This is a genomic window from Aeromicrobium wangtongii, from assembly GCF_024584515.1.
GTDB lineage: Bacteria > Actinomycetota > Actinomycetes > Propionibacteriales > Nocardioidaceae > Aeromicrobium > Aeromicrobium wangtongii.
Genome location: NZ_CP102173.1, coordinates 3430203 through 3544150 on the forward strand (window position 1 = coordinate 3430203; position 113948 = coordinate 3544150).

At 70.1% G+C, this 113948-nt stretch carries 109 protein-coding genes, 1 tRNA gene and 1 riboswitch (2 of these 111 cut by a window edge); of the genes, 46 read left to right on the top strand and 64 right to left on the bottom strand.

Going from position 1 to position 113948, the window contains the following annotated elements; genetic code table 11:
- The 4 genes in view from NQV15_RS16840 to NQV15_RS16855 are tightly spaced (at most 32 nt apart) and all read right to left on the bottom strand, a layout consistent with a single transcriptional unit that may run on beyond the window.
- A protein-coding gene (locus NQV15_RS16840; protein WP_232403577.1) for a long-chain-fatty-acid--CoA ligase crosses the window boundary here: on the bottom strand, positions 1 to 1104 show its 5' portion. It extends 471 nt beyond the left edge of the window; only the first 1104 of its 1575 coding nucleotides appear in the window; its start codon is at positions 1102 to 1104; its stop codon lies off the left edge, out of view.
- Positions 1101 to 2165 (bottom strand): winged helix-turn-helix transcriptional regulator, encoded by a 1065-nt coding sequence (locus tag NQV15_RS16845; protein WP_232403579.1) that lies wholly within the window; start codon positions 2163 to 2165, stop codon positions 1101 to 1103. Before NQV15_RS16845 ends, NQV15_RS16840 begins: the two co-directional genes overlap by 4 nt.
- Entirely contained in the window at positions 2096 to 3613 is a 1518-nt protein-coding gene (locus NQV15_RS16850; protein ID WP_232403581.1) for a carotenoid oxygenase family protein, read from the bottom strand. The genes NQV15_RS16845 and NQV15_RS16850 overlap by 70 nt, the downstream gene beginning before the upstream one ends.
- A 32-nt stretch (positions 3614 to 3645) precedes the next feature.
- Positions 3646 to 4881, bottom strand: coding sequence for an acetyl-CoA acetyltransferase (locus tag NQV15_RS16855; RefSeq protein WP_232403583.1), 1236 nt, complete (start codon positions 4879 to 4881; stop codon positions 3646 to 3648).
- Between the two features lie 137 nt (positions 4882 to 5018).
- Here NQV15_RS16855 and NQV15_RS16860 point away from each other — a divergent pair, with 137 nt between their 5' ends.
- The 5 genes from NQV15_RS16860 to NQV15_RS16880 are packed head-to-tail and all read left to right on the top strand — an operon-like array spanning position 5019 to position 9250.
- On the top strand, positions 5019 to 6230 hold the full coding sequence (locus NQV15_RS16860; RefSeq protein ID WP_232403585.1) for an acetyl-CoA C-acyltransferase: 1212 nt from the start codon (positions 5019 to 5021) through the stop codon (positions 6228 to 6230).
- Positions 6227 to 7120, top strand: a complete 894-nt coding sequence (locus NQV15_RS16865) for an SDR family NAD(P)-dependent oxidoreductase (protein ID WP_232403586.1) — start codon at positions 6227 to 6229, stop codon at positions 7118 to 7120. Before NQV15_RS16860 ends, NQV15_RS16865 begins: the two co-directional genes overlap by 4 nt.
- Before the next feature lie 27 nt (positions 7121 to 7147).
- Positions 7148 to 7984: a DUF1295 domain-containing protein gene (locus tag NQV15_RS16870; RefSeq protein WP_232403587.1), complete on the top strand. Its 837-nt coding sequence runs from the start codon at positions 7148 to 7150 to the stop codon at positions 7982 to 7984.
- Positions 7981 to 8841, top strand: a complete 861-nt coding sequence (locus NQV15_RS16875) for an acyl-CoA thioesterase (protein ID WP_232403588.1) — start codon at positions 7981 to 7983, stop codon at positions 8839 to 8841. The genes NQV15_RS16870 and NQV15_RS16875 overlap by 4 nt, the downstream gene beginning before the upstream one ends.
- 31 nt (positions 8842 to 8872) lie before the next feature.
- Positions 8873 to 9250, top strand: coding sequence for a nuclear transport factor 2 family protein (locus tag NQV15_RS16880; protein WP_232403589.1), 378 nt, complete (start codon positions 8873 to 8875; stop codon positions 9248 to 9250).
- Between the two features lie 15 nt (positions 9251 to 9265).
- On the opposite strand, the gene NQV15_RS16885 is transcribed toward NQV15_RS16880, so the two are convergent.
- Both NQV15_RS16885 and NQV15_RS16890 read right to left on the bottom strand, forming a co-directional pair.
- Complete coding sequence (locus NQV15_RS16885) at positions 9266 to 10351, bottom strand: fatty acid desaturase family protein (RefSeq protein WP_232403590.1); 1086 nt, start codon at positions 10349 to 10351, stop codon at positions 9266 to 9268.
- Positions 10352 to 10486: 135 nt separating this feature from the next.
- Complete coding sequence (locus tag NQV15_RS16890) at positions 10487 to 13867, bottom strand: pyruvate carboxylase (RefSeq protein ID WP_232403591.1); 3381 nt, start codon at positions 13865 to 13867, stop codon at positions 10487 to 10489.
- Between the two features lie 196 nt (positions 13868 to 14063).
- Here NQV15_RS16890 and NQV15_RS16895 point away from each other — a divergent pair, with 196 nt between their 5' ends.
- Genes NQV15_RS16895 through NQV15_RS16925 form a run of 7 tightly spaced genes read left to right on the top strand, consistent with a single transcriptional unit; the run spans position 14064 to position 18397 of the window.
- Positions 14064 to 14501, top strand: coding sequence for a hypothetical protein (locus NQV15_RS16895; protein ID WP_232403592.1), 438 nt, complete (start codon positions 14064 to 14066; stop codon positions 14499 to 14501).
- Positions 14498 to 15274, top strand: coding sequence for a hypothetical protein (locus tag NQV15_RS16900; protein ID WP_232403593.1), 777 nt, complete (start codon positions 14498 to 14500; stop codon positions 15272 to 15274). The genes NQV15_RS16895 and NQV15_RS16900 overlap by 4 nt, the downstream gene beginning before the upstream one ends.
- Positions 15267 to 16718, top strand: a complete 1452-nt coding sequence (locus NQV15_RS16905) for a GPI inositol-deacylase (RefSeq protein WP_232403596.1) — start codon at positions 15267 to 15269, stop codon at positions 16716 to 16718. The genes NQV15_RS16900 and NQV15_RS16905 overlap by 8 nt, the downstream gene beginning before the upstream one ends.
- Complete coding sequence (locus NQV15_RS16910; RefSeq protein WP_232403598.1) at positions 16715 to 17140, top strand: hypothetical protein; 426 nt, start codon at positions 16715 to 16717, stop codon at positions 17138 to 17140. Before NQV15_RS16905 ends, NQV15_RS16910 begins: the two co-directional genes overlap by 4 nt.
- Before the next feature lie 23 nt (positions 17141 to 17163).
- Entirely contained in the window at positions 17164 to 17559 is a 396-nt protein-coding gene (locus NQV15_RS16915; protein WP_232403600.1) for a hypothetical protein, read from the top strand.
- Complete coding sequence (locus NQV15_RS16920) at positions 17556 to 17981, top strand: hypothetical protein (protein WP_232403602.1); 426 nt, start codon at positions 17556 to 17558, stop codon at positions 17979 to 17981. The genes NQV15_RS16915 and NQV15_RS16920 overlap by 4 nt, the downstream gene beginning before the upstream one ends.
- Entirely contained in the window at positions 17978 to 18397 is a 420-nt protein-coding gene (locus NQV15_RS16925) for an RNA-binding protein (protein WP_232403604.1), read from the top strand. The genes NQV15_RS16920 and NQV15_RS16925 overlap by 4 nt, the downstream gene beginning before the upstream one ends.
- Positions 18398 to 18404: 7 nt before the next feature.
- Here NQV15_RS16925 and NQV15_RS16930 read toward each other — a convergent pair whose 3' ends face one another.
- The 6 genes from NQV15_RS16930 to dnaK form a co-directional block, all read right to left on the bottom strand.
- Positions 18405 to 19295, bottom strand: a complete 891-nt coding sequence (locus NQV15_RS16930; RefSeq protein ID WP_232403606.1) for an NAD(+)/NADH kinase — start codon at positions 19293 to 19295, stop codon at positions 18405 to 18407.
- Positions 19292 to 20278: an SPFH domain-containing protein gene (locus tag NQV15_RS16935; protein WP_232403608.1), complete on the bottom strand. Its 987-nt coding sequence runs from the start codon at positions 20276 to 20278 to the stop codon at positions 19292 to 19294. Before NQV15_RS16935 ends, NQV15_RS16930 begins: the two co-directional genes overlap by 4 nt.
- 94 nt (positions 20279 to 20372) lie before the next feature.
- On the bottom strand, positions 20373 to 20783 hold the full coding sequence (locus NQV15_RS16940; protein ID WP_232403778.1) for a heat shock protein transcriptional repressor HspR: 411 nt from the start codon (positions 20781 to 20783) through the stop codon (positions 20373 to 20375).
- Positions 20783 to 21922 (bottom strand): molecular chaperone DnaJ, encoded by a 1140-nt coding sequence (gene dnaJ / locus NQV15_RS16945; protein WP_232403610.1) that lies wholly within the window; start codon positions 21920 to 21922, stop codon positions 20783 to 20785. The genes NQV15_RS16940 and dnaJ overlap by 1 nt, the downstream gene beginning before the upstream one ends.
- A gap of 26 nt (positions 21923 to 21948) precedes the next feature.
- Positions 21949 to 22578, bottom strand: a complete 630-nt coding sequence (gene grpE / locus NQV15_RS16950) for a nucleotide exchange factor GrpE (RefSeq protein ID WP_232403612.1) — start codon at positions 22576 to 22578, stop codon at positions 21949 to 21951.
- Entirely contained in the window at positions 22575 to 24422 is a 1848-nt protein-coding gene (gene dnaK / locus NQV15_RS16955; protein ID WP_232403614.1) for a molecular chaperone DnaK, read from the bottom strand. Before dnaK ends, grpE begins: the two co-directional genes overlap by 4 nt.
- A gap of 139 nt (positions 24423 to 24561) precedes the next feature.
- Between dnaK and NQV15_RS16960 the strand changes: the two genes are divergently transcribed.
- Both NQV15_RS16960 and NQV15_RS16965 read left to right on the top strand, forming a co-directional pair.
- On the top strand, positions 24562 to 25161 hold the full coding sequence (locus NQV15_RS16960; RefSeq protein ID WP_232403616.1) for a hypothetical protein: 600 nt from the start codon (positions 24562 to 24564) through the stop codon (positions 25159 to 25161).
- A complete protein-coding gene (locus NQV15_RS16965; protein ID WP_232403619.1) occupies positions 25158 to 25643 on the top strand; it encodes a hypothetical protein in 486 nt (161 codons plus the stop codon). The genes NQV15_RS16960 and NQV15_RS16965 overlap by 4 nt, the downstream gene beginning before the upstream one ends.
- A 91-nt stretch (positions 25644 to 25734) precedes the next feature.
- Here NQV15_RS16965 and NQV15_RS16970 read toward each other — a convergent pair whose 3' ends face one another.
- The 5 genes from NQV15_RS16970 to NQV15_RS16990 form a co-directional block, all read right to left on the bottom strand.
- Positions 25735 to 27987, bottom strand: coding sequence for an MMPL family transporter (locus NQV15_RS16970; RefSeq protein WP_232403620.1), 2253 nt, complete (start codon positions 27985 to 27987; stop codon positions 25735 to 25737).
- Positions 27988 to 28023: 36 nt separating this feature from the next.
- Positions 28024 to 28578 carry a TetR/AcrR family transcriptional regulator gene (locus NQV15_RS16975; protein ID WP_232403623.1) on the bottom strand — a complete coding sequence of 185 codons (555 nt, stop codon included), beginning with the start codon at positions 28576 to 28578 and terminating at the stop codon, positions 28024 to 28026.
- Between the two features lie 158 nt (positions 28579 to 28736).
- The gene (locus tag NQV15_RS16980) at positions 28737 to 29315 is read right to left on the bottom strand and encodes a TIGR03086 family metal-binding protein (RefSeq protein WP_232403624.1); all 579 of its coding nucleotides are present in this window, start codon (positions 29313 to 29315) and stop codon (positions 28737 to 28739) included.
- A gap of 54 nt (positions 29316 to 29369) precedes the next feature.
- On the bottom strand, positions 29370 to 30263 hold the full coding sequence (gene trhO, locus NQV15_RS16985) for an oxygen-dependent tRNA uridine(34) hydroxylase TrhO (RefSeq protein WP_232403626.1): 894 nt from the start codon (positions 30261 to 30263) through the stop codon (positions 29370 to 29372).
- Positions 30264 to 30272: 9 nt separating this feature from the next.
- Positions 30273 to 30800: a 2'-5' RNA ligase family protein gene (locus NQV15_RS16990; protein WP_232403629.1), complete on the bottom strand. Its 528-nt coding sequence runs from the start codon at positions 30798 to 30800 to the stop codon at positions 30273 to 30275.
- A gap of 18 nt (positions 30801 to 30818) precedes the next feature.
- Here NQV15_RS16990 and NQV15_RS16995 point away from each other — a divergent pair, with 18 nt between their 5' ends.
- On the top strand, positions 30819 to 32228 hold the full coding sequence (locus NQV15_RS16995) for an amidase (RefSeq protein ID WP_232403632.1): 1410 nt from the start codon (positions 30819 to 30821) through the stop codon (positions 32226 to 32228).
- Between the two features lie 4 nt (positions 32229 to 32232).
- Here NQV15_RS16995 and NQV15_RS17000 read toward each other — a convergent pair whose 3' ends face one another.
- The 11 genes from NQV15_RS17000 to NQV15_RS17050 all read right to left on the bottom strand — a co-directional run bounded on the left by NQV15_RS17000 (position 32233) and on the right by NQV15_RS17050 (position 46001).
- Entirely contained in the window at positions 32233 to 33990 is a 1758-nt protein-coding gene (locus NQV15_RS17000) for a hypothetical protein (protein ID WP_232403634.1), read from the bottom strand.
- A gap of 156 nt (positions 33991 to 34146) precedes the next feature.
- Positions 34147 to 34914 (bottom strand): type I methionyl aminopeptidase, encoded by a 768-nt coding sequence (gene map, locus NQV15_RS17005; RefSeq protein ID WP_232403637.1) that lies wholly within the window; start codon positions 34912 to 34914, stop codon positions 34147 to 34149.
- A complete protein-coding gene (locus NQV15_RS17010; protein ID WP_232403638.1) occupies positions 34911 to 35276 on the bottom strand; it encodes a hypothetical protein in 366 nt (121 codons plus the stop codon). Before NQV15_RS17010 ends, map begins: the two co-directional genes overlap by 4 nt.
- Before the next feature lie 180 nt (positions 35277 to 35456).
- Positions 35457 to 36260, bottom strand: coding sequence for an SDR family oxidoreductase (locus tag NQV15_RS17015; protein ID WP_232403639.1), 804 nt, complete (start codon positions 36258 to 36260; stop codon positions 35457 to 35459).
- Positions 36257 to 37477, bottom strand: a complete 1221-nt coding sequence (locus tag NQV15_RS17020) for an acyl-CoA dehydrogenase family protein (protein WP_232403640.1) — start codon at positions 37475 to 37477, stop codon at positions 36257 to 36259. The genes NQV15_RS17015 and NQV15_RS17020 overlap by 4 nt, the downstream gene beginning before the upstream one ends.
- Before the next feature lies 1 nt (position 37478).
- On the bottom strand, positions 37479 to 37937 hold the full coding sequence (locus tag NQV15_RS17025) for a MaoC family dehydratase (RefSeq protein WP_232403641.1): 459 nt from the start codon (positions 37935 to 37937) through the stop codon (positions 37479 to 37481).
- An 87-nt stretch (positions 37938 to 38024) separates the two neighbouring features.
- Entirely contained in the window at positions 38025 to 38720 is a 696-nt protein-coding gene (locus NQV15_RS17030; protein WP_232403642.1) for an energy-coupling factor transporter transmembrane component T, read from the bottom strand.
- A complete protein-coding gene (locus NQV15_RS17035; RefSeq protein ID WP_232403643.1) occupies positions 38717 to 40105 on the bottom strand; it encodes an ABC transporter ATP-binding protein in 1389 nt (462 codons plus the stop codon). Before NQV15_RS17035 ends, NQV15_RS17030 begins: the two co-directional genes overlap by 4 nt.
- Complete coding sequence (locus NQV15_RS17040) at positions 40106 to 40723, bottom strand: ECF transporter S component (protein ID WP_232403645.1); 618 nt, start codon at positions 40721 to 40723, stop codon at positions 40106 to 40108.
- Positions 40713 to 40822, bottom strand: a riboswitch (TPP riboswitch). Its footprint overlaps the gene before it by 11 nt.
- A gap of 15 nt (positions 40823 to 40837) precedes the next feature.
- Positions 40838 to 42211: an NAD(P)/FAD-dependent oxidoreductase gene (locus NQV15_RS17045; protein WP_232403646.1), complete on the bottom strand. Its 1374-nt coding sequence runs from the start codon at positions 42209 to 42211 to the stop codon at positions 40838 to 40840.
- Between the two features lie 94 nt (positions 42212 to 42305).
- A complete protein-coding gene (locus NQV15_RS17050; protein ID WP_232403647.1) occupies positions 42306 to 46001 on the bottom strand; it encodes an Ig-like domain-containing protein in 3696 nt (1231 codons plus the stop codon).
- 331 nt (positions 46002 to 46332) lie between these two features.
- On the opposite strand from NQV15_RS17050, the gene NQV15_RS17055 reads away from it, so the two are divergent.
- The 5 genes from NQV15_RS17055 to NQV15_RS17075 all read left to right on the top strand — a co-directional run bounded on the left by NQV15_RS17055 (position 46333) and on the right by NQV15_RS17075 (position 53393).
- Positions 46333 to 46878: a DUF4916 domain-containing protein gene (locus tag NQV15_RS17055; RefSeq protein WP_232403648.1), complete on the top strand. Its 546-nt coding sequence runs from the start codon at positions 46333 to 46335 to the stop codon at positions 46876 to 46878.
- Between the two features lie 3 nt (positions 46879 to 46881).
- Positions 46882 to 48084: an MFS transporter gene (locus tag NQV15_RS17060; protein WP_232403649.1), complete on the top strand. Its 1203-nt coding sequence runs from the start codon at positions 46882 to 46884 to the stop codon at positions 48082 to 48084.
- Positions 48085 to 48186: 102 nt separating this feature from the next.
- Entirely contained in the window at positions 48187 to 51462 is a 3276-nt protein-coding gene (locus NQV15_RS17065) for a heterodisulfide reductase-related iron-sulfur binding cluster (RefSeq protein ID WP_232403650.1), read from the top strand.
- A gap of 213 nt (positions 51463 to 51675) precedes the next feature.
- On the top strand, positions 51676 to 52056 hold the full coding sequence (locus NQV15_RS17070; RefSeq protein ID WP_232403651.1) for a YchJ family protein: 381 nt from the start codon (positions 51676 to 51678) through the stop codon (positions 52054 to 52056).
- Between the two features lie 89 nt (positions 52057 to 52145).
- Positions 52146 to 53393, top strand: coding sequence for a uracil-xanthine permease family protein (locus tag NQV15_RS17075; RefSeq protein WP_232403652.1), 1248 nt, complete (start codon positions 52146 to 52148; stop codon positions 53391 to 53393).
- A gap of 12 nt (positions 53394 to 53405) precedes the next feature.
- On the opposite strand, the gene NQV15_RS17080 is transcribed toward NQV15_RS17075, so the two are convergent.
- Both NQV15_RS17080 and NQV15_RS17085 read right to left on the bottom strand, forming a co-directional pair.
- Entirely contained in the window at positions 53406 to 54218 is an 813-nt protein-coding gene (locus NQV15_RS17080; RefSeq protein ID WP_232403653.1) for an ABC transporter permease subunit, read from the bottom strand.
- Positions 54215 to 55144, bottom strand: a complete 930-nt coding sequence (locus NQV15_RS17085; protein ID WP_232403656.1) for an ABC transporter ATP-binding protein — start codon at positions 55142 to 55144, stop codon at positions 54215 to 54217. Before NQV15_RS17085 ends, NQV15_RS17080 begins: the two co-directional genes overlap by 4 nt.
- A gap of 139 nt (positions 55145 to 55283) precedes the next feature.
- On the opposite strand from NQV15_RS17085, the gene NQV15_RS17090 reads away from it, so the two are divergent.
- Genes NQV15_RS17090 through NQV15_RS17100 form a run of 3 tightly spaced genes read left to right on the top strand, consistent with a single transcriptional unit; the run spans position 55284 to position 58146 of the window.
- On the top strand, positions 55284 to 56501 hold the full coding sequence (locus NQV15_RS17090; protein ID WP_232403658.1) for an AGE family epimerase/isomerase: 1218 nt from the start codon (positions 55284 to 55286) through the stop codon (positions 56499 to 56501).
- On the top strand, positions 56498 to 57388 hold the full coding sequence (locus NQV15_RS17095) for a carbohydrate kinase family protein (protein WP_232403660.1): 891 nt from the start codon (positions 56498 to 56500) through the stop codon (positions 57386 to 57388). Before NQV15_RS17090 ends, NQV15_RS17095 begins: the two co-directional genes overlap by 4 nt.
- Positions 57385 to 58146 carry an alpha/beta fold hydrolase gene (locus NQV15_RS17100; RefSeq protein ID WP_232403662.1) on the top strand — a complete coding sequence of 254 codons (762 nt, stop codon included), beginning with the start codon at positions 57385 to 57387 and terminating at the stop codon, positions 58144 to 58146. The genes NQV15_RS17095 and NQV15_RS17100 overlap by 4 nt, the downstream gene beginning before the upstream one ends.
- 64 nt (positions 58147 to 58210) lie before the next feature.
- Here the strand turns inward: NQV15_RS17100 and NQV15_RS17105 are convergent, their stop codons facing one another.
- The 4 genes from NQV15_RS17105 to dcd are packed head-to-tail and all read right to left on the bottom strand — an operon-like array spanning position 58211 to position 60987.
- Positions 58211 to 59053, bottom strand: coding sequence for a carbohydrate kinase family protein (locus tag NQV15_RS17105; protein ID WP_232403663.1), 843 nt, complete (start codon positions 59051 to 59053; stop codon positions 58211 to 58213).
- Positions 59050 to 59958, bottom strand: coding sequence for a pseudouridine-5'-phosphate glycosidase (locus NQV15_RS17110; RefSeq protein ID WP_232403664.1), 909 nt, complete (start codon positions 59956 to 59958; stop codon positions 59050 to 59052). The genes NQV15_RS17105 and NQV15_RS17110 overlap by 4 nt, the downstream gene beginning before the upstream one ends.
- 9 nt (positions 59959 to 59967) lie before the next feature.
- Positions 59968 to 60408 (bottom strand): hypothetical protein, encoded by a 441-nt coding sequence (locus NQV15_RS17115; RefSeq protein WP_232403665.1) that lies wholly within the window; start codon positions 60406 to 60408, stop codon positions 59968 to 59970.
- 3 nt (positions 60409 to 60411) lie between these two features.
- The gene (dcd, locus tag NQV15_RS17120) at positions 60412 to 60987 is read right to left on the bottom strand and encodes a dCTP deaminase (protein WP_232403666.1); all 576 of its coding nucleotides are present in this window, start codon (positions 60985 to 60987) and stop codon (positions 60412 to 60414) included.
- Positions 60988 to 61026: 39 nt separating this feature from the next.
- On the opposite strand from dcd, the gene NQV15_RS17125 reads away from it, so the two are divergent.
- Both NQV15_RS17125 and NQV15_RS17130 read left to right on the top strand, forming a co-directional pair.
- Complete coding sequence (locus tag NQV15_RS17125; RefSeq protein WP_232403667.1) at positions 61027 to 61578, top strand: dihydrofolate reductase family protein; 552 nt, start codon at positions 61027 to 61029, stop codon at positions 61576 to 61578.
- On the top strand, positions 61575 to 62042 hold the full coding sequence (locus tag NQV15_RS17130) for a GNAT family N-acetyltransferase (protein ID WP_232403668.1): 468 nt from the start codon (positions 61575 to 61577) through the stop codon (positions 62040 to 62042). Before NQV15_RS17125 ends, NQV15_RS17130 begins: the two co-directional genes overlap by 4 nt.
- Here NQV15_RS17130 and NQV15_RS17135 read toward each other — a convergent pair.
- Genes NQV15_RS17135 through NQV15_RS17155 form a run of 5 tightly spaced genes read right to left on the bottom strand, consistent with a single transcriptional unit; the run spans position 62023 to position 65561 of the window.
- On the bottom strand, positions 62023 to 62436 hold the full coding sequence (locus NQV15_RS17135; RefSeq protein ID WP_232403669.1) for a hypothetical protein: 414 nt from the start codon (positions 62434 to 62436) through the stop codon (positions 62023 to 62025). The two genes, NQV15_RS17130 and NQV15_RS17135, sit on opposite strands and share 20 nt — an antisense overlap.
- A complete protein-coding gene (locus NQV15_RS17140; RefSeq protein ID WP_232403670.1) occupies positions 62433 to 63596 on the bottom strand; it encodes a molybdopterin-dependent oxidoreductase in 1164 nt (387 codons plus the stop codon). The genes NQV15_RS17135 and NQV15_RS17140 overlap by 4 nt, the downstream gene beginning before the upstream one ends.
- Positions 63593 to 64234 carry a class I SAM-dependent methyltransferase gene (locus tag NQV15_RS17145; protein WP_232403672.1) on the bottom strand — a complete coding sequence of 214 codons (642 nt, stop codon included), beginning with the start codon at positions 64232 to 64234 and terminating at the stop codon, positions 63593 to 63595. The genes NQV15_RS17140 and NQV15_RS17145 overlap by 4 nt, the downstream gene beginning before the upstream one ends.
- Positions 64231 to 64902, bottom strand: a complete 672-nt coding sequence (locus NQV15_RS17150) for a TIGR04282 family arsenosugar biosynthesis glycosyltransferase (protein ID WP_232403674.1) — start codon at positions 64900 to 64902, stop codon at positions 64231 to 64233. Before NQV15_RS17150 ends, NQV15_RS17145 begins: the two co-directional genes overlap by 4 nt.
- Complete coding sequence (locus tag NQV15_RS17155) at positions 64899 to 65561, bottom strand: glycosyltransferase family 2 protein (RefSeq protein ID WP_232403676.1); 663 nt, start codon at positions 65559 to 65561, stop codon at positions 64899 to 64901. Before NQV15_RS17155 ends, NQV15_RS17150 begins: the two co-directional genes overlap by 4 nt.
- Positions 65562 to 65662: 101 nt before the next feature.
- On the opposite strand from NQV15_RS17155, the gene NQV15_RS17160 reads away from it, so the two are divergent.
- From NQV15_RS17160 to NQV15_RS17170, 3 genes are all read left to right on the top strand, one after another.
- Entirely contained in the window at positions 65663 to 66961 is a 1299-nt protein-coding gene (locus NQV15_RS17160) for a hypothetical protein (RefSeq protein WP_232403678.1), read from the top strand.
- Between the two features lie 147 nt (positions 66962 to 67108).
- A complete protein-coding gene (locus NQV15_RS17165) occupies positions 67109 to 68254 on the top strand; it encodes an acetyl-CoA C-acyltransferase (RefSeq protein ID WP_232403679.1) in 1146 nt (381 codons plus the stop codon).
- A 132-nt stretch (positions 68255 to 68386) separates the two neighbouring features.
- Positions 68387 to 69289: a TrmB family transcriptional regulator gene (locus NQV15_RS17170; protein ID WP_232403680.1), complete on the top strand. Its 903-nt coding sequence runs from the start codon at positions 68387 to 68389 to the stop codon at positions 69287 to 69289.
- Between the two features lie 11 nt (positions 69290 to 69300).
- Here the strand turns inward: NQV15_RS17170 and NQV15_RS17175 are convergent, their stop codons facing one another.
- From NQV15_RS17175 to NQV15_RS17220, 10 genes are all read right to left on the bottom strand, one after another.
- Entirely contained in the window at positions 69301 to 70974 is a 1674-nt protein-coding gene (locus tag NQV15_RS17175; RefSeq protein ID WP_257125067.1) for a (2,3-dihydroxybenzoyl)adenylate synthase, read from the bottom strand.
- Positions 70971 to 71933: an ABC transporter substrate-binding protein gene (locus NQV15_RS17180; protein ID WP_232403682.1), complete on the bottom strand. Its 963-nt coding sequence runs from the start codon at positions 71931 to 71933 to the stop codon at positions 70971 to 70973. Before NQV15_RS17180 ends, NQV15_RS17175 begins: the two co-directional genes overlap by 4 nt.
- Positions 71934 to 72017: 84 nt before the next feature.
- Entirely contained in the window at positions 72018 to 73028 is a 1011-nt protein-coding gene (locus NQV15_RS17185) for a dihydrodipicolinate synthase family protein (RefSeq protein ID WP_232403683.1), read from the bottom strand.
- A 41-nt stretch (positions 73029 to 73069) separates the two neighbouring features.
- A complete protein-coding gene (locus NQV15_RS17190) occupies positions 73070 to 73882 on the bottom strand; it encodes an ABC transporter ATP-binding protein (protein WP_232403684.1) in 813 nt (270 codons plus the stop codon).
- A complete protein-coding gene (locus NQV15_RS17195; RefSeq protein ID WP_232403685.1) occupies positions 73875 to 74693 on the bottom strand; it encodes an ABC transporter permease in 819 nt (272 codons plus the stop codon). The genes NQV15_RS17190 and NQV15_RS17195 overlap by 8 nt, the downstream gene beginning before the upstream one ends.
- Positions 74690 to 75442, bottom strand: coding sequence for an ABC transporter permease (locus NQV15_RS17200; protein ID WP_257125068.1), 753 nt, complete (start codon positions 75440 to 75442; stop codon positions 74690 to 74692). Before NQV15_RS17200 ends, NQV15_RS17195 begins: the two co-directional genes overlap by 4 nt.
- A 155-nt stretch (positions 75443 to 75597) precedes the next feature.
- The gene (locus NQV15_RS17205; RefSeq protein ID WP_232403688.1) at positions 75598 to 76383 is read right to left on the bottom strand and encodes an SDR family NAD(P)-dependent oxidoreductase; all 786 of its coding nucleotides are present in this window, start codon (positions 76381 to 76383) and stop codon (positions 75598 to 75600) included.
- On the bottom strand, positions 76380 to 77222 hold the full coding sequence (locus NQV15_RS17210) for an amidohydrolase family protein (RefSeq protein WP_232403690.1): 843 nt from the start codon (positions 77220 to 77222) through the stop codon (positions 76380 to 76382). Before NQV15_RS17210 ends, NQV15_RS17205 begins: the two co-directional genes overlap by 4 nt.
- Before the next feature lie 234 nt (positions 77223 to 77456).
- Positions 77457 to 78527 (bottom strand): NAD-dependent epimerase/dehydratase family protein, encoded by a 1071-nt coding sequence (locus tag NQV15_RS17215; RefSeq protein ID WP_232403691.1) that lies wholly within the window; start codon positions 78525 to 78527, stop codon positions 77457 to 77459.
- Positions 78524 to 79327, bottom strand: coding sequence for an S-methyl-5'-thioadenosine phosphorylase (locus NQV15_RS17220; protein ID WP_232403692.1), 804 nt, complete (start codon positions 79325 to 79327; stop codon positions 78524 to 78526). Before NQV15_RS17220 ends, NQV15_RS17215 begins: the two co-directional genes overlap by 4 nt.
- Before the next feature lie 106 nt (positions 79328 to 79433).
- On the opposite strand from NQV15_RS17220, the gene NQV15_RS17225 reads away from it, so the two are divergent.
- The 5 genes from NQV15_RS17225 to NQV15_RS17245 all read left to right on the top strand — a co-directional run bounded on the left by NQV15_RS17225 (position 79434) and on the right by NQV15_RS17245 (position 83049).
- Positions 79434 to 79504, top strand: a tRNA-Gly gene (locus NQV15_RS17225).
- A 186-nt stretch (positions 79505 to 79690) separates the two neighbouring features.
- Positions 79691 to 79912, top strand: a complete 222-nt coding sequence (locus tag NQV15_RS17230) for a hypothetical protein (protein ID WP_232403693.1) — start codon at positions 79691 to 79693, stop codon at positions 79910 to 79912.
- A gap of 90 nt (positions 79913 to 80002) precedes the next feature.
- On the top strand, positions 80003 to 80563 hold the full coding sequence (locus NQV15_RS17235; protein WP_232403694.1) for a hypothetical protein: 561 nt from the start codon (positions 80003 to 80005) through the stop codon (positions 80561 to 80563).
- A 129-nt stretch (positions 80564 to 80692) separates the two neighbouring features.
- Positions 80693 to 82813, top strand: a complete 2121-nt coding sequence (locus NQV15_RS17240; protein ID WP_232403695.1) for an MMPL family transporter — start codon at positions 80693 to 80695, stop codon at positions 82811 to 82813.
- Positions 82814 to 82845: 32 nt separating this feature from the next.
- On the top strand, positions 82846 to 83049 hold the full coding sequence (locus tag NQV15_RS17245) for a YgaP family membrane protein (RefSeq protein ID WP_232403696.1): 204 nt from the start codon (positions 82846 to 82848) through the stop codon (positions 83047 to 83049).
- 19 nt (positions 83050 to 83068) lie between these two features.
- Here NQV15_RS17245 and NQV15_RS17250 read toward each other — a convergent pair whose 3' ends face one another.
- Together NQV15_RS17250 and NQV15_RS17255 are read right to left on the bottom strand one after the other, a co-directional pair.
- Positions 83069 to 83671, bottom strand: coding sequence for an NADPH-dependent F420 reductase (locus NQV15_RS17250; protein WP_232403697.1), 603 nt, complete (start codon positions 83669 to 83671; stop codon positions 83069 to 83071).
- The gene (locus NQV15_RS17255; protein WP_232403698.1) at positions 83665 to 84396 is read right to left on the bottom strand and encodes an SDR family oxidoreductase; all 732 of its coding nucleotides are present in this window, start codon (positions 84394 to 84396) and stop codon (positions 83665 to 83667) included. The genes NQV15_RS17250 and NQV15_RS17255 overlap by 7 nt, the downstream gene beginning before the upstream one ends.
- Positions 84397 to 84498: 102 nt before the next feature.
- Here NQV15_RS17255 and NQV15_RS17260 point away from each other — a divergent pair, with 102 nt between their 5' ends.
- The gene (locus NQV15_RS17260) at positions 84499 to 85344 is read left to right on the top strand and encodes a LysR family transcriptional regulator (protein WP_232403699.1); all 846 of its coding nucleotides are present in this window, start codon (positions 84499 to 84501) and stop codon (positions 85342 to 85344) included.
- A 22-nt stretch (positions 85345 to 85366) separates the two neighbouring features.
- On the opposite strand, the gene NQV15_RS17265 is transcribed toward NQV15_RS17260, so the two are convergent.
- Positions 85367 to 87505 carry an ABC transporter permease gene (locus tag NQV15_RS17265; RefSeq protein ID WP_232403700.1) on the bottom strand — a complete coding sequence of 713 codons (2139 nt, stop codon included), beginning with the start codon at positions 87503 to 87505 and terminating at the stop codon, positions 85367 to 85369.
- A 117-nt stretch (positions 87506 to 87622) separates the two neighbouring features.
- Between NQV15_RS17265 and NQV15_RS17270 the strand changes: the two genes are divergently transcribed.
- Positions 87623 to 88225, top strand: coding sequence for a TetR/AcrR family transcriptional regulator (locus NQV15_RS17270; protein ID WP_232403702.1), 603 nt, complete (start codon positions 87623 to 87625; stop codon positions 88223 to 88225).
- Positions 88226 to 88417: 192 nt separating this feature from the next.
- Positions 88418 to 89107 carry a hypothetical protein gene (locus NQV15_RS17275; protein ID WP_232403704.1) on the top strand — a complete coding sequence of 230 codons (690 nt, stop codon included), beginning with the start codon at positions 88418 to 88420 and terminating at the stop codon, positions 89105 to 89107.
- A gap of 105 nt (positions 89108 to 89212) precedes the next feature.
- Here NQV15_RS17275 and NQV15_RS17280 read toward each other — a convergent pair whose 3' ends face one another.
- Positions 89213 to 90130, bottom strand: a complete 918-nt coding sequence (locus NQV15_RS17280; RefSeq protein ID WP_232403705.1) for a LysR family transcriptional regulator — start codon at positions 90128 to 90130, stop codon at positions 89213 to 89215.
- 113 nt (positions 90131 to 90243) lie between these two features.
- Here NQV15_RS17280 and NQV15_RS17285 point away from each other — a divergent pair, with 113 nt between their 5' ends.
- The 3 genes from NQV15_RS17285 (at position 90244) to NQV15_RS17295 (ending at position 93041) form a co-directional block, all read left to right on the top strand.
- Positions 90244 to 90375, top strand: coding sequence for a hypothetical protein (locus tag NQV15_RS17285; protein ID WP_255670396.1), 132 nt, complete (start codon positions 90244 to 90246; stop codon positions 90373 to 90375).
- Positions 90376 to 90446: 71 nt separating this feature from the next.
- Positions 90447 to 91055, top strand: coding sequence for an HAD family hydrolase (locus NQV15_RS17290; RefSeq protein ID WP_232403706.1), 609 nt, complete (start codon positions 90447 to 90449; stop codon positions 91053 to 91055).
- A 123-nt stretch (positions 91056 to 91178) separates the two neighbouring features.
- Positions 91179 to 93041, top strand: coding sequence for an acyl-CoA dehydrogenase (locus tag NQV15_RS17295; protein ID WP_232403707.1), 1863 nt, complete (start codon positions 91179 to 91181; stop codon positions 93039 to 93041).
- 93 nt (positions 93042 to 93134) lie between these two features.
- Here the strand turns inward: NQV15_RS17295 and NQV15_RS17300 are convergent, their stop codons facing one another.
- The gene (locus tag NQV15_RS17300; protein ID WP_232403708.1) at positions 93135 to 93629 is read right to left on the bottom strand and encodes a pyridoxamine 5'-phosphate oxidase family protein; all 495 of its coding nucleotides are present in this window, start codon (positions 93627 to 93629) and stop codon (positions 93135 to 93137) included.
- A 242-nt stretch (positions 93630 to 93871) separates the two neighbouring features.
- Between NQV15_RS17300 and NQV15_RS17305 the strand changes: the two genes are divergently transcribed.
- From NQV15_RS17305 to NQV15_RS17320, 4 genes are all read left to right on the top strand, one after another.
- On the top strand, positions 93872 to 94411 hold the full coding sequence (locus tag NQV15_RS17305; RefSeq protein ID WP_232403709.1) for a hypothetical protein: 540 nt from the start codon (positions 93872 to 93874) through the stop codon (positions 94409 to 94411).
- A gap of 37 nt (positions 94412 to 94448) precedes the next feature.
- Positions 94449 to 95381, top strand: a complete 933-nt coding sequence (locus NQV15_RS17310; protein WP_232403710.1) for an oxidoreductase — start codon at positions 94449 to 94451, stop codon at positions 95379 to 95381.
- 112 nt (positions 95382 to 95493) lie between these two features.
- Positions 95494 to 96813 carry a 13E12 repeat family protein gene (locus NQV15_RS18150; protein WP_304523596.1) on the top strand — a complete coding sequence of 440 codons (1320 nt, stop codon included), beginning with the start codon at positions 95494 to 95496 and terminating at the stop codon, positions 96811 to 96813.
- A complete protein-coding gene (locus NQV15_RS17320; RefSeq protein WP_232403712.1) occupies positions 96810 to 97646 on the top strand; it encodes an alpha/beta fold hydrolase in 837 nt (278 codons plus the stop codon). The genes NQV15_RS18150 and NQV15_RS17320 overlap by 4 nt, the downstream gene beginning before the upstream one ends.
- Before the next feature lie 8 nt (positions 97647 to 97654).
- On the opposite strand, the gene NQV15_RS17325 is transcribed toward NQV15_RS17320, so the two are convergent.
- Genes NQV15_RS17325 through NQV15_RS17335 form a run of 3 tightly spaced genes read right to left on the bottom strand, consistent with a single transcriptional unit; the run spans position 97655 to position 100771 of the window.
- Positions 97655 to 98443 carry a class I SAM-dependent methyltransferase gene (locus tag NQV15_RS17325; protein WP_232403714.1) on the bottom strand — a complete coding sequence of 263 codons (789 nt, stop codon included), beginning with the start codon at positions 98441 to 98443 and terminating at the stop codon, positions 97655 to 97657.
- A complete protein-coding gene (locus NQV15_RS17330; protein WP_232403716.1) occupies positions 98440 to 99441 on the bottom strand; it encodes a methylenetetrahydrofolate reductase in 1002 nt (333 codons plus the stop codon). The genes NQV15_RS17325 and NQV15_RS17330 overlap by 4 nt, the downstream gene beginning before the upstream one ends.
- Before the next feature lie 34 nt (positions 99442 to 99475).
- Positions 99476 to 100771, bottom strand: coding sequence for an MFS transporter (locus NQV15_RS17335; protein WP_232403718.1), 1296 nt, complete (start codon positions 100769 to 100771; stop codon positions 99476 to 99478).
- Between the two features lie 62 nt (positions 100772 to 100833).
- On the opposite strand from NQV15_RS17335, the gene NQV15_RS17340 reads away from it, so the two are divergent.
- Positions 100834 to 101430, top strand: coding sequence for a DUF1684 domain-containing protein (locus tag NQV15_RS17340; protein ID WP_232403720.1), 597 nt, complete (start codon positions 100834 to 100836; stop codon positions 101428 to 101430).
- A 3-nt stretch (positions 101431 to 101433) separates the two neighbouring features.
- Here the strand turns inward: NQV15_RS17340 and NQV15_RS17345 are convergent, their stop codons facing one another.
- From NQV15_RS17345 to NQV15_RS17365, 5 genes are all read right to left on the bottom strand, one after another.
- Positions 101434 to 102732, bottom strand: coding sequence for a dihydrolipoamide acetyltransferase family protein (locus tag NQV15_RS17345; protein WP_232403722.1), 1299 nt, complete (start codon positions 102730 to 102732; stop codon positions 101434 to 101436).
- A 26-nt stretch (positions 102733 to 102758) separates the two neighbouring features.
- A complete protein-coding gene (locus NQV15_RS17350) occupies positions 102759 to 103736 on the bottom strand; it encodes an alpha-ketoacid dehydrogenase subunit beta (protein ID WP_232403724.1) in 978 nt (325 codons plus the stop codon).
- The gene (gene pdhA / locus NQV15_RS17355) at positions 103733 to 104854 is read right to left on the bottom strand and encodes a pyruvate dehydrogenase (acetyl-transferring) E1 component subunit alpha (RefSeq protein WP_232403726.1); all 1122 of its coding nucleotides are present in this window, start codon (positions 104852 to 104854) and stop codon (positions 103733 to 103735) included. The genes NQV15_RS17350 and pdhA overlap by 4 nt, the downstream gene beginning before the upstream one ends.
- Before the next feature lie 167 nt (positions 104855 to 105021).
- Positions 105022 to 106083 (bottom strand): histidinol-phosphate transaminase, encoded by a 1062-nt coding sequence (locus NQV15_RS17360; protein WP_232403727.1) that lies wholly within the window; start codon positions 106081 to 106083, stop codon positions 105022 to 105024.
- 29 nt (positions 106084 to 106112) lie between these two features.
- Positions 106113 to 107096, bottom strand: a complete 984-nt coding sequence (locus tag NQV15_RS17365; RefSeq protein WP_232403729.1) for a TIGR03557 family F420-dependent LLM class oxidoreductase — start codon at positions 107094 to 107096, stop codon at positions 106113 to 106115.
- Between the two features lie 59 nt (positions 107097 to 107155).
- Here NQV15_RS17365 and NQV15_RS17370 point away from each other — a divergent pair, with 59 nt between their 5' ends.
- On the top strand, positions 107156 to 108094 hold the full coding sequence (locus tag NQV15_RS17370) for an EamA family transporter (protein ID WP_232403730.1): 939 nt from the start codon (positions 107156 to 107158) through the stop codon (positions 108092 to 108094).
- A 104-nt stretch (positions 108095 to 108198) separates the two neighbouring features.
- Positions 108199 to 111099 carry a glycosyltransferase gene (locus NQV15_RS17375; protein WP_232403732.1) on the top strand — a complete coding sequence of 967 codons (2901 nt, stop codon included), beginning with the start codon at positions 108199 to 108201 and terminating at the stop codon, positions 111097 to 111099.
- A gap of 3 nt (positions 111100 to 111102) precedes the next feature.
- On the opposite strand, the gene NQV15_RS17380 is transcribed toward NQV15_RS17375, so the two are convergent.
- Both NQV15_RS17380 and NQV15_RS17385 read right to left on the bottom strand, forming a co-directional pair.
- Entirely contained in the window at positions 111103 to 113676 is a 2574-nt protein-coding gene (locus NQV15_RS17380) for a CDP-glycerol glycerophosphotransferase family protein (RefSeq protein ID WP_232403733.1), read from the bottom strand.
- Positions 113673 to 113948, bottom strand: partial view of a rhamnan synthesis F family protein gene (locus NQV15_RS17385; RefSeq protein ID WP_232403734.1) — the 3' portion only. It continues 2208 nt past the right edge of the window; only the last 276 of its 2484 coding nucleotides appear in the window; its start codon lies off the right edge, out of view — the gene reads right to left on this strand; its stop codon occupies positions 113673 to 113675. Before NQV15_RS17385 ends, NQV15_RS17380 begins: the two co-directional genes overlap by 4 nt.

Sequence of the window (113948 nt, forward strand, 5' to 3'; positions counted from 1 at the left end):
CACGACCTCGCCGACGACGCCCGTCTCGCAGAGCGCACCGGTGTCGGGGTCCATGATCGCGACCTCCAGGCCCGGCACCGCCCGGCCCGCCGAGCGCAGCTTGCTGTCGGCTCCGACGACGTGGTCCTCCGGTCGCAGGAACGTCGTCACACCGATGGTCTCGGTCAGTCCGTAGCTCTGGGACAGCTGGGCGCCGAAGACCTTCTGCGCTCCGAGCATCACGGTCTCGGAGATCGGGGAACCGCCGTAGACGACGTGCTCGACGCTCGAGTAGTCGGCCGCGGACGCCTCGGGGCTCGTGATGAACAGCTGCATCACGGTCGGCACCATGATGACGTGCGTCGCCCGGTGACCGACCAGCAACGACAGCATGTTGTGCGGGGTGACCTCGGTGAACTGGACGATCGAGCCGCCAGCGGCGAGCGCGATGAGCGACCAGCCGCCCGCGGCGATGTGGTAGTACGGCGTGGGCACGAGGCTGACCGACGCGGGCGAGACGTCGAACATCGCACTGAAGGCGTCGACCGCCCAGAGGAATCCGCTCACGGTCGTGGTGACGCCCTTGGGGCGGCCGGTCGTGCCCGAGGAGTACATGAGGCAGCACAGCGTGTCGCCGCCGGTGTCACGGCGCGGGTCGACCGCCGGGTGCGCCGCGAGCCACTCCTCGTACGCCTGCCAGCCGTCGGCGACGGCCGGTGCCCCGGTCTGGGAGAAGGTCAGGCGCAGTCCCGTCCAGTCGTCGGGGACCAGCTCGGTCAGGTGATCCTCCACGAGGAGCGCCGCGGGGTCGGCGTCGTCGAGGATCCAGGCGATCTCCGGCCCGGACAGCCGGAAGTTCAGCGGGACGATCACCACGCCGGCCTTCGAGGCGGCGAAGAACAGCTCCCAGTACTCCGTCGCGTTGCGGGCGAGGTACGCCACCCGATCACCGGCTGCGAGACCGTGGGCGACCAGACCGGAGGCGACCGCGTCCGAGCGGGAGGACAGCTCGCCGTACGTGATGGTGCGGCCCTCCCCGACGATCGCCGGGGAGTCGGGGCAGGTCTGGTTATTGGCGCGGATCACGTCCGCGAGCGTCGTCCGTTCGACAGCGGTGGTGGTCATTGGTTGTCCTGTTCTGTCGTCCGATCGCCGCGTTCGACGATCGTGATGTCTTGACCCGTGAGGACCCCGTCGCACTGGTCGCAGCGGAAGGTCGCCACAAATCCCTCGCCACAGCCGCGGTGCTGCTGCACGATGGCAGGCCCCTCCGGCGCCCGGAACCACTCCTGGGCCCACTGCAGGGCGGCCGCGATGACGGGGTAGAACGCCCGCCCCTTCTCGGTGAGGTGGTACTCGGCCCAGTCGGGCCGTTGCGGATTCTGGGTCGCGACGAGCACGTCGATCCCGACGAAGGCCCGCAGGCGCTCGGCGACCAGCGTGGGCGGGGCACCCAGGTTCGTCTCGAAGTCCGAGAACCGGGTCACCCCACGGAACGCGGCACCGAGCAGCGCCGAGGCCCACCGGTTGCCCAGCACCATCATGGTCTCGGGGAACATCCCGGCCAGGCTGTGCGAGGTGTCGGACTCCGAGCGCCGGCGGGTGACGGACTCGGGGACGGATCGCTCCCATGAGCCGCTCGGGCCCCAGTCGCCGACGACGTCCTTGGCCTCGACCGGTTGCTCACACGCACCGCAGGTCAGCTGCGGCGAGAACTCCCGCCCGCACACCTCGTGCCGCATCGTCGGCAGCGACTCGCGCTGGTCGACCCAGCGGCGTTCCCACTCCCAGATCGCCAGCATGAAGGGCCACAGCGCCCGGCTGCGGTCGGTGACGACGTACTCGGCTCGCAGCGGATTCGTCTGGTAGATGTGCCGGCGCAGCAGCCCTTCCCGCACCAGCAGGTTGAGCCGACTGGTCAACGTCGAGTTCGAGATCGGCAGTGCCCTCGTGAGCTGACCGAACCGTCCCACACCCTGGAGGGCCTGCTGGATGATCAGCAGGGTCCACTCGTCGCCGAGCAGGCCGAGCATCCTGCCGATCGCGTTGGTCGCGTCCGGCAGGAGCTCGGTCGGCTGCGTCGCCAGCTGCGTCGCGCCGTCGTCGACGTCGATGGCTACAGCCCCACCGCGTCCGCTGCCGTGTCGGCCGTCTGCCAGCGACGCAGGTCCGAGCCCGGCGCCCACGTCGAGTGGGTGCCGCTGGAGATGCGCTGCGGCAGCTTGAGCTTGCAGACCGGCCCGTCGGTGATCCGTGCCGCGTCGAACACCAGGGCGTACGACGCGTCCGCGTTCATGTCGGTCGTGAGGGTCACCAGGTAGCCGTCGTCCTCGGACGTGCTGCCGACACGCGGCGCCATCGCGGTCTCGCTGCCGTACACACCGTCGCCGAAGGAGATCCGCTCCTCGGTGCCGTCGTGGAGATCGTGCTTGACCAGTCCGTCGAACAGGAACCACGAGGGCTTACCGGTCGCGGCGTAGGCGTAGCGGTACTTTCCGCCGGCGTAGGCGCCGTTCATCATGCCGAACTCGGTGATCGAGTCGCTGAGCTGCTCCTCCTTGACCTGGCCGGTCACGAGGTTGAGGCGCCAGCGGTGCAGCCGCGACTGCATGCGGTCGAGCGCGAGGAAGCGGAACGCGCGCTGCCAGTGGTTGCCCATGCCGTTGTCGGCGGGCTCGGGGTCACCCTGGAAGAAGCCGTCCAGGACGATCTCGTCGCCCTCCTCGTACGCGTTGACGAAGTGCAGCACGTACGTCGACTCGGCCTCGAACCACTTGATGTCCGAGGTCTGGCCCTTGCGCGGGATGACCGCGAAACGGGTCGGCGTCTCGGGGTGGAAGCGCGCGATGTGCGCATCAGCCTTCAGCGCCTCGGGATCCCAGTACAGCGGGCAGTCGTTGAGGATCGCGTAGTTCTCCGTGAAGGCCATGTCGTGCGGCAGGCGCGGGCCGGGCAGCGGGATGTCGACGTAGTGGCTCAGGTCGTTGTTCTGGTCGACGACGCCGTAGTGCATGTACGGCGCCTCCTTGCTGTAGTTGAAGAACAGCATCTCGCCGGTGCGGTCGTCGACCTTCGGGTGCGCCGACACGCCCCACTCGAACGGGAACTTGCCGTTCCAGGACTCCTTGCCGAGCGTCTCGGCCGACATCGGGTCGAGCCGGTACAGATCGCCGCACTGGTAGAAGCTGGTGAGCGCCACACCGCGGTGCACCACGACATCGGTGCTCGAGGCGTCCTTCATGCGGCGGCGGGCACCCCAGCCGTCCTCGCGCAGCGCGCTGGACGGTCGCTCGGCGAGCCCGGCCCACAGGGCCTGCCCGGCCTCCTGCTCGGCCAGGAAGCCGTCGGTGCGGATGAAGCGGTTGCGGTAGAACGCCTTGCCGTCGCGGAAGCCGACGACGTGGATCATGCCGTCGCCGTCGAACGGGTGATAGTTCTTCAGCGACGGGTGCACCGGGTTCTCGGTGTTGCGCAGGTAGACCCCGTCGAGGTCCGTGGGGATCTCGCCCTCGACGACCTCGAGGTCGTCGGCGTTCCACTCGGTGGTCTGCGGCTGCCACGGGCCGGTGCGGTACGGGTGGTCGTCATCCGCCGGGAGGGTGGACAGAATGCGACCGACGACTTCAACGTCCATCGTGGGACTCCTTCGCAGGGGGTTCGGGGGATCTAGGCGGCGGGAGCAGCGCCGACGACAAGACTCACCGTCGTGGCGGTGCTGCCGCCGAAGTTGAGGGTGCCGAAGGTCGTGGCGCCGTCGACCTGGTAGTCGCCGGCGGTGCCGCTGACCTGCTTGGCGGCGTCGAGCAGCATCCGGACGCCGCTCGCGCCGACCGGGTGGCCGCCGCCGATGAGGCCGCCACTGGGGTTGATCGGCAGCCGGCCGCCCATCTCGATCTCGCCGTTCTCGATCGCCTTCCAGGACTCGCCCGGACCGGTGAGCCCGATGTGGTCGATCGCGAGGTACTCACTCGGCGTGAAGCAGTCGTGGGTCTCGAGGCCGTCGAGCGCGTCGATCGTGATGCCGGCCCGGTCGAAGGCGTCGTTGACGGCATCCCGCAGGTGCGGCAGGACGTACGGGTTGTCGGCGTCCCGCTGGAGCTTCTGGGCCAGGCCGAGCCCCACGGTGCGGTGCCCCCAGCCCAGGACCTGGGCGATCGGGGTCGCGTTCGCGCCGGGATTGCGGCGCAGGTAGGAGTCGGTCACCAGGACGACACCTGCGCCGCCGTCGGTCACCTGGCTGCAGTCGAAGCGCCGGAGCCGGCCCTCGATCACCGGATTGGTCGCGTCGTCACGGCCCATGCCGGCGACGAGGTCCGGCACGTCCCAGCCACGGGTCTGCGCGTGGGGATTGCGCCGGGCGTTGGCGAAGTTGATCTGGGCGATCGCGCGCAGGTGGATGTCGTTGAGGCCGTAGCGGGCGTCGTACTCCTCTGCCACCTCGCTGAACATGTGCGGCCACATGTACGTCGCGTCCTGGCCCTCGTGCCCCACCCAGGCGGCTGCACCGAGGTGACCCGCGGCGGCGTCACCGCTCACGGTCTTCTCCAGCTCGACCCCCACGACGAGGGCGCTGTCGTAGTTGCCCGCCTTGAGGTCGGCCATCGCGGCGAGCACCGCAAGACCACCGGACGCGCAGGCCGCCTCGTGCCGCGAGGAGGGCGTGCCCCACAGGTCGGGACGCACGGTGGCGGGCATCGCGCCGAGCTGGCCCTGGCCGGTGAACAGCTGGCCGAATGCGTTGCCGACGTGGACGACGCCGATGTCGGCCCCGTCGATCTTGGCGGCCTCCAGCGTGCTGTCGACGACCTCGGAGGTCAGATCGGCGAAGTCCTTGCCCTCGCGGGTCAGATTGCGGGCGAAGTCGCTCTGGTAGCCACCGAGGACCCAGATGTTCTCGCTCATCACGCTCTCCTTGTCCTCCCGCGCCTCGTACTCGTGAGGCGCCGCCGGGCGTGGGCCGCGACGGGATCGGGGGTTGCCAATGTGCGGCAACCGTACTACAACTAACAGAGTATCTCCACCAGTTGAATGAGGATTCGATGACTGAAGCGTTCGTCCTGGACTACGTCCGGACCCCTCGTGGCAAGGCAAGTCCCAAGGGAGGCCTCCACGACTGGTCGGCCCTTGACCTGCTCGTGCACCTGAAGAAGGCACTGGTCGAGCGCAACGGGCTCGACGTCGAGACGATCGACGACGTGACCGTCGGATCTGCCTCCCAGGTCGCCGAGCAGGGCGGCAACATCGCCCGCACCGCGGCACTCCTGGCCGGTTGGGGGGACAGCGTCCCCGGCGGCACGATCAACCGGTTCTGCGCCTCGGGGGTCGATGCCGTGGGCCAGACCGCCGCTCGTGTCCGCGGTGGCGATCTGAACCTGGCCGTCGCCGGCGGCGTGGAGAGCGTCTCGCGCGTCCCGATGTTCGCCGACCAGGGCCCGCTGTGGACCGATCCGAAGATCATCCGCGCGATCGGCTCGGTGCACATGGGCATCGCCGCCGACCTCAACGCGACGCTCGAGGGCTTCACCCGCGAGCAGCTCGACACGTACGGTGTCGAGACCCAGCTCAAGGCCGCCAGGGCCCAGGCCGAGGGCGTGTTCGCCCGTTCGCTGGTGCCGGTGCCGCCGAAGGGCGACAGCCCGGGGCTCGACCACGACGAGCTGGTGCGTCCGGGCACCACCCTGGAGAGCCTCGGTCAGCTGCCGCCGGCCTTCGCCGAGCTGGGCGAGTCCGGCCAGGACGCGATCGCGCTGGGCGCCTACTCCGGCGTCAGCACGATCGAGCACCTGCACACCGTCGGCACCTCCCCCGCGATGGCGGACGCATCCGCGCTCCTACTCATCGGCACCGCGGCATCCGCCGAGCGTGCCGGGATCGCCCCCCGGGCCCGCATCATCGGATCGGCCTCGACGGCGGTGAACCCGGTCGTGATGCTGACGGCAGGTCAGAGCGCCGTCGAGCAGGTCATCGCCCGCGCCGGGCTGACCCCCGACGACATCGACGTGTTCGAGTTCGCCGAGGCATTCGCGGCGCTGTGCCTGCGCTTCCGGCGCGATCTCGGCGCCGGACCGGACCGGATGAACCCCCATGGCGGAACGATGGCCATGGGCCACGCCTTCGGTGCGACCGGGGCGATCCTCGTCGGCAGCTGCGTCGAGGAGCTCGAGCGTCGCGGCGGCCGGTACGGCGTCGCGGCCGTGAGCGGTGCCGCCGGTCTCGGTGTGGCCGTCCTCGTCGAGCGCGTGACCGCGTGACCGGGACGCTGGCAGGACAGGTCGCCGTCGTCACCGGCGGCGGCAAGGGACTCGGCCGGGCCTTCGCGCTCCACCTGGCCGCGCTCGGGGCATCGGTCGTGGTCAACAACCGCAACCGGGTCGTGGACGCGGACGGCCGCGGCGCCGCCGATCACGTCGTGGACGAGATCATCGCGGCAGACGGTCAGGCCGTGGCCGACTACGGCGACGTCGCCGATCCCGCGACCGCCGACGCCCTGGTCGACATCGCGATGAGCACCTGGGGCCGTCTCGACGTGCTCGTCACGAGCGCCGCCGTGAGCTCTCCCCAGATGTTCCACAACACGTCCGCGGACAACTTCGCCCAGGTCATGAACATCAACGTGACCGGGACGGCGCTCGTCGCCTCGGCCGCGATGCGGGTCATGCGCGAGGCCGGACACGGCCGGATCATCATGGTCGCGTCGACCGCCGGCCTGCACGGCGAGCCGACCGTCTCCGCGTACGCCGCGAGCAAGGGCGCCGTGATCGCGCTGGGTCGCACCGTCGCCGCCGAGGGGGCGCGCCGCGGCGTCCTGACCAACATCCTGCTCCCCTACGCGACGACCCAGATGACCGAGGCCGGGATGGATCCGCGGCTCGCCGACTCGATGCGCGCCGAGCTGGTCGCCCCCGTGGTCGGCGCCCTCGCCGATCCCGCCTCCACGATCAACGGGCAGGTCATCGTCGCCGCCGGGACCGGGCTGCGGGTCGCCGACGCGATCGAGGGCGGCACGGTCTCCTTCGGGGACGCCGAGCAGCTCTCGGGAACCGAGCTGGCCACCCTGATCGCCCAGAGCCGCGCCGGCGATCAGCACACCTATGCGCATGCGCAGGAGGCCTTCCAGGCCTTCGCCGCCGACCGCGTCTGACCTGGACCACCACCGGAAAGTTTGCTCATGAACGATGTGCCCTGGGGCGACCTCGCCCTCAACCTGCTCGCCGTGACGATCGCGATCATCGTCTTCATCGGTGTCATCATGGCGGTCGCGATCCGCATCAAGAACCAGTCGATCATCGACATCTTCTGGGGGCCGGGCTTCGTCGTCGCGGCCGTCGTGTCGTACCTCGTGTCCGCCGGGGGCGACGGTGACGACACCCGCCGGCTGGTGGTCCTCGTCCTGACCGCCGTGTGGGGGCTGCGCCTGGGCCTCTACATCGGCAACCGCAACCGGGGGCACGGCGAGGACAAGCGCTACACCGCCCTCATGCGCAAGCAGACCGGCTCGCTCGTGGCCTTCCTCGTGCGCAAGATCTACGGGCTGCAGGGCCTGCTCATGATCCTGATCTCGCTGCCCGTCCAGTTCGCGATGTACCAGGACAGCTCGCTCGGCGTCATCGGATCGATCGGTATCGCCGTCTGGGCCGTGGGCCTGTTCTTCGAGGCCGTCGGCGACTGGCAGCTCGCCCGCTTCAAGGCCGATCCCGCCAACCGTGGCCGGGTCATGGACCGGGGCCTGTGGGCCTGGACCCGTCACCCCAACTACTTCGGCGACTCCTGCGTCTGGGTCGGGCTGTTCCTGCTCGCGCTCGGTGCGCCGTGGGGTGTCGTCACCGTGGTGGCCCCGATCGTGATGATCAAGCTGCTGGTCAGCTTCAGCGGCAAGGCGCTGCTCGAGCGCGGCATGCGTCGCAGCAAGGGCGAGGCGTACGAGGCGTACGTTGCCAGCACGAGCGGCTTCTTCCCCCTCCCCCCGCGCCGCAGCGCCGGGCGCCGGGCGAAGAGCACGTCTTGACGCAGGGCACCGTCGGCCTCGCGGAGCTGTTCACGCTCGAGCGGACCGGCACCGACTGCTGGGTCGGGCGCACCGACGGCGTGCGCCTGCCCCAGCTGTTCGGCGGGCAGCTCGTCGGGCAGACACTGGTCGCCGCCGGGGCGAGCGTCGAGGACGCCAAGGCGCTGCACTCGATCCACACGACATTCCTGCGGGCCGGGGCGTCCGGCGTGCCCGTGACGTTCCGGGTGGAGCGGCTGCGCGACGGGCGATCGATCTCGACCCGCCAGGTCGACGCCTGGCAGGGCGAGCGGCTGCTGTGCCGCTCGACGGTCTCGTGCGCCGTGGAGCCCGACGGCATCTCCCACCAGCGCCCCGCGCCCACCGTCCCGGGGCCGCAGGACTGCCCCGACATCCGCGACGTCGCCGCGGCCGACGGCGGTCTCGGGGAGTTCTGGGAGGACTTCGCGGCGGTCGAGATACGGCTCGTGCCCGATGTCCCCGGCGAGGTCGCCCACTCCGCGTCCCCCGTCAACGGCGTCTGGATGCGATCGGTCGATCCCATCGGCGACGACCCCGTGCTGCAGCGGGCCGCCCTCGCGTACGCGAGCGACCTCATGCTGATGTCGACCGCCGTCACCCCGCACGGTCACGTCCCCGGCCACGAGCGCTCACTGGCCCGCGACTGGACGGCCGTCTCGCTCGACCACGCATTGTGGTTCCGCGGCACGCCACGCGCCGACGACTGGATGCTCTTCGAGCACAGCACCCCCATGGGCCGGGCCGGCCGGGCGGTGGTCGAGGCCGGCGTGTTCGACCGGGCCGGCAGCTCGATCGGCCACTGCGTCCAGGAAGCCTGGATCCAGCGCCGGTCCTGACCTCGCACCACCCCATCACCACGGAGGAACCATGACCCACCCGCACATCGTCCTGCTCGATCGCATCATGGCCGCGGCCGAGGCCAGCGACGCCTCGGACCTGCCCGACATCTACACCCCCGACGCGGTCATCTGGCACAACCACGACGACCGCGAGCAGACCGTCGAGCAGAACGCGCGCATGCTGACCAGGATCGGCGCCTGGGTCGACGACCTGCGCTACACCGATCGCCGAGTGACCGCGTACGACACCGGGGCGGTCCAGCAGCACGTCCTGCGCGGCACCCGCAGCTCGACGGGCGAACAGATCGCCCTGCACGCCTGCGTCGTCATCACGGTCACCGACGGTCGGATCTCCCGGCTCGACGAGTACATCGACAGCGCCGAGGGAGCCAAGGTCGCACCCTGACCCGGCTGGTCGGTGTCAGCCGCGCAGCTGCGCGGCCAACGGGCAGTCGAAGGGGTCGCGGGCGCGGATGCCGACATTGTTGAGGTAGTCGATCACGATCGCGTAGGAGCGGAAGAGCCCGACCTCCAGGTAGTCGATCCCGTTGGCCTCGCAGTGCGCCCTGACGAAGGGCTGGGCCTTGCGCAGGTTGCAGCGCGGCATGCTCGGGAACAGGTGGTGCTCGATCTGATAGTTGAGCCCACCCATCGCCCAGTCGACCAACGGGTTGCCGCGCACGTTGCGCGAGACCATGACCTGGCGGCGCAGGAAGTCCAGCTTCATGTCCGGCGGGATGATCGGCATGCCCTTGTGGGCCGGCGCGAACGACGCGCCGAGGCAGAACCCGAACACGGCCATCTGGACGGCGAAGAAGGCGACGGCCTTGCCCAGCGGCAGGAACGCCAGCAGGATCGCGACATAGACCGCCAGCCGTGTGACCACGAGGAACAGCTCGACCCGGCGCCACGGCTGGACGGATGTCTTGTCGCGGGCGGCGCGGATGCTCTCGGCGTGCAGGTTCAGGCCCTCGAGGGTCAGCAGCGGGAAGAACAGCCAGCCCTGACGCTTCACGAACCAGCCCGCGAAGCCGGTCGTGCGCTGGGCGACGATGCCGGGGGTGAACGCGATCGCGCCCGGACCGATGTCGGGGTCGTAGCCCTCGAGGTTCGGTCCCCGGTGGTGCATGTTGTGCTTGGCCCGCCACCACGCGAAGCTCAGGCCGGCGAAGGCACCCGCGAGGATGCGGGCCGTCCACGAGTTCCAGGCCGGCGAGGCGAACATCTGCCGGTGGGCGGCGTCGTGGCCGAGGAAGCCGAACTGCGTCACGATGACGCCGAGGGCGGCGGCCAGCGCGAGCTGCCACCAGGAGTTGCCGAGCCAGAAGAAGGCCGCCCAGATCGCGAAGAACGCCGCGACGTGCGCGCCGATCTGCACCCAGTAGTAGACGTGCCTGCGCTCGAGGAGTCCCTCGTCCTTGACCGTCCGCATCAGGTCGGTGAACTGGCTCGTGTACTCGCCCGGCCTCGTGCGGGCCGAACGGGTGGCGCTCGCATCTGTCCTCATCGGCGGCCCTCCTGGGGGCTGGCGGTCCGACGCGCCTGGCTGGCCGCGGCGGGACGTTGTCCTCAGAGTGTGGCACCGACACGGCTCCACCGCGCCCCAACCGCCGGAGAACCGGCGGGAGCGATGGCTCGCCGGCTACTCCAGGACGAGCAGCAGATCGCCGCCCTCGGCCTGGCGGGTGTCGCCGATGACCACCCGCGCGACGGTGCCGCCGGTGGCCGCGGTGATCGACGCCTCCATCTTCATGGCCTCGATCGTGGCGACGGCCTGCCCGGGCTCCACCGTGTCGCCCTTGGACACCAGCGCGTGGACGACGCCGGCGAACGGCACCGCGACATGCTGCGGGTTGCCGGAGTCGGCCTTCTCCGCAGAGGTGACCTTGGAGTCGACCGACCGGTCGCGGACCTCGGTGGGCCTGATCTGACCGTTGATCGTGCCGACGACGTTGCGGATGCCACGCTCGTCGGCGTCGCCGACCGCCTCGATGCCGAACAGCAGCAGCTGTCCCTCGGCGACCTCGACCTCGGTCTCCTCGCCGGCCTTCATGCCGTAGAGGAAGGCCTCGGTGGGCACCGCGGTCAGGTCGCCGAACTCCGCGCGGGCCTTGTCGAAGTCATCGGTCGGTCCGGGGAAGAGCAGCCGGTTCAACGTGTGCCGGCGATTCTCGGCCAGGCCGGCCCGGTCGTCGTCGGTCAGCTCGGTGACCTTCGGCGCACTGGTGCGGCCCTGCAGCGCCTTGGTGCGGAACGGCTCGGGCCAGCCACCGGGCGGATCGCCCAGCTCGCCGGACAGGAAGCCGATGACCGAGTCGGGGATGTCGAACGAGGCCGGGTCGTCGGCGAAGGCGACCGGATCGGCGCCGACGGCCACCAGGTGCAGCGCCAGGTCGCCGACGACCTTGGACGACGGCGTCACCTTCACGACGTTGCCGAGGATGTCGTTGGCCGCGGCGTACATGTCCTCGATCTGCTCGAACTTCTCTCCCAAGCCGAGCGCGACGGCCTGCTGGCGCAGGTTCGACAGCTGGCCGCCGGGGATCTCGTGGCGGTACACCCGGCCGGTCGGTGCCGGGAGCCCGGACTCGAACGGCGCGTACAGGCGGCGGGTGGCCTCCCAGTACGGCTCCAGCGCGTTGACCGCGTCGATGTCCAGGCCGGTCGTCCGCTCCGAGTGGTTCGTCGCGGCGACCAGCGCCGACATCGGCGGCTGGGACGTCGTGCCGGCCAGGGCGGCTGACGCCGCGTCGACCGCGTCGACGCCCGCCTCGATCGCCGCGGTCAGCGTCGCGAGCTGACCGCCGGGGGTGTCGTGGGTGTGCAGGTGCACCGGCAGGTCGAACCGCTCGCGCAGCGCGCCCACCAGCGTCCGCGCGGCGGGTGCGCGCAGCAGCCCGGCCATGTCCTTGATCGCCAGGACGTGGGCACCGGCGTCGACGATGCGCTCGGCCAGCCGCAGGTAGTAGTCCAGCGTGTACAGCTTCTCGTCCGGATCGGACAGGTCACCGGTGTAGCACAGCGCGACCTCGGCGACGGCCGTTCCGGTCGCCCGGACCGCATCGATCGCCGGACGCATCTGGTCGACGTCGTTGAGCGCGTCGAAGATGCGGAAGATGTCGATGCCGGTCGCGGCCGCCTCGGCGACGAATGCGTCGGTCACCTCGGTCGGGTACGGCGTGTAGCCGACCGTGTTGCGTCCGCGCAGCAGCATCTGCAGGCAGATGTTGGGGGCGGCCTCGCGCATCGCGGCCAGCCGGTCCCACGGGTCCTCCTTGAGGAACCGCAGCGCGACGTCGTACGTCGCGCCGCCCCAGGCCTCGATGCTCAGCAGCTGCGGCGTCATCCGGGCGACGTACGGCGCGACCTGCACCAGGTCGCGGGTGCGGACGCGGGTCGCGAGCAGCGACTGGTGGGCGTCGCGGAAGGTCGTGTCCGTGACACCGACGGTGTCGCGCTGGCGCAGCGCCGCCGCGAAGCCCTCGGGCCCCAGCTGGGCCAGCAGCTGACGGGATCCGTCCGGCGCCGGCGCGTCCAGGTCCAGGAGCGGCAGCTTCGTGACCGGATCGGTGCTGGTGGGCGAGGAGCCGTGCGGCTTGTTGACCGTGACGTCGGCGAGCCACGACAAGATCTTGCCGGCCGGGTCGGACGCCCCCAGCGCGTCAAGCAGCTCGGGGTGCTGCTCGATGAACGAGGTCGTGACGTGACCGGCCCGGAAGTCCGGATTGGCCAGCAGGCCCTTGAGGAAGCCGATGTTGGTCGAGATGCCGCCGATGTGGAACTCGCTCAAGGCGCGCTCGGCCCGGGTCACGGCCGCCTCGAAGTCACGGCCACGGCAGGTCAGCTTGGACAACATGGAGTCGAAGTGGGCGCTGACCGTGGCGCCGGTGAACGCCGTGCCGCCGTCCAGGCGGACGCCCGGACCGCCCGGGGAGCGGTACGAGGTGATCGTTCCGGTGTCGGGGCGGAACCCGTTGGCGGGGTCCTCGGTGGTGATGCGGCACTGCAGCGCGAAGCCCCGCGTCCGGATGTCGTCCTGGACGTCGAGGTCCAGATCGGCCAGCGTCTCGCCGGCCGCGATGCGGATCTGCGACTGCACCAGGTCGACGCCAGTGACCTCCTCGGTCACAGTGTGCTCGACCTGGATGCGCGGGTTCATCTCGATGAACACGTAGCGGCCGTCGGCACCGAGCAGGAACTCGACCGTTCCGGCGCACGAGTAGCCGATCGATTCGGCGAACCGCACCGCATCGGCGCACATCGCCTCGCGGGTCTCGCGCGGCAGGTGCGGTGCGGGAGCGATCTCGACGACCTTTTGGTGGCGGCGCTGCACCGAGCAGTCCCGCTCGTACAGGTGGACGACGTGGCCCTGCTGGTCGGCCAGGATCTGGACCTCGATGTGGCGGGCGTCGATGACCGCTTCCTCGATGAAGCACGTCGGGTCACCGAAGGCGCCGTCGGCCTCGCGCATCGCGGCCTCGATCGACTCACGCAGCTTGGCGGGGTCATCGACCTTGCGCATGCCGCGCCCGCCGCCGCCGGCCACGGCCTTCACGAACAGCGGATATGTCAGGACGTCCGAGGCAGCGACGAGCTCGTCCACATCGGCGGACGGCTCGACGGACTTCAGCGTCGGCACCCCGGCGGCCTTGGCCGCGGCAATCGCCGATGCCTTGTTGCCGGTCAGCTCGAGGACCTCCTTGGCCGGTCCGATGAAGGTGATCCCGGCGTTCCGGCATGCCTCGGCCAGGTCAGGGTTCTCCGACAAGAAGCCGTAGCCGGGGTAGATCGCGTCGGCGCCGGCCTTGACGGCCGCGGCGACGATCGCCTCCGGATCCAGGTAGGCGCGGACCGGGTGGCCGCGCTCGCCGATCTCGTAGGCCTCGTCGGCGCGCACCCGGTGCTCTGAGCCGCGGTCCTCGTACGGGAACACCGCCACCGTCCGGACGCCTAGCTCGTGCGCTGCACGGATGGCGCGGATGGCGATCTCACCACGGTTGGCCACGAGGATCTTCTGGAACAACGCAATCGTCCTTGCTCAGAGGGGCTGTCCGCGCCAGCGTAGTGGGTTGCCGACGCGCCCCACGACCACGTCGTTCCGGTGGACGGACTCCCCGTCGCGGGGCCGATCCCCGCGGTGATCGCGCCAGGTGCAGCCGCCGCGGCCGCAGGGCGTGGTGCACTCGCGCCACCGCGAAAATCCCTCTACGGTGCTGGGCATGGCAATCGGGGGCGATCCACAAGACCTGCGCGACACGGCGCGGCGCATGCGGGGGTGGGCCGACGACGTCGACGCCGACGCCGCAGCCGCCGCCAAGGCGCTGGGCGTGGAGTGGAAGAGCGTCGCGGCCGACGCCTACCGCGACAAGCTGGACGACCGACGACGCGATGCGGAGGCCGTCGCCGACGCGATCCGCGATGCGGCGCGCAAGGTCGACGATCTCGCCGACACGCTGGAGGACAGGCAGAAGGCGCTCGCCGATCTGCTCGAGAAGGCCGGCAAGACGCTCGAGGACGCCCAGCGCGCCGTCGCCGAGGGCGCCGATGACCTGCTCGCCGGCGCGCAAGGCCTGGCGGACGATGCCGTCGAGGCCGGCAAGGATCTGCTCGACGGCGGCAAGAAGCTCGCCGGCAAGCTCACCGGAGGCCTGTTGTGACCATTCAGCTCGAGGTGGCGCCCGACGGTCTGCGCGCCCAGCTCACCGAACCGGCGTGGGCCTCGGTCGTCGCCGCCTCGTCGGCAGAGGTCAGCGGTGCCCTGGCCCCGCTCGAACCGGCATCGCCCGACGAGCGACCCGACGAGCCGCTCGCCGCCGCTGCCGCGCTGGCCCTGGGTGGTGCACCCGTCCACGTCGAGCTCGTCACGGGCGAGGGCGATCGCGGGGTCATCGCCCAGATCGGCTGCGATGCGGTGGCGACCGGCCTCGCGGTGCGCGCACTCGTGGCTGGCGCAGACGGTGCCGGCCCGGTCGTGGTGCCGGGCGTGGAGGTCAGCACCAACCAGGCGGCCAACGTCGTCGCGGAGATCATGCGGCTGTTCCCGGCCGCAGGCCTGAGCCGGCACGCCGACCCCTCGCCGGCGACGATGCCTCACGAGCTGTCCCTCACGCTGCACGAGGCCATCCGCACCGGCGACCAGCAGGTGGCGCAACTGGTCGCCGAGCAGGCCGGATTCGAGTCCCCACCGGACGTGCTGGTCTCGTTGGCGCGCGGAACGACCGCCAGCGCCACCGCGACGATCCGGGTACGGGGCTCGGCCACGACCGTCGTCCAGCAGTGGCTGCTGTGCGATGTCGGCTGGGTGCTGCTCACGATCCGCGGCACCCAGGTCACCCACACCGCGCAGAGCCGCAACGAGGTGGCCGACACGTTCGTGCGACTCATGACCACCGCGCTCGGCGACTCCGAGGCGGTGAGCCGCCGTGGGTGACGATCTGCAGATCCGCGGCGGCGCCGGCGGCGTGACGGCCTCGTACGAGGACATGCTGAGCTACGCGTCGGTGCTCGACGACGCCGGGGACGACCTGCGCGCCAAGAGCGGCGACCTGCTCAAGCTGATGGTCGACGGTGACATCCTGCAGGCAGCGGTGCTGTGCCCCGGTGAGGTCGCCGGCGTCGAGGCCGCCATCGACGCAGTGGCCACCGGCCCCGACGGGGCGCTGTGGACCAGCGGTGAGCTGGAGGTCACCGCCCGTTTCCTGCGCCTGAGCGTCACCACGATGCGAGAGACCGACGAGCTGCTGGCCGGAGCCCAGGAGCTCGTCTGGAACGTCAGCGGATGGACCGCGGGACTCCTGGCGCCCGCGGCAGCAGTCGCCGGTCTCGGGGTGCTCGCCTCCAACCCGCTGCTGGCCGCCCTTCTGCTGCGCAACAAGGACGCACTGCTGTCCGACCTGCAGACCACCCTGTACGACAATCCGTGGATGCTCGAGGCACTGACGCGCATGGCGCCGGGCATGATCCAGGGCGGCGCCTTCTCGCTCGCGAGCCTCATACCGGGGGGCCCGCTGGCTCTCATGGCCATGACGGATGGCAACTGGCCGAGCGGCGACTACTCCAGCGCGATCGCCGGCCTGCTCGCCCTGGCGGGCAAGGGCGGACTGCTGGAGGACACCGGCGACTTCCGCGTCGACCCGGTGAAGGACTCCGAGATCGACATCGACATCGATGGCGACAACGCCCTGCGCACGATCTTCGAGCAGCAGGACCGGATCGGCGACACGCCCGGTCAGGTGCAGGTCATCCGCGTCGACCACGGCGACGGGGACCCGTCGTGGATCGTGCAGATCCCCGGCACCCAGGTCTGGGACCCGAAGCGGGGCGACAACCCGGTCGACCTGACCTCGAACGTCAACATGATGGCCATGCCCGACCAGACCGTCATCGAGCAGCAGGTCGCCGACGCCATGCGCGCGGCCGGCATCGGCCCCGGCCAGGACGTCATGCTGACCGGCCACAGCCAAGGCGGTATCACCGCCGCGTCGATGGCCACCGATCCTGATCTGCTCGACGAGTTCGACATCAAGAGCGTCGTGACCGGCGGTTCGCCCATCGGGCGCTTCGACATCCCCGACGACATCTCGGTGCTCTCGCTGGAGCACCTCCAGGACGTCGTGCCCAAGCTCGACGGAACCGACAACCCCGACCGGCCGAACTGGACGACCGTCACCCGCGAGCTCAGCGACGCCGAGGGCACGGCAAAGGGTCAGCGTGGCCCCGGACCCGCACACTCGCTGCCCAACTACGCCGACAGCGGGGCCGACGTCGATGCGTCCGACGACCCCGGCATCGAGGACTGGCGTCGCGATCAGGAGCAGTTCTTCAACGGCGATGCGAGCGGCACCCGCTACCAGATCTCCCCGGAGAAGCGATGACACTGCGCCTGCCCCTGCTCCTTCTCGGGGTGTTGCTGCTCGCGGCCTGCTCGTCGGGCGGCTCGGACTCCGACGGCTCCGCGCCGAGCTACCGGCCGGTCCCTGACGACGAGCTGTACGCCCGCATCGCCCAGCTGCCAGGCGTGGAGGCGGTCGACATCCGGTACGACGACACGTGGCCGGAGTCCAAGTACCGCGGCGAGATCACGATCGAGTCGGGAGCGGACCCCCAGGCGGTGCTCGACGCGACCTACGCAGTGCTGCGCCAAGGGCGGCCCGATGTCGCGATCAGCGTCCGCGGTGTGCAGGACCGGACGTCGATCAGCTTCGACCTGCTCGACGGGCGCTCTGGCATCCCAGCGAATCTGGAGAAACGGTACGGGCCGCAGCCCGGTGACGGCACCCCACCGGGGGACGGATGAGTCGGGGTTGGACCGTCCTGTTCTTGGGTATCGTCCTGGCGCTCGCCGGCTGCCGGGCGGGCGAGTCGGACGGACCCAAGAAGGCCGAGTACACACCGGTGCCCGACGACACCCTGTTCTCACAGGTCGCGGCACTGCCCGGGGTGAAGCGGGCCGACGTCTCGTTCAACGACACCTGGCCCGAGCACACCTACCTGGGCGAGGTCGACATCAGCCCGGACGCCGACGCCCAGCAGGTCCTCGACACCGTCTACGCCGTGCTGCGACAGGGCAGGTTCGACGCGGGCATCAACGTCGTCGGCTACCAGGCGAATCGAGAGGTACGACTGGAGGCTCTGCCGCGGTCCGGCGGCCCCGCCGAGCTCGAGAAGCGGTACGGCCCGCAGCCCGGCAGCGGCACACCACCAGGCAGCCCATGAGGTGGCGCGCCGTCGTCCTGCTGCTCGGCGCAGTGCTGACCCTCGGTGGTTGCCAGACCGACGGATCAGACGGACAGAAGAGGGCCGACTACACCCCCGTGCCCGATGAGACGCTCTTCTCCGCGATCAGGGCGCTACCCGGCGTCGAACGCGCCGACCTCTCGTACAACGACACCTGGCCGGCGCACTCCTACCTCGCCACCATCACCCTCAGTCCCAACGCGGACGCCCAGCTCGTCCTCGACACGGTCTACGCGAAGCTGTGGCAGGGACGTCTGGGGGCCGACATCACCCTCGAGGCGCAGCAAGGCGGTCAGGTGGTGCGACTCGATGCCTTCGGCGGACAGCCGTCGAGCCGAGCGGCGCTGAAGAAGCGCTACGGGCCGCAGCCCGGCGACGGCACCCCTCCGGGGGACGGATGAGCCGCCTGCTGCTCGTTGTCGTCGCCGTCACCTGGCTGATCTCCGGCTGCGGTGCCGGCGCATCGGATGGTCCCGAGCGCCCCGACTACACCCCCGTTCCCGACCACAAGTTGATCTCGCAGGTCGCGGCACTGCCCGGGGTGGAGCGTGCAGACCTCAGCTACAACGACGCCTGGCCGGAACATTCCTACATCGCCACCATCACGCTCAGCTCCGACGCCGACGCCCAACTCGTGCTGGACACCATCTACGCCAAGCTGTGGCAAGGACGTCCCGGCGCAGGCATCCTCGTGGAGGCGCAGCAGAACGGGTCCGTGGTGCGACTCGATGCCTTCGGCGGCAAGCCCACCACCCGCATCGCGCTGGAGAAGCGCTACGGGCCGCAGCCCGGCAGCGGCACGCCCCCGACGGACTGAGCGGGGCCTAGCGCACGAGGCGGAGCCGGTACGAGGACCGGCGAACCGTCAGGCGCTGCCCCCAGGACAGTGACATCGAGTCCGCCTCGATGCCGTCGCCGAAGCACACCAGGCGGTCGGACTCGACGGCGACGACCAGCGAGCCCGCGTCGGGCACGATCCCCTCGGTGAACGTCGCGCCCGTCGCCGGTGATGGCCAGGCCTCGCGCACGAACCAGCACAGCTCGGGCGAGGTCGGCTGCGGGAGGGCGAGCTCGCTGCGCCGCTCCTGCCAGCTCGAACGCAACCATCCCGTGGCGCCGGTCCCGGTGCCGGCAAGGATGCCGGAGGACGAGTGCCGCTCCTCGCGACCCTCGGCCTGGATGACGTACCGCGCGGACTGATGGGTCGGATGCCCGATGAACAGCTCGTTGAGCGCCCGCAGCTCCTGCCCGTCGTCGGTCACGGCCTCGACCATCGTGCGGTCCTCGGTCGACGCGGCGCCGCGGGCGAGCGACGACAGGACCCCGGTCACCGCGTCCGGCGCGTGGGGCGCCAGGATCCCGGGGTTCCACTGCGGCTCCGGGTTGACCCCGACGACGGGCTGGCCGGTCAGGTACTTGGCCACATTGGCCACCAGGCCGTCCTGGCCGACCGCGATCACGACGTCCTCCGGCCCGAACACGAATCGGTCGAGCTCGTCCCGCTCGACCTCCACGCGGCGCCACTGCAGCGGCAGCCCGGCCGACACCTGGCTCATCGCGGCCGCCAGCGCGTAATGACGCTGCTGCACCTCGGCGATGTCGCGCCCGCGCTGCGCCAGGTAGAACTCGGCCTGCCCGTGCGTGCCGTGCCGGCCGATGAGGTCGTCGTACTCCGAGCGCCGGTGCACCACGACCGCGCGGGGCCGCAGGCTCACTCCGACACCGTCTCCCGTCCGTCGCCGAGCCGGTCCAGCAGCGGCCCCAGCAGCTCGGGGGTCAGGCTCAGGTGCGTGATGGGCGGAACGTTCGCGGCCAGCTCACGCAGCGCGAGCGCCAGCAGCTTGCTCTGGTCCACCTCGGTGTACGCGGCGAACTTCGCTGCCTCAGCCGTCGCGTCGGCGTCGCCCAGCTCGCGGGTCCGGTCGGCATCGGCCTTCGCCATCAGGCCCTGCCGCTCGGCCTTGGCCGTGGTGGCGATCTTGTCGGCCTCGGCCTGCTCGCTGGCCCGCTTGCGCTCGTTCTGACCGCGCTGGACCACCAGCTCCTCCTCGCGGCGGGCGAGCTCGATCTGGTTCTGCAGCTCGTTCTCGGCGATGGCTCGCTCGTTCTCGACCGCAACGGCGCGTCGTTCGAACGTCGCCCGGTCGGCCTCCTGCTGGACGCGCTCGCGCGTGGGGGTCTGGAGGGCGCGCTCGAGATCGGCCTCCGCGCGGATCGCCACGACGCGGACGTCGGTGACCGACAGGCCCCGCTCGACGAGGCGCTGGTCGCCGGCGAGCTGCTCGGCCACCCGCTGACGCACCGGACCGATGCCGTGGGCCAGGGCGTCGCCCAGCGAGACACCGGCCAGGTACTCCAGGGCCGGCTGCTGCGCCAGCTCGGTCAGCAGTCCGCCCAGCCGCTCGAGGGGACGGGCGTTCCAGTCGCCGGTGCGCGGATCGATGCCGAAATCGATGCGGGTCGCGGCCACGGCCGGATCGGACACCCGGTAGGTCACGGTCGCCTGGACCGTGACGAGCTGGAAGTCCGCGGTACGGGCCTGGAACATCAGCGCCTGCTCCCGGTCGTCCAGGGGCACCTCGGCCAGCGCCGCCGTGCTCGGCCGGAACCAGAACGACACCCCGGCCCCGGAACGCTTGACCTTGCCGGCCCTGAGCTGGAGGACGAAGGAGGTCGGGTCCGACCTCAGGTGGTTCACGAACGGGCGCCTCGAGATGTCGGCCATGCAGTCCCTCCCCGGTGGATGCGTCACCACATTGTGGTGGATCCGTGGGGGCGTCCGCAGCGACGGGTCAGCGGCGCACCTTGCGCCAGATGACGACCTGGTTGTCGGTGACCCGGGCGGGCAGGTTCTGCACCTGCCGCGACTGGGCCAGCTCGGCCTGGAGCTCGGCGACCTTGGCCTGCAGGGCCATGACCTGGTTCTCCAGCTCGATGACGCGCTTGACGCCTTCCAGGCCGAGGCCCTCGGCGGTCAGCCGGGCGACGGTGCGCAGCAGCTCGATGTCGCGCAGCGAGTACCGGCGCCCGCCGCCGCCCGTACGTCCCGGCGCCACCAGGCCCAGCCGGTCGTACGTGCGCAGTGTCTGCGGGTGCAGCCCCGACAGCTCCGCGGCGACGCTGATGACGAACACCTTCGCATCGGGGCCGGGCGGTTGGAACCTCGCGCCGTCCTGCTCCGGCTTCGACGACCGATCGGCCATCACGACACCGCCTCGAACATCCCGTCACGCGGTGAGGAGGTGCCCCGCGCCTCACGGAAGGCCTCGATCGCGGCGCGCTCGGCCTCGGACAGCTCGGCGGGCACCTGCACCTCGACGGTCACGAGCAGGTCGCCCCGCCCACCGGCCTTGGTCGCGGCACCCTTGCCGCTGGCCCGGAACGTGCGGCCGTTCGGCGTGCCGGCCGGCATCTTGATGCGCACCGGCGGACCGTCGAGGGTCGGCACCTGGATCTGCGCACCGAGGGCGGCCTCGTCGAAGGTCACCGGGACCGTGATGGTCAGGTGATCGCCCTTGCGACCGAACAGGCGGTGCGGCTCGACGTGGACGAGCAGGAACAGGTCGCCGTTCGGGCCGCCGTTCTCGCCCTTGCCGCCCTTGCCCTTGAGCCGGATGCGCTGGCCGTCCTTGACGCCGGCCGGCACCTTGACGGTGAGCGTGCGGCTCGACGGGGCGCGTCCGGTGCCGTGGCACGTCTCGCAGGGATTCTCCACGATGAGCCCCCGGCCACGGCACAGGTCGCACGGCTCGGTCATCGCGAACAGGCCACCGGCGGCACCGGTGATCATGCCGCTGCCCTCGCACTTGGGGCACACCTTGGGCGTCGTGCCCGGGCGGGCGCCCGTGCCGTGGCAGGTCGTGCACGGCTCGTCGCTGGTCATCCGCAGCGGGAGGGTGGCTCCCTCCACGGCCTGCTCGAAGGTGATGGTGGCCTCGGTCTCGAGATCGTCACCCTTGCGGGCCTGCGGACGCTGCCGTCCCCGCCCGCGGCCTCCGAAGAGGCCGCCGAGCAGGTCGGACACGTCGAAGTCGGCCTGCGAGCCGCCGCCGGGCGTGCGGAACCCGCCGCCGCCCCCGAATCCGCCGGGAGCGCCACGGAACTGCCCGAACATGCTGCGCTGCTCGTCGTACTCCTTGCGCTTCTCCGGCGAGGAGAGCACGGCGTACGCCTCGGAGATCTCCTTGAAGCGCTCCTCGGCGGCCTGGTTGCCAGGATTGGAGTCGGGGTGGTTCTCCCGTGCCAGTTTCCGGTACGCCTTCTTGATCTGGTCCTGACTTGCGTCCTTCTTGACGCCGAGGACCTTGTAGAAGTCCTTGGTCGCCCAATCAGTTGCTGCCATGCGTCACCACCCCCCTCTCCGTGTGTCTATTCGTCGCCCGACGTGGGCGACGACTCACTTGTCGGTTCCGAGTCGCTGGACCCCTCGGTGCCGTTGGTCTGCGGCTCGGCAGCGGCCGCCGGATCGACGACTCCCACCGTGGCGGCCCGCAGGACGCGGTCGCCGTGACGGTAACCCGTCCGCATCACGGTGTCGATCGTGGTCGTGGTGACCTCGGCCGACTCGCCCGCATGGAACACCGCTTCGTGCATCGCCGGGTCGAAGGGCTCGCCCTTGACGCCGAACGCCTCCAGCTTGTGCTTGGCGACGGCTTGGTGCAGCGAGTCCGCCACGGCCTTGAAACCGCCCGTGAGCTCGCCGTGCTCGTCGGCCCGGGCGATGTCGTCCAGCACGGTCAGCAGCGACTGCAGGACTGCGGCCTCTGCCTGGCTGCGAACCAGCTCGCGGTCGCGATCGACGCGGCGCTTGTAGTTGACGTACTCCGCCTGCAGGCGCTGCAGGTCGAGCGTGCGCTCGGACAGCTCACGGGTGAGCCTGTCGACCTCCGACTCCTCTGCAGCCGGCTCCTGGGGCTCGGCGGGAGCCTCCGCCGGCTGAGTTTCCTCAGCCGGCGTCGACTCCTGCTCGGTGGCCAAGCCCTCGTCGGGCTGGGTCACTTGCCGTTCTCCGTCTCGTCGTCGACGATCTCGGCCTCGACGACGTCATCGTCGTCATCGGCCGGGGCCGCGCCCGGGGCGTCCGCGCCGGCGGCCTGGGCCTCGGCAGCGGCGGCGGCGTACATCGCCTCGCCCATCTTGGAGCTGGACTCACCGAGCTTGGTCACGGCAGCCTGGACGGCGTCCGCGTCCTCACCCTTGAGCGCCTCGTTCAGCGCGTCCAGATCGCCCTGCACCTCGGCCTTGACCTCGTCGCCGACCTTGTCGCCGTTCTCCGCCAGGAACTTCTCGGTGGAGTGCGCGAGGGACTCGGCCTGGTTGCGGGTCTCGATCTGCTCGCGGCGCTTGCGGTCCTCCTCGGCGTACTGCTCGGCGTCGCGGACCATCTTGTCGATGTCGTCCTTGCTCAGCGCGGAGCCGCCGGTGATCGTCATCGACTGCTCCTTGCCCGTGCCACGGTCCTTGGCGGACACGTTGACGATGCCGTTGGCGTCGATGTCGAAGGTGACCTCGATCTGCGGCACGCCACGCGGGGCCGGCGGGAGGCCGGTCAGCTCGAACGTGGCCAGCAGCTGGTTGCCCGCCGCCATCTCGCGCTCGCCCTGGTAGACCTGGATCGCCACGGACGGCTGGTTGTCGTCGGCCGTCGTGAAGACCTCGGACCGCTTGGTCGGGATCGTGGTGTTGCGCTCGATGAGCTTGGTCATGACGCCGCCCTTGGTCTCGATGCCGAGGCTCAGGGGGGTGACGTCGAGCAGGAGCACGTCCTTGACCTCACCCTTCAGGACGCCGGCCTGCAGGCTGGCGCCGAGGGCGACGACCTCGTCCGGGTTGACGCCCTTGTTGGGCTCCTTGCCGCCGGTCAGGCCCTTGACGACCTCGCTGACGGCCGGCATACGGGTCGAACCGCCCACCAGGACGACGTGGTCGATGTCGCTGACCTTGATGCCGGCGTCCTTGATGACGTTGTGGAACGGAGCCTTGGTGCGCTCGAGCAGGTCGGAGGTGATCTTCTCGAACTCGGCGCGGGTCAGCGTCTCGTCGAGGAAGACCGGGTTGCCGTCCTGGACCGTGATGTAGGGCAGGTTGATCGAGGTGCTCGACGAGCTGGACAGCTCGATCTTGGCGCGCTCGGCGGCCTCGCGGATGCGGGGCATGGCCATCTTGTCCTTGGTCAGGTCGACGCCGGTGCTGCTCTTGAAGCGGTTGACCAGCCAGTCGACGATCTTCTGGTCCCAGTCGTCACCACCGAGGTGGTTGTCGCCGCTGGTGGCCTTGACCTCGATGACACCGTCACCGATCTCCAGCAGGGACACGTCGAACGTGCCGCCGCCGAGGTCGAACACGAGGATCGTCTGGTCGTCGGCCTTGTCCAGGCCGTAGGCCAGCGCGGCCGCGGTCGGCTCGTTGATGATGCGGCTGACGTTGAGGCCTGCGATCTCGCCGGCCTCCTTGGTCGCCTGACGCTGGTGGTCGTTGAAGTACGCCGGCACGGTGATGACCGCGTCGGTGACCGGCTCGCCCAGGTAGGCCTCGGCATCCCGCTTCAGCTTCTGCAGGATGAACGCCGAGATCTGCTGCGGGGTGAACTTCTTGCCGTCGATGTCGACCGACCAGTCGGTGCCGATGTGACGCTTGACCGAACGGATCGTGCGATCGACGTTGGTCACGCCCTGACGCTTGGCAACCTCGCCGGCGAGCACCTCGCCGTCCTTGGCGAATGCGACGACCGACGGGGTCGTGCGGGCACCCTCGGCGTTCGCGATGACGGTGGGCTCGCCACCCTCGAGCACCGCGACGACCGAGTTCGTCGTTCCAAGGTCAATTCCGACCGCTCTTGCCATGTTTCCTCCTGCGTGGGTTGAACTCTGCTGAGATTGAAGAGACCTCAAGAATGTGTGTCAACTGACTTGAGTCTGATGTTATCAACCCTGCCGGGGCCCCTGTCATTCCCCATCCAGGCCCTCGGGATAGTTTTCTTCGATGCGAACCCTGACCCACCGCGCAGCGGCACTGGCCCTCATCTCCACCCTCGCCCTCGCAGGCTGCGGCGGCAGCGACGACGACACCCTCGAGAGCGGTCCGAAGAACTCGTCCGGCGCCAGCAAGAGCGACGACGCAGACGCGGCGAGCGGCTCGAAGATCGGCGGCAAGGGCTACTCCTACTCCGTGCCGGAGGGCTGGGCCACTCCCGAGCAGAAGGTGCCGGGCACCGAGCAGACCGACTCGTTCGCGGCCAACCTGACCGACGCCGACGGATTCGCCGACAACATCAACGTCATCCGCCTCGACCCCGCACCGATCACCGATCTCGACCCGCTCGAGCAGGCACTGTTCAACGAGCTGACCGTGGCCGGCTCCCAGGACGTCACGATCCAGGACCGCACGGAGATCGCCGGCGACGAGGCGATCCACATCTCGGCCAAGCACATCCAGCAGGCTGGCACCTACCTCACCGAGCAGTACAACGCGATCCACGACGGCGTCTCGTACGTCGTGACCTTCTCGTTCAGCGACACCGTGCCGCAGGACGAGCGCGACAAGATCGCGGGCTCGGTCCTGACGACGTGGACATGGTCGTGAACCGCCCTGTCAGCACGGACGATCTCGCGCGCACGATCCTGGGCGTGCTGTGGGAGACGACCGACCGGCAGGTGTCGCGGGAGATCGCCCACCTGGCGGACATCGCCGTGGACACCGCTGACGACGGCTCCCACGTGGCACCCGAAGGGCTGCTGATGCCGGAGTCCGGCTGCATCACGACGCACGTCACCGCGACCGCACGTGACCACCCAGGCGTCAGCGAGGACATGCGGGTCGCCGTGTGGCCGGTCGCGGACGGCGGGCAGGACCCGGCGTTCGTCGTCACCCGCTCCGACTCCGACCTGACCCTGCCGGTCGCTCTCGCGGACGTCCAGCCAGACGTCACACCCCGGCTGCGGGCGCGGGCGAACGACTTCGTCGCCGCGATCATCGCGCACATGGTGGCCGAGCTCGACGTCAAGATGCAGCGGACCTACATCCGCGAGTCGCAGGGCGATCTCGCCGAGTACACCGAGGACTGAGCTCCCCGGAGGGCCGACGGCAACGGGGACGTCATCCCGCTCGGGCGCTGTGCGCCACGTGTGGGATGACGTCCCCGTGGTGGTTGCGTCGTCAGGCGACCGGGACGGTCTCCCGCTCCGCGGCGTCCCGCTCCTCGACCCGGCGGACGAGCGACTCGCCCTCGATGTCCAGGTTCGGCATGGCCTTGTCGAGCCACTTGGGCAGCCACCACATGCGGTCGCCCATCAACGCCATGAACGCCGGGACGATCGTCATGCGGACCAGGAAGGCGTCGGCGAGGACACCCACCGCGAGGCCGAAGCCGATCGACTTGATGATGACCTCGTCACCCAGCGCGAAGCTGCCGAAGACGCCGACCATGATCGCCGCGGCCGCCGTCACGACCCGCGCACCGTACTGGAAGCCGAAGACCACCGACTCCTTGGCGGGACGGCCGTGGACGAACTCCTCGCGCATGCGGGACACCAGGAACACCTCGTAGTCCATCGCCAGGCCGAACAGGATGCCGGTCAGCAGCAGCGGCAGCATGAACAGCACGGGGCCGGACTTGTCGACACCGATCAGGTCGGCGAACCAGCCCCACTGGAAGACCGCGACTGTCGCACCCAGCGAGACACCGACCGACAGCAGGAATCCGGCAACGGCCTTGAGGGGCACCAGAATCGAGCGGAACACGATCAGCAGCAGGATGAACGCGAGGCCGACCACGACCACCAGGTACTTCGGGAAGGCATCGGCGAGCTTCTCGCTGATGTCGACGCCCACGGCCGTCTGGCCGGTCACGTACACGGTCGCGCCGGTGTCGGCCTCGACGCCGGAGACCTCGTCGCGCAGGTCCTCGACCAGTGTCTGGGTGTCGGCGTCCGACGGGCCGCTCTTGGGCACGAGGGTGATGATCGCGTAGTCCGTCGCCTCGAGCTGGCCCTCGAACGCCTCGGCCTCCGCGGGAGCAGCGTCCTTCGCCGGCACCGGCGAGAGGACCGCGGCGACGTCCTTCTTGACTGACTCGACCTTCTTGACCGTGGCCGAGACCGCAGCCTCCGGATCGTCCGCGCCCTTGGTGTCCACGACAACCAGCAGCGGCCCGTTCGTGCCGGCGCCGAAGTTGTCGGCGATCAGGTCGTACGCCACACGGGGTCCGGTGCCGTCCGGCGCCGTCCCGTCGTCGGGCAGGGCCAGCTGCATCGACGCGACCGGGATCGCGACGACACCGGCGACGACCAGGCCACCGACGAGGGTCTTGATGCGGTGCTTGGTGATGAGGTCGGCCCAGCGGCGACCCATCGTGTTCTTGACGGTCTCGTCCTCGGGGTCCGGAGCCTTGATGAACGGGATCTTGCCCCAGCCGATCTTGCCGCCGGCCGCGCCGAACAGGGCCGGCAGGAGCGTCAGCGCGATGAGCACGGCGACCGCGACGGTGGCGGAGGCGGCCAGGCCCATCTGGGTCAGGAAGTTGATGTTGACGATCGACAGTCCGGCCAGCGCGATGACGACGGTCAGACCGGCAAAGACGACCGCGGAACCGGCGGTGCCGACCGCACGACCGGCGGCCTCCTCCTGGCTGCGACCGACGTGGATCTCGTGGCGGTAGCGGGAGGCGATGAACAGGGCGTAGTCGATGCCGACCGCGAGGCCGAGCATGAGAGCCAGGGTCGGGGTGGACGAGCCGAGGTCGATGAACCCGGTCAGCGTCGTGATGCCAGCGACGCCGATGCCGACGCCGATGATGGCCGTGAGCAGGGGCATGCCGGCCATCAGCAGCGAGCCGAACGTGATCAGCAGGACGATCACGGCCAGACCGACACCGATGAGCTCGGTGAGGCCCTGCGCGGGGATCTCCTGCAGCGCGTCGCCGCCGATCGCGACGGTGAGCCCGGCGTCCTGCGCCACCTCGGGCGCCGTCTCGAGGGCCTCCCGGTCGGCGTCGGTGAGCTCGATCGACTGCTTCGCGTACTGGATCGAGGCGTAGCCGGTGCGGCCATCCTCGGACGTCGCGGCCAGGACGCGCGCCTCGGGCGGCGTCATGACGTTCTTGGAGTCGACGGCGGCCAGCGCCTCCTTGACGGCGGCGGCGTTCTCGGGGTCCGTGAGCTTCTCGCCCTCGGGGGCCTGGAACACGATGCGGGCGGTCGCCCCGTCAGGGGCTGCGTCGGGCGTGCGCTCCTTCATCAGGTCGAATGCCTCGATCGACTCGATGCCCGGCAGCGTGAACTGGTCGGACGTCTTGCCCGACAGGGTGCTGGCGCCGACGCCCATCAGGAGCAGCAGGCCGATCCAGAAGGAGATGACGATGCGGCGGTGCCGGAACGACCAGCGCCCGAGCCGGTAGAGGTGCCAAGCCATTAGGTGTACTTTCCTCGAGTAGGGATGGTGCAGAAATCAGTGGATGCCGAGGGCCGGCAGGAGTGCGCCGTCGACGTAGCGGCGCAGGAAGTCCGGTGACGGCTCATCGCCCTCGAACAGGTGGTGCAGCACGATCGGGGCGATGAACACGTAGTCGACGAAGGCCAGTCCGGCGCAGTCCGCCGCGATCTCGCCCCGTGCCACCGCCCGCTGGACCACCGCGCGGATGGTCTCGCGACCCGGCTCCAGGATCTGCTCGCGCACCGCGGCGGCGAGCTCGGCGTCCTGACGCACCGCGTGCATGATGGCCGCGAGCAGGTCGGAGTCGTGGTCCTGCTCCTCGGCGCGGTCGACCATCGCCATCAGGTCACCCCGCAGGGAGCCGGTGTCGGGTGTCTGCTGCTCGGTCTCGCCGACGCACTGCAAAGCCTCGACCACGAGGGCTGACTTGCTGCCCCACTGGCGGTAGAGGGTCGCCTTGCTGGACTTGGTGGCCTCGGCGATCTGATCCATCGTGAGCTTCTCGTAGCCCCGTTCGGCGACCAGCTCCAGGGTGCCGGTGTAGAGCTCGAGCAGACGATCCTCGGTCAAGCGGCTCATCCGACCCCCAGCGATACGAAACAGTTTCGTTTCGATGCTACGGACCGAGGCCCCGTCACCCAAGAAACGAGCCGATGACGTCCGTCACACGGCGGCCGCGAGTGTCCGGGCGGATCGCCAGCCTCGGCCCATGCAGCGCTTCGACGGCCTCAGGGGGTCCAGTGCGGGTCGCGGCCGATGAATGCGATGAGCCGGTCCTGGACCGGGGCGTCGGACGCGACCGGCACCGCCGGGCCGTACTGACCCGAGCTCCGCAGCAGGTCCTCGATCGGGGTCATCCCGGCCAGGAGCTCCTCACAGCGGGCCGGGTCCAGGGTGTCGTCCTGACCGGTCGCCCTGGCGAGGTCCCAGGTGTGCATGAAGACGTCCGAGACGTAGAAGCTGTCGATGACCTCTCCGAGGACGCGGGTCCCGGCGTGCGGGTGGACGAACTCCTCGCCGGCGCGCGGCGACTCGAGCAGGTCCTGCACCGCGCCCACGTGGTGATGCCAGGCCGCGACGGGATCGCCCGCGACCGAGGGTCCGGGCGGCAGATCGACCCCTCCTCCCGCCAGGAAGCCGGGCAACCACTCGACCAGGTGTCCGACGACGTCCCGCGCGGTCCACCCCTCGACAGGCGCCGGGGCGTCCCAGTCTCGCGTCCCGTCCACCCGGTCCCCGAACGCTGCGGCGGCGCGGCGATGGGCGTCCGCGGGGGTGTCCGACGATGATTCTTCCCTCGTGCTCACGATCGCCGGGTACCCCGTCATTGCAGGGTCAATCGCGGCGGCTGAGCCCTTCGCTCAGGCGGTGAGCGCGTGCTGGTCGCACATCGTGTGCCCGCCCAGGCATGACGCGCATCGCACCATCTGCCGGACGCACGACACGTCGCCGCAGTCCGCGACGTCATTGGTCGCCTGTCCGCACAGATCGCACGCACCGACGAGTGCCGCGTGGTCGGAGAAGTCCATCGAGATCCGGTCGTCGAAGACGTACAGCGATCCCTGCCACAGGCCGTCGTCGCCGTAGGCCTCTCCGTACGTCGCGATCCCGCCGTCGAGCTGGTAGACCTCGCGGAACCCGCGCTTCTTCATCAGCGGGGTCAGCACCTCGCAGCGGATGCCGCCGGTGCAGTAGGTGACGACCGGCTTGTCCTTGAGGTGGTCGTAGACACCGCTGTCGAGCACCTCGATGAACTCGCGCGTCGTCTCGACCTCGGGCCGGACCGCGCCGGCGAAGTGACCGATGTCGGACTCGATCTTGTTGCGGCCGTCGAAGAACACCACGTCCTTGCTCTCCACCAGGGCGTGCAGATCGGCGGGCGACAGGTGGGTGCCGCCGTCGACGACCCCGTTCTCGTCGACCTCGAGCTCGTCCGGAGCCCCGAACGTCACGAGCTCCTCCCGCACCCGGACGCTGAGCCGGGGGAAGTCGGCGCTGGTGCCGTCCGGCTGGGCGCGACCCTCGCTCCACTTGAAGTCGATGTCCTTGAACGGCGCGTACGCCCGGGTGCCCTTGATGTACTTCTTGAGCTGCACGACGTCGCCGCCCAGGGTCGCGTTGATGCCGTCCTTGGACACGATGATGCGCCCGCGGATGCCGAGGGACTCGCACAGCGTGCGCTGCCACAGCCTGATCGCGTCCGGATCGGCGAGCGGCGCGAAGCCGTAGAACAGGAGAACTTTGGGGGTGGCCACCCGCTGATTCTAGGAGGTGGCCCCGATGCCCCATGCCACGCGCGCCTCACCGTCCCAGCGACGCAGGCCCGCGACCGTTCCCTCGGGCTGCCGCGGCCGGCCGACCAGGCGGTCCAGCGCCCGGGCCAGCTGATCGGTGGTGAGCCGGCGCGCGAGCGTCACATGCGGCGTCCACCGGCCGGGGGTCGTCGTGGACGGCTGGTCCGGCAGGCCGTCCATCGCGGTGGTGACCTGCGCGTGGAGGGAGAGCAGGTCGGCGGACGGCACGACCGCACGGGCGAGCACGTGGCGGCGACCGCTGAAGACCAGCCACCCGCCGAGGCGCACGGTCATGCCCGCCGGACCAGGCACCGATCGCAGCGCCTCCTCCGCGGCGGGTGTCACCACGCTCGCGAGGCCGAGGGTCACGTGCGGGGCGTTCGACTCCCCCGTGTGCCGGGCCTGGCTCGGCAGGCGCGCGGCGAGCAGCAGGGCCCACTCCTCCCGGACGAGCTGGTCGAGCCCGGCGTCCAGGACGAGCTCGACTGACTGCACCATCGGTCTATCGTCGTCCACATGACCGAGCTGCACGAGATGGACGCGACCGACCAGGCCGATCTCCTGCACCGCCGACAGGTCAGCGCCGTCGAGCTGGTGCAGCACCACCTCGACCGGATCGACCGGTACGGCAAGGCCCTCGGGGCCTTCGTCACCGTGACGGCAGAGCAGGCGCTGGTGGCGGCGCGAGCGGCGGACGCCTCGATCCTGGCAGGCCGGGCCCCCGCGTTCGCAGGTGTGCCGACCGCCATCAAGGACCTCACGCCGACCGCGGGGGTGCCGACGTCGATGGGCTCCGCGGCGATGCGCGGCTTCGTCCCCGACGTGGATGCGCACGTCGTGGACCTCCTGCGACGGGCCGGCTTCATCAGCCTGGGCAAGACCAACACCCCGGAGTTCGGCCTGTCCTCCTACACGGACAACGACCTGGTCGGCCCGGCCCGCACGCCGTGGGACCTGGCCCGCAACGCCGGCGGGTCGAGCGGGGGTGCTGCCGCAGCCGTCTCGGCCGGCCTGGTGCCACTGGCCCAGGGCAGCGACGGCGGCGGGTCGATCCGCATCCCGGCCAGCTCGTGCGGCATCTTCGGCTTCAAGCCCAGTCGCGGCCGGGTCAGCGTAGGCCCGACCGGTTCGGACTGGAGCGGGCTCGCGGTGGACGGACCCCTGGCCCGCACGGTCCGCGATGCCGCCGCACTGCTGGACGTCATGGCGCACGCGATGCCCGGGGACCTGCGTCCCCTGCCCGATCCGGACGTCCCGTTCGCCGAACGAGTGCGCCGCGATCCGGGACGTCTGCGCATCGCCCGCTGGTCGGGCACCCACCTGGAGGGGATCGACCCGGGAGCGGACGCCGTGGCGGCGTGGGAGGAGGCGAGCCGTCTGCTGGAGTCCCTCGGCCACGAGGTCGTCGACATCGCCAACCCCTTTCCGCAGGCCCTGGAGCCGCAGTTCAACGTCATCTGGTCCAGCGGCATCGCGGGAGCGCCCATCCCGCCCGCGGCCGAGCCGCTGCTGCGCGCCAACACCCGCTACTGGCGGGAGCGCGGCGGGCGCGCCTCGGCCGTCGACCTCGCGCGCGCGATGCAGTTCCTGGAGGCGACCACGCGTGACGTCATCACCGGGCTGCGGGAGTTCGACGCCTTCCTCACCCCGACCCTCGCCCTGCCGCCGCAACCGGTCGAGTGGTTCAACGAGTCCGGCGATCCGGCCCAGGACCACCATCGCGAGCTGCTCTACACGCCGTACACGGGCCTGAACAACATGAGCGGCCAGCCGGCGGCGAGCCTTCCGCTGCACTGGTCGGCCGACGGCCTGCCGATCGGCGTCATGCTGGCGACCCACCCCGCGCAGGACGGACTGCTGTTCAGCCTGTGCGCCCAGGTCGAGGCGGCCGCCCCCTGGCACGCACGGCGTCCGCCGGGCTTCTGACGCGCTACTTCCGGGCGACCTTCTTGGTCGCCTTGGACGTCTTGCTGACCGTCGTGTAGCCGGTCTTGCGGGCGGTCACGCGAACCGTGATCTTCTTGCCCTTCTGACGCGCAGTGAGCTTGAGCGACGCCTTGGTGCCCTTGGAGGTGATCTTCTTGCCGCCGGCGTACCACTGATAGCTGAACGACGGCTTCGGCGACCAGGAGCCGACCTTGACCTTCAGCGTCTTTCCGACCTTGGCGGTGCCGGTGATCTTGGGGGTCTTCGCCGCGAGACGACCCGGCACCGGCGCCGGTGGCGCGGGCGCGGGCGGCGCGGGCGCGGGCGGCGCGGGGGCGGAGGGCCCGAACGTGACGGTGAGGTCGGCACCGCCGCCGCCCGCAGCCGCGACCAGGAACCGCACCGAGCCGCTGGGGCTCACGAAGCTCTGGCCGACCCCGAACGAGGCGGCAGCCGGCGTCGGCGTCAACAACGTGATCGAGTCGAGCGTCCCGGCCGTGGTGACCGTGACGCCGGGCCGGTAGACCAGCCCGGTGCCGATGTTCGCCCCGTAGCTGTAGAGGGTTCCGGCGTCCCGCGCGGTGCCCGAGCGGTGCTCGACGTGGTAGCGCGTGCCGGACAAGGGATCGACGATCTCCACGCCGCGGACTCCGGTCAAGCCACCCCGGGGATCGACGTGCACCGCGCGAGTCGCCGGGCCGTTCGTGGCGCTGACCTGGGCAACCTCGGCGGCGCCCGCCACGCCCAGCTTCCGGCGGAAGGCGGTGTCCAGCGCCGGCGGCTCGAGCGGGAAGTCCGCCGTCACCGCCAGGCCCATCGGGCTGAACAGGTCCTCGTACTCGTCCACCGCGCAGGCCGCGCAGCGCTGCACGTTCGCATGGCCGAGCCCGAAGGTGTGGCCCATCTCGTGGATGCCGACCTGCTGGGCGATCGAGCCCAGGCTCAGGCTCATCCGTCCGCCGCTGGACAGATCGGTCCCGATCTCCGCGACGCCGACGACTCCGCTGCCGGAGCACTCGTCGGCCATGGCCACGACCAGGTGGTTCCGGGAGCTCTGCGCGAAGGGCACTCCGGGAAACAGTCGCGCGGCCTCGTCCCAGACGAACCGGGGGTCCGTGGCCATGCCGCAGCTCACCTCGGTGGATCCGGCGACGGACGTCGTGAACGTCTTGGTCGACACGATCGGGAAGGACGCGATGAGCCCACCCGACTCAGCGGTCCAGTAGTCCGTGATCGAACCGACGACCGCCTGGATCTGTTCCTGCGACTCCTCCAACGTCCCGCGGCCGTTCATCACCGCGAGGTACACCCGGTGCTCCGTCGGCACAGCGGCAGCAGCCGCCCGGGCGGTGACGCTGGACGCGGCGACCCGCAGCGGTGTGCTCTCGTCCTCGGCGGAGGCGATGGCGACACGGCCCGCACGGGTGTCCTCGCGGATCGTGCTGCCGGCGCGTGGCATCACCCCGCGGGCCCGGAGGTCGGCCGCGACATCGCCCTCCACCACGAGCTCCCCGCGGAACCGGGAGTTCGCCGCGGCCTGGCCGTGCAGATCGACCGGGATCATCGCCCCGTCATCGGTCTCCACCGAGTAGAGGTGGTCGGCGTGCGCGTGATCGCCGAAGCGGTCGATCACGACGACCCGCACGGTGCCGTCGACGGCCAGCGTGGTCGGCCCGGTGGCCGCCCGCGCCGGATCGGTGGCGGCAACCGCCGTCACCAGCAGGCTTGCGGTGAGCACGGACGCCCAGCGGTAGATGCTCATACGTCCATCTCTCTCGCGGCAGGACCGGCCCGACACAGCGTGCGTCGGTTCGGAGGAATGCACAGCGTAGGGCGCCGGCAGTGCTCGCGAGGGGACTTTGGTCCTATTTGATCAAGGACCTCTTGGTGCTACGGCGGAACTGACCCGCCGCGGGCGTCAGTCCCGGGCGGTCATCACGATCGGATCACCCTCGGTGATCGCGATCGTGTGCTCGACGTGCGCGCCACGCGAGCCGTCGGCGCTGCGGATCGTCCAGCCGTCCTCGTCCATGCGGATCTCGTCGGTGGTCTGCAGGAACCACGGCTCGATGGCGATGACGAGGCCCGGCTTGAGGGGCAGGCCGCGGCCGGCCCGTCCGTCATTGGGCACGTGGGGATCGCCGTGCATCGTCCGGCCGACACCGTGGCCGCCGAACTGGGTGTTGATCTTGAGCCCGTGCGCCCGGCCGACGGCACCGATGGCCGCGGAGATGTCACCGATGCGGTTGCCCGGACGAGCCACCGCGATGGCCGCGTCGAGGGCCTCCTGCGCGTGCTCGATCAGGCGGACGTCCTCCTCGCGGGGGGTGCCGACGATGACGCTGACCGCCGAGTCGCAGACCCAGTTGTTGACCGACACCGCGAAGTCCAGGCTCAGCAGGTCGCCGTCACGCAGCTTGTACTTGTGCGGCAGCCCGTGCAGGACGGCATCGTTGACCGAGGTGCACAGCACCTTGCCGAACGGCATCGCGCCGAAGGACGGGTGGTAGTCGATGTAGCAGGACTCGGCACCCTCCTTGCGGATCATGTCGTGCGCCAGCGCGTCCAGCTCGAGCAGGTCGACACCCACGTCGGCGGCCTCGGACAGGGCCGTCAGCACCGAGGCCACGAAGCGTCCGGCGGGACGCATCTCGTCGAGCTGCGTGGGGGTCAGGAGCTCGATCATCGAGCGTTCTCCTTCGTTCGGGTCTGGCCGATCTGGGCGATCGTCACGGCGGCGATGACTGCGACCGTCCCGACCAGCGCCATCGGCTCGCTGCCGTAGAGATCATGTCCCTTGGCCGTGGTGACGGTGGACGCCAGCGAGGCGCCGCCGAGCAGGCCGACGACCATCGCGCTGATGGTGTGGGGCGTGGCGTGGTGCGAGAAGGCCTGGAAGGTCACGATCGCCACGACCACGGCGGCGACGACCACCAGCACGCGCACCAGGGCGGCGTTCGATCCGAGATCGGCGTCGGCGATGCCGCCGATCACATAGGCGAGCAGCACGACGGCTCCCGCGACGCTCATGATCTTGATGCCCAGCACGTGCGATGACCTCTCGTCGGATTCTTCCGCCAGCGTACGCGGGAGACCCCGCCGGGCCCCGAGGTGGCCGTGGTCAGCAGGTGGGCGGTCTCACGCGCATGAGCTCTTCGACTCGTCCTGCTTGACGATCTCGGGCGCAGGCGGACAGGCCGGTCAGGGCGAGCATCGTGGAGGCAACGCTCACTGCTCCAGACTCGACCGGAATCGCTGCATGCCGGAGATCCAGTGATCGGTGTCGGCGGCCTTGCGGGCGTACATCGTGCCCACCTCCGGATGAGGCAGGGCGAAGAACGCCCCCGCCTCGACGGCTTCCAGCAGGACGTCGGCGACGTCCAGCGGGGTCAGCGTCGCGCCGGCGGTGACGACCGACTTCATCGCCAGACGCCCGGTCGCGTCCTCGCTGGTCTCCCCCTCGCGCATCATGTCGGTCCGCACGCCCATGGGGCACAGGCAGCAGACCTGCACGCCCTGGTCACCGTACGTCGCGGCCAGCCACTCGGCGAAGCCGACAGCAGCGTGCTTGGTGACCGAGTACGTCGGCGAGCCCAACTGGGTCAGCAGGCCGGCGGCGGAAGCCGTGCTGACGAAGCAGCCGGACCCGCGCTCGACCCAGCCGGGGACGAGCGCCTGCGCGGCGCGCACCTGGCCCATGACGTTGACGTCCCAGCCCAGTGCCCACTCCGACTCCGCCGCCTCCAGGCCGAAGCCCCGGAACACCCCTGCGTTCGCGACGTAGAGATCCACGTCCCCGGCGGCGGCGATCAGCGCCGCGATGTGCTCGGCATCGGCGGCATCGCCGGCGACATGGGCGACGCGGCCCGCGTGGTCCTGCTCGAGCCGCGCAGCCGTCGCCGCGAGGCGCTCGGCGTCCAGGTCACCCAGGACGACCGATGCCCCACGCTCGAGCAGGCGCTGCGCGATGCCCTCGCCGATCCCGCTGGCAGCCCCGGTCACGACCGCCGATGCGCTCGCCAGATCGATCATCTCCTGTTCCACTTGCGCAGCTCGGCGCGCGCGAGGGCGTTCTTGTGCACCTCGTCGGGGCCGTCTGCGAAGCGCAGCGTGCGCATCCCGGCGAACCACTCCGCGAGCGGGAAGTCCTGCGAGAGCCCGCCGGCGCCGTGCACCTGGATGGCCTTGTCGAGGATCCACTCGACGGTCTGGGGTGTCGCGATCTTGATGGCCTGGATCTCGGTGTGCGCGGCCTTGTTGCCCGCCGTGTCCATCAGCCAGGCCGCCTTGAGCGTCAGCAGGCGCAGCTGCTCGACCTTGACGCGGGACTCGGCGATCCAGTCACGCACGACGCCCTGGTCGGCGATCGGCTTGCCGAAGGCGACCCGCTCGGACGCGCGCTTGCTCATCATCTCGATCGCGCGCTCCGCGATGCCCAGCGAGCGCATGCAGTGGTGGATGCGTCCCGGTCCGAGGCGCGCCTGCGCGATCGCGAATCCCTCGCCCTCCCCGGCGATCAGGTTGGTGGCCGGCACCCGGACGTCGGTGAACCGCATCTCGGCGTGACCGCCGTGATCGCGGTCGTGATAGCCGAACACGTGCATGCCGCGGACGATCTCCATGCCGGGGGTGTCCCGCTCGACCAGGATCATCGACTGCTGGCGGTGCCGGTCCGCGTCCGGGTTCGTCTTGCCCATCACGATGAAGATCTTGCAGTCGGGATTCATCGCGCCGGTGATCCACCACTTGCGGCCGTTGATGACGTAGTCGTCGCCGTCACGGACGATGCTCAGCTCGATGTTGGTGGCGTCCGAGGACGCGACCTGCGGCTCGGTCATCGCGAAGGCCGAGCGGATGTCGCCGGCGAGCAGCGGCTCGAGCCACTGCTTCTTCTGCTCGTCGGTGCCGAACATGCTCAGCACCTCCATGTTGCCGGTGTCGGGCGCGGCGCAGTTGAAGACGGCCGGTGCCATCTGGATGCTGCGGCCGGTGAGCTCGGCGATCGGTGCGTACTGCAGGTTCGTGAGGCCGGCACCGTGCTCGCTGGGGTCGAAGAAGTTCCACAGCCCCTGCGCCTTGGCCTTGGCCCGCAGCTCCATGACGATCGGCGGGAACGTCCAGCGATCGTTGGCGACGTTGTCCTCGATCTGCTCCTTGAGGATCGACTCGGCCGGGTAGACCTCGGCGTCCATGAAGGCGCTGACGCGCTCGATCAGCTCAGTGGTCTTGTCGTCGAATCCGAAATGCATCTCAGGCTCCTGCCATGACGTAGACGACCTCGGCGATGCAGACCGGCTTGTCCGCACCCTCGCGCTCGACGACGAAGTTGATGACCAGCTGGGTGCCGATCGCGATGTCCTTGGTCTCCAGCAGCGTCGCGGTGGCGCGCAGCCGCGAGTCGACGGGGACCGGGGACGGGAAGCGCACCTTGTTGGCGCCGTAGTTCATGCCGAAGGCCAGGCCCTCGATGGAGTAGATCTTCTCTGCGAACACCGGCAGCAGCGACAGGGTCAGGTAGCCGTGGGCGATGGTGCCGCCGAACGGGCCGGACGCGGCGCGCTCGGGATCGACGTGGATCCACTGGTGGTCGCCGGTCGCGTCAGCGAAGGTGTTGATCTGCTCCTGGGTCACCGTGATCCAGTCACTGGTGCCGAGCTCCTCTCCGACGGCGGCCTTGAAGGCATCGAGACTGTCGAACACGCGGGTCATGCGGAACCTCCACTGAACGGATGCGCTTGCAGGTAAGCGCTTGCTTAGTCCCGCACGATAGCCGTCAGCGGCGCAGTGCGCCAGAGGTCACACCAGGTGGACGACCACCGGGACCGCGCCGAGCAGCGCGGCCAGTGCGATCGCCGCGCGGTCCAGCCCGCTCCATGTCGCCGGCTCCGCCCAGGTGCGGTCGTGGGCGGTGGCGAAACCGCGGGCGTCCATCGCGATCGAGGACGCCGAGGCGCCGCGCAGCGCCTGCACCAGCAGCGCGAAGGACATGTCGGCGACGTACGGCCCGTTCGCGAACGGATTGCGGCCGGCTCCGAAGCCGCGCGCCCGTCGCACCCGGTCGAGCTGCTGCCAGGCCAGGTGGAAGCCGAGGAAGCGCTGCAGGGCCGCCGAGAACGCCGCGACCATCCGCGCCGGCAGCCGCAGCGACTGGGCCAGGTAGTCACCCAGCCGGGCCGGGTCGAGGTAGCCGAGCATGACCGATCCCGGCCACGCCAGCACCAGGATCCGCAGGCCGGCGGTGAGCGCCTCCTGCTCGTCGCGGCCGCCCAGGCGCCACGTCGAGTACACGATCGTGGCCGCCGCGACCGCCGACAGCAGCAGGCACACCACCGGATAGCGCCACGACGGGAGGAACAGGAGCGCCGCGGCCGCATAGGCCCCGACCGCCCACGCGGCGGTCGTGAGGTCGCGGACGAACAACGAGCCGATCAACGAGAACAGCCCGAATGCGAACAGCACCAAGGGGTTGAGCCGGAGCACGAGCGATCTCATCGCAGCGCCCCCTCGGCCAGGACGATGTCGGCGTCGCGACGCAGGTCGGCGTCGTGGGTCGACACCACGACGGTGGCGCCGGCGTCCCGCGAGGCCTCGATCCAGCCGGCGACGGCCGCCCACGTCGACGGATCCTGCCCGACGGTCGGCTCGTCGAGCAGGACGAGCCCGGGACGGTGCGCCAGGCCCGCCGCGATCGCGAGCCTGCGCTGCTCCCCGCCCGACAACCGATAAGGATTGCTCGGGGCGAAGCGGCCCAGGCCGAAGACGTCCAGGATGGCGGCGACGTCCGCCTCCCGGCCGAGACGGCGGGACGTGTGCGCGACCTCGTCGGCGACGGTGCGGGTCAAGAAGCCGTGCTCGGGGTTCTGCGGCACCCATCCGGCGATCGCCGCCAGCGCGCGCGACCTCATGGACCGCAGGTCCGGAGTCACCGATCCCTCACTGATCTTGATCAGCCCGGCGACCACCCCGACGGCGGTGGACTTGCCGGCGCCGCTGGGGCCGGTGAATGCCGAGACGTGTCCGGGCAGGACGGTCGCGTCCAGACCCTGCAGCGCACGGGTGCGCCGGACGCCGCGCAGCGTCCGCAGCACGAGATCGACCGCGACGTCCTCGAGCACGATCTCGGGGGTGGGCCCCACCGGCGCCACCAGCGTGGCCGGGACGGCGAGAGGAACAGGCACGGTCATGCCGGGCGCCCACACCCCGGGCGGCGGGGAGCCGGCCACGAACGACGCCACGTCGCCGTCGGCCACGACCCTGCCGTCCGCGGACAGCACGATCACCCGGTCGACGTGCTCGAGCCACGGCCCGATGCGGTGCTCGACCACGACCATGGTGCGGCCGCGGGACGCCGACACGATGGCGTCGCGGACGGTGGCCGCCGTCGCGGCGTCGAGCATCGCGGTGGGCTCGTCCAGCAGCATGACATCCGGCTGGAGGGCCAGCACCCCGGCCAGCGCGAGCCGCTGCTGCTCACCGCCGGACAAGGCGCCCGTGGGGTGCCCGCGGCCCTGGCCGAGACCGACGGCCTCCAGCGCGTCGTCGACCCGGCGCCAGATCTCGTCGCGCCCGACCCGCAGGTTCTCCAGGCCGAAGGCGACATCGCGACCGATGTGCTCGGCGACGACCGCATCGGCAGGATTCTGCAGGAGCAGGCCGATGCGGCCGTCGACCGTCGCGGAGCCGGTCAGCTCACCGGCGATCGTGGTGCCCAGCGCGCCGGCCAGCGCCAGGAGCATCGTGGACTTGCCCGAGCCGCTCGGGCCGACGAGCAGCACGCGCTCGCCGGCACCGATCGTCAGGTCGAGACCGGCCACGACGGCCTCACGCCGGCCCAGCGGCCGCCACGTGAAGCCGTCGAACCGGACGTCACCGCGCACCTAGACCTCGACGGCCTGCTCGCGCCCGGCCCCGAAGGCGTCCAGCACACCGGTCCGCGCGAGGGCCCGGACCAGCGCGTAGCCGCCGGCTCCGGCGATGACGATGCCCGACGCGGCGAAGAAGCCGAGGTGGGCCAGCTTGTACGGCCAGTCCCAGTCGGGGTAGTAGGACGACCACTCGTAGACGGCCTCGAAGCCGGCCGCGACGGCGCCGGCCAGCGCCGCCACGACCAAGCCGAACCGGCGGTAGAAGAACAGCAGGAACACCAGCTCGGCGCCGATGCCCTGCCAGAAGCCGGAGGCCAGGGTGCTGAATCCCCATTGGCTGCCGCCGATCACGACGGTCGAGACCGCCGCAGCGATCAGCTCGGTCGCGAACGCGGCCCCGGGCTTGCGGACCACCAGGCCGCCGACGACGCCGGCCGTCAGCCAGACACCCGCGAGCAGCGCGGAGCTGGGCGGGTAGCCGAAGACGGCCAGGTCGCTGAGCGGCTCATAGGCCTTGTTCCAGCCCCAGAAGATGACGCCGAAGGCGACCCCCAAGGTGGCGACGGTGACCAGGTCGATCGTCCGATATCGGATGTCGAACCCGGATCTGGACGTGGATGCAGAACTCATCGTGACTCCCTTCGCCGGTACTAACCGGTGCAGGTTCAAGGGTCTGCGGCGGATCCGCACTCTCAGCGCCCTCTGCGTGGCGCTCCCCTGTCGTGTGATCTCGACTCTACCCCGTCAGCGGCCGGTCAGGAGGTTGCCGATCCTGGCCAGTCGGCTGGGCCGGGTCAGGCCGCGTCCCTCGCGGCGGTCCGCCTCCCGGTACAGCCCGTACATCGCCCGGACCCCCAGCCAGCGCAGCGGTTCGGGCTCCCAGGGACGAACCGGCCGGTCGACCCAGGGCAGGTGGGTCAGGTCGGTGTCGCGGCCGGTGGCCAGGTCGGCCAGCGTCCGCCCGGCCAGCTGGGTCGTGGTCAGCCCGCTGCCGACGTACCCGCCGGCCCAGCCCAGCCCCGTCGAGGTGTCGAAGCCGACGCTCGCGCACCAGTCGCGCGGCACGCCGAGCACCCCGCACCAGGCGTGGTCGATGCGGGACGGGCGCGTGGCCGGGAACATGTCGTGCAGGATCGCGGTGAGCGATGCGACGGTCCAGTCCTGCGTGCGACCGTCGGTGTCGGTGCGCGAGCCGAACCGGTACGGGATGCCGCGGCCACCGAGCGCGATCCGTCCGTCCGCGGTGCGCTGGGCGTAGCAGTAGGCGTTCGCGGAGTCGCCGAGCAGCTCGGAGCCGGTCCAGCCGATGTCGTCCCAGACCCGGTCGGGCAGTGGCTCGGTCACGATCATGGCCGAGTTCATCGGCAGCCAGGTGCGGCGCTGACCGGCCACGGATGCCGTGTAGCCCTCCAGGCAGCGCAGGATCCGCGGTGCGCGGACGGTGCCGCGCTGCGTCGTGACCACACCGGGGTCGATGCGGGTGACCCGTGTCCGCTCGAGGATGCGCACGCCCCGGCGCTCGATCGCGGCGGCGATCCCCGCGACGAGCTTCGCCGGGTGGACGCGGGCGCAATGAGGGCTGAAGGTGCCGCCCACCGTGCCCTCGACCCGGACGCGCTGGTCGACCTCGTCGGCGGTGAGCTCCTGCTGGTGCTCGACACCGATCCCCCACGCGTCGTCGTCGCTCAGGTGCTCGCGCAGCCGGACGAGCTGCGCCGGCGTGCGGGCCACGTAGAGGACGCCGTTCTTGACGACATCGGCGTCGATGCCTTCCGATCGGCACACCTCGATGACGTCGTCGACGGCCTGCTCCATCGCGTGCACCAGCGCCGTCACGCCCTCGCGGCCGTGCGTCGCGGCGTACCGCCGCTTGCTGCCGGACAGCTCGGCCGACAACCAGCCGCCGTTGCGCCCGGACGCCCCGAAGCCGGCGAACTCGGCCTCCAGCACCACGATGTCCAGGGTCGGGTCGAGCTCGGCCAGCGTGTACGCGGTCCACAGGCCGGTCAGGCCGCCGCCGACGATGCAGACATCGCAGTCCAGATCGCCGTCGAGCGACTCCCGCGGCACCGGGACACCGATCTGCTGCCACCAGAACGAGACGCCGCCGTTGATCATCTGCCCATGCTGCCATCGCTGGGCCGGACGAGGGGGCCCAGACGCGGACGGGGAGAGACCCGAAGGCCCCTCCCCGTCCGTGCTCACTGCTGGACTACTTGATCCTCACCGCCCTGGTGGCGCTGGCGGCACCGCCGTAGGTGGCGTCGCCGGAGTACACGGTCTTGACGCGGACCGTGCCCTTCTTCTTGGTGACCTTGACCGTCGCCTTGACCGCGCCGCGCTGTGCGGCGGACAGGGTGACGGTCTTCTTCAGGACGTACTTGCCCTTGCCGGTCTTGACGTAGACCTTGACGCGACCGGTGGGGTGGGTCCCGCCCGTCGCCCCGCGCACCGTCGTCTTGACGGTCAGCTTCTTGCCACCCTTGACCGAGGACTTCGCCGAGATCGACGCCGTCGTCGCGGCCTTGGTCACCCGGTACCCGGCGGTCGCGACGCCACTGGCCTCGACCCGCTCGGTGCCGTTGAAGACCGCGCTGACGGTGTAGGTGCCCACCGCGAGACCGGCCGGCAGCGTGAACGCCGCCGAGTCGGACCCGCCGAGCCGCACGTCGAACGTCGTGCCGCCGTAGGTGACGGTGACCGTTCCGCCGTCACCGTTGGCGACTGCGACCGATCCCTTGACGCCCGAGCCGTAGACCGTGGAGTCCGCGGCGAGGACCAGCGCGATGCTGGACTTGCCCTTCTCCAACGTCACGGCTGCGATGTTGGACGTCGAGGACTGGGCCGAGGCCGTCTGGCCGAAGACCGCGGTCAGCTCGTGCGCGCCGGCCTTGAGGCCGTCGAGCACCAGCGTCGCGACACCGTTCACGGTGTCGGCCTTGCCCAGGGACGTGGCTCCGTCGAAGAACTCGACAGGGCCGGCCGTGTCAGCACCGGTGACCGATGCGGTCAGCGTGACCTTCTCACCGATGCCAGGGGTCGCCGGCGACAGTGCGAGGGTCGTCGCGGTCGCGGTGAGCACCTCGACCGAGCCCGTCGACGTGTAGCCCGAGCCCGAGCCGACGGCCGTCACCGCGGCGACGCCGGTCGGCGTACCCGCGGGGACGGTCGCGGTGAGGGTGGCCGTGCCCGAGCCGTCAGCCGTGACGACGCCGAGGACGGCGGTGCCGAGGCTGACCGTGACGGCCTCGCCGACGCGGTATCCCTTCGCCGTGAGGGTGAAGGAGCCACCCGGGGCCGGCGTCGGGTCGTCGGCCGTGACCGATCCGGGCGTCCGCGACGCTGCCAGCTCAGCACACGCACTGCCCTGGACACCGGCTGCCGGCAGCGCGACGGCCGAGCCGGTGACGCCGTCGTCCTCGCGGACGATGAGGCTGTCGAACGCCTTGGCGCCCATGACGCCGCCGGCCGTGTTCGTGACCGACGTCGTGATCGCGGTGCTGGCGGTGCTGCTGGCCAGCTTGTCGCCGATGATCGGCGACGACACGATCTTGCAGGTCTCGCCCGGGGCGAAGGTCACCTTCTCCATCGCCAGGCCGCCGCGACCGGTGGTCGCGCCGACGGTCGAAACGTAGCCCGTGACCGGCTTCGAGGCCGCCTTGTCCAGGTAGACCGCGACGTCGGCGGTGCTGGGTCCACTGCCCTCGGCGACGGACGTCCCACGGACGTTGATGGTCGGCTCAGTCTTCACCGACGGGGTGCCCACCGAGGAGGACTCGAAGGCCAGGTCCGACAGGTAGACCGCACCGGCCGGCGTGCCGTCGGCGCCCGTGGCGGCGGTGAAGCGCACCTCACGGATGTCCGAGACGTCCAGGCCGGCGTCCTTGAGTGCGGACGTCGGGACGTTGACCTGCTGCAGCACGAGCTTCTTGAGCAGGTCCGACGTCGCCGAGGCCGGCAGACGGTTGACCGCCAGCGGGTTCAGCGCCGACACGTTGGAGCTGTACGTCGCACCCTGCGCGTCGACGACGCTGAGGGTCAGGTCAGTGCCGGTCGAGACCGACTCGTCGGCCGCGATCTTGACCGAGAGACGCTCCGCGTCGCCGGCGTCCCGGGCTTTGGCCGGCACGCTGACCCGCAGCTCGCTGGGCGTCTGGCCCGAGCTGAGAGCCGTCCATGCCAGCTTGGTCACCGGCGTCGCGGGGACGTTGCCGCCGAAGTTGGCCGGCGTCCAGTGCGGCGCCGCCGCAGTGTTGATCGACGTCGTGCAGGCGGGCAGCACCTGCGGGACGGTCCGACCGGCTGCGCTGGCGCACACCGTCGCGGTGGCCGCGCCCGACGGACGCACGAGCGAGCTCACCGCCTCGAACGAGGTGATCGTCGTGCGAGCCGACGAGGGAGCCGTCGAGACGCTGCGGACGTCCTCGCCCTTCAACACCGCGGGAACCGCGCCGGAGCCGTCGAACATCGGCAGGAACTGCTTCTCGCCACCGAGGGTCAGGCGGAACCAGCCGGCCATGTACGCCGTGCCCATGTCGTACTGCTCCTGGGCGGACATGCGGATCGACGTCTCGGCGACGCTCGGGTTGGTGCCGCAGACGCTGTCCATCGCCTTCGCCGAGTTGATGTTGGTGCCGCTCCAGTCGTCGCTCGTGGAGTAGGCGTACACGCCGGGCGTCCAGACCGTGTTGAAGAAGTTGTGGTTGGCACCCATGGCCCACACGCCGCTGCGCAGCGAGTCGTCGTCGAAGGCGTAGCGCGAGTCGTCCAGCATGTGCTGGCCCTGCTGGTTGGAGACATCGCCGTCGCAGTAGGGCAGGACGACGTTCATCGCGACATTGGGCACCGTCATGCGGCCGAAGTCGACCGGCGCGAGCGGCAGGATCGTCTTGATGCCCCACGGCTTGGCCAGAGCCTGGTTCAGGGTCGCTGCCGAGGTCACACCCTCACCACCGCGCGAGTGACCCATCATGCCGACGTTGGCCAGGTCGAAGCGACCGACGAGATCGGCCGGGCTCATCGCCTGCGTCGTGAGCGTCAGGCCGGGCAGCGGGCTCTGGTCCGCGAGCGCCTGGGCCAAGGTGACGTCCTTCTTGGTCTGCGCGTCGTAGTAGCTGACGGCCTCGCCCTTGTTGGCCTTGTCCAGCATCGACAGCGTGTCGAGCAGCAGCTGACCGCGGGCCTGGGCGCCGCGATCGAGCGCGAGCTCGTTGTCGTTGGAGTTGATCGCGTTGGCCGCGATCGAGACGACCGAGTAGCCGTGGCTCGCGAGCGCGCGGGCGGTGCCGTCGTAGCCGGCGAAGCTCGGGACGTTGATCTGTCCGGGGTTGCAGGGCCACCGCAGCGGGTTGGACGAGCCGGTGCTGCAGGAGGTGTGACGGCCGTGCAGCAGGATGACCGTGGGGCGGGCTCCGCCGGTCTTGGGGAGGTAGATCTTGCCCTGCATCTCACCACGGACGCCACCGATGGCGGCGAGGTCGATCGCTTGCGCGCCGAAGTTGTAGACCGACTCGGTGATCTCGTACTTGCCGAGCGAGGAGGGGTCGGCGTCGAGCGTCTCGGCGTCGACGACCATCGGGGCGACTGCAGCGGCGGACGTGCGCAGCGGTGCGGTCTCCCCGGACGGCTTGCTGAACCAGCCGGCCTCGATGTCATCGGCCTTCGCGACAGAGGCGTCGGTCGTGAACACCGACAGGCTCTTGCCGTCGGCGGACTCGGTGGCCAGGCCGATCGGGGCGCCGTCGACCTCGATGGTCGGGGCGTCCGAGACCATCGGCAGCTTCTTGTCGAGGTCGACCGTGACCAGATAGCCGCCGGGTGCCTGCGAGACCGACCAGTTGCGGCCTGACGCCAGCTCGGCGTCCGCAGCAACGGCACTGGAGGGCAGTGCGACGAGGGGAAGCGTCAAGACGGCAGCGGTCGCAAGACCGACTCGCCGTCCCAGACGTCGTGGAGAGAACAACACACGCAGCTCCTTACTGGGATGCACCCACCGCGAGACCGATCAGGGCGATCGGCCGCCACCGGTGGGGAAGCGCCCAGCGTGGGCGATCTCGGTTACCCGCTCGTTTCGTGGCACATCACGCCCAGGTTTCGGATCGGGCTGGCGTGTTAACTAATCGGGCTGAGGCGAGCCCGTTGCTGTGCTAACCGTTCGGCCGCTCCCTGCGATTCCGTGATGGCGACGCCGTGAGGTCCGTCAGGGGGTGGGGGTGGGGCCGGTAGGACAGAATGTGGCCATGTCCGTGCGCACACCTGACCCGAATCCCGGCTGGCTCCCCGACTTCGCCCTGGACGAGACCCGCGCCCGCGTCCCGATCCTGTACGTCGAGGCGGTGCCCGTGCGTCTCGACACCCTCGGCCGGGTCGAGCACATCGGCGTCCTGCTGCGGGGCTCGTCCACGACCGGGACGATGACCCGCACCCTGGTGTCGGGCCGCGTCCTGCACGGTGAGTCCGTCCGCGAGGCGCTCGTGCGCAACCTGGAGAAGGATCTCGGCCCCACCGCCTTCCCGCAGCTGCCCACCTCGATCGTGCCGTTCACGGTCGCGGAGTACCTGCCCTTCCCCGGCGTCTCGCCGCTGCACGACCCGCGCCAGCACGCCGTTGCGCTGGCGTACGTCGTGGCCGTGACCGGCGAGTGCGATCCGCGCCAGGACGCCCTCGAGCTGACGTGGCTGACACCCGAGGAGGCGGCACACCCCGAGGTGCTGGCCGACATGGAGGGCGGCCGCGGCGTGCTGCTCAAGCAGGCCCTGGCCCACATGGGCGCCCTGACCCGCTGACCCATGAACGGTGCCACGCAGGCCCCCCGACGCTGGCGCATGCTCGGCGTCGCGATGTTCGGGCAGATCGCCGGCACCGTGTTCGTCAACGGCGCCCCGTTCCTGATCGCCTTCCTGCGCGACGATCGCGGCCTGACCCTGCAGCAAGCCGGGCTGGTGGTCGCCGCCCCGTTCGCCGGCACCATGGTCTCCCTGGTGCTCTGGGGCCTGATCGTCGACCGGATCGGCGAGCGTGCCTCGATGAGCATCGGCCTGGCCATCGTGACGGTCGGCGCCCTCGGCGCCGCCCTGTCCTCGTCCCTGACGACCCTCGCCCTCTGGTTCCTGCTGGGCGGCATCGGTGCCGGCAGCACGAACTCGGCCAGTGGCCGGATCGTGGTCGGCTGGTTCCCGGCCCATCGTCGCGGCACGGCGATGGGGATCCGCCAGACGGCACTGCCGCTGGGCGTCGGGGTCGGCGCCCTGCTGGTGCCCAATGTGGTGCAGGCCGAGGGGCTGCGCACGACACTGCTGATCGTCGCCGGCATCGCGGCCGTCGCCACGATCCTGTCGGCCGTCCTGCTGGCCGATCCCCCGCGACCGACCCGCGCCCAGGCCGCCGACCGGGGCCAGCTGGCCAACCCGTACCGCCGCGACAACCGGCTGACCCGCATCCACCTGGCCTCCGCGCTGCTGGTCGTCCCCCAGTTCACGGTGTGGACGTACATGCTGGTCTGGCTGACCGATGACAAGGGCTGGTCGACGTTCGCGGCCAGCGCGCTGGTGGCTTCGACCCAGGTGCTCGGCGCGGCCGGCCGCATCGGCGCCGGCTGGTGGTCCGATCTGGTCGGCAGCCGCCTGGGCCCGATGCGCATCGTGGCGATCGCCGCGACCGCGACGATGCTCGCGCTGGGCCTGCTGTCCGGCACCCCGCTGGGCATCGCCCTGATCGTGCTGGCCACGGCCATCACCGTCGCCGACAACGGGCTGGCGTTCACCTCGGTCGCCGAGATCGGGGGGCCCTACTGGTCGGGGCGGGCCATGGGCCTGCAGAACACCGGGCAGTACATCGTCTCGGCCCTGGTGCCCCCGGTGATGGGCGCGGTGGTGGACGGGCGTGGGTACGGCTTCGCCTTCGCCGCCGTGGCGATCTTTCCGCTGCTGGCCATCCCTCTCGTGCCGGTCCGCGGGGAGCGCCTCACCCCGACCACGCATTCCCAGGCGTGACCGGTACGGCACGCCCCTGGACGCCCGGCGTCCTATGGCAAGCCTCACTTGGGCCGTGCGAGGAGTGACCGGATAGTGTCACCCCTACTGTCAGGGTCGTAAATGTCTGGAAATGAGGCCTTCATGCAGGTCGTCGCGATTGTCGTGTCACTTGTCGTCACCGTTGTTGCACTGCCACTGATCATCAAGGCGGTGCGCGACATGCTGAAGGTGATCCGCACCGGTCGCCCATTGGTCGGTCGCCGCGACCGCCCGGCGCAGCGCACCGTCAACATGCTGGTCGAGACCTTCGGTCACACGCGGATGTTCCAGAAGCGGGCCGTCGCGGTCGCGCACTGGTTCGTGTACGCGGCGTTCATCTTCCTCAGCACCGCGGTGCTGCAGGGCTACTTCCAGCTGTTCAACCCTGACTTCGCCTGGCCCATCATCGGCCACTGGTACCCGTACGAGTGGGCCGCCGAGGCCCTCGGACTGCTGAGCACCATCGGCATCCTGTACCTGATCCTCGTGCGTCAGCGGAAGCACCCGCGCTCGCTCGGTCGCAAGAGCCGCTTCTTCGGATCGACGTTCTGGCAGGCCTACTTCGTCGAGGTCATGGCGATGCTCGAGGGCGCTGCGATCCTGTTCATCCGCGGCGCGGAGTACAAGCTGATCGAGCTGCACCACGGCGGCGAGCACGGCGGACGCGCCCACTTCCCGATCAGCTCGTACGTCGGCGACGCGCTCTACCCCGACTCCGAGCAGGGTCTGAAGAACGTCATCTTCTTCGTCGCGATGTTCAAGATCACGCTCGCGATGGTCTGGCTCATGGTGATCGCCCGCAACCTGACGATGGGCGTGGCCTGGCACCGGTTCACCGCGTGGCCCAACATCTGGTTCAAGCGCAAGGCCGACGGCAGCACGGCCCTCGGCGGCCTGCAGCCCATCTACATCAACGAGAAGCCCCTCGACCTCGAGGCCATGGAGGACCTGGAGGAGGAGGACTTCGAGAAGCTCGGCGTCGGCAAGCTCGAGGACTTCTCCTGGAAGGGCATCCTGGACTTCACGACCTGCACCGAGTGCGGTCGTTGCCAGGAGCAGTGCCCCGCGTGGGCCACCGACAAGCCCCTGTCGCCGAAGCTGCTGGTGATGGGCCTGCGTGAGCACGCCTACGCCAAGGCCCCGCTGCTGAACCTGTCGGAGGAGGAGCAGGCCAAGCTCACCGACGAGCAGAAGCAGGAGCTCGAGCGGCCGCTCATCGGCGACGAGTCGATGTACGGCGTCATCGATCCGGACGTCCTGTGGTCGTGCACCAACTGTGGCGCCTGCGTGCAGCAGTGCCCCGTCGACATCGAGCACGTCGACCACATCGACGACATGCGCCGCTTCCAGGTGCTCGTCGAGTCGAACTTCCCCGCCGAGCTGAACAACATCTTCAAGGGCCTGGAGCGCAAGGGGAACCCGTGGGGCATGAGCCCCAAGAACCGCATGGACTGGGCCAAGGACCTCGACTTCGAGGTCAAGCAGGTCGGTGTGGACGTCGAGGACCTCGACGAGGTCGACTGGCTGTTCTGGGTCGGCTGCGCCGGCGCCTACGAGGACCGCGCCAAGAAGACGACGCAGGCCGTCGCCGAGCTGCTCGACATGGCCGGCGTCACCTTCGCCGTCCTGGGTGACGGCGAGACCTGCACGGGCGATCCCGCCCGTCGCGCCGGCAACGAGATCGTCTTCCAGCAGCTCGCGATGCAGAACGCCGAGGTCTTCAAGGAGACCAAGGTCAAGAAGGTCGTCTCCACCTGCGCGCACTGCTTCAACACGCTGAAGAACGAGTACGCCGAGTTCGGCGTCGAGCTCGAGGTCGTGCACCACACGCAGCTGCTCAACCGCCTCGTGCGCGAGGGCAAGCTGACGCCCCGCCCGCCGGTCGCGGACGAGGAGAAGAAGAAGATCACGTACCACGACCCGTGCTTCGTGGGTCGTCACAACCAGGTCTACGAGCCGCCTCGCGAGCTGCTCAGTGTCATCCCCGGCGCCGAGTTCACCGAGATGCCCCGCAACAAGGAGAAGTCCTTCTGCTGCGGCGCCGGTGGCGCGCGCATGTGGATGGAGGAGACGATCGGCTCGCGCATCAACGTCAACCGCACCGAGGAGGCCATCGCGACCGGCGCCGACCAGATCGCCGTCGGCTGCCCGTTCTGCCGGGTCATGCTGTCGGACGGTCTGACCCTCAAGCAGTCCGAGGGTGCCGCTCGCGAGGAGGTCGAGGTCCTGGACGTCGCACAGATGCTGCTGGCCGGCGTCAAGCGCGCCCCGGAGCCGACCAAGGACGACGACGCGGCTGTCGTCGCCGAGGCGGAGGCCGCCACGGCGTCCGCCGCGACCGAGGCCGAGCCGGATGCCGGCGACCAGGCCGATCCGGACTCGATCTCGGCGACCGAGGAGGTCGGCGCGGGCGCCAAGGCCCACACCGAGGGCGATCCGCACGACAAGGAGCCGGAGGCCGGCACCGAGGACGCGCAGGACGTGGCCGAGGAGCTGCAGCAGCCGACGGACAAGAGCGATGCGGCCGATCAGGAGATCGCGGCGGAGAGCAACGTCAAGCTCGACGAGAGGGGCGGCGGTCACGCCGACGAGTCCGCAGCACCCACCGAGCCCCGCAATGCGGACGCTCGCGCGGGTGACACGGACACCTCGGACGTCGAGTCCGGCGCCGGCGCCAGCACCGAGCCGGCCAATGACGTCAACGACGAGCCCGCCGCCGAGGTCAGCACCGAGCCGGCCAGCGAGAAGGAAGACGCTGCCTGGGCCAACGTCGGCGCGGTCAACACCGACTCGACGCCGGAGCCGCAGGCGACCCCCGCCGAGGAGGTCACCGACGTGCCGGACGAGACGGAGCCCGTCGAGCAGGACGCCCGCGAGGAGGAGGCCGACACGGTTGCCACCGAGGAGGCCGTGGCGGACGTCAACGACGAGCCCGCCGGCGAGAAGGAAGACGCTGCCTGGGCCAACGTCGGCCCGGTCAACACCGATCTCACGCCGTCGGAGCCCGCTGCGAGCCCGGAGGAGACCCCTTCGACAGGCTCAGGGAGCGAGGACGGCTCAGGGAGCAAGGACAGCTCAGGGAGCGAGGACGGGCCGGCCGAGAAGATCACGCACGTGCCCGACGAGGTCGAGCCGGTCGAGGAGGACGCGCGCGAGGAGGAGGCCGAGGCCATCAACAAGGCCAAGGCCGCCGCACCCGACGAGATCACCCCCGTCGAGGACGGTGACAACACCGCCGATCCGGTCTCCGAGGACGTCGTGGAGCTCAGCGACGCCAATCCCAGCGGCAAGGACCTGAGCCAGACCGCGACGCAGCTCAGCCTCGACGACCTCGAGGACGACGAGCCGAAGTCGTAGCACGGCAGAACATTGAGAAGGGGCGCACCGGATGGTGCGCCCCTTCTACGTTCGGCAGAGCCGAACGCCCCCGAGGAAAACCACAAGCCCGGCCGGGAGGGAGCCACCGCCGGACTTCGTGCTGTTCCGCCGAAACCGGACCGCGTGGGAGTGTGACCGGTTCGAACTGATCAACGACCCGCCCGCGAGAAGGTCACGGGAGACAATGACCAGATGCCAGCCACTCGCTGCCCCTGCCTGAGCGGGCTCACCTACGACGCCTGCTGCGGACGCCTTCACGACGGCACCGCCACCGCGCAGACCGCCGAACAGCTGATGCGGTCGCGCTTCAGCGCCTTCGCGGTCGCCCGGCCCGACTACCTCCTGCAGACCTGGCACCCCACGACCCGTCCGGCGACCCTGGAGCTCGACGACGAGCTGCGCTGGTACCGGCTCGACATCCTGGCGACCCGCGAGGGTGGCCCGTTCGACACCACCGGCGTCGTGGAGTTCGAGGCGTTCTACCGCTCGCCGGCCGGAGCAGGCAGCCAGCACGAGATCAGCCGCTTCCGCCGCGAGGACGGCCGCTGGCTCTACCTCGACGCCATCACCTGAGCCGGTGACAGGCACGGGTTTCGCCCCGTGCCTGCCGGGGATCTACCATGTCACCGGCGCTCGGGGGCCGGACGAGAGAGGACATCCACGTGAGCTGGACACTGCACGGAGACGGCCGGACGATCGCCGACGGGGATGTCGTCCGACCCGGCGAGAGGCTCTCGTGGCCCCGCACCATCGGCTTCGGCGGCCAGCACGTGGTCGCCATGTTCGGCGCGACCTTCCTGGTGCCGCTGCTGACGGGCTTCCCGCCGTCGACGACCCTGTTCTTCTCCGGCGTGGGAACGATCCTGTTCCTGCTGCTGACCGGCAACCGCCTGCCCAGCTACCTGGGCTCGTCCTTCGCGTTCATCGCTCCCATCCAGGCCTCGATGCAGTCCGACGACATGGCCGCCGCCCTGTTCGGCCTGGTCGTCACCGGCCTGCTGCTCGCCGCCGTGGGCGCGCTGGTCATCGTGACCGGCACCCGGTGGATCGAGGTGCTCATGCCGCCGGTCGTGACCGGCGCCATCATCGCGCTGATCGGCCTGAACCTGTCCGGGGCCGCGACCGACAACTACAAGAGCGCCCCCTGGATCGCGACCATCACGCTGGCCACGATCGTCGTGGTCGCGGTGGCCTTCCGCGGCCTCATCGCCCGGCTGTCGATCCTGATCGGCGTCGTGGTCGGCTACATCGCCGCCGCGATCGGCGGCGAGCTCGACTTCAGCGCGGTCGGCGACGCCTCGTGGATCGGCTGGCCGGAGTTCACCTCGCCCAGCATCACGTGGTCCGTGGTGCCGATGTTCCTGCCGGTCGTGCTGGTGCTCGTCGCCGAGAACGTCGGCCACGTGCGCAGCGTCGCCCACCTGACCGAGGACCCGTCCCTGAACCAGAAGACCGGCCCGGCCCTGCTGGCCGACGGCCTCGCGACGTCGATCGCCGGCATGGGCGGCGGCTCCGCCACGACGACGTACGGCGAGAACATCGGCGTCATGACCGCCACCCGGGTCTTCTCCACCGCCGCCTACTGGGTCGCCGCCGTCGTGGCGATCGCGCTGGGCATGTCGCCGAAGTTCGGCGCCCTGCTCAACACCATCCCCAGCGGCGTCCTGGGCGGCGTGACCGTGGCGCTGTACGGCCTCATCGGGCTGATCGGTGTCAAGATCTGGATGGACAACCACGTCGACTTCACCCAGCCCATCAACCAGTACACCGCCGCGATCGCCTTGGTCATCGGCATCGGCGACCTGACCCTCTCGGCCGGCGACATGACCTTCACCGGGATCGCGCTGGGCACGATCGCGGCGATCGTGGTCTTCCACGCGATGCGCCTGCTGCAGCGCCTGCGCGCCTGATCGCGGGGACCCTCAGGCGTCGCGGCGTCCCAGCAGCCACCACGCCGCGGCGCACAGGGCGGCCACCTCGGCCAGCATCACGCCGAAGCCGGTCCAGGCGCCGAGCGCATCGGGGTTGAACGACACCGGTGCGACCAGCGCGCTGGCTGCGTTGCCGGGCATCAGCTTGGTGATCCACTCGCCGAGCTGGCCGGGGATCAGCATGACCATGTTGCCGATCACGAACACCGTCGCCAGGACGATCGAGATCGCCGCGGCGGTGTGCCGGACCAGGAAGCCGACCGCCATGGACAGCAACCCGAGCGCGGCGAGGAACAAGCCGCACCCGTACATCGCCCGGGCCACGTCGCCCTCCAACGGCAGGCCGATGCCCTCGCGGGCCAGGAAGTGGTTGCCACCCAGGTAACCCAGCAGGGCGGTCAGCGTGCCGACCACGAACAGGACGCCGCAGACCACGACGGCCTTGGCCAGGAACACCGACCCCCGACGGGGCACGGCCGCGAACGACGTGCGGATCATGCCGCTGCCGTACTCGGACGTCACCGCGAGCGTCCCGATGATGACCGCGCAGACCTGGGCGATCATCATGCCCCAGGTGATGAACGCTCCCGGGGCCTCGTCGGCGTCCGAGCTGGCAAGCCACTCGGCGTTGCCCCAGCAGATCAGCGTCGTCAGCCCCGCCCCGAGCACCACCAGGGCGATCATCGTCCACCACGTGGAGCGGACGCTCCACAGCTTGATCCACTCGGCGTGCAGGGTGTGCCCGAAGCCGGCGGAGGCAGCGTCCATCCCGGCGCGGGTCTCGTGAAGGGTCAGTGTGCTCATCGTCGTACCGCCTTGATCTCTTCGGCGGCCTTCGCGTGGTACTCCACGCTGTCGGCCGTCAGTGCCATGAACGCGTCCTCGAGCGAGGAGCGCACCAACGTCAGCTCGTGCAGCAGCAGCCCGTGCGAGCCGATCAGCTCGCCGATGGCGGGCGCAGCGAGTCCCTGCACCCGCAGCTCGTCGCCGACCCGGGTGACCTCGAGCCCGCGACCGACGAGCAGCGCCTCGATGTCGGTGGACTGCGGCGCACTCACCCGCACGTAGGACGCCGCGTGGTCGGCCATGAACTGCCGCATCGAGCAGTCCGCCAGGATCGTCCCCCGACCGATCACGATGAGGTGGTCGGCCATCAGCGCCATCTCCGACATGAGGTGGCTGGAGACGAAGACCGTCCGCCCCTCGTCGGCGAGTCGGCGGGCCAGCTGCCGGACCCAGCGGATCCCCTCGGGATCCAGTCCGTTGACCGGCTCGTCGAGGATCACGACGGCCGGGTCGCCGATCAGCGCCGCCGCGATGCCCAGCCGCTGGCCCATGCCGAGCGAGAAGCGCCCCGCCCGTTGGCCGGCGACCGCGTCCAGGCCCACCTGCTCCAGCACCTCCCCGACACGGGTGGTGGGGATGCCGTTGCTTGCCGCCAGCCAGCGCAGGTGGTCGCGGGCGGAGCGTCCCGGGTGGATCGCGTGCGCCTCGAGCAGCGCACCCACCTCCCGCAACGGGGCCGGCGAGTCGCCGTACCGGTGGCCGTTGACGCTCACCGATCCCTTCGTCGGGCCGTCCAGCCCCATCGCCATGCGCATCGTGGTGGACTTGCCGGCACCGTTGGGGCCGAGGAAGCCGGTCACCCGGCCGGGCTCGACCGTGAAGTCGAGGCCGTCGACGGCGATCTTGTCGCCGTAGGCCTTCGTGAGGCCCTGGGCGCGGATCATGCCGGCGCCCCGTCGCGTGCTGTGCACCAAGGATTTGTCATCATGCGTCCACTGTCGGGGCCGACGAGCCCGCCGGGCATCCGTGAAGCACCCCGCCGTCACCCTGAGCAAACCCTGAATCCATGGGTACGGTGGTTCCATGTCCCGCACCGATGAGACCCCCGGCAGCCCGCAGTGGCGGCACGCCGCGCGCACCGGCCTGTTGGCCTTCGCGCGACGGTCCGAGCGCCCCGACGGCGGTTTCATCTGGCTGGACGACAGCGGCCAGCGTGACCGGGACAAAGGGCTCGAGCTGTGGATCAACGCGCGGATGACATACGTCTTCGCCCTGGCACACCTGGCCGGTGATGACGATGCGCAGCGCCTGTCCGAGCACGGCGTCAAGGCGCTGGCGACCCTGTTCCACGACGACGAGCATGACGGCTGGTACGACGAGCTCAGCCTGCAAGGACAGCCGGTCGACCGCGACAAGCGCTGCTACGGGCACGCCCACGTCCTGCTCGCGGCAGCCGCCGCGAGCGCGGCCGGGGTCGAGGGCGCGGCGGCCCTGCTCGACGAGGCCCTCCGCCTGCAGTCCGAGCACTTCTGGGACCAGGAGTCCGGCCGGTGCGTCGAGGCGTTCAGCCGCGACTGGTCCATGCTCGATCCGTACCGCGGCGCGAACAGCAACATGCACACCGTCGAGGCCTACCTGGCCGCCGGGGACGTCACGGGTGACCCGGTGTGGCACGAGCGGGCGCTGTCGATCTGCGAGCGCATCATCGGCATCCACGCCCGCTCCCACGGATGGCGCATCCCCGAGCACTACGACCACGACTGGACGCCGGTGCCCGAGTACAACCAGGACTCACCGGCCGACCCCTTCCGCCCGTACGGCGCCACCCCCGGTCACGCCTTCGAGTGGTCCCGGCTGCTCGTGCAGCTCGCGGCCAGCCTGGAGGACCCGAAGCCGTGGCTCCTGGAGTCCGCGGAGGCGTTGTTCGCGCAGGCGGTCCAGGACACGGTCGAGGACGACACCCCCGGCCTGGCGTACACGACCGACTGGCACGGGGTGCCGGTCGTCCACGAGCGGTTCCACTGGGTCATGTCCGAGGCCGTGATGGCCGCAGAGGCCTTGCACGCCTTCACCGGCAGCCCGTTGCACGCGGGTCTGGCCAGCCGCTGGTGGGCCGAGATCGACGAGTACTTCGTCGATGCCGCCACCGGCGCCTGGCACCACGAGCTCACCCCCGCGATGACGCAGTCGTCGCGGACGTGGCGCGGCAAGCCCGATGCGTACCACGCCTTCAACGCCCTGACCCTGCCCGATCTGCCCCTGGCGCCCAGCGCCGCGCTGACGATCGGCGCCGCGCGGTGACGGTCCTGGTCATCGGCGAGGCGCTGGTCGACGTCGTCACGCGGCCCGGACAGGACCCCGAGCCCCATGCCGGCGGATCGCCGTTCAACGTCGCGATCGGTCTGTCCCGGCTGGACGTCCCGACCGTCCTGGCCGCCCAGATCGGCGGGGACCGCCACGGCGACGGCCTGCGCTGGGCCCTGGACGACTCCCACGTGACCCTGGCCGCCCTGTCGCCCGTCCCCGACCGCACGTCCACCGCGAATGCGACGCTGGGCGAGGACGGCAGCGCCAGCTATGAGTTCGACCTGACCTGGGACCCCGACGGGCTGCCCGATCCGTCGGCCTTCGACGCCGTGCACGTCGGCTCGCTGGGCACCGCGCTGCAACCCGGCGCCAAGCTGGTGGCCGGGCTGGTGACCGGCGCGGACGCGCTGGGGGTGCCGGTCTCGTACGATCCCAACATCCGGCTCACCGTCGAGCCCGATCCGCAGGTGTGGCGCGCCGTGTTCGACGCGATCGCGCCGCACGCCACGATCCTGAAGATGAGCGACGAGGACGCCGACACGCTGTTCCCGGGCGAGGCGCCCGCCGACCTGGCCCGGCGTCTCGCCGCCGAGCACGGCATCGTCGCGATCACCTGCGGGTCGCAGGGATCGCTCATCGCGGCGGGCACCGCATTCGCCTCCGTCCCACCCGCGGACGTCCGCGTGGTCGACACGATCGGCGCCGGCGACTCGTTCATGGCCGCGATGCTGTCGTGGTGCGCGATGTACGACTGGCCGTCCGCGGACGAGCTGGACGACACCGAGCTCACCGACCTGGCGCTGTACGCGTCCAGCGCCGCGGCGATCACCTGCTCCCGCCCGGGCGCCGATCCGCCGTGGACGGCCGAGCTCACCCCGTGACACCGCCGCCGGTGCGGCACTTCGCAGGAGGCGACGGCGTCCGGCTCGCCTACCGGGAGGTGGGGGACGGACCACCGGTGCTCCTGCTGCACGGCTTCATCACCACCGGATCGTTGGCGTGGCTGAGCAGCGGCCACGCCGAGCGCCTCGCAGCCCGCGGCCACCGCGTCGTCATGGCGGACCTCCGTGGGCACGGTGACAGCTCGCGCCCGCACGACCCGGCTGCCTATCCACCCGACGTCCTGGCCGATGATGCCCTCGCCCTGGTCGAGCACCTGGGGCTCGGCGACTACGACCTGGTCGGGTACTCGCTCGGCGCCCGCACCGTCATCCGGATGCTCGCCCGCGGCGCGACTCCACGGCGCGCTGCGGTCGGCGGTGCCGGCTACGGGCAGATCATCCACTCCGCCGGGAGCGGAGCGATGTTCCGGCACGTCCTGGAGAATCGTGGCCGGCACGCGTGGGGCTCACGCGAATGGTTGCTGGAGGGTTTCCTGCGCAAGACGGGCGGGGATCCCGAGGCGCTCCTGCTCGTGCTGGACACCCTCGTCGACACCGCCCCCGAGCAGCTCGCGGCCATCCCCGTCCCGACCCTGGTGATCGAGGGCAGCCAGGACGACCCGGACAGCGGGCGTCAGCTGGCCGCTGCATTGCAGGACGCCGTGTTCGTCGAGGTGCCCGGCGACCACATCGGCGCGTCCGGAACACCGGAGCTGGGCGATGCGATCGCCGGGTTCCTGGACCGGCGACCGGGCTGAATTCAGGCGTTGTAGCCGCCGTGGGCGTCGAGCACCGCGCCGGTGACGTAGAGGCAGCCGGGGTTCAGAGAACTGGCCGCGCACCCCGGACCGACACGCACGCAGCAGCGGCCTCCGCGCCCGCCAGCAGCGCAGAGGTTGCATCGCGCTGCTCGACCCACCGGCTGAGGAAGCCCGCGCAGAAGGCGTCGCCGGCACCGACGGTGTCGACGACCTCCGTCGCGCCGGCGGGCACGGCGTGACCCGCGAACGTCGCGCCGTGCTGCCCGCGGGTCAGGACGACACCGTCGCCGCCGAGCTGCAGGAAGCCCTGCTCGTCCTCGTTGGGGAAGACCAGATCGGCGCCGGCCAGCCAGCCTGCCGCGGCATCGCGACCGGCGGCCTGCAGGAAGCCCAGCGAGCTGGGATCGATGCTGACCCCGGCTCCCCGCCGGCGCGCCTCGTCGACCAGGGCGATGGCCAGCGGGCGTACCTCGTCGTCGAAGAACGAGTAGCCGGTCAGGTGCAGCCAGCCCACGTCCTCCCAGACGTCGGCGGGCACGTGCTCGGCGGTGAGCGTCGCATTCGCGGCCCGGTCGACGTACATCGTGCGGTCGGCGGCCTCGTCGAGGGTCAGGACGATCGTCGCGGTCGGCAGGTCGGGATCGCCGCTGATGCGCGCGTCCACCCCGTGCGACCGAAGGGCCGCCGCGTGCCGCGAGGTGGCGTCTGCACCGCAGCGTCCGACGAACCGGACCGGCGCACCGAGGTGACCCAGCCACGATGCGACGTTCGCAGCCGATCCGCCGGGAGTCATCCGGATCTCCGAGACCGTGTCGCTGGCCGGGTTGACCGTACCGAGGGGCCGGACCCCGATGTCGTCGACCAGATCGCCGACGACCAGGATCACCGGCCGGTCCGATGTCACCGGCCGGACCAGGACAGTGCGATCTCGCCCGCGACGCGGATGTTGTTCTCGGCGATCTTGAGGTTGACCGCGAGGCTGTCGCCGCCGGTCAGGCCCACGATCGTCTGCAGCAGGAACGGCGTGACCTCCTTGCCCGACAGGCCCTTCTCGTCGGCCATGCGCAGCGCATCGGCCAGCGCCTGGTCGTGGACGGCCGGGGCGAGCTGCTCGGTGACCGGCAGCGGGTTCGCGACCAGGATCGCGGCCGGCTGGCCGAGCGCATCGCGCGTCCCCATGACGTCCGCGACCGCCGCGGCGTCCGGCACCGACCAGTCCAGCTCGAAGCCCGAGTCGGTGAGCCAGAAGCTGGGGAACCTGTCGGTGCCGTAGCCCAGCACGATGACGCCCAGCGACTCGAGCCGCTCCAGCGTCGCCGGGATGTCCAGGATCGACTTCACGCCCGCCGAGACCACCGTGATCGGCACCTCGGAGAGCACCTTGAGGTCGGCGGACTCGTCGAACGTCTCGGCCGCCCCGCGGTGCACGCCGCCCAGGCCGCCGGTCGCGAACACCCGGATGCCGGCCAGGTCGGCGATGTAGGAGGTCGCGGCGACGGTCGTCGCGCCGCTGCCACGGCGGGCCAGCGAGATCGGCAGGTCACGCACCGTGAGCTTGGGGATGTCCTCGTTCGCGACCCGGACGAGCTCCTCGTCGGTCAGGCCGGCCTTGAGCTCGCCGTCGAGCACCGCGATCGTGGCCGGTACCACGCCCATGTCGGTGAGGATCGCCTCGAAGCGACGGGCCGCGGCCAGGTTGTCGGGGCGCGGCAGGCCGTGGGAGATGATCGTCGACTCCAGGGCCACGACGGGCCACCCCTCGTCGAGGGCGGACTGGACGGCGGGAGAGATGCTCAGCGGGATCGTCACGCCGGGAGCCTACAGACGAGCCAGCCCGAATGTGACGGCGCCCACAGCCAACCCCACGAGGACCAGCCCGAGGATCCCGCCGACGATCGTCACGAGCCGCGACGTGCCCATTGCAATGCGGCGGCCACGGCGGAACTCCGACGCCGACGGAGACACCACGCCGCCCCGGGTCAGCGTGAACGACATCCCGATGCCGCCGAACGCGAACAGCGTCGCCGCCATGGCGGCTGCCCCGGCCGCGGTGCCCTGGTCCGCGGCGGTGCGCATCACCACGGTGCAGACCGCCAGACCCGCGCAGGTCGCGAGGAACCAGGCCAGGAGCGCCAGGAGACCGCGTCCGGCCGAGCGTTCGGCGGCACCGGCCACGGCGTCCTGCACCCGGTCGTCCCAGTCCAGCAGCACCGCACCCGCCAGGAAGGCCACGATGGCCAGGACGACGAGAGCGCCCACGCCTCAGATCTCGGTGCGGTGGAAGTTCGCGTGCGAGCGGGACGCCGTCGGGCCGCGCTGGCCCTGGTAGCGCGAGCCGTACTTCGCCGAGCCGTAGGGGTTCTCGGCCGGCGAGGTCAGCCGGAAGTAGCAGACCTGGCCGATCTTCATGCCCGGGTAGAGCTTGATCGGCAGCGTCGCGACGTTCGCGAGCTCGAGCGTCACGTGGCCCGAGAAGCCCGGATCGATGAAGCCCGCCGTCGAGTGGGTCATCAGGCCGAGTCGGCCCAGCGAGGACTTGCCCTCCAGGCGCGCGGCGATGTCATCGGGCAGCGACACCAGCTCGAACGTGGAGCCGAGCACGAACTCGCCGGGGTGCAGGATGAACGCGTCATCGCCCTCGACCTCGACCTCGCGGGTCAGGTCGGACTGGTCCGCGGCGGGGTCGATGTGCGGGTACTTGTGGTTGTCGAAGACCCGAAAGAACTTGTCGAGTCGAACATCGATGCTCGAGGGCTGGATCATGCCGGGCTCGAACGGGTCGAGCCCGACGCGTCCGGCCTCGATCTCGGCCAGGATGTCGCGGTCGGAGAGAAGCACGTGTAGAAACTACACGCACCTCGGGACTACGGTCGTCGCATGGCACGTCTCATGTACTCCGCGAACGTGACCCTCGACGGCTGCATCACCGATCGGGAGGGCAGCTTCGACTGGGGCTTCCCGAGCGCGGAGCTCCACCAGTTCTTCAACGACCTGTTCCGGCCGGCGGGCACGCACGTCTACGGACGCCGTCTCTACGAGACCATGGCGGTCTGGGAGACGATGGGTGACGACGACCCCGTGACCCGTGACTTCGCCGAGGTGTGGCGGGGCGCGGACAAGATCGTCTACTCCCGGACGCTCGAGCAGCCGAGCACCGCCCGGACGCGGATCGAGCGCGACCTCGACACCACAGCGCTGCGCACCTTCGTGGACACGGCCGACCGTGACGTGCTGATCGGCGGTGCCGAGCTCGCGGGGCAGGCGCTGGCCGCGGGCATCGTCGACGACCTGCACACCTTCGTGTTCCCGGTCGTCGTCGGCGGCGGGGTCCGGGCCCTGCCGGACGGCGTGCGGCTCGATCTGGAGCTCGTCGGCGAGGATCGCTTCGACAACGGCGTGGTCCACCTGCACCACCGCGTCCTGCGGTGAGCGAATTCGAGATCCGGCAGGACGATCTGCGCGGCGGCGAGGTCATCGCCCTGCTCGAGCAGCACCTGGCCGAGATGAACAGCCACACCCCGCCCGAGAGCGTGCACGCCCTCGACGTCGACCGGTTGCGGGCGCCCGGCGTGACGTTCTGGAGCGTGTGGTCGCCCGACGGTCGCCTCGCCGGCTGCGGGGCGCTCAAGCGCATCGATGACACCCATGCGGAGATCAAGTCGATGCGGGTCGCCGACGACTTCCGCCGTCAGGGGGTCGGGCAGGTCGTGCTGCGGCACCTGATCGACGCCGCCCGCGCGGCCGGCTACCGCCGGGTCAGCCTCGAGACGGGCAGCAACCCGCCGTTCGAGGCCGCCCGCCGGCTGTACGAGCGCAACGGGTTCACCTACTGCGGGCCGTTCGACGGCTACGTCGAGGACCCGTGGAGCGTCTTCATGACGCTCGAGCTGTGACCTTGCGCCGCCGCAGCCCGGCGCCCACCGCGTAGGCCGCCAGCAGCAGGGTCATGACGATCCAGCTCAGCAGGTAGGGACGGCCCAGGATCGTGTCGTTGCCGGCCTTGCCGCCCTCTCCGCTCAGCACGGGCAGGAAGGCGATCGTCAGCGTTCCCCAGACGCAGAACGCGGTGGCCGCCGAGCGGCGGAAACCTCTGGGCAGCAGCCGGGCACCCAGGGCGCCGATCAGCACGGCGAGCGGCGCGAGCACGGCGTCGTGCAGCACCACTCCGCCGGCGAGCCAGAACGCCTCGGACGTCAGCTGCTCGCGGGTGAAGTCCCGCATGAGCCACCCGCCCCACCCGATACAGCCCAGTCCGATGGCGATCAGCAGCCCGCGCAGCACCCTCATGCATCCACCTGGAGCCGGTTGACCCACTTGGTCTGGAATACCCCGGGACGATTGGGGGCGATGAGCCGCGCCGGATAGCCGTGCTCGACGTCCAGGGTCTGTCCGTTGAGCTCGAGCGCCAGCATCGTGCGTCCGTCGCGAACGACGTTGCCGACGACCCGGGACGAGCCGAACGCCCCTTTGGTCTGCAGCGACCCGACCACGATGTCCGTGCCCGGTGCGGCGCCGACCAGTGCAGCGAGATCGCGCAGCGGCACCCCCGTCCACGTGGCGCTGCGGCTCCATCCCTCTACGCACGCGATCGGCAGCCGGTGCGTGCTCTGCGGCATCGCGGCCAGCTGCTCGCGGCTCAGCGACACCGACCGCTCGCCGGCGACGATCACCAGCCGCCAGGCCGGGTCCATTGCCGTCTGATCGGTCCCCGCGCCCGCTGCGGTGCGGTTGATCGGCAGGCCCTGGGGTCCGTCGCCGGGACGCACCGAGAATGCCGAGATCCGGCGCAGCCACGGGACGGTCTGGCCCGCGGTCAGCAGGACGGCCAGGCCGGACGCGACGAGCGCCCCGTGGAGCACCGATCGCCTGGTCGGGGCGGCGGGATCGGCCTGCTTCTCCGCGACCGGCTCGCCCAGGCCCTGCCGGATGACCGGCAGCTTGACGGCGATGTGCACCAGCAGCGATCCGATCGCGACCCACGCGACGGCCTCGTGGGTGCGGCGGAAGCTGAACTCCCACGGGTACCAGCCGATGATGTTGAGCGTCCCGCTGGCCAGCATGAACAGCGATGCGGCCATCAGCACCGCGATCGAGCCGCGCTCCAGCGCCTCGACCAGCAGCGCTCGTGCTCCGCGGGCCGGCCGGATGAACAGTCGCGGGTAGACCGACCACAGCTTGACCAGCAGCAACGGGATCGCCGCAGTACCGCTGATGACGTGCAGCCCCTGGGTCACGCGGTACAGCTGGGTCGGGCGAGGGCTCAGCGTCAGCCAGCCCGGCGTCGCGTACTGCAGATGGCTCCACATTCCGGTCGCGAAGCACACGACGAAGCAGACCCCCAGCAGCGATCCGACCCGCGCGGTCAAGGCGGTCCCCCGGGCCCGGCTGTCGAAGTCCTCCGGTCGAGGGATCCGCCGCTCGATGTCGGCGACGGTCGGCAGCCTCACGGCATCCGGTGCAGCGTCGCGGTGTGACGCCCCCCGATGGTGCTCGTCGCCAGCACCTCCATGCCCGCCGAGGCCGCGACCTGCTCGATCGCGTCGAGGCCCACGACGGCCCAGTCGAAGGGGGCCGAGAGCCGGCCGTCGACCCGCAGCTGGCGACGCTCGCGCACCAGGCCCGCCCCATGGTCATCGACCTCCGCGATCACCTGCCCACCCGGCGCGAGCACCTCGCCGAGGCGCTCCAGCAGGCGCGCCGGGTCGCCGCCGATGCCCAGGTTGCCGTCGGCCAGCAGGGCGTAGGCCCAGCTCCCCTCGCCCGGGAGCGCGGAGAACACGCTGCGGCGCTCCGCGTGCGCACCGCGGTCGCGGGTCTGGCGCACGGCCTCGCTCGACACGTCGATGCCCATCGCGGGCACCTGCCGCGACGTCAGCGCACCCACCAGGCGTCCGGGCCCGCAACCGACATCGATCGTCCCGGCATCGCACGGGGCGATGAACAGCGCGTGGTCGACCCAGTCCGCCTCGGCCGCCCAGGTGGGGACGTCGAAGGGCTCCGTGCGGCCGATGTGGTCGACGACCTGGGTGGACAGCCCGGAGTACGCCGCGTCGTAGGCGCTGACGGCATCGAAAGCGAGCCTCATGCGCCGGTCCGGGGGCGTTGCCGCTCGACGGCGTCGGCCATCAGGGAGATGGGGATGTCGCCGGCGATCGCGACGGCGTCGTCCCAGGTGTCCATGTCGCGCAGCGTCCGCAGCCGGACGACGTCCCCGCCGAGGGCCTCCACGGTGCGGTCGCACGTGTCGTCCTGCGACATCGGCACATCGACCAGATGCTTGGCCAGCGCCGGATCGGGCAGGCCGAGCAGCCACCAGCCGCCGTCCTGCGCCGGGCCCACCACGATGCTGCCCAGCTCGACGGTCCGGCCGGCGTCGAGGTAGTCGGCCACGAGCAGCTGCGGGGTGTCCATGCCGACCTGGACGATGCCGGCAGCGCTGTCGCCGACCGCTGCCGCAGCGTCGGCGTGCGCGTTGGCGAGGCGCGCGGCCAGGCCGTCCCCACGCTGCGACACGACCTGCAGCGGCTCGAGCGCCGCCGCGATCTCCTCGCCGCGCGCCGCGGCCGACAGATCGCCGGTCATCGCGACCACGACGGGCCAGCCGACCGCGGTGGCCGTCGTCAGCGTGTCCAGCAGTGCGGCGGCGGCGAGCTCGGCTGCGCCGTCGTCGCCGATCGTCCGCGCGATGCGGGTCTTCGCCTGCCCCGGGACCGGCGCCTTCGCGACCACCAGCAGGAGGGTGGGGGCGGTCATCGCAGCACCTTGGCGAAGTCGTGGGCGACCAGCACGGTGCCCCGGACCGAGCCGGACACCTTCGACTTCGTGCCGGCTGCGCGCCGTCCGTACGACACGTCGACCTCCTGGACGGTCCAGCCCGCGCCGGCGGCGCGCAGCATCAGCTCGAGCGGGTAGCCGAACCGGCGGTCCTGGACGCCGAGCGCCAGCAGGTCGTCGCGGCGACACACCCGCATGGGGGCGAGGTCGTGGATCGGGAACCGGCTGCGCCGGCGTATCAGGGTCGCCAGCAGCTGCGTTCCCAGGCGGGCGTGCCACGGCCACACCCCGGCGGCCACGGGGCGTCGGCGGCCGACGGCCATCGTGACCGCACCGGAGCGCACCAGGTCGAGCATCGGGACGAGCTCGTCCAGGCGCATCGAGGCGTCCCCGTCGATCACGGCGACGTGCTCCGCGGTCGCGGCGAGCATCCCGGCGTGGACGGCCGCGCCGTACCCGGGACGCGGCTCCGTCACGACCTGGGCGCCGAGCGAGCGGGCCACATCGGCGGTGCCGTCGCTGGATCCGTTGTCGACGACGATGACGTTCCAGCCGTCCGGGACGGCGGCGAGCACGAGCGGCAGCGCGCGTGCCTCGTCCCGGCAGGGAATCACGACATCGCACAGGCTCATACCCATGGTTCGACGCTAGGTCGGTCCCTGGTTGGTGGGGAGGGCAGTAATTCTCTGGTTCGCGATCACGACGGGCCGGACCCGGCCGCCGCGCCTAGGCTGTGCGCGTGCCTGGACTTCCCGCTCGTTCGCGCGCCGCGGCGGCGTCGGCGGCAGCCGGCCTGCTGCTGGTGGTCGCGTCGATGGTCCTGCCACGGTGGCTGGACGAGGACGTCCGGGTGCACTGGCCACCGCTGCACGCCGACTGGGACCCACGGATCGGCATCCTGACGCTGCCAGCGGTGGCGATCGGGCTGGCGCTCGCGCTGGTGCTGCCGGTTCTGGCGCGCAACGTCCCGTGGCGGGTGCTGCTGCTGGCGGCCTTCGCGGCGACCTGGGTCTGGGTCATGGCGCTGGCGATGACCGAGGGCACCGACGGTCTGGCTCGGGTCTTCGAGCGGCGCCAGGAGTACGTCTACGACGCCCAGGGCGTGGGCTCGATCCACACGATGCTGCAGACCTTCGTCGACCGGATCCCGTACTCATCGCCGGAGAACTGGCACGTCCACGTCGCCGGACACCCGCCGGGCGCCCTGCTGTACTTCGTGGGCATCGACCGGCTCGGCATCACCGATCCGTTCTGGATCGGTGTGGTGTGCGTGACGATCGCCTGCACGGCGGTCGTGGCGGTGCTCAGCACCCTGCGGACGCTCGGCACCGAGCGGCTGGCCCGGTCGGCGATGCCGTGGCTCGTCCTGGCGCCCACCGCGGTGTGGACCGGCGTCACCGGCGACGCGGTGTTCACGGCTGTCGCCGCGTGGGGACTCGCCCTGCTGGCGATCGCGGCGAAGCGCGGGGGCGCGGTCCCGGCGATCGGGGCGGGGCTGCTGCTGGGCAGCTGCGTCTACCTCTCCTACGGCCTGGTGCTGCTCGGCATCCTGGCCGTCGCGGTGCTGCTGATCGCCCGGTCGTGGCGTCCGCTGCCATGGGCGGTCGGCGGCGCGCTGGTCGTCGTCGCGCTGGTCACCGCCGGGGGCTTCGCGTGGTGGGAGGCGTATCCGGTGCTGCGGGAGCGCTACTACGACGGCATCGCCTCGGAGCGGGCGTTCTCGTACTGGGTGTGGGGCAACATCGCGGCCTGGACCTTCACGGTCGGCCTGGCGGTGTGGGCGGCGTTCCCCGCGGCTGCCCGGGCGGCGCGCCGCGGCAACGTCCTGGCCCAGCTGGCGGGGGCTGCCCTGCTGACGATCCTCGTGGCCGACCTGTCCGGCATGAGCAAGGCCGAGGTCGAGCGCATCTTCCTGCCCTTCACGATCTGGGTCGTCGCCCTGCCTGCCCTGCTCCCGGAACGCTGGCACCGCCCCCTGCTGATCTCCCAGGTGGCGCTGGCCCTCCTGACCCAAACCCTCCTCCTGACCAGGTGGTAGCCCCGCTGGTAGCCCCACTTTTTGGGCACTTATGTACCGATCCGGGGGCCAGATCCGTACATGGGTGCCCAAAGTTGGCGGCTGGGCCGTCTACAGGTGGGGGTCATCCCGTAGGGTATGACCTACCTTAGTAGGTAGGAGAAAGTCATGCCGGACGTACTTATCGCGTCAGCCACAAGGTCCGCCATCGGTCGCGCGAAGAAGGGATCCTTGGTCGACACCCGTCCGGATGACCTCGTCGCCACCGTGATCCGCGCCGCTGTCGCTGATGCACGGATCGACCCGGGATCGCTGGACGACCATGCCTTGGGGACGGCTTATCCCGAGGGTCGACAGGGCAGCAACTTGGCTCGTCGAGTGGTGCCCTTGGCCGGTTTGCCGATCACGGTTCCAGCGACCACCGTGAACCGCTTCTGCGCCTCCAGCCTGCAAGCGCTGCGCATGGGCGCCCACGCGATCTGGTCGGGGGAAGCCCATGCGTACCTCGCATCCGGCGTCGAGTCCATCAGCCAGGTCGGCCGCACCACCACCGAACACGACAAGCACCCCGCGCTCACTGCAGGCGGCATCGCGGACATGTACATTCCGATGGGGCTCACTGCCGAGAGAGTCGCCCGCGAGCACGGCATCAGTCGGGCCGACATGGACGCATTCGCGCTACGCTCCCACCGCCGGGCCATCGCCGCGCAGGACGACGGCAGCACGGCCAGGGAGATCACCCCCGTACCCTTGCCCGACGGCACCTTGTTCACCCAGGACGACGGTCCTCGGCGAGACAGCTCGCTCGAAGCACTGCACGGCCTCCGTCCAGTGTTCGCCGACGACGGGGTGGTGACTGCCGGCAATGCGTGCCCACTCAACGACGGAGCCGCGGCAGCCGTGCTGGTGAGCGATGTCATGGCACAGAACCAAGGTCTTGCTGCACGCGCCAGGATTGTCGCGACCTCCGTCTCGGGCCTCCCGCCCGAGATCATGGGGGTCGGCCCGATCGAAGCAGTGCGCAAGATCCTCGCCGCCACCGGGACAGCGATGGGCGACATCGATGCCATCGAGTTCAACGAAGCCTTCGCGTCCCAGGTGCTGGCAAGCGCCCGGGCCACCGGGATGGACATCGACAACCAGGTCAACCTCCGCGGTGGCTCCATAGCGCTCGGCCACCCGTTCGGGATGAGTGGCATCCGGCTCGTGACCACCCTGCTCACGACCCTGGAGGAGATCGACGGAACGCTCGGCATGGTGACGCTGTGCGTGGGTGGCGGCCAAGGCATGGCGTTGCTTCTGGAGCGGGTCTGACCGTGACAGACGCAGCCGACCCGAATCTGCTCACAAACCGCTCACGCCCGGCGCCGAAAGGTGGTCGCGCAACACATGGGCGCCTCCTACCTACTGCGGTAGGCTGCTAGTACTGCATACGAAGGAGTTGCCATGTCCCACCCCAGTCCGAACGCCGCCCCGGCGGACGTCCTGGCCTCGTCCCTGCAGGACCTGGGATTCTCCTCCTACGAGGCGCGGTGCTACGTGGGCCTCCTGGGGCAGCCATCCCAGACTGGTTACGCGGTCTCCAAGCGCACCGGCGTCCCGCAGCCGAAGGTCTACGAGGCGCTGCGCAAGCTCGTGGCGCGAGGTGCGGCCTTCGAGGTGGATGTCGATCCAGTGCTGTTCGCAGCCGTTCCTCCCAAGCAACTGCTGGATGGCCTGTCCTCTCACTTCCAGGAACGGCACCGGGGTGCCCGCGAGGCAGCCGAACGCCTCGCCATCGATACGACGGTTGCTCCGGTCGCGGCCGTTTATGCCCTCGACAGCGCCAGCAGCTCGATCGCCGCCGGAACAGCGGCAATTGCGCGCGCCTCCCGGCGCGTGTACACGTCCGCCAGCCCCGACGAGATGGCTCAGCTGTTGCCGGCCCTGGAGGAACGCAGGGATGCCGGGGTCGACGTCGTCCTGATCGACTTTGCCCGCAAACCACTCCCCGCCGACGGGATGCGGGTGTTTCGCCACGCCAGCACCGAGAACTCGATCTACCGGCACCACCAGGCCCGGCACATCGCGGTCGTCGTCGACTCCGTCGAGACGGTCTACGCAGTTGCTCCCGGCGGAGACAACTGGGACGGCGTGCGGACCCGCAACGCGGCCGTCATCGCCGCCGTCAAGGGCATGATCAAGCACGATATCGATCTGCAACAGATATACGCCGATTTCGGCCCCGCGTTGGTCGCAGCCTATGGGCCGGGCCTGCAGGCCTTGGAGAAGTACCGTCAGGATGACACCAGCGAGAGGACCGCGGGCGATTCCGGCTCCGCCGTCCAGGACACGTCACTCATGGGCTGAGGCCGGCACGGTCAGGCCTGCAGGTCCGCGACGAGATCCTTCTTCGAAACCTTTCCCACCGGCGAGAGCGGGAACTCCGGGTAGATTCGCAGCTTCTCCGGAAGCTTGTGTCGCGCCAGCTCGAAGGTCGAGAGGTGCTGGACAGCCTGCTCAAGCGTCAGCGACATGCCGTCCCTGAGCACCACGCACGCGCACATCCGCTCCCCGAGCACATCGTCCGGGTACGGAACCACGGCCACATTGAGCACCGATTCGTGCCGAAGCAGCAGATTCTCGATCTCCTCGGCCGAGATCTTCTCCCCGCCCCGGTTGATGAGGTCCTTCTTCCGACCTGCCACCACGTAGTTGCCGGACGGGTGACGCCACATGAGGTCTCCGCTCATGTAGAAGCCTTCAGGAGAGAAGGCATGGCGGTTGTGCTCGGGCGCGTTGAAGTAACCGCGCAGCGTGTATGGGCCGCGGGTCCACAGCTCACCGACCTCGCCGTTCGCGACGTCGCGACCGTCGTCATCCACCAGGCGCACCTCGTCGTCGGGACAGATCGGGCGGCCGACGGTCTCGAGACGAACCTCGTCGGGGTCGTCGAGCCGCACGAACATCAGCAGACCCTCGGCCATGCCGAAGTTCTCCTGCACCGTTGCGGAGGTGAAGATCTCCTGTGCGCGCAGACGGGTCTCTGGCTGCAGCCGCTGCCCCCCGCTCTGGATGACCCGCATCGAGGAGAGGTCCACGTCGCGGATCCCCTCATGGTTCAGCAACTTGATCAACAGGGCGGGCACGACGTGCATGTGGGTGGCACGATCACGCACGATTCGTGCCAGCACGACCTCGGCACGGGTGGAGGTGACCAACGAGACGCTCGCGCCAGCGAACAGAAAACCTTGCATGCCGGGACACGCAAGCGGCAAGTTGTGCGAGATCGGCAGCACGTCCAGCAGCACGTCGCCCTCGCGCACATCACATACCGACACCGCGAGATGCGAGTTGAAGGCGTAGTCGTTGTGACTGCGCGGGATGAGCTTGGGGATGCCGGTCGTGCCTCCGGAGAGCTGGAACACCGCAGGATTCTCGGCATCGAGGCCATCGCGGAGCGCGAGCACTTCAGCCACGGTCGTGACGGGCTCGCGGGTCAGCAAGGTCTCGATGCCGACCGCGCCCGGCACCTCTGCCCCGTCGCCCTCGACCAGGTGCCACCGCAGCCCCGGCTCGGCGGCCTGTACCCGCCGGAAGATGCTCGAGAAGTCCACATCCCTTGCCGCAGGCGGCGAGGCCATGGCGACCGCGCCTGACAACCGCACGAACTGCTCGACCTCACCGAACCTGTGGCTGGGCAGGGCCATGATCGGAATGGCCCCGAGGTGCTGCAGTCCGAGGTAGAACGACGCGAAGGCCGCAGTGTTCCTCAGCTGCACGACCACGCGATCCAGCGGACGCAACCCCAAGTCGTACAGGTTTCGCGCCGTGATCATCGCGCGCTCCGCGAGCTCGGCGTATGTCAGCCTCTCCGTCTCGTCGACAATTGCCACTCGATCAGCAAAGGCGGCGAAAGCATCCTCGTAGTGCTCGATCAGCAGCCGGTCCTCCCAGTAGCCCGCGGCGCGAAATCGCGCGGCGTCCTCGGCCGGGAATCGGACCAGTCCTTGAAGCTCCATCTGCTCTCCACCTGCCGTGGCCGACGATGTCATTCCTGCGCGACCGCTTCTTTGCCGTCGACCGACTTCTTGGTGACCTTGAACTCTGTCAGCAGGTCGTTGTACACGCTGAACACCTTCTGGTCGATCGTGGTCGTGTACTGAGGGAGCAAGATCTTGTCCGCGACCTTGTCCGTTCCCTCCATGTAGCTGGGGACGATCTTGCGCACTTCGTCCGGGTTGGCCTGGGCATACTCGTTGCTCTTGACCACCGCCCGGCGGAAGGCCTTGACGATCTTGGGATTCTTGGCGATATAGCTCTCCGACGCGATCCAGATGACCTGGGTGGCGGCGGGGTCGAAGCCCTCTCCGTTCGAGAGCAGGTCGGTGTGGCCTGCGGCCAGCGCCTGGCTCAGGAACGGGTCACCCATGTCGGCCGCGTCCACCTTGCCCGACGCCAGCGCCTCGGTCATCGACGGGTACGGCACCTCCGTGAACGTGATCTTGGTGGGGTCGACGCCCTTGGACTTCAGCGCCTGGATGATGCTCAGGTGCGGCAGCTGGTAGAGCGTGTCGACGGCGATCTTCTTGCCCTCCAGCTGCGTGACGTCGGTGATGTCGCCGCCCTTTTGCGCGATCAGCCGGATCTGCGACGTCGACAGATCCTCTGGGTAGCCCGCAGCCGGCGCGACAGCCTTGATCGGCAGTGCGTTCGACCGGGCATTGATCAGCGGCGGGATGCCCGTGAAGGCGAACTGAGCGTCACCGCTCACGACCGAGGGCACCGTGGACGCCGCCGGAGTGTCCTTGATCGTCACCGAGAGGCCCTCGTCAGTGAAGAAGCCCTTCTCCACACCCAGCACGAGGCCTGCGGAGTTCGTCACGGCCAGGTTGGCAACCGTGATCTTGACCGGCTTCGAGGAGCTCGGCCCTTCGGATGATTCCGACCCGGACCCGCAGGCAGCGAGTGCGGCCAAGCTGGCCGCTATGACGATGGCGAGCGACTTCTTCATGTTCTCTCCTTGGTACCTACCGGTGTAGGTAGTAGAGTAGTGACGCAGATCACGTGGGTCAAGAGCCGCGTGGGACGATCCGGATCAGCGAGCCTGCAGACGATCCAGCTCGGCCTCGATGGCAGCGTCGTCGATGACGTCGAGGCCTGCATCGCGCAGCTTGACCACCAGGTCCGCGACCTCGGAACGACGCGGCTTGGGCATTGGCGCACGCATCTCGGGGCTGGGGATAAGTCCCCTCAGCCAGACGGCAGCCTTGTACCGGACGTGAAGCCGGCCGAAGTCGCTGAACACATAGGACTGCAGCTGCCGCAGGCCGCCCTCCCAAATCTTCGTGGCCTGCTCGACGTCGCCGGCCCGCCAGGCCTGGATGTGCGCCATCATCGGCTCGAGCGCGTAGTTCCATGCGCCCGAGGACGTCCCGTCCATGGCGCCGTTCAGCAGGTTCTCGTGGAAGTACTTCGCCACCGCACCCAACACCTCGATGGGCCGGTCCTCGGCACGAATCACATCAGTGATCGTGCGGTATCCGTCGTAGTTGTACGTCATCTTCCAGCCAACGACGTTCGGCACCTCACGCAAGATCGTCCGGGTGACTGCCGAAGTCAGTCCCACCCCGTAGCCCGGGGACATCTGGGCGACCGGATGGATGATCATCGGAAGGTCGACCTCGGCTGCGATGGCTTGGAGGATGTCGACGAACACCTCGGGATACATGTCCGCGTTCCAGCACGACGTGACGTCCTGCGCTCCCACCGGGGGGAAGACGAAAAGCCCGTCCGCGCCCGCCTCCGCGGCATCCTTGGCGCACTGCACGAACCCAGCAGTGGTCACATCCACGACGCCGGCGACGACAGGGGCGCGACCGGCGACCTCCTCCATCACGATCGACAGGACCAGACGGCGCTCGTCTCGGTCGAGGTAGAACAGCTCTCCCGCCTCGGGGTTCGCGATCAGGGCGATGCCCGCCTCCAGATACTCCTCGGTGAGGAATCCGCGCAGGAAGTTACGGAAGGCGGGCTCGTCGATGGCGCCGTCATGGGTGAAGGGAAGAACGGGAGTGACAAAGAGTCGGCCGAACGGTTGGTGCGTCATGGTTGCTCTTTCCGGGGTTGAGGTCTTGGTAGGGGCGTCGGTCAGTGCTGACCGATCAGAGCGGTGATACGGCGGCGGTACTCCTGGAACTCGGGGCTTGCCCGGGTCTCGAGCTGGTCGCGAGGGCGGTCCAGCACGATGTCGATGGCCTCGATGACACGGCTGGGCCGCTGCGAGAGCACCAGAACGCGATCGGCCATGAAGATCGCCTCGTCGATGTCGTGCGTGACGAGAAGGCCCGTCCATCCGGCCTCGACCCACAGGTCGAGCACCATCGACTCGAGGGAGGTGCGCGTCTGGGCATCGACCGAGGCGAAGGGTTCGTCCATCATCAGCAGACGTGGGTCGGCGCTGATGGCGCGAGCGATTGCCACCCGCTGCTGCATGCCACCGGACAGCTGCCAGGGGTACCGGTCGCCGAACTCCACCAGCCCCACATGGCGCAAGGAGCGCTCCGCCTGCTCACGGCGCTCCGCCTTGGGAAGACGGTGAAGCCCGAGCTCCACGTTGGCACGCACCGACAGCCATGGCATCAGGCTGCGGGTGTACTCCTGGAACACGACGCCGAGTCCGGCTTGCACACCAGCGACGGTGCGACCGTCGAACTCCACAGTTCCCGAGGTCGGAGCCAGCAGGCCGGACAGGCACCGCAGCAGCGTCGTCTTGCCACAGCCCGACGGTCCCACGATCACGACGAATTCTCCCTTGTCGACGGTGAACGTGAGATCGTCGATGGCGACCGTCGACGCGCCCCCGCCTGTCCCCGCGTAGGTCTTGCGCACCCCGGACACCGAGAGAAGGGGTGGCACGTCCCGATCGGGTGTGGCGGTGGACGCCAGTGAGCTTTCAGTCATGGGCCATGCCTTTCTGTCCGTGGTACCAGCGGAGTGCGCGGCGCTCCACGAGGTTGAAGGCGGCGGTAAAGAGACCGCCGAGCGTGGCGAGGACCAAGACGCCCGAGTACATGTCGAGCAGCGCGAAGGATCGTTGCGACTGGAGCACGAACTGCCCCAGGCCGGAGTCAGCCGACACCATCTCGCTGACGACCATCATCACGAGCGACAGCCCCAGCGCGATCCGCAGTCCGGCGAAGACCTGGGGCAGGGCGGCAGGAACCGTCACCCGCCGCAGGCGCATCACCGGGCCATAACCGGCCACCCTCGCCGCATCGAGCAGCCGGACGTCGACGGCACGAGCGCCGTCCGTGGCGTTCAGCAGCACGGGCCATGCGGCGGCCAGTGCGATGAGACCGATCCGAGTGGTGCTGCTGGCACCGAACGCCGCGAACAGCACCGGAATCAGGATCGGCACCGGTGTCGCACGGGCGAACTCCAGCGCCGGACGGGTCCAGCGCTCAAGAGTTGGCAGCACACCGAGCAGAGTGCCGATCACGTAGCCGACGCTGCCGCCCAGCAGGAAACCGGCGAGCGCGCGTCCTGCCGATGGAAGGACATCGGTCTTCAGCCGCTCACTCGTGACGAGCGACCAGGCCCCGGAGAGTGCATCTGTGAACGGCACCACGAAGGGAACGAGCTGCCGTACGCCCACGAGCTCCCACAGTGCCAGCAGCACGGCCAACGTCGTCGCCCCCAGGGCCAGCCGTCGGGGGAACCGGAGCTGGAGTCGAAGGCCGCGGCGTCCCGGCGCCAAGGGTGCGGTGGTCATGTGAGCGCCTGTCGGTGGGTGTGCCACGAGGTGAGGCGCTGCTCCATCAGGCGAACGAGCGCATTGACGACCGTGCCGAGCAATGCCGCGAGCAGCACCCCGGCGAATGCCGAGTCGTTGTCGCCGGCCTGCTGTGTCGTGCTGACGAAGTAGCCGAGTCCTGTGCCTGACGCGACCAGCTCGGTGACGATCGTCAGCACCACGGCCACCGCCGCCGCCAGCCGCACACCGGTCATGATCGAGGGGAGCGCCGCCGGCAGGAGAACGCGCCACGCCATCGCCGTACGGGACAACCCCACCAGCCGCGACGCGTCGACCAGCAGAGGATCGATGTTACGGGCGCCGTAACGGGTGTTGTAGACGATCGGCCAGATCGAGGCGAAGGCGATGAGGGCCACCTGCATCGTGAGGCCGAGGCCGAGCACGACAACTGCCACCGGCACGAGCGCGACTGCCGGAATCGGCCTCAGCAGGTCGAGGGTCAGGCCGAGCGCGTCGTCGGCCAGCTGCAGTCGACCAACCAGAAAGCCCAGCGGAACACCGATGACGACAGACGCGGCCAGGCCGGCCAGGAAGGCGCGCACGGTCTCCCCCAGGGGATCCACGAGAGTGCCGTCGCCAAGAAGAGAAACGGTGGTTCGCACCACTGTGCCGGCCGCCGGGACCTGGTCTGTCGGCAGGACGCCCAGGATCCGCAGACCGTTCCACAGAACGCCGATCACCAGCACCGTGATGACCAGCCGTCCCACCGACATCACCACGGCACGGACGCGGACGCGGCTCGGCGAGATCGGATCACTGAGATCTGTGTCACGTCGCACGTGCTCACCATAAGCCGCGCCGCTGGCCGCCGAAGTGGCATCCGCAGACTTCGCGACACGGTCGGTGGCGACGGCCCGCTGAGTCATGTCGTGGCCGTGAAGCCGCCGTCGACCACCACGATCTCCCCCGTCACGAACCGATGCGTGACGGCCAGTGCGTAGATGGATTCGGCGACATCCTCGAGGGTGACGTTTCGCTTGAGGGGCGTCTGACGAGCCCGCCGCTCCATCAGCGACTCGTAGTTGTCACCGAGGGTCCGCTCCATCCACTCACCGGCGATCCAGCCCGGAGCCACGGCGTTGACGCGGACCTCTGGTGCCATGACGCGCGACAGGGTCTTGGTGAGGCTCACGACGGCAGCCTTGCTGGCTGCATAGGCCAGCGGTTGCGGGCCCGGACGCAGCCCGACGATGCTGGCGACGTTGACGATGGAGCCCTGGCTTCCGCGCAGGGCCGGGGCGGCCGCGCGGGTCACCTGCACCAGACCGCGCACGTTGACGCGAAAGACCTGGTCCCAGTCATCCAGATCGATGCCGGCGAGATCGTCGGGCGGCGTCTGGCTGGTGGTGCCGGCGTTGTTCACGAGCACGTCCAGTCGCCCGTCATCTCCTGCCGCCGCGGCCACCATCTCCTGCACGGCGGCGTCATCGCTGACGTCCGCCTTCACCGCCTGGTGCGAGCCGCCATGCTTTTCCAGCTCTCGCAGCGTCTGTTCCGCGCGATCATGTGAGCGGCTGTAGTTGATCGTCACGTCGAAGCCCTCCTCGGCGAGCTTCAGGGCGGCGGCACGCCCGATGCCGCTGGCGGAGCCCGTCACGAGGGCCTTGGGGCGGACATTGGCGGGCATCGATCCCAGGCTGTCGCTCATAGGCCCAGCACCCGCTCGGCGTTGGCATGGAAGACCTTCTCCATCACCTCGTCGGAGTAGCCCAGCTCGTCCCACTCCCGCAGCACCCGCTCGAACGGGATGCTGGGGTGATCCGTGCCGAACATGATCTTGTCCTGCAGCCGACTGCGGATATCGGTCTTGAGCTGCGCCGGGAAGTATTTGGGGGCCCAGCCGGACATCTCCCAGAACACATTTCCCTTGTGCAGCGCCACGGCAGTCATCTCGTCGACCCAGGGCCAGCCCGGATGCGCCGCGATGATTGTCAGGTTGGGAAACGACGCAGCCAGGTGGTCGACCGCCATCGGGTGGGCATCGTCGACGCGAGCCCCCAAGCCTCCCGGGAGCCCGGCGCCCATGCCTGTCGTGCCGACGTCCACCATGACAGGCAGACCAAGCGCCTCAATGGCCTCGAACAACGGGTAATGCGCGTGATCGTCAACACGGAAGTGCCCCATGATCGGATGGAAGTGGAATCCCAGGACGCCATCCTCCTTCGCGGCCCGCGCCACTTCATCGATCGCGTCCGGACCCTTGAGTGGATCCACCGCACCCCATGCGCCCAAAAAGACATCCGGATAGCGGTCCCGAAGTGCCGCGACCGACTGATTGCTGCACGGCTTGGCCCCCGTGAGCGATTCGATGTCGAAGGCCACGAGGACAGCCTGAAGGCCGTGGGCCCGGATGTCGGCGACCACGTCTTCCTCAGATCGTCCGACCCACGGCTTGTTCCAGTACTTGCCGAGAGCTTCGGCGAAGGGGCCCTGGGAGTCCACCCATTCCTGGGTTCCGGGGTAGCAGTGCAGATCAATCCGTCTCATGCGGACAACCTACCTACCTAAGTAGGTAATATCAATACATTGCGTGAGCCGCGTCACGTCAATTCTCAGCCGGCCACGAACCGCGCGGACCGAATCTGCCAACGGGTCACGGCCGCCGGGGACTCGGAGACCAGTTGGCGCAGCCGTCCCCACAGCTCCTCGGAGACCCGGCCGATTGCCAGGCCGGTTCGAGCGTGTCGTTCACCGGCACGACTCGCCTCCCTCAGGAGTTCGTCAGCGCGTCCTCAACGGGTCGGTCGCCAGGGCGGACAGGCCGTGCTCCGGGGCGATCTTCGCCTCGAACCCCAGTCCCGCCTTTGCCCTCTCTGGGGAGGCGACGACGTGGCGGACGTCGAAGGCGCGGTAGTCGCCGGTCAGCACCGGCTCCCGGGCGCCGGCGGCAGCAGCCAGGGCCGTGGCCATCTGGCCGATGGTGAACGTCGTCCCGGACGCGATGTTGTAGGGCGTCAGCCCGGACGGGTGCTGCGCGACCTGCTCGATCGCCAGGACGTTCGCGCGGGCGACGTCGCGCACGTGCACGAAGTCGCGGACCTGCTGGCCGTCCTCGAACACCCGAGGGGCCTCACCCCGGGCGATGGCGGAGCGGAAGATCGCTGCGACGCCGGCGTACGGGGTGTCCGCGGGCATCCCGGGACCGTAGACGTTGTGATACCTCAGCGCGACGGCCCGCGAGCCCTCGAGCGTGCACCATGCGGACGCGTAGTGCTCCTGCGCGACCTTCGATGCGGCGTAGCTGGTGCGCGGCAGGAACGGGGTGTCCTCGCCGATCAGCCGCCATGTGATGTCCCCGCCGCACACGGGGCACCGCGGGTCGTAGCGTCCGGCCGACAGGTCATCCTCGCGGCGCACCGCGGGCGGCACGTCCCCGTGCGTCGGGCAGGTGTACCGGCCGTCGCCGTAGACCACCATCGACGAGGCCAGCACGAGATCGCGGACCCCCGCGCGGGCCATCGCGGCGAGCAGCCGCGCCGTACCGGCGTCGTTGTGCTCGGCGTAGTCGGGCAGGTCCTGCGCATCGACGCCGTTGCCGACCATCGCCGCCTGGTGGCACACCACGTCGATGCCCTCGAGGACAGCATCCAGCCGGTCGCTGCGCAGGTCGAGCCGCTCAACGCCCCTTGAGCCGTCTTCGCCCCTTGAGCCTGTCGAAAGGTCGCCCGCTGACGGCCAGTGCGCCTTGTCCAGGAACATGTCGAGCGCGACCACCTCATGCCCGCGCTCGCGCGCGACCTCTCCGATGTGGGTGCCGATGAACCCGGCGGCGCCGGTCAGCAGGATCCTCATGGCAGCGTCAGCGGCAGGTTCATGCCGTCGAGCGCGTGCGAGCACGAGCAGTCACGGTCGTCGCCCAGTCCGGCGACGACCCCGCTCAGCAGCTTCTTGAGGGTGTCGGTGTGCTCAGCGAACACCTGGAAGACGGCGTCCATGCTGACCGACGACGCCTCGTCCACGCCGGCGTCGTAGTCCGTCACCAGAGCGACCGTGGCGTAGCAGAGGGCCAGCTCGCGGGCGAGGACCGCCTCGGGATGCCCGGTCATGTTGATGACCGACCACCCCTGGTCGGCGTACCACTTGGACTCGGCGCGGGTGGAGAACCGCGGCCCCTCGACGACGACCATCGTCCCGCCGTCGACCGGACCCTGGCCCGCCAGACCGTTCAGCAGGTGCCCGCGCAGCCGCGCGCAGTACGGGTCGGAGAAGGAGACGTGGATGGCGCCGGTGTCGTAGTAGGTCTGCTGGCGGCCGGACGTGCGGTCGACCAGCTGGTCCGGCACGAGGAACGTCCCCGGCCCGTACTCGACCTGCAGGCCGCCCACGGCGCACGGTGCCAACACCTGACGGACGCCGAGGCTGCGCAGTGCCCACAGGTTGGCCCGGTAGGGCACCTTGTGCGCCGGGAAGTCGTGGTGGGCGCCGTGCCGCGGCAGGAAGGCGACCGACCGGCCCTCGACGGTGCCGACCGAGATCGGCGCGGACGGCTTGCCGTACGGGGTGTCGACCTCGATCTCCTGCGGGTCCTCGAGGAACGTGTAGAAACCGGATCCACCGATCACGGCGACGTCGGGGCGGGGCGATGCGCTCATGCTCCGAGCATGGCAGGACCACGCGGCGCCGGCAGGCCGAGAGCCTGTCGCCTCCCCAGGCGCCTCCTCGGTTGGCTACAGTGGGCTCGTCGTCGCAGGACGTCACGCCGATGTAGCTCAGTGGTAGAGCGCTTGCTTCCCAAGCAAGATATGCGGGTTCGATTCCCGTCATCGGCTCCGAGTGCAGCGAGGAGACGCTGACGGGAATCGAGTGGGCCCCATCGACGCGGCCCTCCCCCGCGGCGAAGCCGCCACCCGAGGGCCGCCCTGCAAGGGATCCCGTCATCGGCTCGCTTCACTCTCGTCAAGACGCTGCCTTACGGTCCTGTGAGTCCGACCCCGCGAAGGACTAGCATCCAGCACGTGGGCGGTTCTCCGGAAGGGTTCGAGTACGTCCGCCGCGCCGACGGCAGCGTGATCATCACGCACCACGGCCGGGTGGCGGCGAAGCTGCGAGGCGGCCGCGCCGCGCAGTTCCTCGCCGAGGTCGAGGACAATCCCCAGCTGACCATGGCCCGGTGGACCGGGAACTACCGGCACGGCAACGAGCGGGTGGCGCGTCAGCATCCCCGCAACAGGCGCTGAACGCCGCCTTACGCACGGGCGCGGGCCCAGCGAGGCGACGACCGTTGTGTGCGCTGCCGTTTGCATGTACTACTCCTTCAAGGAGGAGTCATGCGACGAGCAGCAGCACTTCTGGCAGCGACTGCGTTCGCCCTCGTCCTGACAGCGTGCGGCAGCGACGGCACCACGAGCCCAGGAACGTCCAGTTCCGCCCCTCCGCAGGGTGCTGCCGGGGCCGAGAACTCATCCAAGACCTGGGACGACGAGGAAAGCAGGGATCGGTACCTCGCCTTCGTCGAGCCGGGCAATGCGAAGCTGAGTCAGCTGAAGGCAGTGGCGGCGGAGGCAGCCGGCCAGACCGTCTTCACCGCCGAACAGCTCGCCGCGATCAACGCCGTCTGTTCGGACCTCGCAACGATCAACGACGAGCGAAGCGAGAAGCTGACCAAGGGGAAGTGGCCTGACGGTGTCCGGCCCGCGATCGACGACCTCGTCATCTCCCGCAGGAGCGACTCCCTCGCCTACCGGAAGTGCGCCACGGCCAAGGACACTGCCGAGATCACGGCTGCAGTCGATGACCTGGTGAGGGCCAACTCTTCGGCCAGGTCCGCCGTTGTCCGTGAGGCGCTGGGTCTTCCCGAAATACCTGAGGTGGCAGGACCGACCCAGTAGCGCCTCTCCGCTCCGAAGGCGCCTTTCGTCCGGTGGATTCATAACCCCCCGGGGGGTTGTGTTATGGTCGATTCGATAACCCCCCGGGGGGATACTCGAACGCCCCCTCGCCTGCATCCCGGAGAACACATGTCCACGCCCATTCCCGGCCCGCTCGGTCGACTCGGCACCTGGGTCACCACCCACGCGCGCCTGGTCACCGTCGTGTGGCTGCTTGTCATCATCGCCCTGGGCCTCTTCGCCCCCAAGGTCGAGCAGAATCTGTCCGGCGCCGGCTGGCAGGCCAACGGCTCGGAGTCCGTCGCGGCTCGCGAGCTGGCCAAGGACCACTTCGGCGGCAACGCCTCCTCGGCCATCCAGGTCGTCGTGCACAGCACGGACGGACCGGTCACCGAGGGACGGGGCGCCGAGGTGCTTGCCGACGTGACCGCCGCGCTCGAGGCCGAGCCCCGTATCGCCGACGTGGTCGCTCCGCAGCCGGGCGCCACCCTGAGCCAGGACGGCTCGACCGCCATCGTCCTGGCCGGCGCCGGCGTCGACACGAACGAGATGGTCCGGGTCGCGACCGATCTCAAGGGCCCGCTCCAGGAGCTCAGCACCGATGGCGTCCAGGTCAACCCGACCGGTTCGTCCCTGCTGTGGTCGGACTTCAACGAGGCCAATCTCGAGGCGATGCTGAAGTCCGAGATGGTCTCCTGGCCCGTCACCCTGGGCATCCTCGTGCTGGCCTTCGGCGCACTGGTCGCCGCGGGTCTGCCGCTGCTGCTCACGCTGGCCGGCCTGCTGGCCTCCGCGGGCTCCCTGGTGCTGATCAACGAGCTCGTCCCCGTCTCGATCTGGGCGATGAACTTCGCGATGATGTTCGCCCTCGCCCTCGGCATCGACTACGCCCTGTTCCTCGTCGTCCGCTACCGCGCGGCCCGGATGGGCGCGGGCAAGTCGGCCCGTGAGGCGGTCGCCGAGACGATGGACACCGCAGGCAAGGCCGTCCTGCTGTCCGGGCTCACCGTCCTGGTGTCACTCTCGGCGGTCATGCTCGTCCCGTCGCCGTCGTTCCGGTCGATGGCCGGCGGCATCATGATCTCGGTCGTCTTCGTCCTCGCAGCGACCCTGACCCTGCTCCCCCTGGTCCTGTTCAAGCTCGACCACCGCATCAACAAGCTCGCGCTGCCGTGGGTCAAGGACGGCGAGCACCGCTCGCGCCGGTTCGCGGCGTGGGGTGAGCGGCTCTGGCGCCGGCCCATCGTGTGGGGCACCGCCTCGCTGGTCGTCCTGATCACGCTCGCCGCGCCGGTGCTGGGCCTGAAGACCGCCATGCCGTCGATCAAGGTCCTGCCCGAGGACGCCTCGGCGCGGGTCGGCTACGACCGCGTCCAGGAGGCATTCGGCGACGGCGCCCCCGGCACGCTGCAGATCGTGGTGAACAAGGAGCAGGCACCCGAGGCCACTTCGGTCCTGAGCGCCGACGACGGCATCGCGGCAGCCATGCCGGCCCAGCCGGCCGCGGACGACTCGGGGCTCGCGATGGTCCAGGCCGTCCCGACGGTCGACCCGTCGGACCCCGCGCTGGCCGACACCGTGGAGCGACTGCGCGCCGACCTGCCCGACACCGCATACGTCGGCGGGGCCCCGGTGGAGAACCTGGACCTCAAGTCCCAGCTCGATAGCTCCACACCTCTGGTCATCGGCGTCATCCTGGCGCTCGGCTTCCTCCTGCTGCTGATCGCCCTGCAGGCTCCGCTGATCTCCCTGCTCGGGACGCTCGTGAGCCTGCTGTCCACCGCCGCGGCGTTCGGCGTCGCGCGGCTGATCTTCCAGGACGGCTGGGGATCGGGCCTGCTCGGCTTCGAGAGCCAGGGCTTCCTGGACGCCTGGGCGCCGGTGTTCTTCTTCGCGATGATCTTCGCGATCGCCATGGACTACACGGTGTTCCTGCTCGCATCTGGCAAGGAGCACTACGAGCGCACGGGCGACCCGAAGGAGGCCATGGTCGGGGCCCTCGCGAGCTCCGGGCGGGTCATCTTCGCCGCCGGCGCGGTCATGGTCGCGGTGTTCTTCACCTTCGCCCTGTCCGGTCCACTGCCGCCCAAGGAGATGGGCGTCGTCCTGGGCGTCGCGGTGCTGCTCGACGCATTCCTGGTGCGCCTCGTCCTGCTGCCCGTGCTGCTGCGCCTGACCGGCCGTGCCGCCTGGTACGTCCCGGCCTGGCTCAAGCGTGTCCTGCCGAAGATCACCTTCTCGCACGGCTGAGACGCCCCAACCCCTTTCAGAACGGAGATCTCATGAACATCGACCGCGCTGTGATGGCCCTGGCCGGAACCATGACGCTGATCGGCGTCGTCCTGGCCGCCCTCACCTCCCCGTGGTGGCTGCTGCTGCCGGCCTTCGTCGGGCTCAACCTGCTACAGGCCAGCCTGACCGGGTTCTGCCCGGCCGCATCGATCCTGCGCCGCGCCGGCGTCCCGGCAGGGTGCGCGTTCAAGTAGGACGCCTCTGCGCTTCCACCTACCGGGAGATCGTCACGTTGAACGTCGGCGACCGCAGGGCGCGCACGGTCGCGAAGAACAGCGGTGCGACGTGCTCGGTGGCCAGCGCCGTGTCGATGCCCCCGAGGTCGAGGATGTTCCGGTCGGGCCAGCCCAGGTCGCCGAGCAGCGTCCGGGTCATGTCCTTGGCGTCGGCATCGTCCCCGCTGACGAACACGGTCGCGTCGGGCAGCGAGTCGAGGGGGTCGACCATGATCGTGAAGTTCATGGTGTTGAGCGTCTTCACGACGCGCGCCCGCGGGAACTGCGCCTGCACGCGTCCGGCGACGCTGTCACCGGGATACGCCATGGTCATGTCGGGCGCGAAGGCCGCCGACGGGTCCAGCACGATCTTGTCGCCCAGCGCGGCGGCACCGACGGCCTCCAGCGCGCCCACCACGCCCGTGCCCGGTATCGCCGTGATGACCACCTCGGCGCCCGCGACGGCGTCCCGGTGCGAGACCACGCCCCCCTCGCGGGCGGGAGCGCGTGACCCGTAGGTCACCTGGTGACCGGCCGATGCCAGCTTCGTCCCGAGCGCGGAACCGACCTTGCCCGTGCCGAGCACCGCGATGCTCACCACGGAATGACCCCGGCGTCCTCGAAGAATCCGCCCGTGGGCCCGCCGTCGGGCAGGGTCGCCAGCCGGATCGCGGTGGCGGCACCCTGCTCGGGGGTCCGGACGCCGCGGAAGCCGTTGAGGTCGGTCGCCACGAAGCCAGGGCAGGCGGCGTTGATGAGGATGTTGCTGTCGCCCAGCTCCCGGACGTACTGGATCATCACGGCATTCAGGAACGTCTTCGACGGCGAGTAGGCCGCGGCGACCGGACCCGTGCTCAGCTCGCCGACCGAACCGGACTGGCGGGTCAGCGAGCCGACCCCGCTGGACATGTTCACGATGCGCGGGGACGCGGCGCGGCGCAGCAGCGGCAACATCGCGTTGGTGACCCGGATGACGCCCAGGACATTGGTCTCGACCACCGTGCGGATGATGTCGAGGTCGATGCTCGTCGGCTCCTGCGGCACACCACCGGTGATGCCGGCATTGTTGACCAGCGCGTCCAGGCGCCCGGAGCGCTCGGCGAGGAGGTCGGCCGCGGCGGCCACGCTGCCGTCATCAGTGACGTCCAGCGGGACGGCGAACGCGTCCACCCCGCGATCGATCAGCCGGGCCACCGCGTCGTCCCGGCGGGTGCGGTCACGCGCTCCGACGCCCACGCTCCAGCCGAGCGCACCGAGTCCTGCCGCGATCTCGTAGCCGATTCCCTTGTTGGCTCCCGTGACGAGAGCGGTCTTCGTGTCAGTCATGACTTGAGCGTGCGGGCCGGGCGCGGGCAGCCCCAACACCGTCTCGGTCACGCCCGATACCGAACGGGTATCGACGCTGCTCCGCGGGGCTACGCTGGGCTCATGGAGACCAGGGAGCTGCGCTACTTCGTGGCGGTCGCCGAGGAGCTGCACTTCGGACGCGCCGCCGACCGGCTCGGCATCGCCCAGCCGCCACTGTCCCGCGCGATCAGCCAGCTCGAGCGCCGCATGGGCGTCACGCTGCTCGAGCGCGACAGCCGCTCGGTCACGATGACCCCCGCCGGCGAGGCACTGCTGCACGAGGGCCGGGCCGCGCTCGACGCGATGGAGGCCGCCGAGCACCGGGCCCGGCGGGCCGCCGTGGAGATCGCAGCACCCCGGCTGGTGATCTCGACCAAGGCCGGCGCGTCCAGCGAGCTGCTGGCCAAGCTGCTGAACGCCTACGCCGCCGAGCCCGGTTCCGTCCACGTCGACGTGACGCTGTGCCCGCCGGGCGAGCAGGGCCGCCCGATCCGCACGGGCCGCGCCGATGTCGCGATCCTGCACAAGCCTTTCGACGACACCACCGGTCTGGACACCGAGGAGCTGCTGACCGAGGGCCAGGTCGTGGTGCTGCCCGCAGGTCACCCGCTCACCGCAAAGGACGAGCTACGGCTGGCCGACCTGGACGGGCTCACGGATCTGCCGATGCCCCGGTGGCCCGCACCGGACGGCAGCTACGCCGACGGGCCCGGGCCCGAGGTGCAGAGCCACAGCCAGCTGCTGCAGCTCATCGCGCTGGGGCGGACGCTGATGGTGGCGCCGGACTCCTGCCGCGCCCAGCTCGGCGAAGGCCTGGTCGCCAGGCCGCTGGCGGACGCCCCCGCGGTGACCACCGTCATCGCGTGGCCGCCCGCCAGCCGGTCACGGGCGGTGGCCGATCTGGTCCGGACCGCCACCCGTCTCTGAGCCCGGACCTCTTCCGAACGGCCTAGGCAGGCTGCTCGACCAGCTCGTCCTCCTGCGAGGACTTCTTGTCGCGCTTCTCGGGCATGTACTTCGGGCCGAGCGGCGCGTGCGGCTTGGCGCCGTCGCGGTTCAGCCACCGGTCGACCACGAGGACGTTCAGCGCGAGCCCCACCAGGCCCCAGGCGCCGATCACCAGCAGGTTGCCGCCGATTCCGGTGCCGTCGAAGTAGACCAGCGAGCGGGCGATGTCGACCGCCGCAGGCAGCGGCAGCACATCGCTGAGCCAGCGGAAGAGCTCCGGCACCATGTAGATCGAGAGGCCACCGCCGGACGCCGGGACGCCCGCGAGCATCACCACGATCATGACCGGCACGAGCGCACCGAGGCCCCACAGACGGATCAGGACGGCGCTGGTCCACGCCACGGCGAAGACCGTGAACGCGCCGACGCCGATCAGTGCCAGGGCGTGCCCGTTGACCGCCCCGATGAGCACGTCGAACAGGAACCACAGCCAGACCGAGATCCCCACCGACCAGCCCGCGACCAGCGGCAGCAGCTGGCGGGTCCGGGTCAGGTCAGGGGCGCCGCCGCGCATCACGGCGAAGAACAGGAAGCCGGCCATGATCCACGACATGCCGACGTACAGGCTGTTGCTGCCGCCGGTGTCGTTGTCCGTCAGCGCCGCGACGTCCTTGACCTCCAGCGGTGTGCCGCTCTCCTGCGCGATCGGGCTGAACATCTGGACGGCCGTCATCTTCTGGCTCGCGCCGGCGCCACCGGCCGTCAGCAGCTCGGGCGCCTGTCCCTGCGCGACGGGCAGCACGTACGCCGCCGCGATCTCCTGCTCCTTGATGAGCTCCTCGGCCTCGTCGGCCGAGTCGACGATCCGCAGGTCGACGTAGTCGCCCAGCTTCGGCTCGATCCCGTCCACGAAGGCGGACGCCTGAGGGCCGACGACCGCGACCGGCAGGTCCTTGAGGTCGGGCTTGTGCATCGACAGAGACATCAGCGTCACGACCGTGACCATGATGCCGAGCGGGAACGCTGCGACACCGAACAGGCGGCGCCGGTAGGAGGCGACCGGCCCGCCGGGCAGCGCCGCCAGGGGGGCATCCGGAGCCGTGTAGGCCGGGCCGGCGACGATCGGCTCGTCCGAGCGACGGTCCTTCAGGACCACCAGGACCAGCGGGATGACGAGCCACAGCGCCAGGGTGCGCACGTGGCCCCAGACACCCTCACCACCGAAGTAGATGACCGAGCGCAGGGCCTCGCCTGCGGCGGGAAGCGGCAGGACGCCGTGCAGCCAGCCGAAGAATCCGGGCATCGTGTCGATCGCCATGGCCAGGCCCGACGACGGGACGCCGAACACCACCCACAGCAGCATGCCCAGCAGCACGGCGAACGGCCCCATGATCTTGGTGAACAGCAGCTGCGAGACGGCGATCGCCATGACCGCGAGCGTGCCGACCCCGAGGAACAGCGGGTAGTGCCCGTCGACGGCGCCGACGACCGGGCCGAGGATGAACCAGATGATCGAGCTGGTGAGCACCGACCAGCCCAGCGCGATCGGCAGGAACTTCCGGGCCCGCAGCAAGTTGGGCGTGCCCGACAGCATGCTGCTGAGCGGGACGTAACCGGCCAGCATCATGCCCATCGCGGCGAACAGCACCATCGTGCCCGTGCCGTCGCCCTCGGGCAGGGGCGCCAGCTCGACCTTCTCGGGCTCCCAGCCCTCAGCGATCGCGGCAGGACCGAGCAGGCCCGACACGACGGACGCCTGCGACGCACCACCGGCCGAGGCCTGGTAGATCTTCGCGACGTCGCCGCTCGTGGGGGGCTCGATCGCGCCGGCGATCTGCTCCTGCGCGATGAGCTCCTCGACCTGGGCAGCATCGTCGACGACCCGCACGTCGAGGGCGTCCTTCGAGGTGCTGCGCAGCTGGTCGGCGAACTTCTCCACCTGCGCGCCGGTGCCGACGACCGCGACGGGCATGTTGCTCGGCTGCGGGCTGTGCATCGTGCTCATGTAGACCGCGTACATCATCGTCACGATCAGGAACGGCATGACGAACAGCGCCACCATGCGACCTTTGCGCTCCGCGGGTGTCTCCGGCGGTGGCGGCGGGTACTTCTGGTCGATGGTCTCGGCGGACGGTTCCACAGGCGCTCCTAGCGAATCGGCGACGATCCGTACAGACCGCTCAGCTATATTAAGTCATGTGGCGTAAAACCATCCGGGATGATGGTGTGACCCTCACGACCCACGCCAAGGAGATCCATGCCCCGCGCCGACGCCAGTGGCGACCTGCTCGACGCCGCGGAGCGACTCTTCGCCGAGAACGGCATCGCCGCGGTCTCGGACCGCAAGATCGCGGAGGCCGCCGGCAACAGCAACCACTCGGCGGTCCGCTACTACTTCGGTGGGCGCGACGGACTGCTCGACGCGCTGCTCGACCGCCACCTCACGGGCCTCGAGCCCGCACGCAAGGCCCTGTTCGAGCAGTCCGACTCGCTGCTGGGGGACGTCCGCGCGCTCGTCCTGCCGGTGACGTCGGCGTTCGCAGCACTGCCGACACCGAGCTACCGCGCCCGATTCCTCCAGCAGGCCTATGCCTATCCGGCGGCGGTCGCCCTGGTGATGGAGAAACGCGACCGGGCCCCGATTGCCGCGTCGGTCATCGCGTCGGTCGCTCGCAGGCTCGAGCACCTGGACCCCACGATCGTCAATGCGCGCATGCGCCTGATGACCCACATCCTCACCACGGCCTGCGCCGACATCGAGGCCCGTGACACCGACGTGCCGCAGTGGTCGCAGGCGGGAAACTTCCTCTGCGACGCGATCACGGGCCTGCTGCAGGCGCCCATCACGTCCCCGAGCTGAGCCCCGCCGAGACCGATGACCGGCCGGCTCGGACAGAATTTTTGTCCGGATTTCATCCTGCAATCGCAGCGCGAAACCCGGGGATGGCGCCCGGCAGCCCGTCCGACCACCCATCCACGTCCACACCCACGGCGAACCACTGGTGCAAGGCCCCCGACCTCACCAGCACGATCAACCAAGGATGTGGCTCACATGATCACCACCCGCTCGCACAAGAAGATGTTCGCCGGAATCGCCCTCGCCGCCGTCGCTGCGTTCCCGCTCGCGGCCTGCTCGTCGTCGGACTCCTCGGACTCGGCCAGCTCGTCGTCGTCGGAGTCCAAGGTCTCGGTCGCCAAGCCCGTCGCCCGCATCAACGCCCTGTCGGGCAAGGACACCGCCGTCAAGCTCGACCCCGGCTTCACCGACGCCCTCACGTCGCTCGGCCTGACGCCCGGCGTGGTCGGCGACGCGAAGCTCGAGGACGGGTCGCTGATCTTCCCGGTCACCGGCGGCAACGTCACCGTGTTCAAGAAGGGCGAGGCCAAGCCGTACGTCATCGGCCAGATCCAGCACGAGGGCTCGGGCTTCTCACTGACCGCGGGTGACACCAAGGTCGAGATCACCAACCTCAACGTGGACCCGGGCATCTCGCGCGTCTACGGCGACGTCTCGGTCAACGGCAAGACCGCCGCCAGCTCGGCGTTCATCTTCCAGCTGCGCGGCGCGACCCTCAAGCCGCTGCAGGTGGAGGGCGAGACCGCGATCCTCGAGGGCACCAAGGTGTTCATCAGCCCCGTCGCGGCCAGCCTGCTCAACGACACGTTCAAGACCGACGCGGTCACCGACCAGCTCGAGGTCGGCGTCGCGAAGATCACCGTCAACACCACCCCCGCCGCCTGACCCAGCCGCTCCCCCCGCTCCCTGAGCTTGTCGAAGGGACGAGGTGAAGGCACGGACCGCAGTGGGCGCCTCTCCCCCGGAGGCGCCCACTGCGTCGTCGTGCGGTCAGCCGGCGTTGTGCAGGTCGGCGACCGCGCGGGCCTCCTCGCGCAGCGCCTGCACGACGAGCCGCACCGACGGACGCTCGAACCGGTCCGGACGCAGCAGCGCGGCGATCTCGCGCTTGGCGCGGATGCCCACCAGCGGCCGGGTCACCAGACCGTTGCCGTGATCACGGGTCGTGAAGCGCGGCAGGATCGCGATGCCGTGCCCGCCGGCGACGAGGGCCTCGACGATGCCGTTGTCGGCGATGCGCTGCGCGACGTGCACGGGCTCACCGGTCGCGGCGACGACCTGGCTCAGCACCCGGTCGAACGGATAGTCGTGCGGGACGCCGATCCACGTCTCGCCGACGACGTCCTTGGGCGAGAGGCTCGCCTTGCGCGCCAGCGGGTGCCCCTCGGGCAGCGCCACGTCCAGCGGCTCGCTCATCAGCGGGACGATCTGCAGCCCGCGCTCGTGCCAGGTCGCTGACGTGGTCGGGGAGTCGGCGATGACTACGTCGTAGTCGGGGGTCAGATCGGCGAAGTCGATCCTGACGCCGTCCTCGTCCGAGCAGATCAGCTCGACCTCCGGGACGTCGGCCATCCGGGTCAGCGTCCCCGGCAGCAGCATCTCGCCTCCGGTCGGGAACGTCGCGATGCGCACCTGCCCGGCGGGACGCTCCATGTACTCACGCCACCGCCCTTCCGCGCGCTCGATCGCGACGGCGATCTCCGTCGCGGTCTGGACCAGTGCGCGCCCGGCAGCGGTGAGCGCGACGCCGCGTCCGGCCGGCTCGACGAGGACGTATCCGGCCTCGCGTTCGAGGACTTTCAACTGCTGGGACACCGCGGACGGTGTGACCTTCATCGCATCCGCGACCGCCCCCACGGTGCCCCGTTCGGCCAATTCCCGCAGCAACGCGAGCCGATGAATGTCCATGTAGTCAAACTATACGTTACATGCAGTTTTGTTCGCTTGTCCTTGATGGTTGAGAGCGCAACAATTAACTCACGGACCACGGCGGTTCGTACTCGAACGCCTCAGGAGGCACCATGCTCGTCCTCGGAATCATCATCGGGGCCGTCTCCGTGATCGGTATCTCCAAGACCGTCCGCGCCGTCTCGACCGACGGCTACGGACGCATCCCGGAGCGCACCTACACACCCCCGTTCAGCATTCGCTGATCACCCGTTGAACGGAGCCCCCACGACACGTCGCGGGGGCTCTTGTCATGTCTGGACGTAACGTCGGTGCCATGACGACGACCGGCTTCGACCTGGACATGACGCTGATCGACTCCCGCCCCGGGATCGGCGCGGTGTACGAGCAGCTCGCCACCGAGACCGGCGTCGCGATCGACACCGGCCTGGTCACGTCCCGCCTCGGGCCGCCGCTGGAGTGGGAGCTCGCGCACTGGTTCCCCGACGCCGAGGTGCCGCGGCTGGCCGACCGCTACCGCGAGCTCTATCCGCTGATCGCCCCTGACCTCGTCGCAGCGATGCCCGGCGCCCACGAGGCCGTCGAGGCCGCCCGGCGCATCGGCCGCACCATCTTGATCACCGCCAAGCACGGACCGAGCGCCCAGCTGCACGTCGACCGGCTCGGTCTGGCGATCGACGAGGTCTTCGGCCGCGCCTGGCGCGAGGGAAAGGCCGACGTGCTGCGCGCCGAGGGGGCGAACGTGTATGTCGGCGACCACGTCCATGACATGGAGGCCGCGCAGTCCTCGGGTGCCTTCGGGGTCGCGGTGAGCACCGGACCGTGCAGCGCCGACGAGCTCTCAGTGGCCGGCGCGGGCATCGTCCTGGACGGCTTGGAGCCGTTCGCCGACTGGTTCGGCGAGCGCCTGGCCGGCCAGGTGTGACGGGGCCGACAGTCGCCCGCTGACCCACCCCGCTTGTTTTTGGCCCACCTGAAGGCGGATACTTAAGTTACTAACCAGTAGCAAGCTGCCCCCTGCAGCGCCGCCCCACGAAGGAATGCTGGCATGAGCCATTACAAGAGCAACCTGCGCGACGTCGAGTTCAACCTCTTCGAGCTGTTCGACCGCGGCAGTGTCTACGGTCAGGGTCCCTTCGAGGAGATCGACGCCGACACCGCCAAGAGCATCCTCGGCGAGATCGAGCGCCTTGCCGTCACCGAGCTCGCCGCGTCGTTCGCCGACGCCGACCGCAACCCTCCGGTCTACGACCCCGAGGCCAAGACCGTCACGATGAACCCCGCGTTCGCCAAGTCGTACAAGGCCTGGATGGACGCCGAGTGGTGGCGCATCCAGATCCCCGAGGAGCTCGGCGGCCAGCGCGGCCCCGCCTCGCTGATCTGGTCGGGCGCCGAGTTCGTGCTGGGTGCCAACCCCGCCGTCTGGATGTACGCCTGCGGCCCCGCCTTCGCGCGCATCGTGTTCGAGAACGGCACCGAGCGTGACCAGAAGATCGCCCAGCACATGGTCGACCGCCGCTGGGGCGCCACCATGGTGCTGACGGAGCCCGATGCCGGATCCGATGTCGGCGCCGGCCGCACCAAGGCGTTCCAGAACGAGGACGGCTCGTGGAACATCGAGGGCGTCAAGCGCTTCATCACCTCGGCCGAGCACGACATGACCGAGAACATCATGCACCTCGTCCTGGCCCGCCCGCAGGGCATCGAAGGCGTCGGCGGCCCCGGCACCAAGGGCCTGAGCCTGTTCCTCGTGCCGAAGTTCCACTTCGACCTCGAGACCGGTGAGCTGACCGGCGAGCGCAACGGCGCCTACGTCACCAACGTCGAGAAGAAGATGGGCATCAAGGTCTCCACGACCTGCGAGGTCACCTTCGGCGACGGCACCCCGGCCAAGGGCTGGCTGCTCGGCGAGGTGCACGACGGCATCAACCAGATGTTCCGCGTCATCGAGAACGCCCGCATGCTCGTCGGCTCGAAGGCCATCGCGACCCTGTCGGCCGGCTACCTCAACGCCCTCGACTACGCCAAGGAGCGCGTCCAGGGCGCCGACCTGACCCAGTCGTCGGACAAGACCGCCCCGCGCGTCACGATCACGCACCACCCCGACGTGCGTCGTTCGCTGATGACGCAGAAGGCGTACGCCGAGGGCCTGCGTTCGCTGATGATCTACGCGTCGACCTTCCAGGACGACGTCATGATGAAGGAGGCCGCCGGTCAGGACGCATCCCTCGAGGAGGCCATCAACGACCTGCTGCTGCCGCTGGTCAAGGGCTACGGCTCGGAGCGCTCGTGGACCCTGCTGGGCACCGAGTCGCTGCAGACGTTCGGCGGATCGGGCTTCCTGCAGGACTACCCGCTCGAGCAGTACGTCCGCGACGCCAAGATCGACACCCTCTACGAGGGCACGACCGCCATCCAGGGCCAGGACCTGTTCTTCCGCAAGATCGTGAAGAACAAGGGCCAGGCGCTGGGTCACCTCGCGGCCGAGATCGAGGCCTTCGTCAAGAGCGAGGCCGGCAACGGCCGCCTCAAGGTCGAGCGCGACCTGCTCGCCAAGGCCCTGGAGGACGCGCAGGCCATCATCGGCGCCGTCTTCACCGATCTGATGTCGGCCAACCCGGCCGATGAGAACGGCGACATCAAGAACATCTACAAGGTGGGCCTCAACACGACCCGCCTCGTGTATGTCCTGGGCGACCTGGTCGTCAGCTGGCTGCTGCTGCGCGGCGCCGAGGTGGCGCAGGCCAAGCTCGACGCCGGTGTCTCGGGCGCCGACAAGGCGTTCTATGAGGGCAAGGTCGCTGCGGCCTCGTTCTTCGCCCGCAACGTCCTGCCGCTGCTGGCCGGCGAGCGCGCGATCGCCGAGAACATCGACGCCTCCGTGATGGAGCTGGACGAAGCGGCGTTCTAGCTCGACCGCACCGACGCCCCCAAGATGTCGGCGCACATGTACGAACGGCTCGTGCCGATCGATACATGTGCGCCGACATCTTGCTGTTGGGGCCTACAGATCGGTGACCTTCGCGTGGTCGCCGCCCTCGTAGGGCTTGCCGGTGGCCTTGGCCTTCACCAGGCTCAGCAGGCTTGCCACCCGTCCACCCGGGGAGTCCCAGTACTCCGCGGTCTCGGCATCGACGTGGATCAGGATCGCGTTGGGGTCCTCGGGGCCCTCCGGCAACCATGCCTCGGCGAAGGTGTTCCACAGCTCCTTGAGCTTGGCGGTGTCGTCGACGACCTCGGCGCGTCCGGAGATGGAGACCCACGAGCTCTGGCTGGTGATCGCCAGCCCCACGACCGGATTGGCCCGGATGTGGGCGACCTTGCGGGAGTCGCGCGTGGCGATGAACCACATGTCGGCGTCCAGATCGATCTCCTGGCGTGCCATCGGCCGGCTCACCAGGTGCCCCCGGTCGTCGATCGTGGTCATCATGACGAAGCGTGAGTCCTTCGTGAGCTCGACGAGCTTGGCGGTGTCGGCAGCGGGTGCGGTGTCAGTCATGGCCGTGACGTACCCCACACGGAGTGCCCCACGCCCGTGTAGCGGCGCGGCATCCGGGTACGGGACGGGCTCACGAGAGGACCGAACCATGAGCGAACCCGTGCACGAGCCGCAGCCCGATCCCGCGACCGAGGCCCAGCCCGGCGTCAACGATCCGAATCCGGAGGGCACCGGCTCCGACGAGCCGCTGACCAGCCTGTAGGTGGCGACGAGCGCGGCGGCGCGTGTGCGAAAGTTGGCGGGTGCGACTCACCAACCCCCTGTGGTACCTCGCGGCGTTCCTGCTGGCCATCGGCAGCGCGATGGCCGCCACCGCGGTCGCCGCGAGCGCCTTCGAGCCCGTGCGTGATGCGAGGGTGACGCCCGCGACCGAGCGGGTCGACGCCAAGGGGGCGACCCTGGCGATCTACACCGACATCGTCCAGGACGACCGCGACATCTTGTGTCGGGGCCGCTACGGCGACAAGGACAAGGGCCGCATCGAGATCCCCGACAAGGGCGTCGACGTGACCGCCGACTCCGACGGCACCCGCTGGCACCTGATCGGCCTGTTGGAGCAGGGACGCGACGGCCTGCGCATCGTCTGCACGCCCACCGACAAGCGGACCGACAACGCCTCGTACGGCTACGCGACGGTCACCGGGTACAGCTCGCGGGTCAACAACGGTCGCGGCATTGCGTACATCGGGATCGCAGCCGGGGCGGTGCTGGCGGGCTGGATATTCTGGTGCCGCCGCCAGGCCCGCCGGGACGCACACCTGGCCTCGGCCGTCGTCGACTGAGACAGCGGGGACGCCCCGGCGCCAGTAGCGTGACCGCATGACCTGGAGCACCGACGACATTCCCGACCTGACCGGCAAGCGTGCCGTGATCACCGGTGTCACCGGAGGCTTGGGCCTTCACACCGCCCTGGGGCTCGCCCGCCACGGAGCCAAGCTCGTGGTGACCGCCAGGGACGGCGCCAAGGCCGACGACACCGTGGCCCACATCCAGAAGGACTCCCCCGGGACGACGGTCGACGTGGTGTCACTCGACCTGGCCGACATCTCAGACGCCAAGCGCGCCGCGGCCGAGGTCGCCGCCGCGTACGACCGCATCGACGTCTTGATCAACAACGCCGGCATCATGCTGACGCCCACGGCACGGACCAAGGACGGCTTCGAGCTGCAGATGGGCACCAACCACCTGGGGCACTTCGCGTGGACCGCGGGACTGTGGCCCCTGCTGGACGCCAGCGGCGCCCGAGTGGTGACCGTCTCGTCGAGCGCCCACGCCTCGGCGCGCGGCATCGATCTGGACTCGCTCACGCCGGCGGGCAGCTCGCGACGCTACCGCCGCTGGCAGTCGTACAGCGAGTCCAAGCTCGCGAACCTGATGTTCGCCCTCGAGCTCGACCGCCGCGCCAAGGCCTCCGGCAGCGCCGTGGTCAGCGTCGCCGCCCACCCCGGGTACGCCTCGACGAACCTGACCAAGACCGGTCCTTCGGTCAACGGCCTGTCACTGCCGGGCATCGCCGTCCACCAGATCACCCGCATCATCGCCCAGCCCGCCGCCCACGGCGCTTGGCCGCTGCTGATGGCCGCGACCGATCCGTCGCTGACCGGCGGCGAGTACGTCGGCCCGGCCAACCTCGGCGGCGCCCGCGGCCGGCCCAAGCTGGTCGGCATGACCAAGATCGCCCGCGACGAACAGCTGGCGGACGAGCTGTGGGCGGCTTCCGAGGCCGCCACCGACATCAAGTTCGAGGTCTGACACCGGTCGTGTCCGAACTTCGGGTCGGCACACCGATCGAGTGCAACCGGACCGGTGGAAAACGCTGATCTCGCAGGAATTATGTGTCGGTGGTCGCCCCTAGTGTGGAGGTATGTTCAAGGACGCGCCGACCGAGTCAGTACTGACTCAGGTGCGCGCCCACGACTTCGGCACAGACCCCGTTCTGGACCGCGGCGCCCACCGGATCGATGCGATCGTGGCCCTCGATCGTGGGATCCGGGCCCTGCAGGCCGAACAGCTGGCGCAGATCGCCGGACTGCATTCTGAGCGCACCAAACTGATGCCCTTGGGCACTGGAGACCCGACCCTGTCGGTCATCGGCGAAGTGGCGATGGCCCGCAACATCGGCCCCACCGCAGCCGGCACCCAGGTCAGTGTCGCGCTGGTGATGGCGCAGATGCCCGCCGTGTTCGCCCTGTTCACATCCGGTGTCATCAGCGAAGCGACCGTCCGGGGCATCGCCCACGAAGTCGACTCCCTGCACGTCGACGACCTCATCGTCGCCGACGGCGAACTGGCCCCCAAGCTGCCCGGCCTGACCACCGCCGAAGCCAGACGTGCTGCCGCCCGCGTCGTCATCAGCATCGACGCCGAAGCCGCCCACCAGCGCGCCACCCGCAACCGCGCCGATCAACGCGTGTCGATGTTCCCCGACAAGGACGGCGTCGCGCACCTGCACGTCCGCGGCCCCGCCGAGCAGATCCTGGCCGCCTACAAAGCCCTGGACGAGTACGCCACCGGCCTGCGCGCCACCGGCGATCCCCGCACCCGCGGGCAGATCATGTGCCAGACCCTCGTCGAACGCGTCACCGGCCTGACCTACGCAGAGGACTGCGACGTCGAGCTCAACCTGGTCCTGGACGCCAAGACATTGGTCGCCGGCGGCGACACTCCGGTCGAGCTGACCGGTTACGGGCCCATCTGCCCCGATGTGGCCGAGGAGATCATCGCCCGCGCACCCCGCGCCTCGGTCCGCCGGTTGTTCATCGACCCCGTCGACGGCACCCTGGCCGTCCGCGAACCACGCCGCCGCAGGTTCGACCGCACCACCTCGGCGCACATCCGCACCCGCGACCAGTACTGCCGCCAACCGGCAATGGAGCCATCGCACAAGGCGCGTAGCGGCGATGGAGGATGCCAAGGTCCGCCACGACGACCACGTCCACGCCTACGAGCACGGCGGACTGTCGGTCAAGGACAACGGCCAAGGCCTCTGCCCCAGATCCCACACGATCAAACATTTGCCGGGCTGGGCCGTCACCGCCGACGGCAAAGCCACCGTCTGGCGAACCCCCACCGGCCACCAATACCGGTCCGACCCGCCGCCCCTGCTGCCCGGCCACCTACGCCAATAGGCACGTTCGGAGCTCCTTACATTCGGCCGGTCATCGGACTACGTTCACACCCATGACCACTGAGCAGCTCAGCGTCCCGGCAGCCGACGGCACCCAGATCGCCGCGACGAGGCGCAGAGGCGCCGGACAGACCGTCGTCCTGCTCCATGCGGGCGTCGCCGATCGTCGATCCTGGGAGTCGGTGAGCGACCTGCTGGCCGCCGACGGGCTCAACAGCGTCGCGTATGACCGCCGCGGCTACGGCGACACACCAGCTGCGATCGATCCGTCGGCGTTCACGCACGTCGACGATCTCATGGCCGTCCTCGACGGACTCGGCATCAGTCGCGCACTACTCGTCGGCAACTCGATGGGCGGCGCGCTCGCGCTGGACGCCGCCCTGCTTCACCCCTCGCGGATCGCCGGACTCGTCCTCATCGGTGCGGCGGTCTCCGGCATGACCGACGACGACACCCCGTTCGACTGGCAGCTCGACCCCACCACTGCGGCCCTCCTGGAGCCGGCCGAGGACCCCGACGTCGACACCGAGGAACGGATCGCCGCCCTCGCGCACCTCTGGCTCGACGGACCGGCCGCCCCCGCGGGCCGCGTGGGTGGACCGGCACGAGACCTGTTCGCGACGATGAACCGACAGATCCTCGAGATTGGGGCACCGGACGACGCTGGCGATTCCGGCGTTGACGCCTGGACGCGGCTCGGCGAGGTGTCCGTCCCGGCCCTGTGCGCCTACGGCGACCTCGACCTCCCGCCGGACCTGCCGTTCTACGAGGAGACGGCCCGCCGACTGGGGCAGGGACCCGCGCGGGTGCTGCCGGGAGTGGCCCATCTCCCCGGCCTCGAGAAGCCAGAGCTCGTCGCGGGCCTGGTACGCGACCTCCTGCTCCGCTGATCGGTGGCTCAACCGGTCGACGGTTCCGCTCTGCGGCAGCTGACCAGCAGGCCGACGACGAGCTCCTCGGCGATCAGCCGCACGATCGTCTCCTGCTGTGCCTGGGCGTTCTGCCACCGCTCGTCGCCGTGATGGTCGCGCTCGACGACCTCCTCGACCTCGGTCGCGGCGCGGTCCCAGTCATCGGGGGTGCTCGCGAGGTCGGCCAGCGGCTTCTCGTCGAGCACCGTGAGGCCTGCCGCCTCCAGAGCGGCCAGCAGCTCGATTCGGCTGGGGAAGGAGTTCCCCTCGGGCTGGTCGGGCAGCGTCTCCACGGCGCGGGTGTAGACCAGCAGGCCGACCGCGCCGCCGGGGACGACCGTCCGGCGCATTTCTTCCAGGTAGGTCTGCTTGTCCTCGATCGTGCACAGCACGCCCAGTGACCAGACGGCGTCGAATGCCTCGTCGCCGAAGGGCAGGGCCAGTCCGTCGGCCACCACGACGGGGTGGTCGAACAGGCGCCGTGCGGCCCGGCAGGCGCCCTCCATCGGCTCGGCCAACACCGGACGCACGTCATACGTGCGGGCTGCGTACTCCGCCGGCCCGCCGACACCGGCGCCGGAGTCCAACAGACTCGTGCCCGGCTCCAGCCCCATCGCGGTGGCCAGCCAGTCCAGCCCTGCCGGGCTGCCGCTGCCCCGGCACGCAGCCGGCAGGGCATGGTCCTCACCCAGCTCCGCCACAGCGGACGCCGTCCACCAGGCGACCGTGTCGAACTCGTCGACCATCGCCTCTGCCACGGGTTCTGACTCGCTCATGCTTCCTCCCGGATCCGGTGACCGATCTCGGCCTTGACCTGTGCGCCTGCCATGGCGCCGTCGCCGGAGGCCAGGCCGGACAGATTGACGCCTGCCACCCCGTCGATGGCCAGCAGCTCCCGCGCCTCCCGCAGCGCCATCTCGATGCCCGCGGACCGCACGTCCCCGGCGCCAAGCACCTGCGTGACCTGCGCGGGGTCGAGGTGCAGCCCGGGGAAGTTCTGCAGGACCTGCGCCGACCGCTCGTCGGTGTAGACCGCGACCGCGGCGATCACCGGGATCGTCAGGCCCAGCTCGCGCGAGGCGGCGACGAACGACGCGACCTCGGCCGCGCTGCCCACGTGGTTCAGGACGGCCAGGTGGGCGCCGGCACGCTGCTTCTGCACCAGCCGTGCGGGCCGCAGCTGCCGCGGGGCCGCCGACGGCGCCTCGGGGACGGCGACCGCATGACCGGCCCGGTGCGCGAGCTCTGCCAGCTGCGTCCCGTCGAGGTCGAAGACCTGGGTGACATCGGGCCGCACCCCCTGCGCCCGGACGTCTCCGGTCACGCACAGCACCCCGTCGACGCCGGCGACCGCGAGACCGGCCAGCTCCTGCTCCAGCACCAGGCGGTTGCGGTCACGGCAGGCGAGGGTCACCCACGCGACGCCGCTGGCCTGCGCGATCAGGGCCGCCATCAGCGTCGGCGGGAAGTCGGGGTGGTTCTGGTGCTCGCCGACCAGCACGGCATCGCACGATCCGGCCAGCGCGCGGGTGACGGCGGCGAGCCCGTCGGGGTCGAACGACGGGATCGCGAGATCGGTCAGCACGACCGGCCGCTGCTGCGCGGCTGCCAGCAGCGTGCTGCCCGGGGACGTCGGAGCGGGCGGCTCGCGGTCCCACGAGACGACCTGCGCGCCGGGCCCTGCGAACGGGCAGGGACGTGCGTCGAGCTCGCACGACGCGTCGTCCCGAACACCCCCGCACGGGCCGAACGTCATCAGCTTCGGGCAGGACACCTCTCAGACTCTAGACCGGCTCGGCCGCAGCCGCCTACAGCCGAGTCCGCCCGTACGCCTCGGGATTCTCAGCCATGACCTTGGCCCTGGTGCGGACCCGGTAGCGCCAGATCTGAATGATGCCGAGCGCCCACAGGACGTACTGGAAGGACATGGCCCAGCGGAACGCCTCGGGCGTGTAGGCGGTGCCGCCGCCGGGAGTCCGCCAGTCCAGGATCAGCCCGATCGCGATGACCAGGATGAGGCTGGCCACGAATCCGCCCTGGTTGATGATCCCCGTGGCGCTGGACATGCGCTCGATCGGATTGGACGTGCGCCCGACGTCGAAGCCGATCATCGAGGCGGGGCCACCGACGCCGGTGACCAGCACCAGCAGGATCAGCAGCCATCCCGGGGCCGTGCCGGGCCACGCCAGCACGATCGTCCACATCACGACGATCGATCCGACGATGGACAGGACGATCGTCGAGCGGTGCCACGGGTGCCGGCCGATCGCCCAGCCCAGGACTGGTCCGGCCGCCATGACCGCCACGACCATCAGCGTCAGAAGCAGCCCTGCGAACCCCTTCGACACGTGCTCACCGCGGACGAAGAACGGGTAGCCCCACAGCAGGCCCAACGTCGTCGCGCTGAACTGGGTCGAGAAATGGATCCAGAAACCGAGCCGGGTCCCCGGCTGGGCCCAGGAGGCGCCCAGGCTGTGCCGGATCTGCTCCAGCGACAGCGCGGGGCCGTTCGTCGTCCGCGCCTCGGGATGATCGCGCACCACCACGAACAGCGCGATCGACAAGAAGATGCCCAGCGACGCGGCCAGCAGGTACGACTTGGTCCAGCCCAGATGGCTCAGCGCGGCCGTCATCGGCACCGCGGCGAGAATCGCGCCGAGCTGTCCGATGACGCCGGTCAGCTGGGTCATCAGCGGGATGCGGCGCGGGGCGAACCAGGTGTTGACCAGTCGCAGCACGCACACGAACGTCATGGCGTCCCCGACGCCGACGAACAGCCGGGCGACCAGCGCGAGCGCGTAGGTGTCGGCGAAGGCGAAACCGGCCTGGGCGAGGGTCAGCACGATCGCACCGGTCAGCAGCACCCTCCGCGGGCCGAACCGGTCGACCATCAGACCCACCGGGATCTGCATTCCCGCGTAGACCAGCAGCTGCAGCATCGTGAACGTCGCGAGCTGCGACGCCTTGATGTCGAAGCGGTCGGAGGCGGCCAGACCGGCGACCGCGAGCGACGAACGGTGGAACACCGCCAGCAGGTAGACCAACAGGCCGACGACCCAGATCGCATAGGCGCCCGGGTACCGGGTCTGGACAGGCTGGCTCACTGGATCGATCCTAGATGCGCTGCAGGGGTGCGTCGTGCCGGGCATGTGCCACCGTGGAATGCATGATCTCCTCGCTGACCCTCGTCGACTGGCGCCAACGCGTCGCCGGGCTCTACGACGCGGTACGCGCCCAGCCCGATCCACACGCAGGCTGGGACCTGTGGCGCACGGGCCGCGACGAGCTGTTCGCCTCGCACCCGCAGACACCGCTGGCGGCCGACGACCCGTTGCGCGGCTCCGGCCTGCCGTACTGGCCCTACGACCCCGCGCTGCGGTTCGACGTCGAGCTGGAGCCCGTCCCGGAGTCGGAGCCGCGCCTCGTCGATGCCGGTGACGACGGCACGATCCAGATGCATCCGATCGGTCGTGCCGTCCTGCCCATCGGCGGGACGCTCGACGTCTGGTGGCTGCGCCAGTACGGCGGCGGCATCTTCATCCCCCTGCGCGACGGCACAGCGGGTGACGGCTCGTACGGCGGTGGCCGCTATCTCCTGGACACCGCCAAGGGCGCCTGGCTGGGCGGCACGGATCGCACGCTCACCCTCGACCTGAACTTCGCGTACCACCCGTCGTGCCGCTATGACCCGCGCTGGCAATGCCCCCTGGCCCCACCGGGCAACACCATCGACGTCCGGGTCGAGGCCGGCGAACGGCTCTGAGGCTCAGTACGTCAGCGCCAGCGCCGGGTCCCGCAGGATCGCTGCCACGTCGGCCAGGAACCGTGAGCCCTGCTCACCGTCGACGACGCGGTGGTCGAAGCTCAGGGCCAGGGTCGTGACCCACCGCGGCACGACGGCGTCGTTCTCGTCGACCCACGGCCGCCGTTCGATCGCGCCGAGCGCCAGGATCCCGGACTCGCCCGGGTTGAGGATCGGGGTGCCGGCATCGACACCGAACACGCCGATGTTGGTCAGCGTGAACGTGCCGCCGGACATCTGCGCCGGCTGGGTGCGGCCGGCGCGGGCCGTGCTGGTCAGCTCGCCGAGCGCCGCAGCGAGCTCGACCAGCGACATCTGCTCGGCACCGACGATGTTCGGCACGACCAGACCGCGCTCGGTCGCCGCGGCGACACCCAGGTTGACCGACTTCTTGACGACGATCTCCTGCGCGTCCTCGTCCCACGTCGCGTTCAGCTCGGGCGTGCGGCGCAGCGCGAGGCAGATCGCCTTGGCCGCGATCAGCGTCGGGGAGACCTTGACGCCGGCGAAGGCGCGGTCGGACTTCAGCCTGGCCACCAGGTCCATCGTGGCCGAGACGTCGAGGGTCACCCACTCGGTGACGTGCGGTGCGGTGAACGCCGATCGCACCATCGCCTCGGCGGTCCACTTGCGCACCCCCTTGATCGGGATCCGGATGTCACCTTCGGCGTCCCCGACCCGGGACGTCATCCCGGGCGTGGCCTCTGCGGGCCGTGCGGGATGACCTCCCGCGTGGGCCTGGACATCGGCGCGCGAGATGACGTCGCCGGTCGCGACGACCTCGGCCAGGTCGACGCCCAGATCCTTGGCGAGCTTGCGCACCGGCGGCTTGGCCAGCGGACGGGGACGCTGCGCCACCTTCTCGGTGTCGACCGACGCGACCGACGTGGGCGCCGCGGGCACGCGCCGCCGGCGCACGACCTGGTCGGCGCCGGGCCCGTATCCGACCAGCATCGGCTGACGGGCCGGCTCCGGCTCGACCGCAGGAGCCGCGTCCGGCGCCGGCTCGGGTTCGGGGGCGCCGTCGGCCACGTCGCCGATCGAGATGATCGGCGCACCGACCTCGACGGTGTCGCCCTCGGCGGAGTGCAGCGCCTGCACCACCCCGGCGAACGGGCTGGGCAGCTCGACGATCGACTTGGCGGTCTCGATCTCGACGATGACGTCGTTGATCGCGACGACGTCGCCGACCTTGACGTGCCACGCCACGATCTCGGCCTCGGTCAGGCCCTCGCCGACATCGGGAAGATTGAACTGGTTCATGAAAAAGCTCCTCAGTCCGCGGGGATCTAGAACGCGCGGGCGCGGTCGACGGCGTCGAGGATGCGGTCCAGCCCCGGAAGGAAGTCGTGCTCGGCGCGGCTCGGCGGGTACGGCATGTCGAAGCCCGTGACCCGCTGCACCGGCGACTCCAGCGAGTAGAAGCACTCCTCCGTGATCCGCGCGGAGATCTCCGAACCCAGGCCCAGCGTCCGGGACGCCTCGTGCACCACCACGGCGTGGCCGGTGCGGCGCACCGACTCGAACACCGGCTCCAGGTCCAGCGGCGACAGGGTCCGCAGGTCGATGACCTCCAGGTCGAGACCGTCCGCCTCGGCCGCGCGGGCCGAGTCCAGGCAGGTCTTGACCATCGGTCCGTACGCGATGAGCGTCGCGTCCTTGCCGGGGCGCACGACCCGCGACGACCACAGGCCCTGCGGCGCCGACTCGGTGTCGACCTCGCCGGTCTCCCAGTAGCGGCGCTTCGGCTCCATGAAGACGACCGGGTCGTCCGAGGCGATGGCCTGCTGGATCATCCAGTGCGCGTCGTTCGGGTCGGAGCACGAGACGACCTTGAGGCCGGCCGTCATCGCGAACTGCGCCTCGGGGCTCTCCGAGTGGTGCTCGATCGCACCGATGCCCCCGCCGAACGGGATGCGGATCACGATCGGCATCCGCACCCGCCCCTGGGACCGGAAGTGCAGCTTGGCGACCTGGCTGACGATCTGGTCGTAGGCGGGGTAGACGAAGCCGTCGAACTGGATCTCCACGACCGGGCGGAAGCCCCGGAACGTCAGACCGATCGCGGTGCCGACGATCGCCGACTCTGCCAGCGGCGTGTCCATGACCCGGCCGTCACCGAAGTCCTTCTGCAGCCCCTCGGTGACGCGGAAGACGCCACCGAGCCGGCCGACGTCCTCGCCCATGACGAGCACCTTGGGATCGCGTTCCATCGCAGCGCGCAGACCGGTGTTGAGCGCCTTGACCATGCTCATGCGGACAGTCATGCGACGCTCCCCTCGATCGCGTCGCGCCAGGCGACGAACTCCGCCTTCTGCTGGTCGTTCTCGACGGTGCGCTCGGCGAAGACGTGGTCGAACAGCACCGCGAGGTCGGGCTCCGCGATGCGCTGGCACGCCTCACGCAGGTGGACGCCCAGGGCGTCGGCCTCGGCCTGGAGGTCGGTGAAGAACTCCGGCGGCGTGCCCTCGGCCTCCAGGAGCAGACGGACGCGCTCGATCGGGTCCTTGGCCCTCCACTCGTCCACCTCGGCCGCCCCGCGGTAGCGCGTCGGGTCGTCGGACGTCGTGTGCGGTCCCATGCGGTAGGTCACGGCCTCGATGAGCGTCGGCCCCTGGCCGTCGCGGGCCCGCTGCAGCGCGCGCTCGGTGACGGCGCGGCAGGCCAGGACGTCGTTGCCGTCGACGCGGACGCCCGGCATGCCGAACCCGGCGGCGCGCTGGACGATCGGCACCCGGGACTGCGAGGCGACGGGCACCGAGATCGCGTACTGGTTGTTCTGGCAGAAGAACACGACCGGCGCCTGCTGGACCGCCGCCCAGTCGAGGGCCTCGCTGACATCGCCCTCGCTCGTGGCGCCGTCACCGAAGTACGCGATGACCGCGCTGTCGCGGTCCGGGTCACCGGTGCCGACCAGCCCTTCGAGGGTCAGCCCCATCGCATAGCCGGTCGCGTGCAGCGCCTGCGATCCGATGATGATGTTCGGCAGCGCCAGCTGGTGGTCAGCGGGGTCCCAGCCGCCCATCTCCGAGCCGCGGTAGACGCCCAGCAGCTGGGCGGGGTCGACACCGCGGCACCAGGCGACGCCGTGCTCGCGGTAGCTGGGGAAGGCGAAGTCGTGCGGGCGCAGCGCGCGAGCGGAGCCGACCTGGGCGGCCTCCTGGCCGAGCGCCGGCGGCCACAGACCGAGCTCGCCGTGGCGCTGGAGGGCGAATGCCTCGGTGTCGACGCGGCGGGTCATCACGAGGTCGCGGTACAGGGACTCGATCTCGGCGCGGTCGCCTGCGAAGTCGTGGTCGGGGTTCTCCACCCGCTGACCGGTCGGCGTGAGCAGCTGCACGAGTGGCACCTCGGGGGTGCCTGGGTGGGACGTCAACGGATTCATGGGACTCCTCCATCAACCGGGAGGCGGGATCACCGCGCCGGTGCCAAACCGCGGGTCCTGCACGTCACAGGGGTGGCGGACGACGGAACTCGCTTCGAGGTGACTGGCGTCACATCGATGTCCACCGTAGCGGCCCGCGGCCCGCAGTTCCACCTCGGGGCGTCCGCTCAGGCGCGCGCCTCGAGCCACTGCCCGGCCAGGGCCACGAGCTGGGCGTTGACCTCGGGCATCCCGATGCTGACGCGCACCCCCTCGCCCGGGAACGGGCGCACCGAGACGGGGTCGCAGGCCAGCGCGAAGTCCATCGCGTCCTCACCGAGCGGCAGCCACACGAAGTTGGCCTCGGTGTCGGGGACGTCCCAGCCCTGCTTGCGCAGCATCTCCACCACCGCGATGCGCTCCTGCACGATCAGCTCGACACGCTCGTCGAGCGCCTCCTGCGCCTCCAGGGACGCCACGGCGGCGGCCTGGGACAGGTCCGTCACGGCGAACGGCGGGGTGGCCTTGCGGATCGAGGCCGCGATCTCGGGATGGGCGATCGCGTAGCCGATGCGCAGCCCGGCCAGGCCGTACGCCTTGGAGAACGTCCGCAGCACCACGACGTTGTCGTGCTCGGCCAGCGCCACCAGGCCGCTCGCGGCCTCCGGGTCGCGGACGAACTCGACGTACGCCTCGTCCACCACGACCAGCACGTGGCGGGGCACCGCGTCGAGGAAGGCCGACAGCTCGGCGGCGGTCACGACCGGGCCCGTGGGGTTGTTGGGCGTGCAGACCAGGACGACCTTGGTGCGGTCGGTCACGGCCGCGGCCATCGCCTCGAGATCGTGGGTCGCGTCGGGGCGCAGCGGCACCCGGACGCTCGTCGCACCGGTCAGGTCGGCGGCGATCGGATAGGCCTCGAACGAGCGCCAGGCGTGGACGATCTCGTCGCCGGCCTCCAGATGGGCGCTGAGCAGCGCGAACAGCACCGCGACCGATCCGGTGCCGGCCGCGAAGTGATCCGTCGGCAGCCCGAACCGCTCGGACAACGCCTCGTGCAGCACGGTCATCCCGGCGTCCGGGTACCGGTTGATCCGGGCCAGCTCGCTGCCCGCGCGCTCCATGACACCGGGCAGCGGTGCGTAGGGGTTCTCGTTGCTGGAGAGCTTGTGGGCCTCGGTCAGCGCAGGCTTCCCGGCTCGGTAGGCCGGGATGCCGTCGAGGGCCTTGCGGGCGCGGGGAATGCTCATGGGCAAACCCTAGACCTGCGGATCGAGCCTCACTGGTCCCCGAACTCCGATCGCAGTGCCGGCAGGATCTTCGAGGACGCAGCGTCCAGGAACGGCGTCTGGTGATCGCCGCCGATCTGGATCAGCGCCACATCGGTGAAGCCTGCGTCGACGAACGGCCGCACCGCCTCGACGATCGCCGCGACGTCCGATCCGCACGGGATCTGCTCGGCCACGTCGTCCGGGCGCACGAACTGGGTCGCGCCGGCGAATCCGGCCGGCCCGGGCAGCTCGGCGTTGACCTTCCAGCCGCCCGCGAACCACCGGAACTGCTCGTGGGCGCGGGTCACGGCCGCGTCCCGGTCGTCGTCCCAGCAGATCGGCAGCTGGCCGACCTTGCGCGCCGGGCCCGTCGCGCGGGTCGCGGCGTCGAAGGCCGGCCCGAGCTCGGGATCGGGCTCGACCGCGATCATGACGTCGGCCCGCGGCGCCGAGACCTCGATCGACTGCTGGCCGCTGACCGCCACCCCGATCGGGACGCGGGTCTCGGGCACGTCCCACAGCTTGGCGGAGTCGACGCGGTAGTGGTCGCCGACGTAGTTGACGTAGCCGCCGTCGAACAGCGCGTTGATGATGTCCAGCGCCTCGCTGAACCGCTCGTGCCGGACGTTCGCGGGCGGCCAGCCCTCACCGATCACGTGCTCGTTGAGGTTCTCCCCCGCCCCGAGCCCGAGCGTGAACCGGCCCTCGCTGAGCAGGCCCACCGTCGCGGCCTGCTGCGCGATGACCGCCGGGTGGTAGCGAGCGATCGGCGCGGTCACGAACGTCATGAGCTCGAGCCGCGACGTCGCCTGGGCGACGGCACCCAGGGTCGGCCACGCATTGGGGCTGTGGCCCTGCTCGTCCAGCCAAGGGTTGAAGTGGTCACTCATCACGGCCAGGCCGAATCCGGCCTCCTCGGCCGCGACGGCATCGCGCACCAGCGACAACGGATCGGACTGCTCGCACATCAGGGTGTAACCGAAGCTCGTCATGCCGACCAGTTACCCAGCGTCCGGCCCGTCACACCGCCCGCACCTGACACAATCGCCGCGTGTCACATCCCAACGCCCGCCTGGGTTACGCGCTCGTCGTGCTGGCGGCCGTGCTGTTCGGCGTCAACGGAGGCGTCTCGCGCGTCGCGATGGGGTCCGGGCTCAGCCCGGAGTCGTTCACGACCCTGCGCATCACCGGCGCGACGGCCGTCTTCGTCGCGTACGCCGCGGTGTTCCGCCGCTCCGCGCTGCGACGGCCGCGAGGCACGGCGCTGCTGCTGGTCATCGCCCTCGGGCTGGTGGGCGTCACCGGGCTGCAGCTGACCTACAACGTGGCGATCGACCGGCTGCCGCTCGGCATCGCGCTGCTGATCGAGTACCTCGCACCCGTGCTCGTGGTGCTGTGGGTCCGGTTCGTGCGCAAGGAGGAGGTGCGGCCGCGCATGTGGGGCGCCGTCGCGCTGGCCGTCGTCGGCCTCGCGGTCGTCAGCCGCGTGTGGACCGGCCTGGCCTTCGACGGCCTCGGCGTCGTCATGGCCCTGCTCGCCTCGGTGTGCTTCGCGGCCTACTTCCTGCTCGGGGAGCACAACGTGGGCTTCGACGACCCGCTGCGCGTCATCTTGTGGGCCTTCGTCGTCGCGACGGTCTGCATGAACCTCATCCGGCCCATCTGGACGACCCCCGACCTGCCGCGGACGACCAGCGGTCTCGGCCGGCTCGGCGACGTGTCGGTCAATCCCTGGCTCGTCCTGGCGATGGTCGTGGTGCTGGGCACCGTCGTGCCGTTCTTCCTGGAGATGGTCGCGCTGCGGCACCTGCCGGCCACGATCGTGACCGTCGTGGCGATGCTCGAGCCCGTCATCGCCGTGGTGCTGGGCTGGGGCTGGTTCCGTGAGTCCCTCACCCCCGTGCAGGTCGTCGGGGCCGTCGCGGTGCTGGCGGGCATCGTGCTCGCGCAGACGTCCCGCAAGGTCGCCCTGGCCGTCCCGCCGCCCTGACATCATGCCCTCGGCGGGCTGACGACCCTCTACGCTGGAGCCGATCGCGGCGCCGGACATCAGGCCGTCCCCGCCGGAGCTCCGCAGCAAAGGACACCTTCTCCATGCACCTCTCGTCGCGCCTCCGCCACCGCGGCCCCGCCCAGCGCGTGCTCGAGAGCGGACTGTTCCTGCCCTCGTTCTACGAGGCACAGGCCGGCACCCAGTTCACGTCGGCGCGTCAGGCGGTCGAGCACTACCTGTCCCAGGGCGCCGGCGACGGGCTCCTCCCGCATCCGCTGATCGACCCGTCGGTGGCGCACGAAACGGAGCGCGCCGCCGCGCTCGCCGCGGCCCTGACGTCGACGACGCCGGTCGAGTCGCACCGGTTCAGCACGGCGTACGACTGGACCGGCTATGTCGCGGCCGTCCCCTCCGCGAGCAGCCATCCGGGCGGTGTCGCGGGGCACTACGCCGCCACCGAGCGACGTCCCGACGACGCGGTCGTCCTGCACCTCGCATCGGGCGACCCGGTCGACTGGACCGCCGTGCAGGAGGCGGTGGCGGTGCGGGCCCGGACGATGCCCACGGTGCTGGCGTCCCAGCTGTTCGACGTCGACTTCTACCAGGCCCAGACCGGCGCGGTCTTCGGGTCGCGGCGCGCAGCCCTCTGGCACTACCTGAGCGTGGGAGAGGCAGCCGGGCTGGCCGCCAATCCCCTCTTCGAGCCCGAGTGGCTCGCCGAGCGCAGCGGGGCCACGGCGCCGTCCCTGATCGAGGACTACCTGGGCGCGGACCTGGCCACGGTGAGCCCGCATCCCCACTTCGACCCGGTGGCCTATCTCGCGCAGGTCCCGGACGCAGCCGACCACCCCGGCGGTCCGCTCGGCCACTTCCTCACCGCCGCCACCGCGGACTCGACGACCTGGCCCGTCGATGCGGCTCTCGCGCCGAGGTCCTGGGGCGAGCTCCGCAGCTCCCTGTTCGACGCCGCCGTCACCTTCGCGGCCCAGCAGCAGCTCCGCACCTGGGGAGCCGCCAGACCATGGGACGCCCAGGCGTCGCACGAGATCGCCACGACGGAGCGGCCGCCGTCGGTCAGCATCGTCCTCGACCTCTCCCGGGCCACGGGCCGCACCAAGCGCCGGATCGCGCAGATCCTGGACGACGACCCGGCCCTGCAGATCGTGGCCGCCGCGAGCAGCGACGACCCGCGGATCGGTGATCTCGATCCACGGGTGACGGTCGTGACGACCTCCTCGACGAATCACTCCGAGCGCATCAACGCCGCCGTCCGCCAGTCGTCCGGCGAGTACGTGCACGTGTGGCACCCGCGCGACACGCCTCGGGCGGGCTTCTACCGGCGCTCGATCATGACGATGCTCGAAGCCGGGACGGAGCTGGTGTACTCGGCGACGACCTCGGCCCCCAGCCACGACGCACTGGTGATGGGCGAGCCGTACTCGCGGGACGGTCTCATCTGGGGCGAGCCCCAGGCAGCCATCCGCACCGCCCTGGTCTCGCGATCACTGTTCGACCGTGTCGGCGGGTACGACCCCGCCCTCCCCGCATTCGCCGACTGGGACTTCCTGCTTCGCGCATCGGCAACCGTCGACCCCGTCTTCGTGCCGCAGATCGGCCTGGAGGCCGATCCGAAGCCGGTGGGGGTCCGGCACAGCACCCGCGCGTACGAGCACGTCGTGCGGGCCGCCCAGATCTGCGACTGGTCGGCCGACGGTCCGCGTGAGGAGAGCCGGGTCTCGGTGCTGATCCCCGTGTACGAGGACTGGGCCATGACGACGCGGGTCGTGGCGTCGATCCTGGCGACGACCGTCGACGAGGACGTCGAGATCGTGCTGCTCGACAACGGTTCACGACGCAGCGTGGGTGCGCTGATCGAGGCGATACACGGGGACGAGCCGCGGGTCACCCACGTCCGCGTCCCCAGGAACACCAATTTCGCCACCGGCTCGAATCTCGCCTTCCTGGCGTCGACCGGCCGGCGGGTGGTCTTCATGAACAACGACACCGTCCCGGCCCCGGGCTGGCTGCGGCCGCTGCTCGACGCCCTCGACGACCCCTCGGTCCGGGCCGCCCAGCCGCTGCTGCTGTTCAACGACGGCACGGCGCAGACCGGCGGCACGGTCTTCCACCGCGGGGCCTTCCCCTGGCACTTCCTGCAGGGGCATCCGGTCGAGGACGTCCTCGCGGCGGGCCAGACCCGGTTCTCCGCGATCACCGCGGCCACGATGGCGGGCAGGGCCGCCGAGATCCATCAGCTGCGGGGCTTCGACCCGGTGTACGTCAACGGGCTCGAGGACGTCGATCTGTGCCTTCGACTCAGCGGGAACTTCGGGGGCGACTTCCGCGTCGCCCTCGACTCGGTCGTGCTGCACGCCGAGAGCCAGTCCGCCGGGCGCTTCGAGGCCGTCGGGCAGAACCGGATCGTGTTCATGGACCGCTGGCTGCACCGTCTGCCGGGCAGCGATGCCGGCAAGTACGAGAGTGCGGGCCTCCACCTGGCTCACTACCGCGCCTCCCGGCAGCATCCGCGCAGCGGGCTCCGCACCGGCGAGCCGGTCGTCACGCGACCGCCGCGACAGGTGCTCGAGGGTCCCGCCGCCGGGCTTCCGAGCCTGCGATGGGCGGTCAAGACCGCGGCCGAGCCCGGCCCGGCGGGGGACCTCGCGCCGGACACGGTGCTCGCCGGCCACCTCGCCGGTGCTCTGCGCCGGCTCGGCCAGGAGGTCGTCGTCGACCGCCGTGAGAGCCACGTCAGGCTGCGGTCGGACCACCTCGACGACGTCGTGCTGGCGATCGCCGGTGACGTGCCCGTCGCTCCTCAGCCCGGGGCCACGAACGTGCTGTGGGTCGGCGATGCGGACCCGACCGTCGACGCCGGGCTCGTCGACAGGTTCGACCTGGTGTACTCCGACGACATGACGGAGGCGTTCGACGCACGGGCCACGACGCTGCTGGCCGATGTGCTCGACGCGCTGGGCGTCGAGCACCACCTCGGCGGTTAGCGCTCAGGCTCCGTCGACGTAGAGCTCCTTGACCCGCTGCACGACCCGCCACGACGCCTGGTCGTCGATGTGGTCGAAGAAGAACCGGCGCTTCCACTCGTAGTCCTGGACCTGCTCGGGCGTCGGGCTGTCGAAGACGGTCTCGAGCGCGGACGCGAGCTGGTCGAACGTGCGGCACACCGGGCCCGGGAGAACCCGTTCGAGCTCGTGGAACAGGCCCCGCTCGTCGTTGCTGTACCGCTCGTAGTCGTACGCGAAGCTCATGACCGGCTTGCCGGTCAGCATGAAGTCGACCAGACAGCTCGAGTAGTCGCTGATCAGCGCATCGGCCGCCCGGTACAGGATCTCCAGGTCGGGGAACCGGCGCGAGGACAGGTCGATCGCACCGAGCGGCAGCAGGGCGCTGGAATAGGTCCGCGCCGTGTCGGCCATGTGCTCGCGCACGCCCAGCACGGCGTCGTGGCGCTCCGCCCACTCCGAGATCCACCTCAGCTCGGACCGGCTGAAGGCGTACTGCGAGTCCCCCTGGCCGTCGCGGAACGTCGGCAGGAACATCACGAGCCGTCGACCGGCGACCTCCTCGCGCAACCGGTCCAGGGTCGCGCGCAGATCGGCCGGGAGCCGGTCTTCGTCACGCACGATGAAGTCGTTGCGCGGCAGGCCGGTCGGCCACACGTCCGGGTAGGACATCGGGAAGAAGGCCGCCGACATCGCCAGCGTGTCCATCCGGCTGGAGGAGATGACGGCACGGGCGGCGCCGTGGTTGCCGAGCATGCTCTTGCGGTTGCGGTCGTTGATAGTCGCCGAGGCCCATCCGAAGCGCTTGAGCGGGATGCCGTGCCACAGGTTGATGACATTGTGCGTCGCCGGGTCGACCCGGCGGTCGAGGCCCACGATGGGCCCGTGCTTGACGAAGACCTGGCCGGACCGCAGGAGGTGGTACTGACCCTCGGGGCTCTTGAGGGGGACGACGACGACGTTCTCACCATCCACGTCGACCCGTCTGGACCGGGTGAGAACGATCTTCTTGATCGACGGGTCGGCGCGCACCTCCTCGAAGACCGCTCGCTGGTTGTCGGCGAAGGTGTGGCTGTAGGTGCAGACCGGGAACGACCACCAGTGGTCGAACGTCGGCGTCCGGCGGTCGGCCTTCCGGAAGGCCTTCGGGCCCAGCAACCGCGGATCGTCGATCGTGCCGTCCTCGCGGGTCCTGACCCGGAAGCTGCTGGCCAGGCTGTCGTCGGGAACGACCCGCAGGACATTGGCCTCGAAGACGTCCACCGGGGCATCAGGAACGTGCTCGAGGATGCGTTCCTTCCAGCGATGCATGTCGGGAACCCGCTGCGTGTTGGCGCCGACGAAGTTGCGCTTGAGCAGCGGGAACCCCTGCTCGAGCAGGTGGAAGTAGTCGGCCGAGTACAGCGGGTGGAACGGATAGAGGCCGTCCACGTAGGTCGCGAACCCGTAGCCCTGGGTGATCAGGTAGTTGCTGATCCCGATCTCGTACTTGGCGATGACCAGACTCTTGTGGGGCTGACGGCGCACGGCGTCCAGCCGCTCACGGAAGCCGGCGTCGTCCATGACCCGTTTGCGGAACAGCAGGAAGTACGAGCTGATGTGGAGGCGGTCGAACATGAACCAGTCCTCGGCGGGCGCGTGGTGCTGCAGCGCCTCGTCCAGACCGATCGGCTCCAGATTGCCGTTCTCGCGGCGGAACGGACGCTTCGTCGCCTGCAGTCCCCACCAGTCCGCGGGAACGGACGCCATCTGGTCGAACACCTCGTCCAGCGGTCGCAGCAGGAAGGAGCTGTCGTTCGCGAAGAGCAGCTCGTCGTACGAGTCGATGAGCTCCCAGCCGACCAGCTCGTGCGCGAGCATCGAGTACGAGCCGAAGTCGTACTGGCCGTGGGCCACGGCCCAGGCGCCCGCCGTGACGCCGGACAGCTTCGCCAGCTCGGTGTCGGACAGCCGCCCGTCGCACAGGTAGTACACGTCCGCGTGCCGGCTGAGCTCTCGCAGGTAGTCCAGCACGTACTGGTCGACGACCCCGTCGGGGTCGTAGCCGGCGAACAGGCAGATGCGCCGGGTCGACGCATCCGCCGTGGGGGCACCGGGGCGCGGCGGCCGGCGGACCCCGCGCGTCGGGAGGCCGGCCTGGCGGCCGACCAGCAGGTGGTGCACCAGCGGGTTGACGTCCTGCGCCAGCGGGTCGAGGTACTCGTGCCAGTACCAGTCCACGTCGAAGTCCGGGCGGGGGTTGCGCAGCCACTGCCAGCCGTTCTCGCAGAACTGCTCGAGCGGGGTGAGCTCCCCCGACGTCACCTTGCCGAGATCGGGGTGCGCCGCGCGGTAGGCCTCCGCGTCGAACACGCCGCTGGCCTCGATGACGGCCCGCTCGCACGCGGCCAGGACCTCGTCCGGCACCTCGGGGGGCGCGTCATGGACGACCGCGAGCCCGGCGTCGAGGACCTCCTCGACCAGGGCACGAGCCGACTCGTCGTCCGTCGCACGCGCCTCGTCCCAGCGGTGCGCGAAGTCGCGCCACGCGGCGCGGAACTCCTCCAGCGTCATGCTCATGCCCCCTCCACCTCCGAGCGCGTCCGCAGCCTGGCCAGCACACGCTGGGTGTTGCGGCCGTCGGTGTGGTCGACCAGCATCTGACGCACGCGATCGGCGTGCGGGACGGAGGGAGCACCCGCGAACACGTCGAACGACGCCTCGAGCGCGTCGAAGTCGCGGCACACCGGCCCCGGGAAGAAGTGGTCCAGGTCGTACAGCACGCGGTCGCGCGCGAGCTCCATGTCGTGGACGAAGCCCACGACCGGCCGACCCGCGCAGGCCACGTCGAG

Excerpts from the sequence above, each read along its gene's own strand:
- NQV15_RS16850 (WP_232403581.1), bottom strand. The coding sequence starts at position 3,613 with ATGGACGTTGAAGTCGTCGGTCGCATTCTGTCCACCCTCCCGGCGGAT.
- NQV15_RS16855 (WP_232403583.1), bottom strand. The coding sequence starts at position 4,881 with ATGAGCGAGAACATCTGGGTCCTCGGTGGCTACCAGAGCGACTTCGCC.
- NQV15_RS16860 (WP_232403585.1), top strand. The coding sequence starts at position 5,019 with ATGACTGAAGCGTTCGTCCTGGACTACGTCCGGACCCCTCGTGGCAAG.
- NQV15_RS16870 (WP_232403587.1), top strand. The coding sequence starts at position 7,148 with ATGAACGATGTGCCCTGGGGCGACCTCGCCCTCAACCTGCTCGCCGTG.
- NQV15_RS16880 (WP_232403589.1), top strand. The coding sequence starts at position 8,873 with ATGACCCACCCGCACATCGTCCTGCTCGATCGCATCATGGCCGCGGCC.
- NQV15_RS16885 (WP_232403590.1), bottom strand. The coding sequence starts at position 10,351 with ATGAGGACAGATGCGAGCGCCACCCGTTCGGCCCGCACGAGGCCGGGC.
- NQV15_RS16895 (WP_232403592.1), top strand. The coding sequence starts at position 14,064 with ATGGCAATCGGGGGCGATCCACAAGACCTGCGCGACACGGCGCGGCGC.
- NQV15_RS16910 (WP_232403598.1), top strand. The coding sequence starts at position 16,715 with ATGACACTGCGCCTGCCCCTGCTCCTTCTCGGGGTGTTGCTGCTCGCG.
- NQV15_RS16920 (WP_232403602.1), top strand. The coding sequence starts at position 17,556 with ATGAGGTGGCGCGCCGTCGTCCTGCTGCTCGGCGCAGTGCTGACCCTC.
- NQV15_RS16925 (WP_232403604.1), top strand. The coding sequence starts at position 17,978 with ATGAGCCGCCTGCTGCTCGTTGTCGTCGCCGTCACCTGGCTGATCTCC.
- NQV15_RS16940 (WP_232403778.1), bottom strand. The coding sequence starts at position 20,783 with ATGGCCGATCGGTCGTCGAAGCCGGAGCAGGACGGCGCGAGGTTCCAA.
- dnaJ (WP_232403610.1), bottom strand. The coding sequence starts at position 21,922 with ATGGCAGCAACTGATTGGGCGACCAAGGACTTCTACAAGGTCCTCGGC.
- dnaK (WP_232403614.1), bottom strand. The coding sequence starts at position 24,422 with ATGGCAAGAGCGGTCGGAATTGACCTTGGAACGACGAACTCGGTCGTC.
- NQV15_RS16960 (WP_232403616.1), top strand. The coding sequence starts at position 24,562 with ATGCGAACCCTGACCCACCGCGCAGCGGCACTGGCCCTCATCTCCACC.
- NQV15_RS16970 (WP_232403620.1), bottom strand. The coding sequence starts at position 27,987 with ATGGCTTGGCACCTCTACCGGCTCGGGCGCTGGTCGTTCCGGCACCGC.
- NQV15_RS16990 (WP_232403629.1), bottom strand. The coding sequence starts at position 30,800 with ATGGTGCAGTCAGTCGAGCTCGTCCTGGACGCCGGGCTCGACCAGCTC.
- NQV15_RS16995 (WP_232403632.1), top strand. The coding sequence starts at position 30,819 with ATGACCGAGCTGCACGAGATGGACGCGACCGACCAGGCCGATCTCCTG.
- NQV15_RS17000 (WP_232403634.1), bottom strand. The coding sequence starts at position 33,990 with ATGAGCATCTACCGCTGGGCGTCCGTGCTCACCGCAAGCCTGCTGGTG.
- map (WP_232403637.1), bottom strand. The coding sequence starts at position 34,914 with ATGATCGAGCTCCTGACCCCCACGCAGCTCGACGAGATGCGTCCCGCC.
- NQV15_RS17015 (WP_232403639.1), bottom strand. The coding sequence starts at position 36,260 with ATGATCGATCTGGCGAGCGCATCGGCGGTCGTGACCGGGGCTGCCAGC.
- NQV15_RS17020 (WP_232403640.1), bottom strand. The coding sequence starts at position 37,477 with ATGCATTTCGGATTCGACGACAAGACCACTGAGCTGATCGAGCGCGTC.
- NQV15_RS17025 (WP_232403641.1), bottom strand. The coding sequence starts at position 37,937 with ATGACCCGCGTGTTCGACAGTCTCGATGCCTTCAAGGCCGCCGTCGGA.
- NQV15_RS17030 (WP_232403642.1), bottom strand. The coding sequence starts at position 38,720 with ATGAGATCGCTCGTGCTCCGGCTCAACCCCTTGGTGCTGTTCGCATTC.
- NQV15_RS17040 (WP_232403645.1), bottom strand. The coding sequence starts at position 40,723 with ATGAGTTCTGCATCCACGTCCAGATCCGGGTTCGACATCCGATATCGG.
- NQV15_RS17045 (WP_232403646.1), bottom strand. The coding sequence starts at position 42,211 with ATGATCAACGGCGGCGTCTCGTTCTGGTGGCAGCAGATCGGTGTCCCG.
- NQV15_RS17055 (WP_232403648.1), top strand. The coding sequence starts at position 46,333 with ATGTCCGTGCGCACACCTGACCCGAATCCCGGCTGGCTCCCCGACTTC.
- NQV15_RS17060 (WP_232403649.1), top strand. The coding sequence starts at position 46,882 with ATGAACGGTGCCACGCAGGCCCCCCGACGCTGGCGCATGCTCGGCGTC.
- NQV15_RS17065 (WP_232403650.1), top strand. The coding sequence starts at position 48,187 with ATGTCTGGAAATGAGGCCTTCATGCAGGTCGTCGCGATTGTCGTGTCA.
- NQV15_RS17070 (WP_232403651.1), top strand. The coding sequence starts at position 51,676 with ATGCCAGCCACTCGCTGCCCCTGCCTGAGCGGGCTCACCTACGACGCC.
- NQV15_RS17080 (WP_232403653.1), bottom strand. The coding sequence starts at position 54,218 with ATGAGCACACTGACCCTTCACGAGACCCGCGCCGGGATGGACGCTGCC.
- NQV15_RS17085 (WP_232403656.1), bottom strand. The coding sequence starts at position 55,144 with ATGATCCGCGCCCAGGGCCTCACGAAGGCCTACGGCGACAAGATCGCC.
- NQV15_RS17090 (WP_232403658.1), top strand. The coding sequence starts at position 55,284 with ATGTCCCGCACCGATGAGACCCCCGGCAGCCCGCAGTGGCGGCACGCC.
- NQV15_RS17125 (WP_232403667.1), top strand. The coding sequence starts at position 61,027 with ATGGCACGTCTCATGTACTCCGCGAACGTGACCCTCGACGGCTGCATC.
- NQV15_RS17135 (WP_232403669.1), bottom strand. The coding sequence starts at position 62,436 with ATGAGGGTGCTGCGCGGGCTGCTGATCGCCATCGGACTGGGCTGTATC.
- NQV15_RS17145 (WP_232403672.1), bottom strand. The coding sequence starts at position 64,234 with ATGAGGCTCGCTTTCGATGCCGTCAGCGCCTACGACGCGGCGTACTCC.
- NQV15_RS17150 (WP_232403674.1), bottom strand. The coding sequence starts at position 64,902 with ATGACCGCCCCCACCCTCCTGCTGGTGGTCGCGAAGGCGCCGGTCCCG.
- NQV15_RS17155 (WP_232403676.1), bottom strand. The coding sequence starts at position 65,561 with ATGGGTATGAGCCTGTGCGATGTCGTGATTCCCTGCCGGGACGAGGCA.
- NQV15_RS17165 (WP_232403679.1), top strand. The coding sequence starts at position 67,109 with ATGCCGGACGTACTTATCGCGTCAGCCACAAGGTCCGCCATCGGTCGC.
- NQV15_RS17170 (WP_232403680.1), top strand. The coding sequence starts at position 68,387 with ATGTCCCACCCCAGTCCGAACGCCGCCCCGGCGGACGTCCTGGCCTCG.
- NQV15_RS17175 (WP_257125067.1), bottom strand. The coding sequence starts at position 70,974 with ATGACATCGTCGGCCACGGCAGGTGGAGAGCAGATGGAGCTTCAAGGA.
- NQV15_RS17180 (WP_232403682.1), bottom strand. The coding sequence starts at position 71,933 with ATGAAGAAGTCGCTCGCCATCGTCATAGCGGCCAGCTTGGCCGCACTC.
- NQV15_RS17185 (WP_232403683.1), bottom strand. The coding sequence starts at position 73,028 with ATGACGCACCAACCGTTCGGCCGACTCTTTGTCACTCCCGTTCTTCCC.
- NQV15_RS17190 (WP_232403684.1), bottom strand. The coding sequence starts at position 73,882 with ATGACTGAAAGCTCACTGGCGTCCACCGCCACACCCGATCGGGACGTG.
- NQV15_RS17195 (WP_232403685.1), bottom strand. The coding sequence starts at position 74,693 with ATGACCACCGCACCCTTGGCGCCGGGACGCCGCGGCCTTCGACTCCAG.
- NQV15_RS17205 (WP_232403688.1), bottom strand. The coding sequence starts at position 76,383 with ATGAGCGACAGCCTGGGATCGATGCCCGCCAATGTCCGCCCCAAGGCC.
- NQV15_RS17210 (WP_232403690.1), bottom strand. The coding sequence starts at position 77,222 with ATGAGACGGATTGATCTGCACTGCTACCCCGGAACCCAGGAATGGGTG.
- NQV15_RS17215 (WP_232403691.1), bottom strand. The coding sequence starts at position 78,527 with ATGAGGATCCTGCTGACCGGCGCCGCCGGGTTCATCGGCACCCACATC.
- NQV15_RS17220 (WP_232403692.1), bottom strand. The coding sequence starts at position 79,327 with ATGAGCGCATCGCCCCGCCCCGACGTCGCCGTGATCGGTGGATCCGGT.
- NQV15_RS17235 (WP_232403694.1), top strand. The coding sequence starts at position 80,003 with ATGCGACGAGCAGCAGCACTTCTGGCAGCGACTGCGTTCGCCCTCGTC.
- NQV15_RS17240 (WP_232403695.1), top strand. The coding sequence starts at position 80,693 with ATGTCCACGCCCATTCCCGGCCCGCTCGGTCGACTCGGCACCTGGGTC.
- NQV15_RS17245 (WP_232403696.1), top strand. The coding sequence starts at position 82,846 with ATGAACATCGACCGCGCTGTGATGGCCCTGGCCGGAACCATGACGCTG.
- NQV15_RS17255 (WP_232403698.1), bottom strand. The coding sequence starts at position 84,396 with ATGACTGACACGAAGACCGCTCTCGTCACGGGAGCCAACAAGGGAATC.
- NQV15_RS17260 (WP_232403699.1), top strand. The coding sequence starts at position 84,499 with ATGGAGACCAGGGAGCTGCGCTACTTCGTGGCGGTCGCCGAGGAGCTG.
- NQV15_RS17270 (WP_232403702.1), top strand. The coding sequence starts at position 87,623 with ATGCCCCGCGCCGACGCCAGTGGCGACCTGCTCGACGCCGCGGAGCGA.
- NQV15_RS17275 (WP_232403704.1), top strand. The coding sequence starts at position 88,418 with ATGATCACCACCCGCTCGCACAAGAAGATGTTCGCCGGAATCGCCCTC.
- NQV15_RS17280 (WP_232403705.1), bottom strand. The coding sequence starts at position 90,130 with ATGGACATTCATCGGCTCGCGTTGCTGCGGGAATTGGCCGAACGGGGC.
- NQV15_RS17285 (WP_255670396.1), top strand. The coding sequence starts at position 90,244 with ATGCTCGTCCTCGGAATCATCATCGGGGCCGTCTCCGTGATCGGTATC.
- NQV15_RS17290 (WP_232403706.1), top strand. The coding sequence starts at position 90,447 with ATGACGACGACCGGCTTCGACCTGGACATGACGCTGATCGACTCCCGC.
- NQV15_RS17295 (WP_232403707.1), top strand. The coding sequence starts at position 91,179 with ATGAGCCATTACAAGAGCAACCTGCGCGACGTCGAGTTCAACCTCTTC.
- NQV15_RS17300 (WP_232403708.1), bottom strand. The coding sequence starts at position 93,629 with ATGACTGACACCGCACCCGCTGCCGACACCGCCAAGCTCGTCGAGCTC.
- NQV15_RS17310 (WP_232403710.1), top strand. The coding sequence starts at position 94,449 with ATGACCTGGAGCACCGACGACATTCCCGACCTGACCGGCAAGCGTGCC.
- NQV15_RS18150 (WP_304523596.1), top strand. The coding sequence starts at position 95,494 with ATGTTCAAGGACGCGCCGACCGAGTCAGTACTGACTCAGGTGCGCGCC.
- NQV15_RS17320 (WP_232403712.1), top strand. The coding sequence starts at position 96,810 with ATGACCACTGAGCAGCTCAGCGTCCCGGCAGCCGACGGCACCCAGATC.
- NQV15_RS17325 (WP_232403714.1), bottom strand. The coding sequence starts at position 98,443 with ATGAGCGAGTCAGAACCCGTGGCAGAGGCGATGGTCGACGAGTTCGAC.
- NQV15_RS17340 (WP_232403720.1), top strand. The coding sequence starts at position 100,834 with ATGATCTCCTCGCTGACCCTCGTCGACTGGCGCCAACGCGTCGCCGGG.
- NQV15_RS17345 (WP_232403722.1), bottom strand. The coding sequence starts at position 102,732 with ATGAACCAGTTCAATCTTCCCGATGTCGGCGAGGGCCTGACCGAGGCC.
- NQV15_RS17350 (WP_232403724.1), bottom strand. The coding sequence starts at position 103,736 with ATGACTGTCCGCATGAGCATGGTCAAGGCGCTCAACACCGGTCTGCGC.
- pdhA (WP_232403726.1), bottom strand. The coding sequence starts at position 104,854 with ATGAATCCGTTGACGTCCCACCCAGGCACCCCCGAGGTGCCACTCGTG.
- NQV15_RS17360 (WP_232403727.1), bottom strand. The coding sequence starts at position 106,083 with ATGAGCATTCCCCGCGCCCGCAAGGCCCTCGACGGCATCCCGGCCTAC.
- NQV15_RS17365 (WP_232403729.1), bottom strand. The coding sequence starts at position 107,096 with ATGACGAGCTTCGGTTACACCCTGATGTGCGAGCAGTCCGATCCGTTG.
- NQV15_RS17375 (WP_232403732.1), top strand. The coding sequence starts at position 108,199 with ATGCACCTCTCGTCGCGCCTCCGCCACCGCGGCCCCGCCCAGCGCGTG.
- NQV15_RS17380 (WP_232403733.1), bottom strand. The coding sequence starts at position 113,676 with ATGAGCATGACGCTGGAGGAGTTCCGCGCCGCGTGGCGCGACTTCGCG.